The following is a 109,128-nucleotide window of genomic DNA, read 5'->3' on the forward strand; positions in this document are numbered from 1 at the left end:
GCTCAGCGGTCCTGCGCCGTCGTTGGTGAGGGTGACGTTCGTCGTCGCGGTCTGCCCGACGGGGACGTCGCCGAAGTCGTAGCTCGTGGGTGTGACGGAGGCGTTCGGTGCCGGGGCGACGCCCGTACCGGTGAGCGTCCCCGTCAGTGCCCCCGAGAACAGCGTGTCGACCTCGAGCGTTGCCGTCCGCGTCCCGGACGCGGTCGGCGCGAACCGCAGCCAGATCGTCGCGCTGTCGCCGGGGTTGACGTTCGTCTGCGAAACGCTCAGGATGGAGTAGTCGCCCGGGTGCGTCCCGGAGAGCTGCGCGCCGTCGAGGTAGAGGGTCTCGGTTCCCTCGTTTTTCACCTGCACGAGGCGGTCGAGGTGGTCGCCGGTGTCCACGTCCCCGAAGTCGAGAGTCGTCTGCGAGAGGACCGGGTCCGCGGAGGCTTCGGTCACGGTCACCTCGACCGGCGGCAGGCCCTCGATGGAGACGTCGTAGGTTCCGACCGCGTCCGGTGTCCACGTGAACTCGACGGTCTCGGTGTCGTAGAAGCCGGTGCCGACCTCAGCGGACGTCGTCTGCTTCACGACGCCGTCGACGGTGAACTCGGCCTCGTAGGAGCAGGCCGAGTCGGCGAGGTTCTCGACGGTGGCGTTGACCGTCACCTGCTGACCGACGGCCGCGTCGGTCGGGTACGCGCCCAGGTCGTAGTAGTCGAACAGCACGCGTTCGGTGGCGGTCTCGCCGCCGTCGAGCGCGTACAGGGTGTGGGTGTACGAACTGTCGTTCAGACTAGCGACGAGCAGCCGGCCGTCGGCGACGACGGGCCGGAACGGCACCTCGGTCCCGGCGTGGTAGCGCCACGCGAGGTCGCCGGTCGTCCCGTCGACGGCGAGCACGTCCCCACGGCGCGTGCCGGCGTAGACGACGCCGTCCGCGACGGCGGGTGCGAGCGCGACCATCCGGCCGTGGCTCAGGCCGTAGTCGAGGCTGCCGGAGAGCCGGTGGAGCCACCGCTGCTCGCCGGTCGTGGCGTCGAGCGCGCGGACAGTGTGGCCCGAGGAGACGTAGACGGAACCCCCGGACGCCGCGGCCGCAGTCGGCCGATCGTTCAGGTCGTGGATCCACTCGACGTGGCCGTCGGTGGCGTCGAGAGCGTACAGCTTCGGGTCGTGGGTCTCGGTGCCGCCGCCGACGTAGACCGTGCCGTTCACGAGCGTCGGCGTCATCGAGACGACGCCCTCGACCTCGAACCGCCAGCGCTCGGAGCCATCCGACGCGTTCAGCGCGTAGACGGAGTGCTCGCGGGCGAAGCCGTCGTCGACGCGCGCCGTCGCGTAGACGGTGTCGCCGTGTGCAGCGAGGCCGCCCGTGGACGCGCCGGCGTAGCTCCGCCACCAATCCTCGCTGCCGGTCCGGAGGTCGAACGCGTGGAGGCGCACCCCGCTGCCGTACGTGGCTTGCTCGGCGTAGAGCGTGCCGTCGGCGACGACTGACGACTGCACGTCGAAGTCGGTGTTGTTCCAGAGCTCGGTACCGTTCGCAGCGTGGAACACGTACAGCTCGTCCCAGTACGGGCTGGTGGCGACGACGAGGTCGTCCGAGACCGATACCCTGTCGGCTCTGACGCCGGTGACGTTCCAGAGCTCGGTGCCGGTTTCGTTGTCGAGCGCGCGGAGGCTGCTGTCGCCCGGCACGAACACGCGGCCGTCGGCGACGACTGCGGGGTTCTGGTCGTGGTCGTCGTACTCGTGAATCCAGCGGGCGTCGACCGCCGTCTTCGGGCCGACGACGTCGGTCGCCCCGGATCGGTTCGCGTCGTGGCCGGCGGTCGGCCAGTCGCCCGAGGAGGGTGGGTCGTCGATGGCCGCCGAGTCGCCGACTGTGGCGGGCTCGGAGAGCGACGCGGTACCAGCCGGCGACGTCGGCGAGTCGAGCGCGCCAGCTGTCCCCGCCGCAACCGACGAGACGACGAGAAGCGTCGCCACGAGCGTCGCAAGCACCTGCTCCGTTCGGATGTGTCTACACGAGAAGGGGCCTGTTGCCATATGATAACCGCATGACGCAGTCACGCTCCCTATATGCATCCACCGCACGTCGTTCGGCGAGCGGACGACGTCCGGAACGTGGAACGCGTTCCACGAGAGGAAACAGCTTTGATGTGTGCCTGCGCGGGAACTGTAATGGCCGCCGAGACGCCCGAAGGAGGGGACAACAGTCTCCCGATCGAGAGTATCAAGCGGGCTGATACGCTCGACGCGCTCCACGAGGGGGCGATGGACCGCGCCGACCTCATGGCGACGCTGGACGTGTCGCGGACGACCGTCCACCGCGTCGTCCGAGCGCTGGAGGGCCGGGGCCTGATCGTACAGGACGGCAGCGAGTTCCGACTGACACCGCTCGGGCGGGCGGTCGCCGCCGAGGTCGCGTCGTTCCGCCGGGGCGTCCGGACGGCCAGTCGACTCGAGCCACTGCTGGAAGCGGTCGGCGACGACGCGGCGGCCATCGACGTGTCGCTGTTCGAGGACGCCACTGTCACCACGATGGCACCGACGAACCCCTACGGGCCGGTCGGCCGGTTCATGGAACTCCTGGTCGCGTCGCCGAGCCTCCGCGGGTTCGACACGACGACCATCGCGCCCGTGTTCGTCGACAACATCCGCGACGAGATACTCGGCGGGATGGAGGTCGACGTCGTCTACCTGCCCGCCGTCGTCGACGCCGTGGTCGACAGCTACCCCGACGAGGTCCGCGCCGCGGTCGACTCCGGGCGGCTGACGCTTTCCACCCACCCCGACCTCCCGTACGGGCTCGCGATCTTCGAGGACCGGATCGGCGTCGGCGGGTACGACGCCGAGACCGGGATGCTCCGGGCGTTCGTCGACACGAGCGACCCCGCCGCACGGGAGTGGGCGCTCGCCGAGTACGAGCGCTACCGCGAGGAAGCGACGGTACTGGACCTGTCGGCGGAGGAGTGATCGCGCCGAACTCGCATCCGGCACGCGTCCACGGGACCCTCGCGCCAGCCCTCCGCTGGGTCGGTCGCGCCGAGTGACGACGCACTCTCTCTGTCGATTTCGACGCCCTCCTCCCACTTCGCGACGCACTGGAACGTCCCGGTGCAGGTGTCCCGGTCGTACTCGAATAGTGGTCTGCGGCAGCCCCGGGGTAGATCGTTGCCGGGGACGAGAACGACCACCCCTGCACGTCCGCCCCGACAGTTTAAACCGCGGGACGTGCCTATCCCGGTCCAATGAACGTCGCGGACATCTCGGGGCTGCCCGAGGGGGTCGCCGAGCACCTCGAGAGCGAGGGCATCGAGGAGCTCTACCCCCCACAGGCGGAGGCCGTCGAGGCGGGCGCCACCGAGGGCGAGAGCCTCGTCGCCAGCGTGCCGACTGCGAGCGGGAAGACCCTCATCGCGGAACTGGCGATGCTGTCGGCCATCGAGCGCGGCGGCACGGCGCTGTACATCGTGCCGCTGCGCGCGCTCGCCGGCGAGAAGGCCACCGAGTTCGAGGCCTTCGAGCAGTTCGGCATCTCGGTGGGCGTCTCGACGGGGAACTACCAGAGCGACGGCGAACGGCTCTCGGACAACGACATCGTCGTCGCCACCTCCGAGAAGGTCGACTCGCTCGTGCGCAACGGCGCGGGCTGGATCGACGACCTGGCCTGCGTGGTCGCCGACGAGGTCCACCTCGTGGACGACCAGCACCGCGGCCCGACCCTGGAGGTGACGCTCGCGAAACTCCGTCAGCGCGTGCCCGACCTCCAGGTCGTGGCGCTGTCGGCGACGGTCGGGAACGCCGACGAGATCGCCGACTGGCTGGACGCCGCGCTCGTCGACACCGACTGGCGGCCCATCGACCTGCGGACGGGCGTCCACTACGGGCAGGCGGTCCACTACGACGACGGCACCCAGGAGGAGCTCTCGGTGGGGTCAGGGAGCCAGACCGCGGCCGTCGTCGCTGATACCCTGAAGGACGACGGCTCGACGCTCGTGTTCGTGAACTCCCGGCGGAACGCCGAAGCGGCGGCCCGCCGGCTCTCGGACGTGACGAAGGGGTCGCTGAGCGCCGACCAGCGCGACCGCCTCCGCGAGGTGGCCGAGGAGATCCGGGGCGTCAGCGACACGGAGACGAGCGACGACCTGGCGGACGCCGTGGCGAAGGGCGCGGCGTTCCACCACGCGGGCCTCGCCCGCGAACACCGCGAACTCGTCGAGGACGCGTTCCGGGAACGCCTCATCCGCGTGGTCGCGGCGACGCCGACGCTGGCGGCGGGCGTGAACACGCCCTCGCGACGGGTCGTAGTGCGGGACTGGCAGCGCTACGACGGCACCGCGGGCGGGATGCAACCCCTCTCGGTGCTCGAAGTCCACCAGATGTTCGGGCGCGCGGGCCGCCCGGGCCTCGACCCGTACGGGGAGGCCGTCCTCCTGGCGAACGGTCACGACGAACTGGAGGAGCTGTTCGACCGCTACATCTACGCGGAGCCCGACCCCGTGCGCTCGAAACTCGCGGCCGAGCCGGCGCTCCGGACGCACGTGCTGGCGGCCGTCGCGACGGGGTTCACAACCACCGAGGAGGCGCTCCACGAGTTCCTCGGGGAGACGCTGTACGCCGCCCAGACAGACGATCCGAGGCGCCTGGAGAGCGTCACGCGGGACGTGCTCGCCTACCTGGAGGCCAACGAGTTCGTCGAGCGGGAGAACGGCGCGCTGCGCGCGACCACCACCGGGCACCTCGTGAGCCAGCTGTACGTCGACCCGATGAGCGCGGCGACGCTCGTGGACGGACTGCGGGATGCCGCACGCGCGGCCGAGCGAAGCGAGGCCGCGGACGGAGCGAGCGGCGAAGCCGCGAGCCGCGCGGACGAGGCTGGCGGGCCGTTCCAGACGGCCAGCGACCTCCAGACCGAGGCGGAGCCGATTCCCGAGGACGTCGACGTCGAACTGACGCCGCTCGGGCTCTACCACCTCGTGAGCCGGACGCCGGACATGTATGAGCTCTACCTCCGGTCTGGCGACCGGGAGACGTACACGGAACTGGCCTACGAGGTCGAGGACCAGTTGCTCGGCCCGGCGCCCCGAGAGGAGGAGGCCCACTGGGAGGACTGGCTGTCGGCGCTGAAGACCGCGAAGCTCCTCGACGACTGGGCCTCGGAACTCGACGAGGACCGCATCGCGGAGCGCTACGGCGTCGGGCCGGGGGACATCCGCGGGAAGGTCGAGACGGCGGAGTGGCTGCTGAACGCGACCGAACGGCTCGCCGCCGACATCGGCGTCGGCGCGACCGCGGTCCGGGCGGCCCGCAAGCGCGTGCAGTACGGCGTCCGCGAGGAGCTACTGGACCTCGCGGGCGTCAGGGACGTCGGCCGGAAGCGCGCGCGACGGCTGTACGAGGCGGGCATCGAGACGCGGGCGGACCTCCGGAACGCCGAGAAGAGCGTCGTCCTGGGCGCGGTCCGGGGGCGCCGGAAGACGGCCGAGCGCATCCTGGAGAACGTCGGCCACCCGAACCCGGACCTGACGGACGTCGACGCGGACGCAGACACGGTCGCGGCGGTCGAGGAGAGCGAACGCGACGGGCAGGCGAACCTGGGGGACTTCTCGTGAGAGTCGTCGAGGGCGTCGCGAGCGTCGACGACGTGGACGCGTTCGTCGCCACCCTCGGCGACGTCGGCGACGAGCACGGTTGTGCGGTGCAGGCGTTCGACGCGGACTACGTCGCGGACCGCGCGCACCTCGAGTCCGCCGTCGCGCACGCGAACCGGGCGTTCGAGCGCGGGGAGAACGTTGCCAGTGACCGTGCAGTCGAGATTCTGCTGTACGCGGCGGGCCGCCGCCAGATTCGACGCGCGCTCGCGATGGGCGTCGACGAGGGCGAACACGAGGTAGTCGTCGTCGTGGATGGTGAGAACGAAGCGGCCGCTGCGAGCGCGGTCGCGGACCTGCTCGACGAGCGGGCGACCCTCGGCGGGGACCCGGCGGCGCTGCGAGAGTTCTTCGACGTGAGCGACGACGAGTACGCGGTCGTCGACGACCTCTCCGGGGTCGTCCGGGAGCGCGTGGCGCTGCTCGACGTCGAGAAGTGAGGCGTGCTCGCACACCACGTTCCAGTCGAAACGAAGGGGTCGCGTCGCCGCGCTACCCCACGGTTTCGCGTGCCAGAAGGTAGTGAGGAGGTCGCTGGGACCGCGAGCCGTCGGTGAGTTCTCCAGTCGAAACGGCGCCCGCGGAGAGCAGACGAGCGTCAGACGTTACGCGAACAGCACGTCGGCGACGGTGTCGCGGTCGTAGCGCGCGTCGCAGTCGGGGTCGCTACAGGAGTAGTCGTCGCCGCGGAGGTTCCGCATCCCGCCGTGACCGCAGGGGAGCGTGCGGCGCTCGCGACGGATCTCGCGGGCGACCTCGTAGGCGCCGGGGTCGGTACGGTAGACGTTCGACCCGCCGTCGGAGCGGGACACCGCCTCGACGATGCCGTGCTCCCGGAACCGCCGGAAGACGCGGCGGACCTCCTCGGGGAGGTCCGAGAGTTCGTACGTCTCGGCGGGCGACGGGAGGCGAGCGGTCGCGTCGGGATTGCCGTTGAGGACGCTCCGCGTGCCGTTCGCCACGGAGTTCGCCCGGGGGTCTATCGACACGCTCGCTCACCCCCGGAGGTCGGTCGGCTCGTAGTGCGTGTCGCAGCTCCGGCAGTAGTACCGGCCGTCCCGGAGCCGCCGCAGACGCGTGTGCCCGCGAGGGCACTTGACGCGCCAGCCCGCGTCGGCGTGGTTCTCATCCATCAGTCACCTGTCTGTACGTGGGCTCGTTCGCCCCATATACCGCATCCTGCCGCGAGGTGAAAGTGAAAGTGGACGGTTACGCCAGCGAGAGCACGAACAGCACGACGCCCACGATGCCGGCTGCGGTGGCGGCGCCGCCGAGCGAGCTGTCGTGGCTCTCGTGGAGGCCGTGGGTCCAGATGTACGCCTGCCACGCGACGCCGACGAACGTGCCGAGGACGCCGAGCGCGCTGCTGGAGGTGTTCGCGAGGCGGCGGAGCTGGTCCGCCAGCAGTTCGGGGTCGCTCGCGAAGTCGACGCCGCCGAACGCCAGGGCGATGCCGACGACCCCGAACAGCGTCGACACGAGCTGTGCGGGGGTCGCCCAGCCGGTGACGACGAGCGTGTCCCCGAACGAGCCGCTCCCGCTCGTGAACGCGGTGACCGCGTGGAGACCGACGGCGACGAGCAGCCAGCCGACGTACGTCCCGAAGAACGCGAAGGGAATCCGGCCGAACACCGCGGACTGCAGTTTCGCCCCGACGGACACCTGCTTCGTCTGCGGTTCGTCGATGGTGCAGGGCTCGGGGAGCGGCCCCTCCATCTCGGCGTAGCTCTGGCAGATCGACTCGGACCACGGCTCAAGGGTCGTCACCGTCACCGTGGCGTCGATTCGCGACGCCAGGAACACGCCGATCAGGGCGAGCACGAGGCTGCTGAGCACCGCGACGGCGGAGACGGCGGCGAGTGCACCGAGGAACGAGTCCTCCGGCGGGTTCCGCTCGAAGAACGTCGCCGGGTCGAACAACACGGTACGGAGGGCGTGGAGGGCGGAACGGAGCATCGGACTGGCAGTGTTTCACGGACGGCGGGCATCAGTTTTCTGTCTTCGGGAGCGAGAGAGAAAGGGGAGGCGGCGCCGAACGGCCGCCGAGTCAGCTGGAATCCACGGCCGTCCGCCGGTAATCGGCGCTTAACTCGTTACGCGAGTTCCGGCTCGTAACGAGTTCTATTTACTTTTTCCAGCCGTTTCCTGTTCCACACGAACACTTTTGCCGCCGGGGACAGACGTTACCACGAGGGTTGTTCACACCCAGCAATAGGTGACTGTCCACGATGAAATTCGACGGTACGTTCGAGCTAGACGACACGACCACCGAGGAGGTGTGGCTCGCCCTCTCGGACCCCGTGCTCGTGGCGGCCGCGCTCCCGGGCTGTGAGTTCCTCGTCGAAGTCGAGGACGAGGACGTCGACTTCGACGCGCTCCGCGAGCAGTACGCCGACCGGGACCTGAAGCCGACCGCCGACCCGGACGTCATCGAGGAGCGCGCGTTCGAGGAGGGCGCCACGTACGCCGCGCTCGTCCAGATCAGCGTCGGTCCGGTGAACCCGACGTTCGAGACCGTCGTGACCGTCGACCACCGGGAGTTCCCGGAGATGTCGGCGTCCGGCGAGGGGTCCTCGGGCGACAGCTCCTTCGAGATGGCGTCCTCGATGGCGCTCTCGGAGACCGACGACGGCGTCGCCGTCGACTGGGAGACCGAGGCCGACGTGTTCGGCCGCGTCGCGAACATGGGCCAGCGCGTCGTCAACCCGGTCGCCAACCAGGTGGTGAAGCGGTTCTTCGCCACCGTCCAGCAGGAGCTCCGGGAGCTGGAGATGGCCGACGGCGACGGAGAGACAGACGACCGAAGCCTCACTGACCGGCTGCTCGGCCGGTCGAGGGGAGACAAGACATGACGACACACGACATCACACTGACGGTGAACGGCACGGACCACGACCTCACGGTCGAGTCCCGAACACTGCTCGTACACGCGCTCCGGGACGAACTCGGCTACACGGGCACGAACGTGGGGTGCGAGACGAGTACCTGCGGCGCCTGTACGGTGCGCCTCGACGGCGACGCGGTGAAGTCCTGTACGGCGCTCGCCGTGCAGGCCGACGGCGCGGAGATCCAGACCGTCGAGGGGCTGTCGACGGGCGGCGACCTCCACCCGATACAGCAGGGGTTCCAGGAGGAACACGGCCTCCAGTGCGGGTACTGCACGCCCGGGATGATGCTGTCCGCGGCGGACCTCCTGGAGGAGAACCCGGACCCCGACCGCGAGGAGGTCCGGGAGGCCCTCGAGGGGAACCTCTGTCGGTGCACGGGCTACCAGAACATCGTGAACGCCGTCCAGAACGCCGCCGAACAGCTGCAGACCGCACCCGGCGGCCAGCAGACGGCGGCAGCGGACGGCGGGGAGCGTCCCGGTGGAACGCGACCCTCGTCGGACCACCGGTCCGACGGCGGAGCGGAGTTGGACCTCACCGCGGACTACCCGACCGGCGACGGAGGTGGTTCGGAATGAGCATCGACTCCGTCGACCCGGACGACGTGGACGCCGCGGACATCCTCGGGTCGGCAATCGAGCGCCGCGAGGACCCCTCGCTCATCACGGGCGACGCCGAGTACACGGACGACATCGAGCTGCCGAACACGGCGCACATGGCGATCCTCCGGAGCCAGTACGCCCACGCGGACATCAAGGACGTGGACACGAGCGGTGCCGAGGAGATGGACGGCGTGATCGGCGTCTACACCCACGACGACCTGGCGCGCGAGGACACGCCGGGGGAGCTCCCGTTCATGCTGCCGGTGGCGTGGCTGCTGCCGAGCCTGAACGCCGTCGACCACCCGATTCTCGCGGACGGCCGGGTGCGCTACCAGGGCGACGCCATCGCGGTCGTCGTCGCCGAGGAGCGCTACCTCGCCCACGACGCACTCGACGAGATCGACGTGGACTACGAGCGCCGGGAGGCTGTGACGAGTCCGAGCGACGCACTCGCCGGCGACGCGCCGGAACTCCACGCGGAGGCCGACGGCAACGTCGCCCTCGACTGGGAGATCGGCGACGAGTCGAAGACCGACGAGGCGTTCGCGGACGCCGACCGCGTCGTGGAGTTCGAGGCGGACAACCAGCTGCTGATCCCGAACGCGATGGAGCCCCGCGCGGCGGTCGCGGACTACTCGCCCGGCACGGACGAGCTGGACGTGTTCATGACGACCCAGAACCCCCACGTCCACCGGCTGCTCATGTCGGGGGTCATCGACCACCCGGAGCACAAACTCCGCATCAAGGCGCCGGACGTCGGCGGCGGGTTCGGGAGCAAGATCCACCACTACGCCGACGAGGCGCTCGTGGCGTGGGCCGCGAAACACCTCGAACGGCCCGTGAAGTGGGTCGCCACGCGCTCGGAGACGTACATCACGGACGCGCAGGGTCGCGGCCACGAGACGACCGCCGAACTCGCGGTGAGCGACGACGGCGACATCGAGGGGTTCCGCGTCGACACGAAGGCGAACCTCGGCGCCTACCTCTCGACGTTCGCGCCCGCGGTGCCGACGTACCTCTACGGCACGCTGCTCTCCGGCCAGTACGACATCCCCGCCATCCACTGCTCGGTGGAGGGTGCGTTCACGAACGTCCCGCCCGTCGACGCCTACCGCGGCGCGGGCCGCCCGGAGGCGTCGTTCGTCGTCGAGCGCACGATGCACCTCGCCGCGCGCGAACTCGACATGGACCCCACGGAGTTCCGCCGCCGGAACTTCGTGGACAGCGAGGACTTCCCGTTCGAGACGCAGGTCGCCGTCGTCTACGACAGCGGTGACTACGAGAAACCGATGCAGGAGGCGAAGGACCTCGTGGACTACGAGAGCTTCCGCGAGCGCCAGGCGCAGGCCCGCGAGGAGGGCAAGTACCTCGGCATCGGGTTCTCCTGTTACATCGAGGCGTGCGGGCTCGCGCCCTCGGAGCTGGCGGGCCAGCTCGGCGCGCAGGCCGGGCTCTGGGAGTCCAGCGTCGTGCGCTTCCACCCCTCCGGGACGGTGACGGCGTTCTGTGGCACCTCCGACCACGGGCAGGGCCACGGCACGACGTACGCCCAGATCGTCGCGAACGAACTCGGCATCCCCTACGACGACGTGGAGGTCGTCGAGGGCGACACGGACGAGATCCCCCACGGGATGGGGACGTACGGCTCGCGGAGCGCCGCGGTCGGCGGGAGTTCGCTCGTGAAGAGCGCCGAGAAGGTCGTCGAGAAGGGCAAACGCATCGCCGCCCACCAGCTCGAGGCCGACCCCGACGACGTGGAGTTCTCGGACGGGCGGTACCGCGTCGCGGGCGCTCCCGACCGCTCGATGGGCATCAAGGACGTCGCCGCGCAGTCGTACCTCGCCCACGACATCCCCGAGGACGAGGAGCCCGGCCTGGAGGCGACGTCGTTCTACGACCCGGACAACTTCGTCTTCCCGTTCGGCACCCACGTCGCCATCGTGGAGGTCGACCCCGAGTCCGGCGAGATCGAGTTCGAGCGCTACGTCGCGGTCGACGACGTCGGCAACCAGATCAACCCGAAGATCGTGGAGGGCCAGATCCACGGCGGCGTCGCCCAGGGCGTCGGCCAGGCACTCTACGAGGGCGCGGAGTACGACGAGAACGGCAGCCTCCTGACGGGGTCGATGCAGGACTACGCGGTGCCGAAGGCCGAGCACATCCCCGAGATGGAGACCGAGTCGACGGTGACACCGAGTCCCCACAACCCCCTCGGCGTGAAGGGCGTCGGGGAGGCGGGCACCATCGCCGCGCCGCAGGCCGTCGTGAACGCCGTCTCGGACGCCCTCGAACCGTTCGGCGTCGACGGCGTCGAGATGCCGATGACCGAGGAGCGCGTCTGGCGCGCCGTCAACGGCCAGGCCACCGCGGACGGCAGCGGGGAGCGCGGAGATTCGGACGCGGACGAAGGGGGTGAGCGCTGATGTTCCCCGACGAGTTCGACTACCACGAGGCGGAGTCGGTCGACCACGCGGTCGAACTGCTCGGCGAGTACGGCGGCCAGCAGGTCGAACTGCTCGCGGGCGGGCACAGCCTCCTGCCCGCGATGAAGACCGGACTGTCGAGTCCGGACGTACTCGTCGACCTCGGCGACGTCGACGAACTCCACGGCGTCCGCGCCGACGGCGACACGCTCTCTATCGGGGCGATGACGCGGTACAGCGACCTCCTCGACGCCGACGCCGCTCGCGAACACGCACCGGCGATGACCGCGGCCGTCGCCGAGGTCGGCGACGCACAGGTCCGGAACCGGGGGACGGTCGGCGGCAACCTCGCGCACGCCGACCCCGCCTCGGATCTGCCTGGGGCGGCACTCGTCTCGGACGCCACGCTCGTCGCCCAGGGGCCGGACGGCGAACGCGAGATCCCCGCCGAGGAGTTCTTCTACGGGATGTACGCCACCGACCTCGCGGAGGACGAGTTGCTGACGCGCGTCGAGGTCCCCGTCGCGGACGGCGCCGTCGGCGCCTACGCGAAGAAGCCGAGTCCGTCCTCGGGGTACGCGATAATCGGCGTCTCCGTCCTGCTGGACGTCGACGGCAGCACCGTCACCGACGCCCGGGTCGGCGCGAACGGCGTGGTCGGCCAGGGCGTCCTGCTGCCGTCGGTGGCCGACGCCATCGAGGGCGGCTCGATAGACGACGACAGCGCCGCGAACGCCGCGAGTCGCGCGACCGACGACGTCGACGAGGCGATGCTGATGGACGACCTGCAGGCGTCCGGGGAGTTCCGCGCTCAGCTCCTGGAGGTGTACGCCGAACGCGCGCTCCTCGAAGCGGCCGAAGAAGCGTCGGCGCCCGCCGCGGCGGACTGACGCGGTCGCTCTGCGAGGAACCCATTTTTCGGGACCGTGATCCGTCAAGCGCGTCGATACGACCCGGAGTTGGCAGCAGTAGTTGCTAGCGCGGGTTCTCTGTTCAGAATAGGAGCTGGAGCGACTGAATCGGTGAGTAGGTGTGCAATTTCCCCGGTCAGGCTGGCGTCTAAACTCGATATTCCACCCTTCCATACCCTTTTACGTTGACGGTTCCAACGCGGAATATGAACCTCCGGGTCCTCATCTCCCCCGCCCTCTACGGCGGCGGCGCAGCCGCCGTCGTGGCCGCTCTCGGGTACGCGCTCGCCGCCTCGCAGTCGTTCCCCTCGCCCTGGCTGCGTTAGCCTTGACGTTCGGCAGTCTCACCGTCTTCAGCCTGCTCGCGGGCGCCACCAGCCTCAACGAGAACTCCGAGACCCCCGACCCCCTCGTCGAACAGGACGACCTCCTCAGCGCCCCCACCGAAGCCGGCGGGCCGCGCCGCCTGCTCCTGCTATGTTTCTTTCTCGGCCTCTCGCTCGCGGGCGTGCTTGGGATGGCGCTCTTCAGGTAACTGTTCGTGGGGCGGGATGCCCACCGCGTGCTGCAACAGCGACGGAGGGCAGTACCACCGGCACCCACGCGAGCCACGTTCACTGTGTCTCTAACGGCAGGCTCACCCCTGACGCCGAATAGAGAACCCGCATTGGCAACCACTGCGAGAAGTCCTCCGAGCCGTCTGTAGCGACGAGACTGCGTAACGCTAGGATTCGAACGTCAGAAGTCACGGTCCCGGGAAGATTCGAACCGGAGGGAGACGCGGTCTCCCAGGGGTCGAATCCGGACGATTCACTCCTCGCGAAGTTCGGAGAGAAGTAGTCCCGGGAAGATTCGAACTTCCGTCGTTGCCCCCAGAAGGCAACAGGATTGGCCACTACCCCACGGGACTGCTGTCTGCACGCGTTACAAGACGGCTGTGGCTTATGAGTGTTGCGAACCCTGCCAGGGAGTCGTGCTAGGGTGTGACGAGGCCGCCGGGTGCGGGCGTCCTCAGTAGCCGAGTCGGTCCCGGATCAGCACGAGGGTGGTGCGGCCCTCGGTGTTCTCGTGGTGGTAGACGAACTCCTTGCCGACGACGCTGCCGACGCCGTAGGCGTCCTGGGCGCGGGCGTCCTCCAGCGGGTAGACGACGTCGCGGACGCGGTCGCGGGCCGCCTCGAGGTCGTCGACGACCTTGTTGACGCCGCTGACGAGCAGCAGGTTGCCGGCGGCGAACGGGTAGGCGCCGACGCGGCTGCCGGAGGCGTCGGCGGCGACGAGTTCGCCGGTCTGTGCGATGGCGTTGACGCTGCCGAGGAAGTAGTCGGCGGCCTGGGCCTCGCGGCGGCGGCGGGCGCGCTCGGCGTCGTCGTCGGCCGCGCCGACGTGGTCGTGGAAGTCCTCCCAGTCGTGGTCGCCGGCGAGGTGCTCGACGAACCCGATCTCCTCGAGCGTCGTGGAGTGGCCGTTCATCACGGACGCGCCGTCGGGGATGCGGGAGACGACCTCGTCGAGGGCGTCCTCGCCGCTGTCGACGACTACGACGTCGAAGCCGCGGTCCTCGAGGTTCGAGACGGTGGTCTCGAGTTCCTCGTCGGTCGGGAGCTCGTCGAGTGATTCGTCGTACGCTACGTCGTCCTCGTAGTCTGCTTTGGTCTGCGACATTGGTGTGGAAGTCGGCGCGCGCGGCAACACGAGTGCCGCCGTGGCGCGCCGGGCGGGTGACCGCACTGTTCGTAGCGGCGCCAGCCCCTTAGTCGCTCGCGGACGGCGGTGTCAGCGGGTGACGGCGGTGATACCAGGTGGTTCCGGGGATGCCACTACCGGCGACAGGTAGCTCGAACGTGCACAACCGACGAGTATTTGCTGGCCGAGAGTGCACGTTCGAGCATGTACGTCGGACGCTTCGTCGTCGTCGGTCCGGAGGTCGCAGCGTACCGTGTCTCCTCGCGGTCGTTCCCGAATCGCCGCGTCGTCGAGCGCGCGGACTCGCTGACCGTCGCGCCGACGCCGGACGCTCCGGAGACGGACAACCCCTACGTCTCCTACAACTGCTACCGGGAGTCCGCGGACCACGCCGTGGTCGGGAACGGCAGCCACGTCGACCCCGTCGCGGAGAAACTCGGCCTCGGCTACCCCGCGCGGGACGCCCTCGCGGAGAGCCTGCTCGCACTCGACTACGAGAAGGACGACTACGACACGCCCCGCATCGCGGGCGTGCTGACGCCGGAGGGCGACGCCTACGTCGGCACCGTGCGCAAGGACGCGCTGCTCGTCGAACGCGTCGAGGAGCCGACGCTCGTCGCGACCTACGAGAAGGACAGTCCCGAGCCCATCGGCTTCGACGCCGACACCCCCGAGGAGGCGGCCGAGGAGGCCTACGGCGCGGCGTTCGAGCACGCGGTCTGTGCGGTCGGCGTGACCCGGGCTGGCGACGGCTACGCGACGGCCGTGGAGAACGGACCGGACAACTAAGGGCGAGGCCGCCCGACTCCCGGGCATGAAGGTCGGCGTCGTCTCGGACGTCCACTCGAACCTCGTCGCCCTGGAGGCCGTCCTCGAGGATATGCCGGACGTGGACCGCCTGGTCTGTGCGGGCGACGTGGTCGGCTACAACGCGTGGCCCGCAGAGTGCGTGGACGTCCTCCGCGAGCGGAACGTCCCGACGGTGATGGGCAACCACGACCGGATGGTGGCGACCGGGCGGAACTTCCGCGGGAACGGGATGGCCCAGGCCGGCGTCGAGCACGCGAACGCGGAACTCAACGACGTCCAGCGGACGTGGATCGAGAACCTCCCTCGCGAGCGCACGCTCGCGGACGGCCGCCTGAAGGTCGTCCACGACCACCCGGAGGACCAGGACCGCTACACGTACCCCGAGGACTTCTCGGCGTCGCTGCTCGGCGCGGAGGACGTGCTCGTGCTCGGCCACACGCACGTCCAGCACCACGAGCGGTTCGACGAGGGCGTCGTTCTCAACCCCGGGAGTGTCGGGCAACCCCGTGACCGCGACCCGCGGGCGGCGTTCGCGGTGCTCGACCTCGACACCCTGGAGGTGACCGAGCACCGCGTGGAGTACGACGTCGAGCGCGTCGCCGGCGCGGTGCGGGACGCAGGACTGCCAGCGAGAACTGCGGACCGGTTGGCGGAAGGGAGATAGGCGCCACCCTCGCGCTCCGCCAACCACGAACCTGGTGGTCGTCGGGAGGCGGTTGCGCTCAAGGTTGCTTCGTTCCGGCCGACCGTGACGGTCGAAAGGAGTGGTACGGACCGTTACGGTCTTGCTTCGAAGACCAGACTAGTCGGTGTCTCGGCCACGCGTCGGAAGTGCGTGAACCCCCCGTCGGTGACGACCTCGCGGGTGCGTTCCTCTCCAGCCTGCGCGCCGAGCCCGTAGCCGACCTTCTGGCTCAGCGAGTTCGGCGTGCAGGCCACCGTCGATATCGAGTACGCCAGGCGACCGAACGGCGTAAAGTTGTCTTCGGTCTGGTCCGCGGCGTAGGGTTCGACGATCATCCACGTTCCGTCGTCGGTGAGCGTCTCCCGGACGTGAGCCGCCACACCCACCGGGTCGCCCATGTCGTGGAAGCAGTTGAACATCGTGACGAGGTCGTAGTCGGCCCCGTCGTAGGTCGACGCCGTCGCCACCTCGAAGTCGACGCGGTCGGCGACACCCGCCGTCTCCGCCCGCTCGCGCGCCACTGCGACCGACGCCTCGTGGTAGTCGACGCCGACGACCGTCGAGTTAGGGTACGCCTCGGCTATCCGGATCGTCGGCGCGCCGTGGCCACAGCCAACGTCGGCAATCCGCCCGCCCGCGTCCAGCGTCTCGTCGACCCCGTCGAGCGCCGCGATCCAGTCGAGCAGGAAGGCGCCGTAGGACGGTCCGAAGAAGCGTTCGGTGCCGTGGAACACGTCCTCGTCGTGTTCGTGCCAACCGATGCCCCGGCCTGTGCGGAACGCCTCGCGGAGTTCGGGTTCGATCTTGGCCGCCGACGCGACCAGCTGGAACGCGCCGGGCATGAACACCGGGCTCTCCTGGTCGGCTAGCACGTACGCCTGTTCCGGCGACAGACTGTAGCGGTCGGTCTCGGAGTCGTAGCTCACGTACCCGCCAGCGGCCTGCGAACGCAGCCACTCGCGGACGTAGCGTTCTGCGGTGTCCGTCTCCTCGGCCAGCTCGGTGGACGTGAGCGGCCCGTCGGCCTCGAGTGCCGTGTAGAGCCCGAGCTCGTCACCGATGATGGTCAGCGCGGCGTGGACCGTCGCACCGAGGTCCACGAGTGACGTCTCCACGAGCTGGTTCAGCTCCTCTTCGTCGATCGGGTTCTCCCCCGACCTGGTTCCTGATGACATGATTCTGTGCTACACGGTTTGCAGGTGTTCGCTGCGGAGTTGTTCGTCCGTGAGGTTCTTCCCGTGGGCGTCGCGCATGTGGTTGTTCGCCAGTTCGATGGCTTCCGCCTCGTTCTCGGAGTGAACGACGAACCGGCAGTCCGCTGCCGCTGCGTCACGATCTAGGTTGTGTGCTTGTACCATCGCTGTGCACCCCACTCTAGAACTCCAACCACCACCGAGATAAACATAACTAAAGATGATTATCTTTGGAGTGCTCCCGTGCGGCAGTGCCGTGCGCCGGAGGCGCCGACAGGCGAACGCCGCCCGCGGACTGCCAGGAGACGCGCGACCGAGGCGCGCAACGAGTCCATCGAAGGCGTCCCGGACGGCGACTCGGCCGTCGACGCCCTGGGGACCACTCAGTCGAGCGGCCGGAGTTCCGCAGAGAAGTGCCGGAGTTCCGCCATCGACGGCTCCGCGACGATCTCCATGCCCGAGATCTCGTCCGCGCGCTCGCAGACGGCTTCCGCGGTATCGGCGACGTGCTCGATGTGGTCGGGGCCGTAGGTACGCCGCGGGAGCGCGAGTCGGACGAGGTCCCGCCGTTCGGTCTCGGGGAAGGCGAACCGGCCGAGTTCGACACCGCGGACACCGCCCTCGCGGTAGAGTTCGCAGACGAACGCCTGGCCGGGGAACTCCTCGCGGGGGACGTGGGGGAGCGCCTGGTTGGCGTCGACGTAGACGGCGTGGCCGCCGGCTGGCTGGTAGACGGGGACGCCGCGGTCGGCGAGCGCCCGGCAGAGCCGCTGGACCTGCTCGACGCGCTCGGCGACGTACGGCGGGTCGACGGCCTCCCGGAGGCCGACGGCGAAGGCGGCGAGGTCGCGGCCGGCCATGCCGCCGTACGTGGAGAACCCCTCGTAGAGGATGCCGCGCTGGCGACACTGTTCGTACAGTTCACTGTCCTCCCGGAGCCCGACGAAGCCGCCGATGTTGACGAGGCCGTCCTTCTTCCCGCTCATCACGCAGGCGTCGGCGTAGGAGAGCTGTTCGCGCGCGATGGCGGCGACGCTCTCGGTCTCGAACTCGGGTTCGCGCTGCTGGACGAAGTACGCGTTCTCGGCGAACCGGCAGGCGTCGACGACGAACGTGGCGTCGATGTCGTCGGCGAAGGCGGCGACCTCGCGGGTGTTCTCGACGCTCACGGGCTGGCCCGCCATCGAGTTGTTCGTGATCGTGAGGACGACGACGGGGACGTTCTCTTCGCCGACCGCCTCGACGACCTGGCGGCCGCGCTCGACGGAGAAGTCGCCCTTGAACGGCGCCTCGGAGTCCATGTCCGTTGCGGCCTCGACCGGGCAGTCCACGGGGTCGCCGCCGTTCGCGGCGACGTGGGCCCGGGTGGTGTCGAAGTGGGCGTTGTTGAGCACGGTGTCGCCCTCGGAGACGAGCGCGCCGTAGAGGATGTTCTCGGCGCCGCGGCCCTGGTGGGCGGGGACGACGCGCTCGAAGCCCATCACCGCCTGGGCGGCGGCTTCGAGTTCGGCGAACCCCTCGCTGCCGGCGTACGCCTCGTCGCCGCGGAACATCGCCGCCCACTGGTCGTTGCTCATGGTGCCGGTGCCCGAGTCGGTCAGGAGGTCGACGAAGACGTCCGCACTGTCGAGGTTGAAGACGTTGTAGCCCGCGTCCGCGAGAGCGGCCTCGCGGTCCTCGCGGGGGAGGAGACGGACGGGGTCGACCATCGTCGCCTTGTAGGAACGCACGAGTACGAGAGGGTGCTACACCGTGAAAGTTCCGGCGTAGAAGACGTGTACGCGGATGTACAGGGCTGTTCGACGCTCGCCAGCTGCGGCTGGAGAGGGGTTACGAGCGGACGCTGTCCTGGACGATGTCGAGGGCCTCCTCGCGGTCCGCCCAATCGACGAAGATGGCGACCGACGTGGCACTCGAGATGATGTCGATGACGTTGATGTTCGCCTCCGCGATCGGGTCGACGATGCGCCGGAGGACGCCGGGCTGGTTCGGGAGTTCGCCGCCGAGCACGCGGATGACGGCGATGTCGTCGGTGACCGTCACCGAGGAGAGTTCGCCGACCTCGATGACCTCCCGGTGGAGGACGTTCTCGGCGCGCTCGGCGACCGACTCGTCGACGTAGAACGTCATCGAGTCCATCCCTGAGGCGATGGCGTCGACGTTGATGTCGCTCTCGTACAGCGCGGTCGACAGCGTCGCCGCGATGCCGGGGCGGTTGCGGATCGCCCGGCCGGCGACGGTGAGACACGCGAGCTGGGACTCCCGCATGTCGACCATGTTCTCGAACTGGCCCTCGATGCGCGTGCCGCCGGAGAGCAGGTCGCCGTGCTGGTAGTGGATGACGCGGACGTCCAGTTCGTCGTCCTTGAACGACAGCGCCGACGGCGCGACAACCTCGGCGCCGCGGAAGGACAGGTTCCGGAGTTCGTCGACGGTGATCTCCCCGACGTTCCGCGCGCCCTCGACGACGTGGGGGTCGCCGGTCATGACGCCCTCGACATCGGTCACGATGACCACCTGGTCGGCGTCGACGTAGCGCCCGAGCATCACCGCGGTGGTGTCCGACCCGCCGCGGCCGAGCGTCGTGACGTTGCCGTCGTGGTCCTCGGCGAGGAACCCCGTGATGACGGGAACCGTCTCGCCCAGTCGCTCGGCGAGTTCGGCCGCGCGCTCCCTCGTGGCGTCGGCGTCCACCTCGCCGCGCTGGTTCGTGACGATGGGCCAGTCCGGGTGGCCGGGTTCGAGGAACGTCGCGTTCACGCCGCGGGCGGCCAGCGCCGCCTTCAGCATCCGGACGGACGTCCGCTCGCCCATCGAGACGATCTCCGCGCGGTCCGTGTCGTCGGCCTCGAAGGTGATGTCCTCGAGCAGTTCGTCCGTGGTGTTCCCCATCGCGGAGGCGACGACCGCTATCTCGTGGTCGGCGGCGACGGCGTCCGCGATGGAGTCGGCCGCTCGCTCCACGCGGTCGCCGCTGCCGAGACTGGTGCCGCCGAACTTCGCGACTACTCGCATCGGCGGTCACCGGCACTGCGTACCGTGGTCATTGCCGGAACGTACGGTCTGCCGGCGGGATAACTGCTTGCATGGACGAAACGGTTGCCGCGCGGGGATTAAGTCCGTCGCCCGCCTACGGAAGGGCATGAACGTCCGCGACGCGACGGACGACGACGCGGAGTCCCTCGTCGCGCTCGCCAGCGACGACATCGACGCCGAGCGACTGATCCGTGACCGGACCGTCCGCGTGGCAGAGACCGACGACGGGGTCGCCGGGTTCGTCGCGTTCGACACGTGGCGGGGCGCCGTCCACGTCACGCGGTTCGACGGCGAATCCGACGTCGTCGGCGAACTGCTCAGCGAACCCCGGTCGTTCGCGGCCGGCGAGTCCCTGCCCGTCGAGGTCGTGGTGCCGGACGGCGACGAGGCGTTCCACGAGGTGCTCGTGGACGCCGGGTTCGAGGACGAGGGAGAGGGACCGGCCTTCAACGGCGAGGAGACGCGGCGGTTCCGCTGTCGACCCTAGAGGTCGGCGCGCTCGAAGATGCGGTAGCCGACGAGCGGCACGACGACGAACCACACCACCATCATCGCGAGCGCCGCCCACTTCGAGAGGTGGATCGGCGGGCTCTGCGGGAAGTACTGCGCGATGTTGCCGGCGTTGCCGGGGAGGAACTGGAACACCGCACTGGAGAACGCCGAAGACGGCGGCAGGCGGTTGAGGAGGAGGTACCAGTCCGGTGGCGTGCCCATCGGGGAGAACCGCCCCGTCTGGAGGTAGAGGAGGCCGGTCGGGACGAGACCCCACGCGAGTTCGAAGAAGACGTAGAAGCCGGCGACGAGAATCGTCGCGCGGCCGCCGTCCTTCGTGGTGGCCGAGAGGCCGACGCCGATGGCCGTGTACATCACGGCGAGGAACAGCGTGAGCGCCGCGAACCCGAGGTACGCCGTCGCGTCGAAGCTGTCGTACAGCGCGACGGTGACGACGGCAGCGACGACGAGGCCGACGAGGACGGCGACGCCCATGACGGCGCCCCGGCCGACGACCTTGCCGACGATGGCGTCGCGGCGGGTGTGGGGAAGCGACAGGAGGAACTTCGCGCTGCCGGACTCGACTTCGCCCGCGATGGACTTGTGCGCCATGACGAGCGCGGTCAGCGGGATGAGCAGCGTGACCGGACTGATGAGGAAGAAGATGAGGCCGAGGCTCTCGAGGTCGTCCGTCCCGGCGGGACCGCCCGACTGGACGAGCGTGTACACGTACGCCATGCCCGCCATGAACAGCACGAACAGCACGCTGAGCGCCCACAGCGCCTTCGAGCGGCCGGCGTCCCGGAAGTCCTTCTTGGCGACGACGGACCAGCTCATGCGCGCATCGCCTCCTCCTCCTCGGTGTACGCGGCGAACACGTCGTCCAGCGACGCCTCCTCGGTGGAGAAGTCGACGACGTCCGCGCCGGTGCCCTCGACGGCGTCGAGGACGTCGGTCTTCGCGGCGCTCTCCGTGCGCACGGTGAGCGTGTCACCGTCGGCAGTCACGCTGGTGACGCCGGGCACGTTCCGGACTGCGGTCAGCACGTCGTCCGTGAGCGCGTCGACGGCGACCCGGAGCGTCGTCCCGGTGCCGGCGGCGTCGCGGAGGCCGCGGATGGTGTCCTCGGCGACGAGTTCGCCGTCCTGGAGGATGCCGACGCGGTCACAGACCGCCTCGACCTGTTCGAGGATGTGACTCGAGAAGAACACCGTCGCGCCGCGGTCGGCCTCCTCCTGGATGATGGCCCGCATCTCGCGAGCGCCGTTCGGGTCGAGGCCGGTCGAGGGCTCGTCGAGGATGATGAGGTCGGGGTCGCCGACGAGCGCGACGGCGAGTGCGAGGCGCTGGGCCATCCCCTTCGAAAAGCCGCCCGCCTTCCGGTCGGCGGCGTCCGGGATGCCGACGCGCTCGAGGAGTTCCTCGGGGTCGTCGTTGGCGTCCTTCGACTCGATGGCGAACTGGAGGTGCTGGCGCGCGGTGAGTCGGTCGTAGACGTGGAAGCCGTCCGGGAGCACGCCGGTTCGCTGGCGGATGGCCAGCGAGTCGTCCTGTGCGTCCATCCCGAGGACCGACGCCTGCCCGGAGGTCGGGCGCACGAAGTCCAGGAGGATGTCGATGGTCGTCGACTTCCCGGCGCCGTTCGGCCCGAGGAAGCCGTATATCTCGCCGTCCTGGACCTCGAGGTCCAGGTCGTGGAGAGCAGTGACGTCACCGAACCGCTTGGTGACGCCCGATAGCTCGATTGCTGGCATGGGGGGAACAACTCCAGGAGCTTATAAATGGGTTGTGGTGTTTCTCAGGCGAGGAAACGCCTGCGGCGGCCGCTCAGAGGTCGATGCCGCCGAACCGGTGTGCGGCGACCGCGTAGCCGAGACTCGCCCACGCGAGCAGGACGACGACACCGCCCCACTCGGGGAGGTGGCCGGTCGGTCCGGTGAGACCCCCTCCGACGGCCGAGACGGCGTTCTGGTAGGCGTAGATGGGGCTGAGCTGGACGACCGTGTCCACGGCCTGCTGCGGGACGGGGACCCCGAACTGTCCCGTGAGGACGACGGACCCGACGGCGACGACGCCCGGCCAGACGAACGACAGCAGGAAGAACCCGTAGGTCGTGGCCGCCGCCAGCGTCGTCGACCGCGAGCGTGCGGTGAACGCGAGCGTCGCACCGACGAACGCAGCGCCGAGGAGGGCGGTGACTGCCAGCGTCTGGACGGTGACGAAGACGTCGACCGGAGCGCCGCGGAAGACGTACACCGCGAGCGCGGCGAGGGCGCCGACACCGGTGGCGGCCAGGGTAGCGGCCAGCGCCGCGGCACCGGCACCCGCGACGAACGCCTCGCGGGTGTGTGGCAACGAGAGCGTGAGTCGGACGCGGCCACTCGTCACGCTCCGCGGGATGGCCTCGTGGACGATGGTCCCGCCGGTGAGGGGGACGCCGAACATGAGCAGGACGGCGAGGATACCGGCCAGGGGCGTGGGGCTCTGACCGCGAGCGGCGACGAGCGAGACGCCGCCGCCGACCAGCGCGAAGAACCCACAGAAGTACAACAGCGTCCGGTCTGCGAGCAGTTCACGGAGGTCGCGGCGGGCGAGAACCTGCCAGGTCACGCGTCGGTCACCGCGGGGAGGGCGTCGTGCATACGCCGACGTCTCGCGGCGACGTGAAGTGTTTTGCTCCCGGTCGCCACCGCTGCGAACCCTACACGCGGTCGTCGGGGTCGTGGCGGTCGCGCATCCGGGTCGCCTCCTCCGCGTAGCGCTGTCGTTCCTGGTCGTCCGCTGGGGGTTCGAGGTCGTCGACCTCGACGTCGACGGCGGCCGTCGGGTCGCCGGCGTTCATCGAGCGCTGCTTGCGGAGGACTCGCTCGCCGTCCGGCGTGGCGTAGACGACGTTCAGCAGGCCCTTGTCGGTGTACTCCCGGTAGACCAGCCAGGCGCGCTCGGTGTCGGTCATCGTCTGGCGGTTCTCGGAGGACGCCCTTGAAGCGTTCGGGGTCGGCCTACCGGGAGCCGGCGACGGCGCCCCCGAGGTAGCCGCCGAGCGCGCTCAACGCGACGAGGTAGACGACAGAGAACAGCAGCGCAGCGACCAGCACGGCCGCGATGGGGACCGAGACGGTCGCCACGCCGACCGTGGGGAACACGAGCAGGAGGACGACGGGCACGGACGCGACCAGTCCGGAGAGCGTGCCGGCCGCGACGGCTCCGCCCCCACGTTCGAGGTAGCCGGCGAGCCCGCCGCCGATCACCGGCGAGAGCGGGATGCTGCTCGCGACGGCGGTGACGGCCGCACCGAGCACGACGTTCCGCCGAGATTCCGCGAGCGCGCGCTCGCCACCCCGCGAGCGGACGCGGCGGTAGTGAACGAGGAACCAGACGCCAGCGACGACCAGCGCCACACCCGTGACGACCATCCCGAGGCCGGTCCACGACCCCAGTGCCTCGGTGACCTCGATCGTCTCAGCCTCCGTCAGGATCGTCGACTCGACGGTCTGTTCGGCGACCAGTTCGCGAGCCAGTTCCTCGTCGACGGCGGCGTAGAAGAGGGCGCCCGGGACGGCGAGCACGGCCCCTGCCACCACGAGCAGCGCGGCGACCAGCCAGTCGATGGCGCTGTCGAGCAGCCAGGACGCCGGGAGGTCGTGGTCGACCGAGGACTCCGGTTCAGAGACGGACATGTGTACGTTCAGGAACACTCCGGCGCACCCTAAACGTGGCGGGCGCCCCCGCTGTTCGCGGCTCCCGGGGCTGTTCGCTCGTTCGCCCTCGCTCTCGGCGACCGCGTAACTGAAGCGGCCGAAGCGCCTACGGCCGCCCGATGGACGGGGACGCGGTCCGGGAGTTCGCGAGCGACCTGCCCAGGGAGCCCGGCGTCTACCAGTTCCTGCGGGACGACGGGACCGTGCTGTACGTCGGGAAGGCCGTGGACGTCCGCTCCCGGGTGCGGTCGTACGCGGACCCGCGGAGCAGGCGCATCGCGAACATGGTCGAGCGTGCGGACGGCCTCGACTTCGCGGTCACCGACACGGAGACGCAGGCGCTGCTGCTGGAGGCGAACCTCGTCAAGCGCCACCAGCCACGGTACAACGTCCGCCTGAAGGACGACAAGTCCTACCCACTGGTGCAGTTCACGGACCACGACGCCCCCCGGATCGAGGTGACCCGCGACCCCGAGGAGGGCGCCGTCGCGTACGGCCCGTACACGGACATCGGACAGGTGAACACGGTCGTGAAGGCCGTCCGCGAGGTGTACGGCGTCCGGGGCTGCTCCGAGCACAAGTACCGGGGCCGCGAGCGCCCCTGCCTGGACTACGAGATGGGGCTCTGCACAGCGCCCTGCACGGGCGAGATCGCCGAGGAAGACTACCTCACGGACGTGGAAGCGGCGCGGCGGTTCTTCGAGGGCGAACCCGGCGTGCTCGCGGACCCGATGCGCCGGGAGATGGAGCGAGCGGCCCAGAACCAGGAGTTCGAGCGCGCGGCGAACCTCCGGGACCGACTGGAGGACGTCGAGTCGTTCCACGGCGGCGCGGGCGCGGCGGTCGCGAGCCACGACGACACGAAGACGACCGACGTGCTCGGTGTGGCCGTGGAGGGCGACCGGGCGACCGTCGCCCGCCTGCACGCCGAGCACGGACAACTCGTGGAGCGCGACCAGCACTATCTGGACGCGCCCGACCGCGCGGCCGACTCCGAGGAGGCCGCGGAACGAGCGAACGGGGAGGGACGACCCGTGAGCCACATCGCGGACCTGCTCGCGGCGTTCATCGTGCAGTTCTACGCCGAGCGGGAGCTCCCGGACCGCCTGCTGCTCCCCGAGGCCCACGGCGACGACGACGTGGCGGCGTGGCTCGACGCGGCGGGCGTCGAGGTCCAGGTGCCGGGCGCTGGCCGGGAGGCGACGCTCGTCGATCTGGCCCTGAAGAACGCCCACCGGCGCGCCGGCGACAAGGACGAACTCGGCGCGCTCGCGGACGCCCTCGGGACTGCCCGTCCGGAACGCATCGAGGGGTTCGACGTGAGCCACGCCCAGGGGAAGGCGGCCGTCGGCAGCGACGTCTGCTTCGTCGGCGGGAGCGCGGAGAAGGCCGGCTACCGCCGGAAGAAACTCGACGACGAGAACGACGACTACGCGAACATGAAGCGCCTCGTGCAGTGGCGCGCAGCGCGCGCGCTCGAAGGGCGGGACGACCGCCCGGACCCCGACCTGCTGCTCGTCGACGGCGGAGAGGGACAGCTGAACGCCGCACTCGATGCCCTCGAGGAGACGGGGTGGGACGTGCCGGCGGTGGCGCTGGCGAAAGACGAGGAGGTCGTCATCACCCCCGAGCGGACGTACGACTGGGACGGCGACGCACCCCAGTTGCACGTCCTCCAGCGCGTCCGCGACGAGGCCCATCGGTTCGCGGTGGCGTACCACCAGACGGTGCGCGACGAGGTGTCGACGGCGCTGGACGGCGTCGACGGCGTCGGCCCGGAGTTGCGCAAGCGCATCCTTCGGCGGTTCGGGAGCGTCGAAGCGGTCCGCGAGGCCTCTGCGGGCGACCTGCGGGACGTCGAGGGCGTCGGCGAGAAGACGGCGGAGACGCTGGCACGGCGGCTCTGACTACCCGAGTTCCGACCGGCGGAAGGAGAGGTAGCCGACGAGCATCGAACCGGCGCCCCAGACGAACATCACGAGGGCGTTGAACCAGAACTTCGCGTACACCTTGTCCGGTGCGTTACCGATCTGGGCGTTGAGCGAGTCGTACGGCGTCGGGAACAGCCCCTGGTAGACGATCTGGGTGCTGTAGAGGTACGACGTCGCCGGGGAGAGCGCCCGTACCAGTTGCTGGGTGTCCTCGGAGATGGTCGTCCCGAGGACGTCGGCGACGGTGTTCAGGAGGTCGGGGAGGCCGATGACGGGGAGGAACCCGAACCAGAACGGCACGAGCAGGAAGTAGGCGCCGAAGACGCCGAGCATCGCCCGGGACCGACTGTTCGTGACCGCGGAGATGCCGACGTAGATGCCGACGAACGCGAACGCGGCCAGCAGCGAGACGCCGGCGAACGCCGCGAACCGCGCGGGACCCGGGGCCTCGACGAACGCCAGGAGCGCGACGAGGAAGCCGGCGGCGACGGCGAGGACGACGGCGGCGACGGCCACCGCGAACCGCGAGGCGAACTTCCCGAGCACGTAGTCGGTGCGCGTGTTCGGCAGTCCCATCACGTACTTGATGGCGCCGCTGTCCCGGTCGCCGGCGATGGCGAGGTACGTGAGCGGCGCGAGGATGATGGGGAACACCAGGAACATGAAGAACGACACGTCGAACAGCGCCCGGTACGGGTGATCGTAGACGGTGATCTCGGAGACGAAGATGAGCGCGACGAGCGCCGTGAGGACGCCGACGACGCCGAGCACGACGTACGACCGGCGGGCGTTCGTGAAGTCGTCGCGAGCGACGGTGCGGAGACTCACGCCGCGTCACCTCCGGGAGCGGCGGCAGCCTTCGGTGCGGTTCCACTCGCGTCGCTCCGCTCGCCGTCGCCGTTCTCGGTGTACTGCTCGAACAGCGCCTCCAGGGAGGCGTCCGCGACGGTGATGTCGGTGACGGTGGCGACGGCGTCGAGCGCGCGGAGCGCCGGCATCTTCGCGTCCGGCCGGACGCAGGCGATCTCGATCGTCTCGCCGACGACGGTCACGTCGCGGACGCCGTCGACGGCCGCGACCGACTCGACGTCGGGCACGGACGCCACGTCGGCCTCGATGACGGACTCGGCGTCGATGCGCTCGCGGAGGTTGTCGATGGTGTCGACGGCGGTCATCGTCCCCTGGTTCATGATGCCGACGCGGTCGCAGACCTGCTCGACCTGCCCGAGGACGTGGCTGGAGAAGAACACGGTAGCGCCGCGTGCGGCCTCCTCGCGGACGATGTCCCGGAGGAGTTTCGCGCCCTTCGGGTCGAGGCCCGAGGACGGTTCGTCGAGGATGAGGAGGTCGGGGTCGCCGACGAGCGCCATGCCGAGTGCGAGGCGCTGGGTCATCCCCTTCGAGTAGCCGCCGGCGGCGCGGCGGGTGGCGTCCGGGTCGAGGCCGACGCGGTCGAGAATCTCGTCGGGGTCGTCGTCGGCGCCCTTCGTCTCGATGGCGGAGATGACGTGCTCGCGGCCGGTGAGATTCTCGTAGACCGAGAATCCCTCGGGGAGGAGGCCGGTGCGCTGGCGGACCGCCCGGGACTCGCGGGTGGCGTCGTGGCCGAGCACCGCCGCGGTGCCGTCGCTGGCGTTCAGGAAGCCCAGTAGCACGTTGATGGTCGTGGACTTCCCGGCGCCGTTGGGACCGAGGAAGCCGAACACCTCGCCCTCCTCGACGGTCAAATTCAGGGCGTCGACGGCCGTGAGGTCGCCGAAGCGCCTCGTCAGGCCGTCTGTCTCGATTGCGGGCATACGTGCACGTCTGTGGACACGACTTAATAAACTATCCTGGTTTTACAGGCTCTGAGACACCCGTCTGTGGGAAGTTAGCACGGGCCGGAGTGTGGCGGGTGGCGGCGGTCGTCGGTCAGTCACTCCCGGTGTACTCGAAGGCGACGTCGTGTACCTCCAGTTCCGGGTGGGCGAGGAACATCTCCCTGGGCGCGTCACCGGCGTGAGCGTCCCCGAAGTCCTGGCTCTCCGTCCACGCCTCGAAGTCCGCTCGGGACTCCCAGTACGTCGCGGAGACGAACGTGTCCGTCTCCTCGCTGGCGGGCGTGAGGAGTTCGAACGTCACGAAGCCGTCGTGGTCCTCGAGCCCGTCGACGCTGTCGCGGAAGCGCTCGACGAACTCCTCCTCGTACCCGTCGGCGATTTTGAAGCGGTTGGCGACGAGAATCATTGCGTCCGAACAGACGGCGACCGACTCGAAAAGCGTTGTCCGGGCCTACCACTCCTCGGCTTCGGGGGCGACGCCCTCGTCGGCGGCGTCGGGTGTGCCGATGTCGAACTCCCTGCGGAGTTCGCGCATGCGGTCGCGGATGTCCGCTGCGAGTTCGAACTCCAGGTTGTTCGCGGCGGCCTCCATGCGCTCTTCGAGTTCCTCGACGAGCAGCGCGGCCTCCTGTTCGTCCGCCGGCCCCTCGCCGGTGACCGAGGAGGTGTCCGTCTCCGCGCCGGGGAGGTTCATCTCGCTGACGTCCTTCTCGATGGTCGTCGGCGTGGTGTCGTTGTCCTCGTTGAACTGCTGCTGGATGTGGCGGCGGCGCTGGGTCTCCTCGATGGCATCGGCCATCGCGTCGGTCGTCTCGTCGGCGTAGAGGATCACCTCGCCGTTGACGTTCCGGGCCGCCCGCCCCATCGTCTGGACGAGGCTGGTCTCCGAGCGCAGGAACCCCTGCTGGTCGGCGTCGAGGATAGCGACGAGGCTCACCTCGGGGATGTCCAGGCCCTCCCGGAGGAGGTTGATGCCGACGAGCACGTCGAACTCGCCGAGGCGGAGGCCGCGGACGAGTTCGTGGCGCTCCAAGGTGTCCGTCTCGTCGTGCATGTACTCGACGGCGACGCCGGCCTCCTCGAGGTACTCCGTGAGGTCCTCGGCCATGCGCTTGGTGAGCGTGGTGACGAGCACGCGCTCCTCGCGCTCGACGCGGTCGTCGATGCGTGCCATGAGGTCCTCGACCTGTCCGGTCGCCTCCGCGACGTTCACCTCGGGGTCGACGAGGTGCGTCGGGCGGACGATCTGCTCGACGACGTTCGCGGAGTGCTCGCGCTCGTAGTCGCTGGGCGTCGCGGAGACGTACAGCGTCTGGTCGGTCTTCTCCTCAAACTCCTCGAAGGTGAGCGGGCGGTTGTCGTAGGCGGTCGGGAGGCGGAAGCCGTTCTCCACCAGGCTGTCCTTCCGGGACTTGTCGCCCGCGTACTGGCCCTTGATCTGCGGGACCGTGCGGTGGGACTCGTCGATGACCGTCATGAAGTCGTCGGGGAAGTAGTCCAGCAGGGTGTACGGCGCGTCCCCGGGTTCGCGGTCCGAGAGGTAGACCGAGTAGTTCTCGATGCCCGAACAGTAGCCCGCCTCGGCCATCATCTCCAGGTCGAAGGTGGTGCGCTCTTCGATGCGCTGGGCGGCGATCATGTCACCCTCGCGCTCGAAGTAGCGGACCCGGGCCTCCATGTCCTCGCGGATCTCCTCGATGGCCGACGCCATCTCGTCCTCGGGGACCGAGTAGTGCTCCGCCGGGTGGAACAGGACTGCGGGTTCCTCGCTCTCGACGGTCCCCTCGAGGGGGTCGAGTTTCGCCATGCGGTCGACCTCGTCGCCCCAGAACTCAACGCGAACGGGGTAGCGGCCGTACATCGGGAACACCTCCACGGTGTCGCCGCGAACGCGGAACGTCCCCTGCGTGAAGTCGACGTCGTTGCGCTCGTAGTTCAGGTCCACGAGTTTCGAGAGCAGTTCCTCGCGTTCGATGGTCTGACCGCGTTCGAGGCGCAGGCTCATCCCCTCGTAGTTGCGCGGGTCACCGAGGCCGTAGATGGCCGACACCGACGCGACCACGATGGTGTCGTCCCGCGTCAGCAGCGAGCGCGTCGCGGAGTGGCGGAGTCGGTCGATCTCGTCGTTGATGGAGGCGTCCTTCTCGATGTACTTGTCCGTCTGCTCGACGTACGCCTCGGGCTGGTAGTAGTCGTAGTAGGAGACGAAGTACTCGACGGCGTTGTCCGGGAAGAGGTTCCGGAACTCCTCGTACAGCTGGGCGGCGAGGGTCTTGTTGTGGGCGATGACGAGCGTCGGTTTCTGTACCTGTTCGACCACCCACGAGACGGTGTTCGTCTTCCCCGACCCCGTGACGCCGAGCAGCGTCTGCTTGTCGGCGCCCGACTGGAAGCCCGCGGCGAGCTCCTCGATTGCCTGGGGCTGGTCGCCCGCGGGGTCGAACGGGGCCTCCACTCGGAACGGGACCTCCGCTTTCGGGTCGTCCGGCTGGAGTGGGCCGCTGGCGTCACTCATTGGTTCCCCCTAGTCACGTGGCCACTTCAGGAGCGCGGTGGCCGCACGTCGTGCGGCGTCCGGGACCTCCACTGGCGCCGTTCGCCCCCTGCCGCGAGTGCGAGTCTGACGTACGTTTAAGTGGGGTGATCCTCCTTGTCGGCTTGGACATGGCAACAGCCAACCAGTATTCGCAGGGCGAAAAAGTAGCACTCGGTGGGGCAGGGCTCGCCGCAGTCGGCGCGTTCCTTCCGTGGATCAAACTCGGCCAGCTGGGTAGCATGAACGGCCTGGACGGGGACGGGACGTACACCCTCATCTTCGCCGTCGTCGCGGTCGGTATCATCGTGGTGCGCAACTGGGAGCGAATCGACAAGGGCGCCGTGGCGGTGCTCGGACTCCTCACGCTCGGAATCGGTGCGCTGTACATCACCGACCCGGCGGCCGGGACGAACCTCGGACAGGCCGGCGCCTTCGGCGAGGCCATCGCGGAGGCCCTCCAGCCCGGGATGGGACTGTACGTCACCGCGCTCGGCGGTCTCGGGATGCTCGTCGGCGGCGGCCTCGGACTGCAGGACTGAGTCGACACCGGACCGCAGTTATTTCTCTCTCGGGACCCGATACCGACACATGGCACGAGACGAATTGAGCGCCGCGAGCGACCACCTGCGCGAGGCGGCGATCGCCACGACCAACGAAGAGCGCGAACAGCGACTCTACGAGCAGTCCGACCAGCTAGCGCGGCTCGCGACGGCGGACTCCGGCCCGGACCACGGGCGCCTGGACCGCATCACGAACGCGCTGAACGAACTCTCCGCGGAACTCGACGCCGACGCGAAGGAGAGCGTCGAGGCGGCCAAGGAGCGCGTCGTAGCCTACCGGGAGACCGTCGAAGGCGTCTAGCGGGGCGCGAGTCGCTCCGAACAACGGTGAGTGAAACAACGCACGCATCCGCGACCCGAGTGGTCCGAAGGACCCGGAAGGGTCGCGGTTCACTCTGCGAGTGAGCGAAGCGAGCGAGCAGAGGCCGACGACTGAACGGAGTCGGTCGAAAGAGCGCGAAGCGCTCTTTCGTGATGACGAGAGACGCCACAGGCGTCTCTCGAACCACGAAGCGAAGTGAAGGCGGAGTGCTTTTAGTGCAGGTTTTGCCAGCGAGCGGCCGGAGGCCGCGAGCGCAGCAAAACGTGCGTCAGCAGACCGGCTTCGGGTTGACGCCCATCGACTCCAGCTGGTCGACGTACTCGTCGTAGGCGGCCTGGATGGCGCCGTCCGCGGCCGCTTTCGCCGCGTCCCAGTCGGCGTCGTCCGCACAGACTGCGTCGAGGAGCTCGAGGGCCCGCTCGCGCTGGTCGCCGAGGTCCCCCTTGAGTTCGCGGAACAACTGGGCGGTCTGGGGGTCGGCCTGCCCGACGAAGAAGCCGGTGAGCTGTTCTTTGGACTTGCCGGTGGCTAGCACGCGCCCGAGCAGGCCGCCGGCGCGCTCGACCGTCGAGTCGAGGCCGCGGAGGTGGGCCTGCATCGCGGAGGGCTCGCCGTCGGGGTCGTACTCGCCGAGTTCGGCGAGGACGGACTCGTAGTGGTCGTCCTCCTCGTCGGCGGTGGTCTCGAACGCCTCGCGTGCCTCGGCGTGGTCCTCCGTGTCGGCCCACGACTCGAACGTGCGCGCGGCGGCGAACTCGGCGTCGGCGGCGGCGCGCAACACGTGGTCGGCGTCCATCTCGCCACCGGTGGCGGCGTACAGCGACTTCGAGGAGCCGAGCCGGGAGAGCGCGGTTTCGTTGTCGTCCCGGACCGCATCGAGGAACTCGTCTGGGTTCATACGAGTGGATAGGCGAGCCTGCGGCTTGTATGCTGGCGTCGCGGCGAAGAAAATGCGGTCGGTTGTGGCGGTTGCGGCGTTAGCTGCCGTCGCCGGTCTCGATGGGTGCGTCCACGAGGTTGCCCCACTCGGTCCACGAGCCGTCGTAGTTGGTGACGTCGTCGTAGCCGAGCAGCTCGGAGAGCGCGAACCACGCGATCGATGAGCGCTCGCCGATGCGGCAGTAGGCGACGACCTCCTGGTCGTTCGTGATGCCGCCGTCCTCGTACAGCTTTGCGAGTTCGTCGTGGCTCTTGAACGTGCCGTCGTCGTTGACCGTCGCGGCCCACGAGATGTTCGACGCGCCGGGGATGTGGCCGCCGCGCTGGGCCGTCTCCTGGAGGCCCGGCGGGGCGAGGATCTCGCCGCTGAATTCCTCGGGGGAGCGCACGTCGACGAGCGGGATGCCGCGGTCGATGGCCTTCTCGACGTCGTCGCGGTAGGCGCGGATGCCGTCGAAGGGGCCGCGGGCGTCGTACTCCTGTGCGGAGAACTCCGGCACCTCGTCGGTGGTCGGGTAGTCGTTCTCGACCCAGTAGTCGCGGCCGCCGTCGAGGAGCTTCACGTCCTCGTGGCCGTAGTACTTGAACTGCCAGTAGGTGTAGGCGGCGAACCAGTTGGAGTTGTCGCCGTAGAGGACGACCGTAGAGTCCTCGGTGATGCCGTGGCTGCCCAGCAGGTCCGCGAAGTCCTCCTTCTCGAGGATGTCGCGCTGGGTCTGGTCCTGAAGCTGGGTCTCCCAGTTGAAGCCGATTGCGCCCGGCGCGTGGGCGTCGTCGTAGGCCTCGGTGTCGACGTCCACTTCGACGAGTCGGTAGTCGGGGTCGTCGCTCTGGAACTGATCGAGGTTGTCCTCGACCCAGTCGGCGGTGACGAGTACGTCGTTAGCGTAGTCTGCCATACCACACTCTAGGACCCGCGGCCCCATAACTGTCAGACACCCCGGCAGGTTCCCCCGGCCGTCGAGTGTAGCGGCGAGGTTCGCCGGAACTCTGGTTCGGAGCCGGTCGCTGCAGCGACTGCCGGGAGAAGTACCGGCAGCGTCTGTCGCTACTCCGGAGCCGCGGCGACGACCCGGACGCTAAGAGGGCGGCGTGCGTACCGCCACGCGATGAACGACTGGGTCGTGACGACGGGGTGGCTCGCGGGCCGCCTCGCCGACGAGGCGGGCGAGGACGGTGGCCGGGTGCGCCTCGTCGACGTCCGGGACGCTTGGGAGTACGATGGCATCGGCCACGTCCCCGGCGCCGTGAACGTCCCGTTCGACGAGTTCCGGTCGACGGACGGGGCGGCCGGGATGATGCCCGACCGCGGGGACTGGGAGGCGCTGCTGTCGGCGGCGGGCGTCGCGCCCGAGGACACGCTCGTGGCGTACGACGACACCCACGGCGTGTTCGCCGCGCGCTTCCTCCTCACCGCACTCTACTTCGGCCACGAGGACCTGCGGCTGCTGGACGGCGACTACAGCGCCTGGATCCGGGACCACGAGGCGACCACCGAGGTGCCCGACGTCGACGAGACGGACTACCGGGCCGGGGACGCGCCAGCCGGCGTGTTCGTGGACGACGAGACGGTACTGGCTGCCATCGACGACCCCGACGCTGTCCTCGTCGACACCCGCGAACCGTGGGAGTACGAGGAGGGCCACGTCCCCGGCGCGGTGAACCTCGACTGGAAGGAGGTCGTCGACGCCGAGTCGCGCGGGCTGAAACCGCGCGAGGAGGTGGCCGAACTCCTCGAATCCCGGGGCGTGACGGCCGAGAAGCGCGTCGTCCTCTACTGCAACACTGCGCGCCGCATCAGCCACACGTTCGTCGTGCTGGGGTGGCTGGGCTACCCGGACGTGGCGTTCTACGAGGGGAGTCTCACGGAGTGGACCGAGCGCGGCCACCCGCTGGAGTAGCGCTCAGACGCGGCCGTTGTTCCGCTCGGCGGCGAGGAGTTCGGCGGCCTCGACGGTGAGCGCGACGACCAGCGGGCCGGCGATGATGCCGACCGGGCCGACGGTGAGCAGACCGCCCGTGAAGCCGATGAAGTAGAGGCTCCCGGGGAGGTCCGCCGTCGACCGGGAGAGGCGGGGTCGCACAAGCACGTCGGGGAGCCACGCGACGATGACGCCCGCGACGACGAGGACGGTGAGCGCGCCGGTGACGTTCCCGACGGTGACCTGGTAGGCCGCGATGCCGAAGACGACCAGCGACGGTCCGACGATGGGGACGAACTGGAGGACTCCCGCCGCGACGGCGAGCGTGACCGGGTAGGGGACGCCGAGGACGAGGAACACCGGCAGCGCGAGGACGGTTGTGACGATGGCCGTCGCGGCCTGGAGGACGTAGATGGCGTACAGGGTGGCGGTCGCGCGCTTCCCGAGCGCGTGCGCGACGTCGTGGTAGGAGTCCGGCAGCGTCGCCAGGAACGCGCGCTCGGCCTTCTCGTGGGCCAGTAGCAGGCCGAACAGGAGCATCCCGAACAGCGTCAGTTTCAGCGCGACGACGGGGAGCGCGGCGGCGGCGTCTACGGCGAGAGCCGCGGCGTAGGTGATCGCGGCGTCAACGACGAGGCTGATGTCGACGGCGTACTCGTACTCCAGCACGGAGATCGGGTACTCCTCGGGGACGTCCCGGAGCGCGTCGAGCACCACGCCGATCCGGGTGCTGGCGAGGTAGAGGCCCAGCGCCACGGGGACGCCGACCAGGAGGGAGGCCAGGCCGGCCGTGGCGGCGCTGGCGAACCACCGGGAGAGGCCGAGGCGCTCGACGCGGTACAGCAGTGGGATGAGAAGGTAGGCGACCGTCCCGGCGAAGAAGACGGTGCCGATGACCGCGCCGAGCAACACTCCGGAGAGGACGAGCAGCCCCCCGAGGAGCCCGGCGAGGACGACGTTTCGCGACAGAGGCACGCCGGGGAGTACCGAGAGGACCGACAAAAGCGTTGGCTAGCGCTCCCGGAAGCGACGGTCTTTTCTACCACAGGCTGGAACAACCCAGTAATGAAACGACGAGCGTACCTGAGAACGGCCGGCGCGGGTGTCCTCGGACTCGCCACCGCGGGCTGCCTCGAAATCGGCGGAGGTGGGCCGTCCGGGCCGCTGACCGTCGCCACGTACGACTCCTTCTTCGGCGACGAGGGGACGGCGGGGCGGTGGCTCAAGGACGAGTGGGAGGCCGACCACGACGTCGACATCGAGTTCACGGCGCCGAGCAACGGCATCAACGAGTTCATCCAGCGGAAGAAGCAGGGCGCAGACATCGAGGCCGACCTGTTCGTCGGGCTGAACACGGGCGAACTCGTTCGCGTCGACGAACAGCTACCGGACCAGGACCTCTTCGACTCGCTCGGCGACGTCGCGGGTACCAACAACATCAAGGAGAGCCTCCGCATCGACCCCCAGAATCGCGCGCTGCCCTACGACACCGGCTACATCACACTCGTGTACGACGGCACCGAGGTGGAGAACCCGAGCACCTTCGAGGCGCTGCTCGAACCGGAGTACGAGGGCACGCTCCTCGCGCAGAACGCCCAGTCCAGCGACCCCGGACGGGCGTTCCTGCTCTGGACCGTCCACGAGTTCGGCCCGGAGGGCTACCTCGACTACTGGGAGGGCCTCGTCGAGAACGACGTCCGCGTCCTCGACGACTGGCAACCGTCCTACGACGCGTTCCTCAACGACGAGCGACCCATCGTCGTCTCCTACTCCACCGACCAGGTGTACTACAACGACGAGGACGAGATCCCCCACCACCAGGTCGGCTTCCTCGACGACCAGGGGTACGCGAACCCGGAGACGGTGGCGCGGTTCGCCGACGCCGACCGCTCGGAGACGGCCGCGGAGTTCGTCGAGTTCGTGCTCACCGACGAGGCCCAGCGGAACGTCGCCGTCAACAACGTCCAGTTCCCGGCCACGACGACGGCGGAGCTGCCCGAGGAGTACGCCCAGTACGCCTACGAGCCGCCGGAGCCGGTCACGTTTACGTACGACGAACTCGCAGGGAACGTCGAGGAGTGGACAGAATCGTGGGCACAGCAGGTCGCGAGCAACTGACGGCGGCCGCCGACCGACTGGGACTCACCGCGACCGTCGAGCGACTGGGGCTGCGGGCGGCCGGCGTCCTCACGCTCCTCGTCCTCGGTGTGGTCTTCTACTACCCCGTCTGGTCGGTGTTCGCCGAGGCGTTCGGGAGCGCCGCCGCGCCCGTCCGCGCAGTGCTCACTTCGGAGTTCTACCTGGGCGCCGCCCACGGCCTGTTCACGGACCCGCTGGGGGTGCCGGGCGACGTGCTCGCGTGGCTGGCGAGCGTGCGCGTCCACGCGGCGTGGACCGGCCTGCTTCCCGACGTCTGGGTGACCTACCCCCGCCTGCGGAAGGGGCTGTTCGGGTTCACGACCTACCAGGCCGCACTCTCGACACTGGCGAGCGTCGTACTCGGGCTGCCCGGGGCGTACGTACTCGCGCGCTTCGAGTTCCCCGGGCGGCGCACGCTGAAGGCGCTCACCATCCTCCCGTTCGTCCTCCCCTCCATCATGGTCGTCGTCGGCTTCGTCGCGACGTTCGGCCAGTTCGGCACCGTCAACGACCTGCTCGCGGCGCTCGGCATCGGCCGCGTCCAGATGCTGTACACGCTGGAACTGGTGGTTCTCGCCCACGCGTTCTACAACGCGCCGCTGGTCACCCGGATGGTCGGGACGGCCTGGGAGAACGTCGACGCCAGCGCCGTCGAGACGGCGCGGTCGCTCGGCGCGAACCCGCTGCGGGCGTTCCGCGACGTCGTCGCTCCGCAGCTGTTGCCGGCACTCGCCGCGAGCGCGGTGCTGACGTTCGTGTTCACGTTCATGACGTTCCCCATCGTGCTCGCGCTCGGCGGCCTCCAGCTCGCCACCGTCGAGGTGTGGCTGTACGCCCGCGTTCAGCAACTCGACTACGAGACGGCGGCCGCCCTCGCCACGCTGGAGACGCTGTTCTCGCTGACCCTGACGTACGTCTACCTGCGCTACGAGGCGCGGCGCGCGGCGAGCGGCACGAACAACCCACTCCCGCGGAGTCGGCTCTTCGACGCCGAGACCGCTCGTGAGTGGTTCGTCCGGGCCGGAATCGGCGTCTACGGGGTCGTCGTGGCGTTCGTCTTCCTCGCGCCGCTGGCGAGCATGGTGCTGGCGAGCTTCGGCGGCGCCGCCGACCCCACGCTGGAGTGGTGGCGCTTCCTCGTCGAACGCCAGTCCGGGAGCCGCACGCAGCCCTCGACGGCGGTGTGGAACTCGTTGGTGTTCGGCGTCGGGGCGCTCGCGCTCGCGCTCCCGATGGGCGTCGTCGTCGCGGCGTTCTCCGCGCGCGGCGGCCGCGGCCGGAAGGTCGTCGACGCGGTGCTGATGGCGCCCATCGCCGTCTCGGGCATCGTCGTCGGGTTTGGGATGTTGCAGTCGCTCGTGTTCGGCGTGGAGCTGTTCGGCACCAGAGTCAGCGTGGTCGGGCCCGCAGTCGTCGTCGCCGCCCACGCCGTCGCGGGCTATCCGTTCGTCGTGCGGAACGTCGCGCCGATGCTGTCGGCCGTCGACAGCCGGCTCGTGGAGTCCGCGCGGGCGCTCGGCGCGAGTCGGGGGCGGGCGCTCTGGGACGTGGAACTGCCCCTCGTCTGGCCGGGCGTGCTGGCGGGCGCGGCGTTCGCGTTCGCCATCAGCATCGGCGAGTTCGACGCCACCGTGTTGCTCGCGAGCGACGGCGCGTACACGATGCCAGTCGCCCTGAAGCGCTACCTCGTCGACCGTACGGCCGGCCCGAGCGTCGGCCCGGCGGCCGCGATGGGGACGGTCCTGCTGGTCGTCACGGCCGCCAGTTTCGTGGTCATCGACCGCGTCGGGGGGCGGTACAGACCGTGACCAGCCTCGAACTCGACGGCGTGACCAGACGGTTCGGCGGGACGACCGCCGTCGACGACGTGAGCCTCACTGTCGAGGACGGCGAGTTCTTCACGCTCGTCGGCCCCTCGGGGTGCGGGAAGACGACGACCCTCCGCCTGATCGCTGGCTTCGAGTCGCCCGACGAGGGCGACGTCCGCTTCGGCGGCGAGTCGATGACCGGCGTCCCCCCGGAGGACCGCGACGTCGGCATCGTCTTCCAGAGCTACGCGCTGTTCCCCCACATGAGCGTCGCGGAGAACGTCGCCTACGGCCTGCGCTTCCGGGACCCGCCCGGCGACCAGACGACCGACGAGCGCGTCGACGAACTGCTCGAACTCGTCGACATGCCGGGGATGGGCGACCGCTCGCCCGACCAGCTCTCCGGCGGGCAACAGCAGCGTGTCGCACTCGCCCGGGCGCTCGCCCCCGGCCCCTCGGTGCTGCTGCTCGACGAACCCATGAGCGCCCTCGACGCCCGCCTGCGCGAGCGACTGCGCGTGCAGGTCAAGCAGATCCAGTCGGAACTCGACATCACCACCGTCTACGTCACGCACGACCAGGAGGAGGCGCTCTCCATCTCCGACCGCCTCGCGGTACTGAACGCCGGCCGCGTCGAACAGGTCGGCACGCCCGAGGCGGTGTACCGCGAACCGGCCTCCCGATTCGTCGCGTCGTTCCTCGGGGACAACAACGTCTTCGACGGCGGCATTCCAGTCGAAACGAAGGGGTGTTCTATTCGTGTCGGCGGAACCGAATTCGAAGTCGGAGAGCAGACAGACGGTAGAACGACGGTCTGTGTGCGACCGGAGTCCCTTCGGTTCGACTGCGTGCACAACCGCTTCGCGGTGCGCGTCGAGAGCGTCGAGTTCCTCGGGGACGCCTACCGCGTCCACTGTGACTGGGACGGCCGCGACGTCCTCGTGAAGACCCGGGAGGCGCCGCCGACCGGGGAGGGGACGCTCGGGTTCGACCCCGCGGACGCGACGCTTCTCTGAGGACTACGGCGCGACCCCGACGGTCAGGAGAGTCCCGTAGGTACGGTAGCGTTCGACCATCTCCTCGCGCGTGTCGAAGCCCTCGTGAGGGAACGCACTCTCCGGCGGAATCTCGACGTCGCGGTCGGCGACGTTGTCCTGCTCCGTGACGTGGAGGCCGGCGTCCCGGAACGCCTCGCGGTAGGTCGGGCGGTCCCAGCGCGTCATCTGGACGGCGATGTTCTCCTGCCAGTTGTGGCTGTGGACGTTCTCCTCGTAGTAGTTCACCGCGCAGTAGAACGTCCCGCCGGGTCGCAGAATCCGTCGGATCTCCGCGAGGGTCTCGTGGGGGTCGGCGGCGTAGTAGAACGCCTCCATCGAGAAGACGTGGTCGACGCTGTCGTCGGCGAACGGCAGGGAGCCGAAGTCGCCGACCACGAACCCGATCCGGTCGTCGTCGGTGTACGACCGGGCGTTGCGCGCCATCTCCGGGGCGCCGTCGAGACCGTAGCCGCGGGCGACGCCGCGTTCCCGGAGCGCGCGGAGCGCGTACCCGCTGCCGGTGCCGAGGTCCAGGACGAAGTCGTCGTCCTCGACGGGCATCCGGGCGAGCACGTGCTTGGCGGTCTGCCAGTGGCGCTCCTCCATCCCCCGGTCGCGGCCCGAGGCCGCCCACTCGTCGAACTCCTCGCGAACGCTCATACCGGGGGGATGCTTGCGGACGGGAAAACGACACCGGAGTCGGTCCTGTCCCGGTGTCACCGACGACCTCGCCGGGAGCACCCCGCCAGTCGGTGGCGTTTTCCCCGCGCTTGACCTTGGGAGGGTATGGTCGGTCGGAACCAGCGGTACGCGCTCGCCGACTCCGCCCAGCAGGTCGTCGGCGGCTTCCTACTCGCGGGGCCGTTCGTCGTCACCGAGGAGGTGTGGCTGCTCGCCAACGAGATGGCGTGGTACAACGTGGTGGTGACGGTGGCTATCGTGTTCGCCATCGGCTACGGCGCGCTCTACCAGGCCGACTCCGGGCGCGACCCGGACCGCGAGGCGGAGGTCGGCGGGATTCCCGTGCGCTTCGTCTCCCTGATGGTCGTCTCCTTCGGCTCGGTGCTGGTCCTCGGACTCGCGATCACCGCGCCGACGACGTTCGCCGAACAGCTCGAACTCGGCACCGAGCCGGCAGTGATCGCGGCGCTCACGCTGAAAGCGACGTCAGTCGGCGCCATCTTCAGCGTCGTCGGCGCCGCGACGGCCGACAGCGTGTTCTGACCGCCGCCACCCGCAACATTAAGACGACGCGACCGTTCTCCTGCGGTATGGACTACGACCTCGCCATCGAGGGTGCACCCGACGCTGTCCCGGGTGGCACTGTCGTACTGTTGCTCCACCCGAGCACGGGCGAGACGGACCGGATGGACACCGACTTCCTGAAGACCGACACCGACCACTTCCTCGTGGTCTCCACGCGGACCACCGCCCGCGAGGTGACCCAGAAACTGGAGTACTACGACGTCGACGAGGACCGCGCGGAGATCCTCGACACGCTCTCCGTCGAACGCGGCTACTCTCGACGGGGCGCCAGCCACATCCACTACGTCTCCTCGCCCGACGACGTCGACGGCATCCTCTCGGCCGTCGAGTCGTTCCTCGCGGACAACACGGGGAAGCGCCGCGTGAGCTTCGACTCGCTCACGGAGCTCGCCTACTACGCCGACGAGGAGCGTGCGCTCGACGCGCTCGTGCGCCTCGGCGAACTCCTCGAGGCACACGACGCCGTGGCGCTCGTCCACGTCTCCCAGGAGGTCCACGACGACTTCGTCCTCGAGCAGTTCCGGGACGCCAGCGACCTCGTCGTCGAACTCGGCGAGGGCGGGGACGTCGTCACCGACTACTGACTGCGCTCGCGCGGGAAGAACACGTTACTCGTCGGTGAACAGTTTCTCCGCCCACTTCACCGCGTAGCTCGCGCCGTGTCGCCGGTACGCGAGCGTGTCGAGCGCCGCGAACGGCGCGGGCAGGTCGAGGCCGTGTTTGACGCCGCTGCAGGCGAGTTCCGCGGCGTCCGAGAACGACGTCTCGCCGCGGGCGACCTCCCCGGAGAGCCCGTCGATGCGCGGCTGGATGCGCTCGCCCGCGTCGACCCACGCGTCGTGGAGTGCCGGGAAGTCCTCGGTCCACGCCTCGAACTCTTCGCGCGTGTGGAGGCCGCGGTAGGCGTCGCAGCACGCCGCCGCTAGCTGGTAGACGGTGGCCGGTTCGCGGTCGACGGCGGCGTCGAATTTCTGGTATTGCTCGCCGAAGAAGCCGAGGAACTGCTCGGGGAGCCCGAGGCCGGCCTCGACGAGCGCCTCCGCGACGAGGAAGTCGGCGAACGCGCCGGGGGTGCCCTCGATGCGCGCCTTGACGAACACCACGGGCGGGTCGGTCTGTGTGGTCCAGGCGACGGCGCCGTCGCCCGGCGTCCCGACCACGAACTCCGTGGTCGTGAGCTGGTGGAGGAGCTGTGGCGCGTCCCCGGGGAGCCACGCCTCGTCGTACTCGCTGGGCTCGATGTTGTCCGTGAGGAGCGCGAGGTCGTCGCGGTGCTCCGGGGGGAGGGTCTGGAAGTCCCGCGCGCAGTCGAGGACGAGCGCGCCCGGCACGTACGCCTCCCGGACGGCCGCGAGTTCGTCCCCGAGGTCGCGCTCGGAGAACATCTACGCGACGTTGAAGATGATGAACAGTGACAGCACTGCGGCGATGGCGACCGATCCGACGACGAGTTTCGTAGCCGTGCTCATGGTCGTGGGTTCGCCCGCTACGACTTAAATTGCTGTCGTTCGCGGTGCTCGACGCGGTTCAGTCCGCGGTCGTCGGTGTGCCGTACGCGCGCCACGCCCCGGACCGGAACCGGACCAGGTTGACGGCGGCGCGAGCGTACATGTCCCCGAGGATGGCCGCGAAGATGGCGATCAGTCCCAGGCCCATCCCGGGCGCGACGGAGAGTGCGGGGACCGCGATGGGGCCGAGCGCGACGGGGCCCACGGAGATGGCGTAGCCGACCGGGAGCGCGACGAACGCCAGCGGCAGGCGAACCACGTAGGTGCCGAGGATGCCGCCGTAGAACGGCCAGCGCGTGTCGCCGGCGCCGCGCAGACCCCCGCGTAGCGTCCGGGAGACGGAGAACCCGGCGACACTGAGTCCGAAGACGCGGATGAACGTCGCCGTCAGCGCGACGTCGCCAGCGCCGAACGCGCGAGCGATGGGGCCGGCCGCGAGGAAGATCGCCGCGCCGATGAGCAACTGGGTGGCGAGCGCGATGCGGAGCGTCTGCCAGCCGTAGTCCGCCGCCTCGTCGGGGTCGTTCGCGCCGAGGCGCTGGCCGACGAGCGTACTCGCCGCCGTCGCGTACCCCCACGCCGGCATCAGCGCGAGCAACATGACGCGCCGGCCGATGGCGTACGCCGCGACGGTCGTCGGCCCGAACACGCCGAGGACGAACAGGAACGGGAACCGCCCGAACGTCCGGGAGAGCCGGGTGCCCGCGAGCGGGAGCGCGACCCGGACGATCTCCTTCGCGATGGCCGAGTCCCACTGCTTCCCGCCGAGGTGCAACGAGACGCTCCAGCGGCCCGAGACGAGCACCGCGAAGAAGACGACGCCGGCGAGCGCGTTCGCCAGTGCGGTCCCCCACGCCGCACCGACGACGCCGAGCTCCGGGAAGCCGAGGAGGCCGAAGATGAGCAGCGCGTTCAACACGATGTTCGTCGGAAGCGTCACCAGGCGGACGTACATCGGTGTCCGGGTGTCCCCCGCTCCCGCGAGCGCACGCGCGGCAATCATACTCCAGAACCGGAACACGACCGCGAGCATCACCACGCGGAGGTAGTCCGCGCCGAGGGCTGTCGTCTCGGCGTCGCTGGCGAGCAGTCCCACGAGCGGGTCGGCGTACAGCCACGCGCCGACCGTGATGGGGACCGAGACCAGCAGCGAGAGCCACAGCGACTGCTTGATGGCGAAGTCCGCGCCGACGTCGTCCTCGGCCCCCTTCAGTCGGGAGACGACGCTGATAGTGCCGCTCGTGAGCGCGAGCGCGAGCCCGAACGGGATGAAGTAGTACTGGAAGCCGAACTCGAGCGCGGCGACGGCGGCGTCGCCCGCGGCGATGCTCACCATGAAGAAGTCCGCGGTCCGCAACACCGTCCGGAGGCCGCCGGTGACCATCGCGGGGACCGCGAGGTCGAAGGCCTCCTCGCCCTTCTCCCGGTCGAGCAGGCCGAGTCTCGCGAGCGCCGCCGGGAACGCCGCGAGCAGCGCGGCGATTCGGTCGCGGAACGGCATCTACGCGATTGGCGGTGGCGGAGCGGAAAACAACTTCGGCACGCGGCAATCCGCTCGTCGCCGGACGGGTGTGGAATCTAGGTGTCTGGCACTCCCGTCAGTAGTCCTCGCTGGACTCGGGGGCGTCCCACGCGTCGGGCACCTCGATGACGTACTGGCCGTCCTCCTGGAGCGCGATGATGTACTCCTGGCGGTCGTACAGCTCCATCAGGTTGAGTTCGTACTGACCCGGCGCGACGATGCGGATCGACTCGAACTGGTCGTTCAGTTCCTCGCGGAGGTCCTCTAGATCCGGTCGCTCGTCGGGCGAATCGGGCTCCTTGACGACCCGGCCCTCGGGGGTGTCCGGCAGCGAGTTGCGGTCGACGACCTCGCTGCGGGCGGTCGCCTGCGCGCTGTCCTCGTGGTCCGCGAGGCCCGCGTCGACGGACTCGCTCGCGTCGACGTCGGCATCGGCGGCGGGGGAGGTGTCCACGCTGGCGTCCTCCTCGCCGGGCCAGGCCGTGCGGCCCTCGGACTCGTCGACATCGTCGCCGTCGGCGGTCGCGGCCTCCGACGCCGCGTCGGACTCCACCGACGAGGGATCGGGGTCGCTCGACACGGCGTCGCGGACCTTGTTCGCGGCACGGCCGACCGCGCCGGTGACGGAGCCGCCCTCGCGCTCGGGCGGTTCGGCGTCCGTCGGTGGCTCGTCGGGAACCTCCCCGGGGTGGTACTGGAACTTGTTGCCGCCGCAGTCCGGGCACCCCGAGAGCATCTCCTTGGAGCCGTCCGCGAAGACGTGCCCGCAGTTCGTACACTGGTGTGGCATTACTTGCGGGAGATGAGCGCGCTGATGAGCGTCTCGTCCTTGTGGAGCGACTGGATCTGGTTCGCCGGTCCGATGACCGTCAGCTTCGACGTCGACTCCTTGCCCATCAGGCGGCCGAGCAGAGTCGTGTCTTTGGTGTCGGACTGCGGGAAGCTCTCGATCTCGATGCCGGTGAAGTCGTCGGGGTTGATCTCGCTCATCGTCACCTCGATGAGTTTCGACTCCTCGTCGGGCGTGAGTCCCGTCTCCAGGACGACGATCTTGCCGTCGCGGACGCCGTCGAGAATCATGCGGATCTTCTCCATCGACGTCTTCCCGGACATTCGCTGGCCGCTGATGAGGTCGATCTGGACGCCGTCCGGGTTGGTTGTCTCAGGCATGGGTGATCACCCGAAGTAGGCCGCGATCTTCTCGTAGACCTCGTCCATGTTCGAACCCTCCTTCGCCGAGAGCGGAATCGTCTCGTGCTGGGGGAAGGCGTTCGAGATCTGCTGGATGTTCGAGTCCTCGAGGTCCGTCTTGTTCCCGAGGATGAGCACCGGCAGCTCCCGGCTCTCGATGATGCCGATGAGCATCGTGTTCACCTGCGTGAACGGGTCCTCCGTGGAGTCGAGGACGTAGATGACGCCGTCGACGTCCTCGCGGAGCCAGTGCATCGCCTCGGCGACGCCCTCGGTGGCCTCGCGGGAGCGACGGACGGCCTCGTCCTTCTCCATGTCGTGGTCGAGGAACTCCGAGTAGTCGACCTTCGTGGTGACCCCCGGCGTGTCGACGATGTCGATGTTGACGGTCTTGCCGTTGCGTTTGATCTCGACGTTCTCCTTCCGACGCGCGCGACGCGTCTCGTGCGGGATGTGGCTCTCCGGACCGACCGCGTCGCCCGTCCAGTCGCGAGCGATGCGGTTGGCTAGAGTGGTCTTACCCGCGTTAGGCGGGCCGTAGATCCCGATTCGTTTCGGCTCCGAGTCGTCGGCGAACATGCTCGCCGTGACCCGGGATATGCTGTCTCTGAGTTCTGCGAACAGTCCCATCCTTGGCCTCCATTCGCACCCCGCCCCTTGTATGCTTGACGCAGGATGCGGATAGTAACGAGAAGCTACCGGCGCGGAGACTTAAACTTACGGTCCGGGGAGTGTCGAACGTTCGAACGAAGATGCGGAGGAACCCACCGGGAGAACAGTTGGATTCCGAACCAGAGTTCGGTGTCGAGAAGGCTGGTCGAAGAGAGTGATCGAAGAGAGTAACCGAAGAATTTGGTCAGATAGTGTGGACGAAGAGTACGGCCTGGAGAGTGACACTTTCGAGTGATCGATTGGAGGGGTGTTGCGTTCAGGAACGTAGCTCGAGAGCTGTGAGTGCGATACCGGTAAGTGCGATATCGATGAGTACGAGAGCGGTGTTCGTGAGCGGTTCGTTCGCACTGGAAATTCCGGGCAGGAGATAGACGGGAATCCCCCACCCCTTCGTTTCGACTGGAACGGGGAGAGGGACCGTCCGGCGAGACGGGACGGACGGGAATTCGTCGGGAACTCCACTAGAACTAGACCCTTCCACCCCTACAACCAGCTATCTTCTCTGTTCTACGGTTCTTGTTACCAGGGTGGGTACTTAGTTGTTTCCCAGCCTAGATGCACTCTCTACCCCGCACCCACTCTTTCTCCGTTCCACCTGAAACGAAGGGGTGGGGGGTTCCACGCATTCTCGGCGTGCAACCCCCTGGTTTCCGATGGAACAACCAGTCGAGCACTCCCGCCGTTGTCGCGACATCTCGTCTGTGAACGTCCGTTGTTCCAGTATCGCTGAGCATCACGATCGGTCGTCCAGCTGTCGGCGTCGTCCCGCTCACTCGTAGTCACTCCGTTCGGAGCCGCCGCCTGCTTGCGGTTACATCCGGCGACCTCGCGTACTGCTCACGATCCACATTCGCCCGATCCGTCTCGTGTCGGTACGGTTATCGTACCGAACTCCCGCCTCGAGTAACGCCATCCTACCTTCGTGGACCTCCGCGGTAAGCGTCATCGAAACTTATTAGTCTCTCTCGTTTCCATTGGTTCATCTGCATCAACTGGAGTGTCTGGCGGGGGGCTCCCGTGGAACGCCGTGGTGACGGTCGTTTCCGGACCGCTCGCGTCTGAAGACGCTCTCCACACGAAACGAAGGGGTATTCAATCGACACATGTCTGACGAACCGATGCCGGACGGACGACGCACGGCCGACCGAGACTTCGAGGTCGATCTCGACGACGTCCTCGTCGACGACGACGAGGGGGACGAGGGCCTCTTCGACGACCTCCTGAGCGGCGAACCGATCTTCGAGAACAAGGAGGTACTGCGCCCGTCGTACACGCCACACGAACTCCCCCACCGGAAGGACCAGATCAACAACATGGCGACGATCCTCGTCGCCGCGCTCCGCGGGGAGACGCCGTCGAACATCCTCATCTACGGGAAGACGGGGACGGGGAAGACCGCGAGCGCGAAGTTCGTGAGCCAGGAACTCGAACGGACCTCCCAAAAGTACGACGTCCCCTGCGAGGTCGAGTACATCAACTGCGAGGTCACCGACACCCAGTACCGCGTGCTCGCGCAGCTCGCGAACACGTTCATCGAGCAGAACCGCACCTTCGTCGACGAGCGGGTCGCCGACCTCCAGGACCTCCGCAACGAGATGGAGGCCGAGACCGACGCACCCGAAACGGGGGGGTTGCCGGGCGAGTTCGAGATGGGCGACGGGAGCGAGCAGTCCGAGGACGACTCCACCGACCTCCGCGAGCAGTTCGACTCTGTCGAGGCCGTCGACGAACGCATCGAGGAACTCCTCCAGGAGAAGTCGGAGATGGAGGAGGTCCCGATGACGGGGTGGCCGACCGACCGCGTGTACGCGACGTTCTTCGACGCCGTCGACTACGTCGAGCGAGTGGCGGTCATCATGCTCGACGAGATCGACAAACTCGTCGAGAAGTCCGGCGACGACACGCTGTACAACCTCTCCCGGATGAACTCCGAACTCGACAACTCCCGGGTCTCCATCATCGGCATCTCGAACGACCTGAAGTTCACCGACTTCCTCGACCCGCGCGTGAAGTCCAGCCTCGGCGAGGAGGAGATCGTCTTCCCGCCGTACGACGCCAACCAGCTCCGGGACATCCTCCAGCACCGCTCGGAGGTGGCGTTCAAGGGCCAGGCCCTCTCCGAGGACGTCATCCCGCTGTGTGCGGCGTTCGCGGCACAGGAACACGGCGACGCGCGACGCGCGCTCGACCTCCTGCGGACCGCGGGCGAACTCGCCGAACGCGACCAGTCCGACGGTGTCACCGAAGAACACGTGCGTCGCGCGCAGGACAAGATCGAACTCGACCGCGTGGTCGAGGTCGTGCGCACGCTCCCGACCCAGAGCAAACTCGTCCTCTACGCCATCCTCCTCCTGGAGGACAACGGCGTCCACAACGTCAACACGGGCGAGGTGTACAACATCTACAAGACTCTCTGCGACGAGCTCGACGCGGACGTCCTCACGCAGCGTCGAGTCACCGACCTCATCAGCGAACTCGACATGCTCGGCATCGTGAACGCGGTCGTCGTCTCGAAGGGCCGTTACGGGCGCACGAAGGAGATCTCGCTGTCGGTCCCCGTCGAGGAGACCGAGACCGTCCTCGAGGCCGACTCCCGGCTGAGCGACATCGAGGACGTCACGCCGTTCGTGCAGGCGCGCTTCGACAACTGAGTTGGACCGCCACCGAGTGCGACCGCCGGCTGGTCCACACACTGACACCCCTTCGTTTCTAGTGGAGAACACCACACTGAGTGGTCGAAACTATCCAGTCGAAAACAGGAACTGCGCCGAGAACGGTGTTCGAACGGAGCCGACGGCGCCGCAGCGACGGCCGGTACTGGCTGCGTGGGGGACTCGCCCCCAGTGCTACCCGAGGAGGTAGCGCAGCCAGCCGTTCTGCTTGACGACCTCCAGTTCCTCGAGGATGGCGTCGAGGCCGAGGATGCGGCCCGCGCCGAACGCCGCGACGGCGAGGAACACGAGCATGTACGCGAAGTCACCGTTGACGTAGCCGTGTCCGACGCTCCAGTTCCCGAAGTAGAACAGGAGCATCATGAACGCGCCGAAGAACGCGGCCAGTCGCGTGACTGCCCCGAGCAGGAGCGCGGCGCCGATGAGCGCCTCACCCCACGGGACGGCGACGTTCACGAAGTCGAGGAACCACGGCGTGTTCGCCATCCACGCGAACATCCCCTCGAGGGGGTTGCCGTTGGTCGCCGCGACGTTCCCGAGGTAGCCGCCGGCGCTGAACCCTCCCGAGAGGATCTTGTCGACGCCGGAGCCGAGGAACGCGTACCCCATCATCAGCCGGAGTGCGAGCACGAACCACGCGCTCAGGCTGTGTGCTTTGCCGCGAACGGTCACGCCGCCGAGCCGGGATTCGAACGTGTTCGGACCGGCCGTAGTTTGGGTCATAGTTTTCCCTCCAGTTAGTCGTAGGCTCCACGGGTGGATATACGGAACAGGCGGTTCCCACTCTCTGAGGGTCGTTCTCGGACTTTGAGAATCGGGAGCGAATGCCCGCTGTCCGTCGCGCCGACGTCGAACGAATTATAGGACGACACACCAGACGTCCGACTGTCGATGCGCGCTCCGTTCGACTCGGACGAGGCACCCGACCTCCAGGACGTCCTCGACGCCCTGGACGACGAGGGCTGTCGACGCATCATCGAGGTGCTCGACGAGCCGATGACTGCCAAGCAGGTCGCCGACGCGTCCGACGTGCCGCTGTCCACGACCTACCGGAAGCTCGACCTGCTGACGGACGCCGCACTACTGGAGGAGCGCGCGGTGCTCCAGCCGGACGGCCACCACACGACGGAGTACGAACTCGCGTTCGAGGAGGTGGTCATCCAGTTGGCCGAGGACCGGAGCCTCGACGTCGGTATCGCTCGCCCACCGGCGTCGACGGACGAGCGCCTCGAGACGCTCTGGGCGGAGGTGAGCAAGGAAACATGAGACACTACACCATCGTCGTCGCGCTGAAGACAGTCACGCTGCTGCTCGGCGGTGCGGTCACGTACTTCGCGCTGAAGGCGTGGCGACGCACCGGTTCGCCGGCGCTGCGGTCGCTCGCCATCGGGTTCGGGTTCGTGACGCTCGGGTCGCTGCTCGCCGGCGTCGCCGACCAGCTACTGAACGTCGACCAGACGTTCGCGATCCTGACGGAGAGCGCGCTCACGGCTGTCGGGTTCGCAGTGATCGTCTACTCGCTGTACGTCGACTAGGCCGTCGTCGCTACGGGGCCACTCGCGTTCGCGGACGCGGGCTGGATCGACGCCGTCCCGGAGACGGTCAGTCGCACCCAGCCGAGGTACGGGATGCGGTACTCCGCGGTCCCCTCGATCCACGACGGTCGGACGGGTTCGGAGATGCCCTTCGCCTGGTCGTAGTAGTCGTTGGTGACGGCGTTGTCTCCCTTCGTGATGAACCCCGCGTGGGGGGCGGGACAGTTCCTGAGTTCCTGGCAGTTGTCGGCGCCGCCGACGTAGCGGTCGTCTGCCTCGTCGTACCAGTTCTCGCCGGCGTCGACCCAGAAGCGGACGCGGTGGATCACCGGTGTCTGCCTGTCGTTGCCGTTCGGCTTGTAGACGACGACGTCGCCGTAGCTACCGAACTTCCGGAAGTTCTCGTCGGCGGCCGTGCGCGCGGGGACGACTCCCGTCTCGCCGGTCGCGTAGTCGGGGCTGAACCGCTGTTCCTCCATCACGAACACGAGGTCGCCTTTCTCCATGTTCGGCTGCATGCTCCCGCTCTCGACGGCGACCAGCGGTGGCCAGACGCCGCTGACGGCGAACAGTAACAGCCCGACCATCCCGACTGCGAGCGCGCTGCTCGCGGCCTCCCGGACGAACAGGACGACGCCGTTGTCGGTGCGGAGGAACCAGCTGGCAGCGGCGCGAATGCCGCCGCGGGGGTCGGGCGTGTCGTCGCCGTTCGTCATTCACTCCCCGTTCGGCGCTGGCGGGTTTCAACCTTCCCCTCCTGCGACCGCCACGCTTTTGCTCGGCGTCCGCGTCGCTCAGTAACGTGCCCCTAGAACCCCCGGTTCGGGTCGTCCGCGAGCTCACGAGCCGGGGGTACAACGCCGACCGCGAGGCAGTGACGCTGTTGGCGGGCGCGGACGACCCGATGGCCGCCGTCGAGCGAGCCGTCGACGAGGCGCCGGCAGACGGCCTGACGCTCACGGTCGACCACGTCCGGTCGGTGCTGCAAGCCGATCCTACCGACGCCCGGACGGACGGTGCGAGCGAGGCCGCCGACGCGGCGACCGACGCCTTCCCGCCGACGACACCAGAGTCGAATAAATCCGATCCTACCGACTCTCCCACCGCTTCCAGTGGAGACGAAACCCAGAGTAACCGCACTGAGGAAACAGGTTCTCCACTAGAAACGAAGGGGGTCGACGACGGGACTCCGGCTGCCGACTCGGCGGGGAACTCATCCGGTCGCGACCCCGACGCGCGCAGCCTCGACATCGCGGGCGACATCACCGGAGAGTCCACCGGGACGGGCGAGTACAAGAACTTCGTCGCGACGTTCCGCGACCGCTACGACCGTCTCTCGAAGAAACTCCGCGGGCGCGTCAACCACCGTCCGACGACCGCACTCGACTCGATGCCCGGCGGCAGCGACGCCGCCGTCGTCGGCATGGTCAACGACGTCCGGTCGACGAAGAGCGGTCACTGGCTCGTCGAGGTGGAGGACACGAACGGCGTCTTCCCCGCGCTCGTGATGAAGGACAAGGACATCGCGGCGTCCGTCGACGAACTCCTCATGGACGAGGTCATCGCCATTGAGGGGACGCTCTCGGACGACGGCGGCATCCTGTTCGCGGACGACATCTTCTTCCCCGAGATTCCGCGCACACACGACCCGAACACCGCCGACCGCCACGTGCAGGCCGCGCTCGTCTCCGACGTCCACGTCGGCAGCCAGGAGTTCGCCGACGACGAGTGGTCGGCGTTCGCGGACTGGCTCCACACGCCAGAGGCCGACGCCGTCGAGTACCTCCTGATCGCGGGCGACATGGTCGAGGGCGTCGGCGTCTACCCGAACCAGGACGAGGAACTCGACATCGTCGACCTCTACGAACAGTACGAGACGTTCGCGGAGCGCCTCAAGGAGGTCCCCGGCGACACGGAGATCGTGATGATCCCGGGGAACCACGACGCCGTCCGCCTCGCCGAACCGCAACCGGCGTTCGACGAGGAACTACGCTCGATCATGAGCGCCCACGACGCCACGTTCACCGGCAACCCCTCGACGGTCACCCTCGAGGGCGTCAACGTCCTGATGTACCACGGCGTCTCCATCGACGAGGTCATCGCCGAACACCCCAGCGAGGACGTCTCCTACGACAACCCCCACCGCGCGATGGAACTGCTCCTCCGGAAGCGCCACGTCGCCCCGCAGTTCGGCGGCCGGACGCGGCTCGCGCCCGAGGAGGAGGACTACCTCGTGATGGACGAGGTGCCCGACGTCTTCCACACGGGCCACGTCCACAAACTCGGCGTCGGCACCTACCACAACGTCCGGATGGTCAACTCCGGCTGCTGGCAGCACCAGACCGAGTTCCAGAAGTCGGTGAACATCGACCCGGACGTCGCCACGGCGCCCATCCTCGACCTGGACACACTCGACGTGACGGTCCGGAAGTTCGTCTGAGAGTCAGCGCTCCGGCGCCGTGACTCCCCACGAGATGCGGTTCCACAGTCGCTCGTAGCCGTAGTACGTCCCGGTCTTGATGACGTTCGCGGCGACGCCGATGTTCACCGCGTCGGTCGCGCTCCCGGTCACCGCCCAGGCGACCACGATCGTGACGAGGACCATCAGCGCGCGGTAGAGGAGTGTCTTCACTATCGCGCGGCGTCGCGCCTCGTGGGGCCGCCAGGAGATGTAGTCTCGGAGCATGGTCGCCGTTGCCCGACTCCTCGGACGGGAACGCAATAACAGGTTCGTCGCCGGTATCGGTTACTCGATGTCGACGCCGCGCTCGTCGAGCAGGTCGAAGAACGCCCCGGCGTCGAGTTCGGGCACGCCCTCGTCGGCGGCGTCGTCGCGCTTCGTCTGCCCCGGACTCTCCCCCACCACGAGGTAGTCGGTGTTCCCGGAGACCGAGGAGACGGCGTTCGCGCCGTGGCGCTGCACGAGGTCCTGGAGGTCGCCGCGGGTCCACCCCTCGACGCTCCCCGTGAACACGAACGTCAGCCCGTCGAGTTCGGTGGCCGCCTCGCGCTCGACCGGTTCGGGCTCCCCGAGGCGCGACTCGTCGCGGAGGCGCTCGACGACGCGGCGGTTGCGCTCGTTCTCGAAGAACTCCCGGAGGTGGCCGGCGACCACGCTGCCGACGCCCGCCACCGACTGGAAGTCCTCCTCCGTGGCGTCGAGCACGGCGTCCAGCGTCCCGAACTCCGCGGCGACGTCGCGGGCGACGGTCGGCCCGACCTCCCGGATGCCGACGGACGCGAGGAACTGCCCGAGTGGGGGGTGACGGGCGGCCTTCAGTTCCTCGCGGAGGTTCTGCGCGCTCGTCTCGCCCCACCCCTCGAGGGCGGCGATCTCCTCGACGCTGCGGTCGAAGAGCTCCGCTACGTCGTCCGCGACGAGTCCCTCCTCGACGAACTGTTCGGCGGCGCGCTCGCCCAGCCCCTCGACGTCCAGGACGTCGGCGAAGTAGCTGAGCCGCTGGACGAGCTGAGCCGGACACGCGAGCCCACCAGTACAGAACGCGATGGGTCCCTCGTACTCGACGGGGCTCCCGCAGCGCGGGCACGTCTCCGGGAGGTCGATGGTCTCCTCGCTGCGGGACTCGACCACCTCGGCGACGTACGGGATGACGTCGCCGGCGCGCTGGACGCGCACTGCGTCGCCGATGCCGACGCCCATCGCCTCGATCTCGTCGCGGTTGTGGAGGCTCGCACGGGAGACAGTCACGCCGCCGACCTCGACGGGTTCGAGGAGCGCGACCGGCGTGAGCCGCCCCGTCCGGCCGACCTGCACGACGACGTCCGCGACGGTCGTCACCTCCTCGCGCGCCGGGAACTTGTAGGCGAACGCCCACCGGTAGTGCCGGGCCGTAGTGCCGAGTTCGGCGCACTGCGCGCGGTCGTCGACCTTCACGACGACGCCGTCGATCTCGTAGTTCAGCGACTCCCGCTGGTCGCCCAGGCGGTTCCGGAACTCGATGGCAGCCTCCACGTCCGGCACTTGCTCGGAGCGGTCGTCGACTTTCAACCCCCACTCGGGGAGCGTGACGTGCTCCGCCCAGTGGGACTCGAAGCCGCCGTCGAGGCCGCCGCGCGAGGCGTCGGCCGTGGCGTCCGCTTCCGACTCGCCCGCGGCGAGAACGTCGTAGAAGAAGCAGTCCAGCGGCCGCTCGGCGGTCACCGTCGGGTCGAGCTGGCGGAGCGTCCCGGCGGCGGCGTTGCGCGGGTTCGCGAACGCGTCGTCGCCGCGCTCGACGCGCTCGGCGTTGTACGCCTGGAACGCGTCGCGGGGCATGTACACCTCGCCGCGCACCGCGAGGAACGACGGCGGGTCCCCGCGCAGTCGGAGGGGGACGCTGTCGATGGTGCGGACATTCGCCGTGACGTCCTCGCCCGTCTCGCCGTCGCCGCGGGTGGCGGCGCGCACGAGTCGACCGTCCTCGTAGACGACTTCGACGGAGAGGCCGTCGAACTTCGGTTCGCAGACGAACTCGACGGCCCCGACCTCGCGTTCGACACGGGCGGCGAACTCCCGGACGTCGTCGGCCTCGCCGCTGGAGTCCAGGGAGAGCATCGGCACGACGTGGTCGACGGTGCCGAGTTCGTCGAGCGGTTCGCCGCCGACGCGCTGCGTGGGGCTGTCCGGGGTCGCGAGTTCGAAGGCGTCCTCGAGGTCCTGGAGGCGCGAGAACAGCGCGTCGTACGTCCGGTCGCCGACGACGGGGTCGTTGCCGACGTAGTAGCGGTAGTCGTGGTAGTGGATGGCCTCCCGGAGCAGCTCGGCCTGCTCCGTGGCCTCGCTCTCGGAGAGCTGCTCGACGGGCGCGAACGACGTGGCCGGGTCGCGGACGTACGGGTTGTTCGCCGGTGCGTCCGCTCCGGCCTCGGCCTCTGGCATACGTCCCGGTAGACGGTGCGGGGTGGTAAGCGGTGTGGAAGCTACAGGTCTGCGCGCTCGAAGCGCCAGTAGCCCAGGACGAGCGGGACGACGGTCCACGCCACGACGACCACCACCAGGAACCGAGCGTCGAGGTAGAATGGAATCTCGCCGGCGACGCGGCCGACGACCGACGGAGCGACGTACGCGCCGTCGAGGACGGACCGCGTGAGCATGTTGTACGCGCCCGTCGGACTGAACGCGGTGACGCCGTAGAACCACGCGGGGACGGTCGCGCCGGGGAGCTCGCCGGTGACGGCGACGTGGGTGCCGAGCGGGACCATGTCCCAGAGGACGGTGAGGACGACGTAGACGCCGACGGCCGCGGTCATCGCGCGACCACGGGTGTCGAAGGCGGCCGAGAGACCGACCGCGATGCCGACGAACACGACGGCGAGCAGGCCGGTGAGCGCGGCGACGCCCGCGAACGCGCCGACCGGGAGCGTTCCGTAGGCGGCGAGCGCGACGACGCCGGCGAGAGAGAACCCCGCGACGGCCGCGACCAGGACGACGAAACTCCGTCCGACGAACTTCCCGAGGACGACGTCGCGACGGGACGGCGGGAAGCCGAGCAGGATCTTCAGGCTGCCCGACTCGCGCTCGCCGGCGACAGAGAGGTACGCCGCGACTAGCGCGGTGATCGGGACCAGGCTGCCCGCGAACTGCGCGGCCAGTTGCACGCCGGCGACGGCTCCCTCCTCGGGCACCGGCAGCACGAGCGGGAGGACGACGGTGAGCGACGTGAGGCCGGCGAAGAGAGCGATGGTCGCCCACAGCAACCGCGAGCGTGCGGCGTCGGCCACGTCCTTGCGCGCAACGACGAGCCACGTCATTGGAGGCCCTCCGTGTACGCGGCGAACATCTCTTCGAGCGACGACCCGTCCGTGTGGACATCCGTCACTCTCGCACCGGCCTCGCGGACGGCGTCGATGACGGCCACCTTCGCTTCGGGGTGCTCGCAGGTCGCGCGGACGGCCCTCTCGGAGACGTCGAGTGCGGTGACGCCGAGGACTGGACCGACGTCGAACCCGGCCGGGACGTCGGCCACCGAGAGCGTGATGACGCTCCCACCGCCGACGTCGTCGCGGAGGTTCTCCAGGCTCCCCTCGGCCACGAGACGGCCGTTGCGGAGGATGCCGACGCGGTCACAGACGGCCTCGACCTGCTCGAGGATGTGACTCGAGAAGAACACCGTCGCACCGCGGTCGTTCTCGGCGAGGATGACCTCCCGCATCTCGCGAGCGCCGTTCGGGTCGAGACCGCTCGTGGGTTCGTCGAGAATCACGAGGTCGGGTTGCCCGACGAGCGCCATGCCGAGCGCGAGGCGCTGGGTCATCCCCTTCGAGTAGCCGCCGACGGGACGGTCCAGCGCCGCGGGGTCGAGGCCGACGCGGTCGGCGAGGGCATCCGGGTCGTCGTCCGTGCTCTTCAGGTCGGCCGCGAACTCGAGGTGGGTGCGGCCGTCGAGGCGGTCGTAGAGGCCGTAGCCGTCGGGGAGGACGCCGACGCGTTCGTGTATCTCGCGCGTGTCCTCGCCGGCATCGAGGCCGAGGACCGAGGCCTGTCCGGCGGTCGGGCGCACGAAGTCCAGGAGGACGTCGATGGTCGTGGACTTGCCGGCGCCGTTCGGCCCGAGGAAGCCGTACACTTCGCCCGTCTCGACCGTGAGGTCGAGGTCGTCCACCGCGCGGACGCCGGGGCCGTACTCCTTGGTCAGGCCGGTCGTTTCGATTGCTGGCATCGCCGTCCACGGACAGCGCCGGATGGATACGTCTTTCGAACTGTCGACGTACTTACTACAACTCAACTCAAACGGAGTTGAGCCAGTTACGCCGTGGCGTGTCGGTTCTCGAGCAGGATACTCGCGGACGGCATCGACGAGTCGCGCTCGCTCAAACGCGTTTTAGTCACGAATCTGCTTGTTCTCGTCGACCGCCTCCGAATCGTCGCTTCCACCCCGGGTCGAGACGGTGCGCGCGCGCTCCACGGCGAACGTCTCGTCGAGGGTGAGCTGGAGTTCGTCGTCGCCGAAGGAGACGACCAGGCTGGCAGCGAACGGCGATTCGCTGGTCACCGTCGACGACCACCGGTCGGAGAGCAGGTCGGCGACGATCTGCCACACCGGTCGCTCGGCGAGGTTCACGCCGTGCTCCCAGTAGAACGCGACGACCGCGGGGTGTTCGAGGACGGCGAACGCGATCGGTCCGAACACCGTCTGTCCGCACTGCCGGCACGTGCAGGCGATCACGTGCTGGCCCGTCCCCCCGGTACGCAACTCCGCGTCGGTGACCCCCGCGCACGTCGGACACGTCCCCTGGACGGCGAGCGAGAAGTCGTGGCGGGCGCGCAGCGACCCGCTCTCCAGGGCGTCACGGGGGCTCCGGTCGACGGCCGCACTCGGGGGGAGCGTCTGCGAGAACACCCGCGTCCCGCAGTCCGCACACGTCACCGCGAGCTGGTCGGTGTCGTAGGACGCCACGAGCGTGGACGCGTCGCAGGCCGGGCACCGGCCCTCGACAGTCAGCGGCTCGAAGGACGGGTCCTCGTTGTACGTCCCCGCGAGCACCGCCCGCACCACGCGCTCTCCCGCGGCCGTGAACCGGTAACCGTCCTCGGTCTCCCTGAGGAACGAGCCAACGAGGCGGTCGAGGTGGTAGGCGAACTGGGAGGTCGCCTCCAGGTCGACGCGGTCGAACAGCTCGGAGAACGACAGGCCGTACGGCTCGCTGGCGTCGGCGACGTCACGCTCGGCCGCCGCGACGGCCCGCAGGATGGCGATGCGGTGTTCGTTCCCGAGGATTGCGAACGCCTCCGCGGGGGTCAGTGTCGTCTCGTCGTCCCCTGGCATCGGTCTCGACCCGAGGAACGGGACGGGGGGATTTCGGCCTTCCGCCGCCACGTCGACTCGGCAGACGTTGCACGCATCCCGCTACCTTATCCGCGTTCGCGTCGACCCTTCTGTATGCGCGAGGACTTTCTCCTCTTGAACCCCGGCCCCGTCCCCGTGACGCGGGCGGTCCGAGACGCGATGGCCGAACCGATGGTGTCCCACCGCTCGAAGGCCTTCGAGGCGGTCTACGAGCGAGCACAGGACCACCTCGACTACGTATTCGAGCACTCGACGCCGAGCGGGGCCTCGACGTCCGCGGGCGGCACCTCCCTCATCCTCAACGGGACGGCGACGATGGGGATGGAGGCAGCCGTGGCGAACCTCGCGGACCGCGACAGCGAGGTCGTGTCCGTCGTCAACGGGAAGTTCGGCCGCCGGTTCGCCCGCATCGCGGACCGCCACGCCGACGTCACCCGCGTCGAGTTCGATTGGGGCGAACCCGTCCCCGTCGACGCCGTCGCCGAGGCCGTCGACGGGGACACGGACGTCGTCACGATGGTCCACAACGAGACGAGCACGGGCATCCTCAACCCCGTCGAGGCGGTCGGCGAACTCGCCGAGGAACACGACGCACGCTACGTCGTGGACGGCGTGACGAGCATCGGCGGCGACGAGTTCCGCATCGACGACTGGCACGTCGACGTCGCAGTGACGGACGGCCAGAAGGCGCTCGCCGCACCGCCGGGGATCAGCGCGCTGTACGTCACCGAGGAGGCGGAGGCCCACCTCGACGGCGAGCACGCGCCGTTCTACGAGGACCTCGACTGGCACCTCCGGAAGGCCGACTCCCACCAGACGCCGTTCACGAGCGCCGTGCCGTTGTTCCGCGGGCTCGCCGAAGCCGTCTCGGACATCCGCGAGGAGGGGATGCCCGACCGAATCGAGCGCCACCGCCGTCAGGCCGGGGCGTTCCGCGACGCGTTCCACGCCATGGGCCTGGAGTCGTTCCCCAGGCTGAACGACGACGCCGAGTACTCAAACACGGTCACCGCGATCCGCCTCCCCGAGGGCGCCCGCGGCGACGACGCGCCCGCGTTCTTCGACGCCGTGGAGGCCCGGGGCGTCTCCATCAGCGGCGGGCAGGGCCACCTCGGCGGCGACATCTTCCGCGTCTCGAACATGGGGAACCTGACGAGCGAACAGCTAATCCGCGGCGTGCGCACCGTCGGCGAGGCGTTTGGCGAGGTCGGCGTCGACGTGGACACGGAGGCGGCTCTCGACGCCGCACGCGAACGACTGCGGTAGGTCTCAGGCCGGCGCCTTCTTCGGAGTGAGTTTCACGAGCGCAGGGAGCGCGAGCGCAGCCAGCACCAGCTCCGCGCCACCCGCGAGCAGGAACGCGTCGGCGAACCCCCACTGCTCGGCGACCCAGCCACCGCCGACGATGCCCGCGAGGAAGCCCAGCGAGCCCGCGGCGTTGAAGCCGGCCATGCTGACGCCGCGTTCGTCGTCGTCCGCCACGTCGGTGACGAGTGCCATCGTCGCGGGCGCCATCAGCGCGCCGAGCACGCCGACGACGACCATCCCGCCCTGCGCGAGCAGGAGCGTGGGCGCGAGGCCGACGCCGACGACGGCGAGGCCGTACGTCGCGGACCCGGCGGCGATGGGGAGCGTGCGGCCGATCCGGTCCGAGAGCCGCCCGAACGGGTACTGGAGGAGCGCGAACGGCGCGAAGAACAGTGCGAGCGTGAGCCCCGTCTCGCCGGCACCAAGGCCGAACTCCTGGCGGAAGTACAGCGTCCCGACGAGCGCGAAGAAGCCGGCGGTGAACCGGTCGATGAAGCCGAACGCGAACGGTACGCCGAGCGCGGGGCGGTCGGCGAGCACGCGGAATCCCTCGCGGAGCGACTCGCCGTGACCCGAGGGCGCGCGGTCGGGGACGCGGAGCGCGAACAGCCCCACGCCCGTGAGGACGACGCTCCCGGCGACGAGCGGCGCGCGAACCGCGAACTCGGTGAGTTGGCCGCCGACGGGGGCGCCGAGCGCGGTGCCGAGGCCGATGGCGATGCCGGCGGCGCCCATGTCCTTGCCGTGCTCGTCGGAGAGGTCCATCAGCATCGTCATTGCCAGGGAGAACGCGCCGATGGTGGCCGCGCCCTGGACCGCCCGGAGTGCGAGCGCGCCCGCGAGGCCGACGTCGAGGGCGGCGAGGGCGGCGTAGCCGAGGCCCCCGCCGACGGCGCCCGCGGCGATGAACGGGACGCGCCTGCCGGTACGGTCGCTGAGGGCGCCCCAGACGCCCGCGAACGCGACGAACGCGGCGAACTCCGCGGCGAGGAACCACCGGCTGGCGGTCTCGGGGTCGTCCGCGCGGAACGCCGCGACGAGGTCCGCGGCGCCGGGGTAGAGGAGCACCTGGGCGAACAGCACCGCGAAGACGACGCCCGCGAGCGAGGCACGCTCCCGCCAGACCATGCCCGGCGGTTGGCAGCGGTCCGATATGAACGCGGCGGGATTCACCGGGTCGGTCAGTCCCGGCGCTCGACGGTCATCGCCACGCCGTCCACGGGCCGTAGCGTGATGGACGGCCGGAAGGAGAGGTCGTCTTCGGGCCGCAGCCGCCACTCGCGGGCGATGGTGGCGAGCGCCAACCGCGCCTCCATCAGCGCGAAGCGCTCGCCGACGCAGCACCGCGGCCCGCCGCCGAACGGGAAGTACGCGAACGCGGGGTTCGCGGCCCGCAGGCCGCCGTCCCATCGCTCTGGCCGGAACGCGAGCGGGTCGTCGTAGAAGCGGTCGTCGCGGTGGAGCGTCCACTGGTGGACGGCCACCGTCGTCCCCTCGGGCACCTGGTAGCCGGCGAGTTCGTCGGGTTCGGCGGCCTCGCGCACGAGCTCCCAGACCGGCGGGTACAGCCGCATCCCCTCGGTGACGGTGCGCTCGGTGACTTCGAGGTCGGGGAGGTCGGCGAGCGTCGGTGGGCCGTCGAGGGCGTCTACTTCGTCGTGGAGCGCGGCCTCGGCGGGGGGTGTCTCGCCGAGCGCGTGTAGCGTGTACGTGAGCGCGAGCGCGGTCGTCTCGTGGCCGGCGAGCAGGAGCGTGACGACCTCGTCGCGTACCTGCCGGCGGGAGAGCGGGCGGCCCTCGTGGTCGGTGGTGTCGAGGAGGCGGCCGACGACGGAACCGTCACCGGGGTCGGACGTTGCGACGATGGCGTCGGCGACGTCGTCGAGGGTGTCGACCGCGCGCGAGAACTCGCGGTTTCCCGGGGTCGGCAGCCACAGCGGCATGTCGAACGGCCGCCGCATCCCGGTTGCGACCCGGTCCATCACCGTCTCGAGGGCGTTGCCGACGTCGGCCCGCCACTCCCGGATGTCGACGTCGAACAGCACCTGGGCGACGATCTCGACGGTGAGCGCCATCATGTCGGCGTGGATGTCCCGTGTCTCCCCGTGCGTCCAGTCCGCTAGCGTGCGCTCGGTGTACGCGACCATCGTATCCGCGGCGTCCGCGAGCACCGCGGGGTGGAACGCGGGTTCGATGGTGTGGCGCTGGCTCCGCCAGAACTCCCCCTCGCTCGTGAGCAGCCCGTTGCCGAGCGTGGGGCGCAGCGACCGCTGGAACAGTTCGCCCTTGACGTACCGCTCGTTGTGGCTGGCGAGGACGTGCTCGACGAGCGCCGGGTCGTTCGCGACGTACAGCTCCGCTTGCCCGACGTCGACCGTGGCGAGGGGGCCGTACTCGTCGGCGACGTCGGTCAGGAACCCGAGGGGGTCCCGGCCGAACGCCAGCCCGTTGCCGAGCATGGGGACCCCGTCGGGCCCTGGCGGCCGCCGGATGGACGCGGTGTCTCCCATCGACCAGGAGTACGGGTCGCCCGTCCTTAGTCGTAGCCGCGGCCGCCGGGCAAACGTTGCCGTAACTGACGTGCATATTTTAGTGTAGTTCTATTACCTCTGTACATGAACGACGCGAGCCACGGGCCGCGCACCCGGAGCGTCCACGCAGGGTACGACCCGGACGCGACGGGCGCCCAGGCGCCGCCCATCCACCAGACGACCTCCTACGTCTTCCCCAGCGCCGACGAGGCGGCCGCTCGCTACGCGCTCGACTCCGAATCCGACGTCTACTCTCGCATCTCCAACCCCACCGTCTCCGTCCTCGAAGACCGCCTCGCGAGCCTCGAGGGCGGCGTCGACGCCGTTGCCACGAACGCCGGCATGGGCGCCATCGACGCCATCACCACCACGCTCGCGGAGAGCGGCCGAAATATCGTCGCCGGCGCGGAGATGTACGGCGGCACCGCGTCGTACTTCTCGCACATCGCCGGCAAGCGGGGCGTCGGCATCCGCACGGTGGACGCACTCGACCCCGACGCTGTCGCGGACGCCGTCGACGACGACACCGCGTTCGTCCACGTCGAGACGGTCGCCAACCCCTCGCTCGTCACGCCGGACTTCGAGGAACTCGCGGCCGTCGCCCACGAGCGCGCCGTCCCGCTGGTCGTGGACAACACGTTCGCGACCCCCCACCTCTGTCGCCCCATCGAACACGGCGCGGACGTCGTCTGGGAGTCCACGACGAAGTGGATCCACGGCGCCGGCACCACCCTGGGGGGTGTGGTCGTCGACGGCGGGACGTTCCCGTGGGACCACCCGGACGCCGACTTCCCCGAACTCTCCGGCGAGAACCCCGCCTACGGCTTCGACTTCACGGAGCGGTTCGGCGAGCGCGCGTTCGCGGCCGCCGTCCGCCAGCGCGCCGTCCGCTCGTGTGGCACCGGCCAGACCGCCTTCGACGCGTGGCAGACCCTCCAGGGGGTCGAGTCGCTCCCGCTCCGGGTGGAGAAGCACTGTCGGAACGCCCGCACGCTCGCCGAGGCGCTCCGCGACCAACCCGACGTCGCGTGGGTCTCCTACCCCGGTCTGGCGGACCACCCGACCCACGACGCCGCCAGCCAGTATCTGGACGGTGGGTTCGGCGGGATGCTCACGTTCGGGCCCGAGGGCGGCTACGAGGCCGCCAAGGCCGTCTGCGAGGGCGTCGAACTCGCCTCCTTCCTCGCGAACGTCGGGGACGCGAAGACGCTCGTCGTCCACCCCGCGAGCACCACGCACGCACAGCTAGACCCCGACGAACAGCGCGAGGCGGGCGTCGCTCCCGACATGGTGCGCGTCTCCGTCGGCATCGAAGACGTCGACGACGTCGTCGCGGACTTCGAGCAGGCCCTGCGGGGTGCGCACTGATGCCGTCGACGAGCATCGGGCGCTTCGAGTTCGACTGCGGGCAGGCCGTCGAGGACCTCACCGTCGCCTACGAGACGTACGGCGAGTTCACCGGCGAGAACGCGGTGCTCGTCTGTCACGCGCTCACCGGCAGCCAGCACGTCCGTGGCGGCGAGGGCGGGCAGGGCCGGGGCTGGTGGCACGACGTCGTCGGCCCCGGGAAGGCCATCGACACGAACCACTACTTCGTCGTCTGCGCGAACGTCCCTGGGTCGTGTTACGGGACCGACGGCCCGTCCAGCGAGGGGCCGGACGGGGAACCGTGGGGCACCGACTTCCCGCCGGTCACCGTCGGCGACTGGACGCGCAGCCAGCGCCGCCTGCTCGACGAACTCGGCGTCGGACGCCTCCACGCCGTCCTCGGCGGGAGCGTCGGCGGGATGAACGCCCTCGACTGGGCGCGACGCTACCCCGACGACGTCCGTCGCGTCGCCGCCATCGCCGCCGCGCCGCGCCTCGACGCCCAGTGTCTGGGCCTGAACGCCGTCGCGCGCCGCGCCATCCGCGGCGACCCGAACTGGAACGGCGGCGACTACTACGACAGCGACCCGCCGGACGGCGGCCTCGCGATGGCCCGCCAGCTCGGCCACCTGATGTACCTCTCGAAGGACTCGATGGCCCAGAAGTTCGGCCGCCGGACCGCGGGCCGGGAGGCCGGCAGCGACCCGTTCCCCACGGACGAGGCGGCCGAGTTCTTCCCCTACCGCGACGTCGAGTCCTACCTCGACTACCAGGCCGAGACGTTCACGGACCGCTTCGACGCCAACAGCTACCTCTACCTCACGCGGGCGATGGACGACTACGAACTCGCCGAGGGGTACGACTCCGACGCCAGCGCCGTCGGCGCGTTCACCGGCGAGGCGCTCCTCATGTCGTTCACGGGCGACTGGCACTTCACCGTCGAACAGAGCGAGGGGCTCGCCGAGGCGTTCCGCGAGCGCGACGTCCCCGTCGCCCACCACGTCGTCGACTCCGACCACGGCCACGACGCGTTCCTCGTCGAACCCGAGTCCGTCGGCCCGCCGCTGAAGGACTTCCTCGCCGAGGGCGTCGCCGGCGCCTCGGTCACGGACACCGTCGAACACGACGAGGACGACCGCACGCGGTACGCGCCCGTCCACAACAGCCTGTTCTCGGGTTGAAATCGCGACTGTTGTAGCAGAGACCGGCAGGTACTGCAGGTGACTACCGGGCTTAACCCGCTGCCGCCCCTCTCGCGAGTATGGCAGACGACTACGGCTTCGACACGAACAGCGTCCACGCGGGCCAGGACGTCGACCCCACGACAGGGTCGCGGGCACCGCCGATCTACCAGACCACCTCCTACGTCTTCGAGGACAGCGAGGACGCCGCCGCGCAGTTCGGCCTCGAGAAGCCCGGCTACATCTACTCCCGGCTGATGAACCCGACCGTCGAGACGCTCCAGGAGCGCCTCGCGGCCCTCGAAGGCGGCGTCGGCGCCGTCGCCACCGCCTCGGGGATGGCGAGCCTCGACCTCGTCACCTTCCTGCTGGCGAGCGCGGGCGACAACGTCGTCGCGTCCAGCGACCTCTACGGCGGGACGTACACCTACCTCACGCACAGCGTCGAGCGCCGCGGCGTCACGACGGAGTTCGTCGACGTCCTCGACTACGACGCCTACGAGGACGCCATCGACGAGGACACGGCCTACGTGCTCGTCGAGACCATCGGCAACCCGAGTCTGAAGACGCCCGACCTCGAGCGCATCGCGGACATCGCCCACGACAACGGCGTCCCGCTGCTGGTCGACAACACGTTCGCGACGCCGTACCTCTGCAACCCCATCGAACACGGCGCCGACATCGTCTGGCACTCGACCACGAAGTGGATCCACGGCGCCGGGACGACGGTCGGCGGCGCGCTCGTCGACGCGGGCACCTTCCCGTGGGCCGAGCACGCCGAGAAGTACCCCGAAATCGCCGCGGAGAACCCGGCGTACCACGGCGTCAACTTCGCCGAGGCGTTCGGCGAGGCGGCGTTCACGTACGCCGGCATCGCGCGCGGTCTGCGCGACCTCGGCAACCAGCAGTCGCCGTTCGACGCGTGGCAGACCCTCCAGAAACTCGAGTCGCTGCCCCTCCGGATGGAGAAGCACTGCGAGAACGCCCAGCAGATAGCGGAGTACCTCCAGGACCACGACGACGTGGCGTGGGTCACCTACCCCGGCCTCGAGGACCACCCGACCCACGACACCGCCACGGAGTACTTCGGCGGCGAGTACGGTGGCATGATCACGTTCGGCCTCGAGGGCGGCTACGAGGCCGCCCAGGCCACCACGGAGAACACGGAACTGGCGAGCCTGCTGGCGAACGTGGGGGACGCGAAGACGCTCATCATCCACCCCGCGAGCACCACGCACCAGCAGCTCACCGAGGAGGAACAGGAGAACGCGGGCGTCTCGGGCGACCTGGTGCGGCTCTCGGTCGGTATCGAGGACCCGGCGGACGTCGTCGCGGACCTCGAAGCCGCCATCGAGGCGGCCTCCCGGTAACTACTCCCGGAGGCGGTGGACGAGCGAACTCCGCTGTTCGTACGTCTGGTAGGCGGCGGACGCGACGACGACGCTGAAGACGACGACCGCCCACGTCCCCGCGCTCAGCGCGGCGACGACCGGCACCCCGATCTCCGCGGCGACGACGAGCAGCACGCCGAGCACGCCCAGCGCGCCGTAGAACTCGCTGTACGCCAGCCCGTACTTCGGCACCACCTCCATGTAGACGCCGAGCGTCGAGGCGTTCGTCGCGGGCGTCACCTCCTTCGTGTTCTCGTCGTAGTCGACGACGCCCAGCCCAGCGAGCTTCGGCAGGTGGGTCTGCTGGAGGGAGATGTAGACGCTCTGCCGGACGTCCCGGGGTGGCGGGTCGGCGTCGGCCTCCCTGGCGGCGATGGCCTCCGAGAGCTCCCGCGTCGTCACTGGCTCGCCGGCGTCTCCGAGCAGTTCGAGGACCATCCGCCGCCGGTCGTTCCTGAGGACGTCGTGGATCTCCCCTTCGGCGAGCTCGCCTCCTGCTCCCCCCGTACCGTCGAAACCGCTGCTCGCTGTCAATCTACCCCGTTCTGTGTGCCATCTAGTCGATAAGTGTTTGGTTTGCCACGATACCGAGCGACCCGCACTGCCGAACCGCCGAGAACGCCGGTTAATCACCAATTAAGAAAGGGGGGTAGCGTGCAACTGGAGAACGCCCGGGTGCGGAACCACCAGTGTGCCCTGGCCAATTCACCCGGGGCTCCCGCGATCCACCCGTCGCGGGATTCGGAACGCAGTCTTCTCTTTGGCCGTCACGTCAACGAACAGTGACGTCCCTATTTCCACGTGCTCGCTGGTGAACGTATGTACAACGTTTAACTCGCGCGCTCAGAATCGTAGCCTGATGTCGGGCCAACACGAAGACGCTGACGTATCAACTGAACCGGAAACCGAATCGCCGGCCGTGGGGGAGCGGCCGCCGGCAGAGCCGTCGATCACGGACCTCGCCACCGACCCGGTGACGAAGGCGTACGTGAAGTTCCTCACGGCCACCTTCGCGCTGGTCGGGGCCGCCGCGGGTCTCGGTGCGCTGTTCGTCGGCTTCGTCGGGGGTGCACCGCTGACGCCAGAGACCGTCATGAGCCCCACCACGTTCGTCCAGAACTTCGACACGATGATGGGGCAGCTGTACGTCAACCGGCTCGCGTTCCAGGCGATGAACGCGGCACCGCTCGTCGCGGGCGTCCTGGGCGTCGCGGGCGGCTTCTACGTCGCGGGTAACCTCGACGGCTCCGACCGTCACACGTACGTCGCGAGCGCGCTCGGGGGCGGCGTCGGCGCGTTCGCGCTCGTCGTGGTCGTCGGCGTACTCGGCTCGTTCGCCATCTCCGCCGTGCCGATGCCCCAGCCCACCGAGACGGCCTCGGCGTTCGGCGGCCTCTCCTCGATGGAGACCTCGCAGCTCCAGAGCGCCTCCGGCGCCATCTCCGCGGTGTACATCGGCGGGACGAAGCTCGCCTTCGACAAGCTGGCGTTCAACGCCGCCGCGATCGGCGTCGGCGTCGGTCTCGTCAGCGCGGCGGCCGCCTACGTCAGTCGGGAGTACGCGCCGACGTACTGACGGCACTCCCGCGGGAGTCGACTAGCTCGCCGAGAACACGGTCAGCCCAGTAGTCCCCGCTCGCGGAACAGTTCCTCCAGTTCTCCCATCGATGAGACGGTGACGTCGCAGTGGTCGGCGACCCCCGACTTCGGCTGGAAGCCGACCGCGAAGCCGGCCTCGTCGAGCATCGGGACGTCGTTGGCGCCGTCGCCCACGGCGATCGCCTCGTCGGTCGTCTCCTCGAACTCCGCGCACGCCTTCCAGAGCGCGTCGTCCTTCGTCCCCTCGACGAGCGGCCCCTCCACGTCGCCCGTGAGGCCGTCGTCGTCCGTCGGCAGGCGGTTCGCGACCACGCTGTCGGCGTCGGCGCCCGCCGCGTCGAGGGCCGCCTCGACGCCCGGTGCGAAGCCGCCAGTAAGGACGACGACGGTGACGCCGGCGTCCCGGAGCGACCGGACCAGGTCCCCGGCGCCGTCCCGGAGGCGGACGTCGCCGTAGACGGCCGCGGCGTCGTCGTTCGAGAGGCCGGCGACGAGACTCGCGCGCTCCCGGAGGCTCTCCGGGTAGGAGAGTTCCCCGCGCATCGCGCGGTCCGTAATCTCGGCCACCTCGTCGCCGACGCCGTGGCGCGCGGCGAGTCGGTCGAGCATCTCGGAGTCGGCGAGCGTGCCGTCGAAGTCGAACGCGACCAGAGCCATCACGCCGTCGTTCGCGGTGGGGAGGGAAAAACGTCGCTGCCGTGGCAGAGATTGGGGCTACGCGTCGGGCGCGTACCTGGCGAGCACGTGCTCGCGGCTCTCCACGAGCGCGCCGAGGTGGTCCGCGTCGGCGAGGGCGGAGAACTCACAGTCCGGCAAGGCGTCGGCCACGCGGCGCGCACCGTCGACGGGGACGTTCGCGTCGTCCTCGCCGTGCCACCACCGCACCTCGCAGTCCACACACTCCAGCGAGAACGCCCAGTCGCGGGTGAACTGCCGGGACTCCCGGACGACGCCGGCGCGACTCGCCGCGAGCGCCTCGAGGAAGTCCCGCTTGACGAGTTCGTGGACCGCCGCCGGCAGGTCCTCGCCACCGTCGGTCGTGTACTGGGCGACGACGAACGACGGGGGGAGACGGCTGGCCGCCCACGCCTGCCCGCGGAGGAGGCCGCCGAGCAGTAGGGGCGCGCGCTCCGCGAGTGCCCCGAGCACGCGCTGTGGGGTCGGCGTCTCCTCGCGGAACGACGCGGGAACCCCACCGGAAACGACGTCAACGCCCCGGACGCGGTCGGTGTTCACCCCGGCCGCCGCGAGGGCGTGTGGGGCGCCCCCGGAGAACGCCACGAGGCCCGCGCTGTCGACGCCGGCGTCGTCGAGGACGGCCGCGAGCAGCGCCGGGGAATCGGTCTGGTCGGAGGCCGCTCGCGGCGGCGTCCGCCCGTACCCGGGGCGGTCGAAGGAGAGCACGCGGACGCCCCGCGTCCGTGCCTGGTCGTCGTACAGTTCGGCGAGCAGTCGCGACCCGGGCGTGCCGTGGAGGAACACCACCGGTTCGCCGTCCGGGTCGCCGAACTCCGCGTAGGCGACCGGGCTACCATCGACCTCGGCGGTGTGTCGGTCGCGGCGGTCGTCGGTCGTCGCTGACGTCGCGCTCACGCGTCGGGATTGCGGCCCACGACACGAGGACGTTTCGTCGGATACATCCGGTCTTTTATGGGGAACGCGGAGCCAGTGCCGGTGTGAAACGAGTCGCCTTCGCCGTCGAGTATCCGCCCGAGCTCACCCACCCGCTCCACGAGGCGGTCGTGGAGCGCGACGGCGTCTCCCGGGCGGCGGTCCTGACGTGGGGCCCCGTCGGGAGCGCGACGACGCTGACGTGGGTCGACGCGGACCGCGAGACCACCGCCGCGGTGCTCGACGCCGGGCCGGTCGTCGAGACCAGTCTCGTCGCGGGCGCCGAGGGGACGTACGCGTTCACACGCCAGACGGAGTACGCGTTCGCCGACGACCTGCTGGACCTCGTCTCGGTCGCCGACGTGGCCTTCCGCCCACCGCTCGTGTTCCGCGCAGACCGCAGCGCGCGCTTCGAGGCGGTGGGCGAGTCCGACGCGCTCGGGGCGTTCTACGCCGACCTCTCGTCGTTGCTCGACGTCTCCGTGGACTCGGTCCACGACTTCCGTCGCGGCGACACCCCGGCGTCGCTGACGACGCGCCAGCGCGCCGCCCTCGACGCGGCGGTCGACCTCGGCTACTACGAGGTGCCACGCGAGGCGTCCGTCGCCGACGTCGCCGTGGCTCTGGACTGCGCGACGAGCACGGCGGGCGAACTCCTCAGGAAGGCCGAAGCGCACGTGGTGAGGGACGCCACGAGCGGAGCGTAGCGCGGCAAAGGCCGCCGGAGACGGACGCGAGCGTGGACAGACGCCCCACGTCGCCGCCGAAACGATGCAAGATACTGCCCATCGAAGCCGTCCGAAACCATCGTCAATTCATGCACGTGCGGAAACCCTTATCCCCGAGGGCGCCGACCCACACTGCATGAAGGTACTCGTCACGGACCCCATCGCGGACGCCGGCCTCGACCGGCTCCGGGACGCCGGCCACGACGTACAGACGGCCTACGACGCCGAGGGCGACGCGCTGCTCGACGCCGTCGCCGACGCCAACGCACTCGTCGTGCGGTCCGGGACGCAGGTCACGGACGAACTGTTCGACGCCGCCCCCGACCTCGTCATCGTCGGGCGCGCCGGCATCGGCGTCGACAACATCGACATCGACGCCGCCACCGACCACGGCGTCATCGTCGCGAACGCGCCGGAGGGCAACGTCCGGGCGGCCGCCGAGCACACCGTCGCGATGGCGTTCGCCACCGCGCGATCGATCCCGCAGGCCCACGGCCGGCTCTCGGACGGCGAGTGGGCGAAAGGCGAGTTCCTCGGGACGGAACTCAACGGGAAGACGCTCGGCGTCGTCGGCCTCGGTCGCGTCGGCCAGGAGGTCGCCAAGCGCCTCGGCAGCCTCGGCATGGACCTCGTCGCCTACGACCCGTACATCGGCGAGGACCGCGCCGAACAGCTCGGCGCCGAACTACTCGACTTCGAGGACGTCGTCGAGCGCGCCGACTTCCTCACCGTCCACGTCCCGCTCACGGACGAGACGGAGGGGCTGATCGGCGAGGCGGAACTCGCGGAGATGGAGGGCGGCTACGTCGTGAACGTCGCCCGCGGCGGGGTCGTCGACGAGGACGCGCTCGCCGAGGCGGCCGACGACGGGGTCGTCGCCGGCGCCGCCCTCGACGTGTTCGCCGAGGAACCGCTCTCCGCCGAGTCGCCGCTGCTCGACGCCGAGAACGTCATCGTGACCCCGCACCTCGGCGCGTCCACGGCGGCCGCACAGGAGCACGTCGCGACGACCACCGCCGACCAGGTCGTCGCCGCGCTGAACGACGAACCCGTGCTGAACGCGCTGAACGCGCCGAGCGTCGAGGAGAGCGCGTTCGGCCGCATCGAGCCGTACATCGGCCTCGCGGAGACCGCCGGGAAGGTCGCCGCCCAACTGTTCGACGGCCGCATCGAGCGCGTCGGCGTGCGCTACGAGGGCGACATCGCCGAGGAAGACCTCGACCTCGTGACGGCGAGCGCCCAGAAGGGCGTCTTCGAACCCCTCGAGTGGCAGGTGAACGCGGTCAACGCGCCGCGGGTCGCCGAAGAGCGTGGCATCGAGGTGACCGAGACGAAGACCCGCCAGAGCGAGGACTTCCAGAGTCTCGTCTCCGTCACCGTCGGCAACAGCGACGACGACCTCACCGTCTCGGGGACGCTGTTTGCGGGCGACGACCCGCGCCTCGTGAAGATCGACGGCTACCGCGTCGACGCCATCCCGCACGGCCACATGCTCGCCGCACGCAACCGCGACGAACCCGGCGTCATCGGCTTCATCGGCACCGCGCTCGGCGAGGCCGGCGTCAACATCGCGGGGATGTTCAACGCCCGCGAGACCATCGGCGGCGAGGCACTCACCGTCTACAACCTCGACGAACCCGTACCAGGAGACGCCCTCGACGCGCTGCTCGCCGACGACCGCATCACGGACGTGCGGAGCATCGAACTGAACGGCGAGTAGGGCGAGCAGTTTTGCCGGCCGCGGTCGTTCGTTCACCGTGCCCAGCGTCACCGACACGTTCATCGAGAACCGCGTGCGCGTCCAGCCCGACGACACCAACAACTACGCCTCGGCGCACGGCGGCAACGTCGTCAAGTGGATGGACGAGGTGGGCGCGATGTCCGCGATGCGTCTCGCCGGCGAGACCTGCGTGACCGCGCGCATCAACAGCCTCGACTTCGAGCGCCCGATCCCGCGCGGCGACATCTGCGTCATCCACTCCTACGCCTACGCGACGGGGCGTAGCAGCGTCCGGGTCCGCCTGCGCGCGTTCCGCGAGGACCCGCGGTCGGGCGACTCCGAGCAGACGACGAGTTCCTACTTCGTCTTCGTCGCCGTCGACGAGGAGATGAAGCCGACGCCGGTGCCCGAACTCACCGTCGAGTCGGAGCGCGACCGGCGACTGGAGCAGGCGGCGCTCGCCGGGGAGACCGAGTCCCGCGACTAGTCCCCGTCGAGCAGGCCGTAGACGTGTGCGTCCACGTGGTCGCCGTCGACGTAGTAGTGGTCCCGGAGCGTCCCCTCGCGCTCGAAGCCGACCGCCTCCAGCACGCGCCGCGACGCCTCATTCGTCGCGAAGACGCGGGCCATCACGCGGTGGAGGCCGCGGTCGTCGAAGGCGTACCGGACGCCGAGTTCGGCGGCCTCCGTCGCGTACCCCTGGCCCTGTTCGTCTGGCGCGACCCAGTAGCCGAGTTCCGCGCGCCCCATCACGTCCTCGACGTCGAACAGCCAGAGGAAGCCCACCGGGTCGCCGTCCCGACAGACGAGGAAGTGCACCGCGCCCTCGTCGTCGAGGAAGGACGCGACGTCGCTCGGTCGCTGGGGCCGGTAGCGCGCGAAGCCGCGCCGGACCGCGGGGTCGTTCCAGTGGTCCTGGACGAACTCGTGGTCCTCGTCGGTGACGGGGTGCAGTGCGAGTCGGTCGCCGTGGAGGAACGCCGCACCGGGCATCGCCCGAACGTCGGCCGACAGACCGCTTAAAACCCCGGTGCCGACCGAAACCCCGCCGCTGAAATACGCGCTCCCCGTCCCTCCGACAGTGACCGAGCGCACGACCGAGGAGCGCCTCGTGACCGGCTACGCCGGCCGGTTGCTCGTCGGGGCGTCCGTGGGCTGGCTGGCGATCCAGGCGGGCCGGCTCGTGCTGTCGCCGATGCTCCCGCAGGTGACCGCCGACCTCCAGATCTCCGACGCCCAGGCCGGTGTCGCGTTCAGCCTGCTGTGGGGACTGTACGCGCTCCTCCAGTACCCGAGCGGCCGCCTCTCGGATGCGCTCTCCCGGAAGACGCTGCTCACGACCGGCCTCGCGCTCGTCGCCGTCGGGTTCACCGCGCTCGCCGCCGCGCCCTCCTACGCCTTCTTCCTGCTGGGTGCGGCGGTCGTCGGTCTCGGTGCGGGGCTCTACCCGACCGCCGCCCGTGCGCTCGTCTCCGACCTCTACTCCGAGAAGCAGGGCCGCGCGTTCGGCCTCCACACGGCCTCCGGCGACCTCGGCGGCGTCGCGGCCGCGGGACTCGGTGCGACCGTACTCGCGGTGGCGACGTGGCGCGCCGCGTTCGTCCCCGTCGTCGCCGTCGCCCTCGTCGTCCTCGCCTCGCTGCACACCTGGAGCCGCGAGGAGTACGTCTTCGAGCGACGCGCGCTGGACGTCCGGCAGACGCTCGGGCGCCTGTTCGGCACGCCGCGGTTCCGCGGCCTCCTCGTCGCCTACGCGCTCTACGCGTTCACGTGGCAGGCCACCGCGGCGTTCCTCCCGACGTTCCTCAACACCGGCAAGGGGTTCGGGCAGGGCGTCGGTAGCGCGGCGTTCGCGGCGCTGTTCGCCGTCGGTGCAGTCGTCAAACCGACCGCCGGAACGCTCTCGGACTACGTCCCGCGGCGCACGCTCACCGTCTCCAGTCTCCTGCTCGGCGCGGCGTCGCTGGCGGCCGTCGTGCTCGCCCAGCAGCCGCTGTTCGCCGTCATCGCCGTCGTCGCGTTCGCCGCGGGGCTGATGTCGTTCCCGCCGGTGATGCAGTCGTACCTGATGGACTCGTTCCCCGCGGACTCCGCGGGCGGCGACCTGGGCGCGATGCGCACCGTCTACATCGGTCTCGGGGCGCTCGGCCCGACGTACGTCGGTACCGTCGCCACGCTCGCGGACTACCGACTCGCGTTCTGGGGACTGGTCGCCGCCCTCCTCGTCTGCGCGGGTCTGGTCGCCGCGACCACCTAGCGCGTGAGCTCAGAGCGCGTCGAGGACGCCGTCGGCGTCGGCTGGCACAGGCGTCGGGTCGCCGCCCGCGGCGGCCGCCGCGTCCGGGTCCTTCAGCAGGTGGCCCGTGGTGAGGCAGACGACCCGCTCGTCGGCGTCGACCTCGCCGCGCTCGCGGAGCGCCAGCAGGCCCGCGACGCTCGCCGCGGACGCCGGCTCGACGCCCACGCCGTCCTCGGCGAGCATCCGTTGGGCCTCCGTAATCTCCTCGTCGGAGACGGCGACCGCCGTGCCGCCCGTCTCGTAGATGCCGGGGAGCGCCTTCGGCGCGTTCACCGGGTTGCCGATGCGGATGGCGGTCGCCCGCGTCTCCACGTCGTCCCAGCGCTCGACGTGGTCGCTGCCGGCCTCGACGGCCTCGACCATCGGCGCGGCGCCCGCGGCCTGCACGCCCGTCAGTTTCGGCATCTCCGCCTCGCTCATCTCGCCCGCCGCGACGAGTTCGCGGAAACACTTGTACAGCGCCGCCGTGTTCCCCGCGTTCCCGACGGGGAGGACGACGCGGTCAGGCCACTCGCCGGTCGCGTCCCGCGACTGTTCGAGAATCTCGAGGCCGATGGTCTTCTGGCCTTCGAGGCGGAACGGGTTCAGCGAGTTCAGCAGGTACGCCTCCCCTCGGTCCGCGAGTTCGGCGACGACGTCGAGGCAGTCGTCGAAGTTGCCGTCCACCTCGCAGATGCGTGCGCCGTGGAGCGCCGCCTGCGCGACCTTCCCGGCCGCCACCTTCCCGGCGGGCAGGAGCACGAGCACCGGGGTGTCGGCTCGCGCGCCGTAGGCCGCCAGCGCCGCGCTCGTGTTCCCCGTGGAGGCGCAGGCGAGTCGCCCGACGCCGAGTTCGTCGGCGACGCGGACGCCGACGGTCATCCCGCGATCCTTGAAACTCCCCGTCGGGTTCATCCCCTCGTGTTTCACGCGGAGGTCCGCCACGTCCGCCCGCTCCGCGATCTTCGGCACCTCGTACAGCGGCGTGTTCCCCTCGGAGATGGAGACGCCCGTCTCGAAGGGGAGCGCCGCGCGGTAGCGCCAGACGCCCGCGCCCTCGAACTCGTCGAACGTCGGGTAGTGGGCGTACCGCGCCTCGAGGAGGCCGTCGCAGTCGGGACAGCGGTACACTACGTCGTCGAACGGCGCGAGCGTCGCGCCACACTCCACGCACGCGAGCCAGACGCCGTCGTCGGCGACGGCCGGCGCGTCGCCGCCCAGCGAGAGGTCGGTCATGGTCACGTCTCGGAGGTGGACACACAAATACGGGCCGGGTGGTGCGGGTTTTGCCAGCTACTGGCTGTCGGGTCGACGCGAAAAAATTGGGGGTCGTCGCTCAGTGAGAGACCGCGTCGCAGGTCCAGCCGGGGTCGTCGCCCGTGTGTTCGATCAGGTCCGAGCGGCAGGCCGGGCAGTAGTCGGGCGTGAACGAGACGTTCCGGGGGACGTACACCGCGCCGCCACACTCCACGCACGCGTCGGGTTCGACGGTCACACAGTCGCTACAGAGGTGGAAGTCGTCGACTGTGAGGTCGCGCAGGGGTTCGAGTTGTTTGTCCAGGGTGTACTCGTCGATGACCGCCTGACAGTTGTGGCACGGTTTCATGGCGATGCCCCTAGGGGGATGGGACCACGTCACATATGCTTACCCCCCGAGGCAACGACAGTCCGGCGATTCTCGGACGACGCAGTCGACACTACCGGGCGACGGTGTCGTCCGCTTCGAACGCCTCGATGCGCCCGTGGACGTAGTCCGCCCAGGCGCCGAGTTCCTCGTGCATCCGGGACCGCAACTCCGGCAGCGGGACCGCCTCGTAACAGAACATCTCGCCGCCGTGGTCGAGGATCACCCTGTGTCGCTCCGCGATGTCCTTCTCGTGGAGTCGGATGAGCGCTCGCGCGACCGTCGAGCGGTCGCGGTCCAGGCCGTCGGCGAGTTCGCCCGCGCTCGCCTCACCCGTCGCGCGCAACGCGAGGTAGGTCTCGACGTCCCGCTCGTGGAGGCCGAAGACGCACTGGAGGATGTCGCCGAACTCCGGTTCCTCGACGAGCATCAGCGCTCGCAGGGTCGGCTCGTCGGACATACTGAACTGTTCGACGAGGACCACTGTAAACCCTGCCTCGGGTGTGCATCCGGCGTACACGCCCGCAGTAGCGGTTTATCGGGGATAGTCGTGTGTTACCGTATGGCAACGAAGACAGCAGGCGCCACGGCGGTCGCAACGAACTGGCCGAACTGGGTACGCGGCGTCCTCGCGGGCGTCGTCGGGGGCATCGCCTTCGGGGTGATGATGACGGTGATGATGACGCCGGTGATAGAGAACGCGATTCCGGCCCTCTACGGTCTCTCCGGTGGCACCGCGGGCTGGGTGCTCCACGTCGGTCACAGCGCGGTGTTCGGCGTCGTGTTCGCGGCGCTCGCGACCGCGGGTGGGATCCACGACCTCGGTCGAACCACGCTCGTGGGCGCCGTCTACGGGGTCGTCCTGTGGGCAGTGTTCGCGGCCGTCGTGATGCCGGTGTGGCTCCAGGCGGTCGGCTTCGGCGCTGCGCCAGCCGTCCCGAACGTGAACCCACAGAGCCTCGTCGGTCACGTCGTCTACGGGGTCGTCCTGGGCGTCGTCTACGCCGGCGTCACGGAGTAGGCGCCGTTCAGTCGACGAGTTCGACGAGCAGCGCCTTCTGGGCGTGCAGGCGGTTCTCGGCCTGCTGCCAGACGACGGAGTTCGAGCCGTCGATGACGCCCGCGGTCACCTCCTCGCCGCGGTGGGCGGGGAGGCAGTGCATGAACGCCGCGTCGCCGAGCAGCGCCTCGTCCACCTGGAACCCCTCGAAGGCGTCGAGGCGGCTCGCGCGCTCGTCCTCGTCGCCCATGCTCACCCAGACGTCCGTGTAGACGACGTCGGCGTCCGCTGTCGCGGCCTCGGGGTCGTGGCCGACGGTGACGTCGCCGTACGAGTCGGCGCGCGAGAGCACCGACTCCTCGAACGGGTACCCCTCGGGGGTGGCGGCGCGCACGTCGTAGCCCATCATCGCCGCGCCGACGAGGAACGACGCGGCGACGTTGTTGGCGTCGCCGACCCACGCGACGGTTCCCGTCTCGCCGACGACCTCGCGGAGCGTCAGCAGGTCGGCGAGCGTCTGGGCGGGGTGGGCGTCGTCGGTCAGCCCGTTCACCACTGGCGCACGGGAGTTCGCGGCCAGCGTCTCCAGGTCGTCGTGGTCGAAGACGCGGGCCATCACGGCGTCCGCGTACCGGCCGAGCACCTGCGCGGTGTCCGCGACCGGTTCGCCGCGTCCGAGCTGGATGTCGTCCTCCCCGAGGAAGACGGCGTGGCCGCCGAGCTGGGTCATCCCCACCTCGAAGCTGACCCGGGTCCGCGTCGACGGTTTCTCGAACAGCATCGCGAGCGTTCGGCCGGCGAGCGCGGTGTGGGGGATGCCGTCGGCCTGCGCGCGCTTCAGCGCGGCCGCGTCGTCGAGGACGTTCGCTAGCTGTTCGGGGGTCAGGTCGTCGATTCTCAGGAAGTGCATAATCTCTGGGCTGCCGTCGTCAGTACTGCGACCCCGCGGTCGAAGGCCGCGAGGTCGATGCGTTCGTCGGGCGCGTGGTCGAGCGCGGAGTCGCCGGGGCCGTACGTGGCGACGGGGCAGTCCCACGCCGCCGCGTAGTGGTTCGCGTCGCTCGTCCCGGTCTTCCGGAGGTGCGTGGGCTCGCCGCCCGCTTGCCGGATGCCGGCGCGGAGCGCGCCCGCGACCGGCGTCCGGGGGCTCGAGACGACCGGCGGAATCGCCTCGTTCCAGGTCACCGTCCCGTGGTCGGTGCAGTCCGCGACGGTCGCCTGGACGTCGCCCGCGGTCGTCCCGGGCGGCAGGCGGAACTCCACCGCCACGGTCGCCTCGACGCGCTCCCCGTCCGCGGAGAGCCCGCCGTCGAAGGTGACGGGTTTGACCGTCACCGACTCGAAGACGGAGTCTCCGGACTCGAAAGCGGCCTGCACGCGCTCGGTCCACGCGGTGGCGCGCTGGACGGCGTTCGGCTCCGGGCGCGAGGAGTGGCCGCTCGGCGTCGCTACCTCGTAGGTGCCCCGCACGAGGCCGCGGTAGCCCAGCGCGATGGCGTCCCAGCCGGAGGGTTCGCCGTTCACCACGGCGTCGGGTTCGTCGCGGGTCTCGACGAGGTGGCGCGCGCCCGCCGACGTGGTCTCCTCCTCGACGACGCCCGCGAACGCCGCGCCGGTCTCGACGCTCGCCGCGGCCATCGCCGCGAGCGGGCCGGTGGCGTCGACGCTGCCCCGGCCCCACAGCTCGCCGTCCTCTTCGCGCACCGCTATCTCTCCCGGCACGGTGTCGACGTGGCTCGTCAGGAGGACCGCGTCGTCGCCGGGTGCGCGGACGTTGCCCGCGTCGTCGGTCCACGCCTCGCGCCCGGCGTCCTCGAAGTAGTCCACGAGAACGCCCGCAGCCGCGCCCTCTGCACCCGAAACAGAGGGGGTCGAGACGAGGTCCCGGAGGAGTTCGCGTGGCGTCACAGCGTCGCCTCCAGCGCGTCCACCACGCGGTCGGCGTCCACCTCGTCGACTGTCAGCGGCGGTAAGAGGCGCACTACCGTCCGGCCCGCGGGGAGCGCGAGAATCCCGTGTTCCAGTGCGAGCGACCGCAGTGCACGAGTCGCCCCCCGTTTCACCTCGACACCGACCAGCAGGCCGGCGCCGCGCACGTCGCGCACCGGGAGGTCCGCGAGTTCCGCCTGGAGGTGCTCGCCGACCGCCGCCGCGTTCGCCGCCAGTTCCTCGTCCTCGATGACGTCAAGGGTGGCGAGCGCCGCGGCGCACGGGACGGGGCCGCCGGAGAACGTCGAGCCGTGGTCGCCCGAATCATCCGCTATCCAGTCGGCACACAGCGTCGCGCCGATGGGGAGGCCGCTGCCGAGGCCCTTCGCCACGGTGAGCACGTCGGGTTCGACGCCGGCGCGCTCGCAGGCCCACAGCTCGCCCGTGCGACCGAGGCCGGTCTGAATCTCGTCGAAGACGAGCGCCGCGCCCGTCTCGTCGCAGGCCTCGCGGGCGGCCTGCAGGTAGTCGTCGGACGCCGCGTGGACGCCGCCCTCGCCCTGTATCGGTTCGAGCAGGACGGCCGCAGTGTCGTCGTCCACCGCGTCGCGGAGTGCGTCCGCGTCGCCGTAGTCGACGAACTCCACGTGGTCGGGCACGGCGAACCCGTCCCTGTACTGCTGCTTCCACGTCGCCGCGAGCGACCCGAGCGTGCGGCCGTGGAACGCGCGCTTGGCGGCGACGACGTTCTCGCGGCCGGTGGCGTGGCGGGCGAACTTCAGTGCCGCCTCGTTGGCCTCCGTGCCGGAGTTGCAGAGCCAGACGTTCGAGCAGTCCCCCGGCCCGAGTTCGGCGAGGCGGTCGTACAGCGCGGTGCGCGTCGGCGTCGGGTACGACCCCTGGACGAACAGCAGGTCAGCGGCCTGCTCCTGGACGGCCGACACCACGTCGGGGTGGCAGTGACCGGCGGGCGCGCAGGCGTAGGAGGCGCCGAAGTCGAGGTACTCGGTGCCACCATTGTCGTACAGGGTGACGCCGTCGCCGGACTCGATCTCGATGGGTTTCTCGCCGAAGACGAAGCCGCTCATACTGCCTCCGGGTCGAAGCGCGTTCCCGCGCCGTCGAGTGCGCGCACGACGGGGTCGCGGCTGTTCGCGTCCGCCACGACCACCGACTCCGCACCGCTCTCCAGTGCCTCCGTCGCCGCGAGCACCTTCTTCGACATGAACCCCTCGGCGGCCGCCTCGGCGGCCGCGAGGTCCGCTGGCGTCAACACCTCCTCGATGAGCGAGTCCGGGTCCTCGGGGTCCTCGTAGACGCCCGCGACGTCCGTCAGCACGACCAGCGTCGCGTCGAGCGCGCCGGCGACGGCGGCGGCCGCGCGGTCCGCGTCCGCGTTGACTGCGACCCCGTCGTCGGCGAGCATCGGCACCGAGACGACGGGCACGTAGCCTGCGTCCAGTTGCGTCTGCAGGAGGTCCGTGTTCACGGCCTCGATCTTCCCGGAGTGGTCGCCGCGACGGATCTTCTTCTTGCCGTCCTCGACGACCTTCACCGCGGACTTCCGCGGCCCCGTCAGGAGGCTGCCGTCGACGCCGTTGAGGCCCACCGCGGGCACGCCGGCGTTCTCGAAGGCCGCGACGAGGTCGGTGTTCACCTTCCCCATCGCCATCGTGAACACGTTCATCGTCTCCGCGTCCGTGAACCGGCCGGTCATCCCCGAGGGCGACTCGACGTACTCCGGCTCCGTCCCGAAGTCGTCGAGCGCGTCGTCGACCGCCGTCGACCCGCCGTGGACGACGACCACGTCCTCGTCGTTCACCGTGAGGTGCGCGACGTCCGTGACTGCGCCCGCGGGGTCGACGGCACGTGCGCCACCGATTTTCACGACAACAGTCACGGGCTCCCCACCGGGTGCATCCCGAGCTGGTTCAGCCCCGCCGTCTCCTCGAAACCGAGCGCGAGGTTCGCGGCGTGGACGGCCTGGCCGGCCGACCCCTTGACCACGTTGTCGATGGCGGAGAACGCGACGATGCGGCCGTTGTCCGCGTCCAGTTCGAAGCCGACCTCGGCGTCGTTCGTGCCGGCGACCACCTTCGGTTCGGGGTAGCGGTAGACGCCGCTCCCCCCGGCGACCGTGCGGACGAACGGCTCGTCGTCGTACGTCTCGCGGTACGCGCCCCACAGGTCGCCCTTCGAGGGAACGTCTTCTGGGAACACGTGACAGGTTGCGGCCGCGCCGCGCACCATGTCGACGGCGTGCGCCGTGAACGACACCGAGAGGCCGAGTTCCTGTTCGATCTCCGCCTCGTGGCGGTGGCCGGTCGGCGCGTACGGGCGAACGACGCCGGAGCGCTCGGCGTGCGAGGACGCCGCCCCGCCGCCGGCGCCGCCCTCCGAGGAACCGACCTTCACGTCGACGACGACGTGGGCGTCCTCGAGGATGCCCGCCTCGTGCAGCGGGAGCAGCCCCAGAATCGTCGCCGTGGCGTTGCAGCCCCCGCCAGCGATCAGGTCCGCGCCCGGGAGCTCCTCGCGGGAGATCTCGGGGAGCGCGTACACGGAGTCGTCGAGGTGTTCGGGCGCGCTGTGGCCGTCGTACCACTCGTCGTACTGCGCCTCGGTCTCGAGACGGAAGTCCGCGCTCAGGTCGACGACGTTGTCGGCGGCGTCCTGCCACGCGTCGACGTGTGCCATCGCGATGCCGTGGGGCGCCGCGGCGAACAGCACGTCGACGGAGTCGAGGTCCGTCGGCTGCGTGAACCGGAGGTCGAGGCCGCGCAGGTTCGGGTGGACGCTGCCCACCGTCTTGTTCGCGTACTCGCGGCTGGTCGCCTGCGTCACCTCGAACTCGGGGTGGCCCGCGAGCAGGCGCAGCAGTTCGCCGCCCGCGAACCCGCTCGCGCCGACGACCGTCGCGGTCGCCGTCGCCGTGTCGGTCGAATCGTCGGTCGTCGTCGCCATTAGGCGGTCACCTCCACCTGCGAGGCGGCCTTCGTCTCCAGCCAGTCCACGACAGTGGCGGGGACGTCGACGTCCGTCGCCTCGTTCAGCGCCTTGAACTCGACGGTGTGGTTGACCTCGTGGACGGTGTAGCCGTCGCCCGTCTCCATGAGATCCACTCCCAGCAGTCCGCCACCCACCGCGTCACTCGCCGTCTTCACGAGTTCGGCAACCTCGTCGTTCACGACGAAGTCGTCGGTCTGGGCGCCCTTCGCGGCGTTCGTCAGCCAGTGGTCGTCCGAGCGGGTCATCGCGGCGAGCGGTTCGCCGTCCGTAGCGACCACGCGGATGTCCCGGCCAGGCTTCTCGACGAACTCCTGGACGTAGAAGACGCTGTGCTCGTAGTGGCCCAGCGTCGCCTTGTGCTCGAGGATAGCCTCGGCGGCCGCCCGCGACTCGACTTTCGCCATGAGGCGGCCCCACGAGCCCACGACGGGCTTGAGGACGCAGGGGTAGCCGTAGCTCTCGATGGCTTCGAGCGCGCTGTCGGTGGTGAACGCGACGGTGGTGTCGGGCGTGGGGACGCCCGCGTCCGCGAGTGCGAGACTCGTCTTCGCCTTGTCGGCGCAGAGTGCGGCCGTCTCGGCGCTGTTCACGACGGGGACGCCGTAGGACTCGCAGAACTCCGTGAGGTACGTCGAGCGACTCGTCGCGAGACAGCGGTCGACCACGACGTCGCAGTCCGCCAGCGGGGCGTCGGTGCCGTCGAGGGCGAAGCCGTGCTTGCGCACGTCCACCTTCTCGACGTCGTGGCCGCGCTCGCGGAGCTCGTTCAGCAGGAGCTTCTCGTCCTGGCGGATCCGCGAGTACAGCAGACCGAACTGCAACTCACTCCCCCCAGTCTTCGGCGAGCTCGGGCGCTTTGTCCAGTGTCAGAGGGTCGTCGTCGACGACCTCCAGTTCGGTGCCACAGGTGCCACAGTCGACGATCTCTCCAACTTCCGCGTCGTCGTGGAGGGCCACGTCGGCCCCGCACTCGGTGCAGGCAGTCATTACGACTCACCGTTCCACCCGGTAGTACTTAAGCTAATCGAACTTGTCAAAGAGATTATAATAACTACAGCGCCGGCTAACGACGCGAGAACGCGCAAGAATTGCGGACAGCCGAAACCGAACCATGCTCAAAGAGTTGATAGTAATTGCCCCGGAGGGGCGGTCGCGGTCGTCGGACGGCGGTGGCGACTGCGTCCGCGGTACGCTGGGCAGCGACCTCACGCATACGTCGCCACCTCCGCGTCGAGTGCGTCCGTCGCCGCCTCCAGCGCCTCCCAGCGCTCCGCGACGGCCGTCTGGTCGGCCTCGATGCCGCCGAGTACGTTCGCGAGCGCGTCGCGGACCGCGTCGGGAGCGGGACCGCCCGTCGAGTCGCGCTGTGCGACACTCTCCACCGGGTCGAGCGCCGCCGCCACGAGTTCGGGGTCGACGAGTTCAGACAGCGACTCGCCGGTGACCTCGCGGGCGGCGGCGTCCACCGCGTCGAGGTCGGCGCCCGTCTCAGACGCCGCTGCAACAATCTCGTGCGCCGTCCGGAACGGCAGTCCAGCGGCGGCGAGCGCGTCGGCCACGCCCGTCGCCGTCGAGAAGTCCTCGCCCGCCGCGTCTGCCAGTGCCTCCGCGGGCCAGTCGGCGGTCGCGACCGCGCCCGCGGCGACCTCGGTGGCCTCCGAGACGAAGTCGGTCGCGTGCCACACGTGTACCGTCGCGCGCTGCAGGTCGCGGTTGTACGCGCGCGGGAGCCCCTTCAGCGTCGTCGCGAGCGCCTGGTAGGCGCCGACGGCGTCGCCCGCCGTCGCGCGCACGAGTTCCAGAGTGTCCGGGTTCTTCTTCTGGGGCATGATCGAGGACGTCGACGCGTAGTCGTCGTCCAGGTCGACGAACCCGCGGTTCGCGAAGAACACGAGGTCCTCCGCGAGGCCCGAGCAGGTCACCGCGACCGACGACAGCGCCGCGACGGATTCGAGCAGGAAGTCACGGCTCGCCGCCGCGTCCGTCGCGTTCGTCACCACGCCGTCGAAGCCCAGGAGGTCGGCGGTGCGCTCGCGGTCGACGTTGAACGTCGTGCCCGCGAACGCCGCACCGCCGAGCGGCGACTCGTTCGTGCGGTCGTAGGCGTCCAGCAGGCGCGCCGCGTCGCGGCCGAGCGTCCCCTCGTAGGAGAGCGCCCAGTGCGCGACGGTCGTCGGCTGGGCGGGCTGGAGGTGCGTGTAGCCGGGCATCACCGTCTCGGCCTCCGCCTCGGCCACCGCGGCCAGCGACTCGCGGAGCGCGAGAACCGAATCGAGCGCCGCCAGCAGGTCCTCGCGCAGGCGGTAGCGGATGCAGGCCGCGACCTCGTCGTTGCGGGAGCGTGCGGTGTGCATCTTCCCGCCGACGCGCCCGACGCGCTCGACGACGGCCGTCTCGATGGCCTCGTGGACGTCCTCGCCGTCCGGGAGCGCGTCGAAGCCCGCCGCCTCGACGTCGTCAAGCGCCCCGAGAATCTTGGCCGCCTCGTCGTCCGCGACGATTCCCTGTTCGGCGAGCATCACGACGTGCGCGCGGTCCACCGCGAGGTCCGCGGCGAAGATGCGCGCGTCGCCGTCGAGCGAGGAGAGGAACGACCGCGCGGGGCCGCCGCTGAAGCGGTCGCGGCGCACCACCGTGCCGTCGTCCTCCTCGCTCATTCGTCGCTCTCCTCGTTGTCGCCACCGTCCGGCTTCAGTTCGGGCTTGCTCGCGTTCGCGAGGCGGGACTGGAAGCCGTGGTACTTCGCGACGCCCGTCGCGTCCTCCTGGGCGATGCCGGCCACCGTCTCCGTGTCGAAGGAGGCGGCGTCCGCGGAGTAGACCGCGTGCTCGCTCTCGCGGGCGACCGGGCGGGCCTGCCCGCCCTCGAACTTCACCGTCACCGTGCCCGTCACCTTCTGCTGGGTCTCGTCGACGAACGCGTCGAGCGCCGCGACGAGCGGGTGGTCGGCGAGCCCCTCGTAGGCCTTCTGGGCCCACTGCTGGTCGACCTGCTGTTTGAAGTCGCGTTCGTCCTTCGTGAGCACGAGCCCCTCAAGGGCCTCGTGGGCGGCCAGCAGCGTGGTCGCTGCGGGGTGTTCGTAGTTCTCGCGCACCTTCAGGCCGAGCATGCGGTCCTCCATCAGGTCCGTGCGACCCACGCCGTAGCTCCCGGCGAGGTCGTTGAGGTACTCGATCAGGGGAACCGGATCCATCTCGTCGCCGTTCACGGAGACGGGGACGCCGTTCTGGAAGCCAATCTCCACGGTCTCGGTGTCGCCCGTCGGGGCGTCCGTCCAGTCGTAGATGTCCCCAGTCGGCTGGTAGCCCGGGTCCTCCAGGTCGCCGCCCTCGACGGAGCGACTCCAGAGGTTCGTGTCGATGCTCCACTCGCCGTCGTTGCCGGCCTCCACGGGGAGGCCCTTCTCCGCGGCGTACTCGATCTCCCACTCGCGCGTGAGGCCGAGTTCGCGGACCGGTGCGAGCACCTCCAGGTCGCTCGCGCGCCACACCGCCTCGAAGCGCAACTGGTCGTTGCCCTTCCCGGTGCAGCCGTGGGCGACCGCCGCACAGCCCTCTTCCTCGGCGACCGCCAGGATCGCCTCGGCGATGACCGGGCGCGCGAGCGCCGTCCCGAGCGGGTAGCCCTGGTAGGTCGCGTTCGCCTTCACCGCGTCGAAGCAGCGCTCGGCGAACTCGGCGTTCGCGTCGACGACGAAGTGCTCGACGCCGAGCGCGTCGGCCGTCTCGTGGGCCTCCGCGAACTCCGAGTCGGGCTGGCCGACGTCAACCGTGACGCCGATGACCTCGTCGTAACCGTACTCCTCTTTCAACAGCGGTACGCAGACCGTCGTGTCGAGCCCACCCGAGAAGGCGAGCGCGACTTTCTGTCCTGTCATGTGATGTGATTACCGCGACGCTCGAACGCTGGTGCAACCGACCGAGAACTGGGGGAGAACTGTAGTGGGGTCAGGGGGACCCCGGTCGTCGCGGCGTGCGTCGAGCGGCGGCCGCGCGGCTCCCGGCGGGAGTGCCCGTGCTGGGAGCCGGCGACGTCATTGTACGCTACCGAACTGGTCCCGCGGGCTTAAGCGTTGCTCTCCGCCCGACGCTTGCCGCGAACGGCCAGAATGCTCATGGGCGTCGTCTTGCAACGGTCGGCCATGACACGTTCCCGGGCTGCACTGGACACCGACAGCCTGCTCAAGATCGTCCTCCTGCTCGTCGTCGTGTGGCTCGTCCTCGAGATCGTCGAGGCGATTCTGGGCACGCTGGCGACCATCTTCGAAGTCTTCCAGCCGGTGATCGGTATCGTGCTCGTCGTGCTCATCGTGCTGTGGCTGCTCGACCGCATCTAACGTCAGCGCTTTCACGCTCCGGTCCCGACTGGACAGCGTGTACAGCGTGAACGCGCCGGTTCCCCCGGCGGTGAACGAGCTCGCCGACGACCTCCGTCCGGCGCTCTCGGCGTTCGCCCGCGTCCGCGAGTGGCACGAGCGCACCCTCCTCCTGAAGCGCGTCCCCGCCGACGACCGGAAGGAACTCCGGACCGCCTGGCAGACCGCGAAGGACGCGCTCCGGGGCGCGCCCGCCGTCGAAGCCCGCGTCTCCGAGGTCGACACGTTCGACGACCCGCCGAACGGGTCGAGTCCCGTCGTCTACCTCGCCGTCGAGAGCCCCGGCATCCACGAGCTCCACGCCCGCCTCTGCGAGGTGTTCGAACCCGTCCCGATACTGGAGGGCGGCGACGACTACGACCCTCACGTCACGCTCGCCCGCGACGCCGACGGCTTCCGGGGCCGCCGCGCCGTCGAGAACGTCCGCGGACGGGAGGTCGGCCCGGTCACGTGGACCATCGAGGAACTCGAACTGTACGACGCCCGCCACGGCGAGCGCGTGGATTCGATTTCGTTGCCTGCGTAGGTGGCTGTGTGCTGTTCTTGCGGTCGGAGACAATGGTCATATCTCGAAAGCCCCGGCCCGCTCGATGCTCCGGGGCTCGCTGTGCTCCTCGCTCCCGGTGGTCGCTGCGGTGCTTCCTTCGCCCGGGAGCAGTCGACCGGCCCGCCCCTTTCAGTCCTGCCCGGTACCGGCTACCTAACTGGCCAACGGGAGGACTGAATGGGGCGGCCAGGTACGGGAAGCACAGCGAGCCGCGCGACCGTACCTGGCCGGGGCTTTCGAGGTGGTGTTCTGACGACCAACTAACGAACCTGATACAGACGATTCACGGACTGGGCGGGTCGCCGTCGTAGGCGTCCAGGTCGCCGTAGAAGTTGAGCATCGAGAACCGCAGTTTCTCGGGGTCGATGTCGACGAGTTCCTGGCGGTCCTCGGGTGGGAACGTCGGGTTGACGCTGTACTTGCGCATCTCCGTCCGGCTGCCGGACGTGTACCGGCGGTCGACCAGCATCCGGACGCCGAAGTCCTCGGGCGACCGGATGACGCGCCCGATGGCCTGCCGGGTCTTGCGGACGGTCGGGATCTCGACGGCGTACCGCCAGCCGGGGTCCTCGGTGCGCCGCGCGCCCTCGCGGTCGCCGAACGCGCGGTCGTAGGCGTCCTGGACGGCCTCCGCGCGGGCGTCGAGGTGTGGGTAGGGGACGCCGACGACGGCGACCGTGCGGGCGTCATCGGCGTCGAAGCTCACGCCCTCCGCGAGCGTCCCCCACAGCGAGGTGAACAGCGCGCCGTTCCGGTCGGCGACGAACGACTGTCTGAGGTCCTCGGCGGCGACGCCGGGTTCGTCGAGGTATCTGGCAGCCTCCACGTCGGACAACAGGTCGTGGTAGCGCTCTGCTTCCGCGTAACTCGGGAAGAAGAACAGGCAGTTCCCGGGCGTGAACCGCACCGCGTCCCGGAGGACGTCGGCGACCTCTCGCTGGACGCCGCGGTCGTCGCGCTTCGAGGCGAACAGTGGCTCGGTGTCGACGGCGAACGTGCGGCGACGCTCCGCGGGGAACTGGAGGCCGAACGCCATCTCCACGGGGTCCTCGAGGCCGAGGACGTCACCGACGACATCGAACGGCCGGAGCGTCGCGCTCATCAGCACGCTCGCGTGGACCGCGTCGAAGAGGTCCGTCGTCACCTCCCGCGGGATGCAGGTGTACAGCTCCGCGCGGCCGTACACCTCCTCGGTGCCCTCGTCGCGGCGCACCGCCGCGGTCGGGTACTGGCCGAGTTCGTCGCCGTCCTCGACGTACGTCTCGACGAACTCCGCCGCCTGCAGGACGAAGCACTCCCGCCGCGTGGTGGTCTCGCCGTTCCGGTATGCCTCCTCGTACTCCTCTTTCAGGTACTCGCCGAGTGCGAGCGCGTCGTCGACGTCCTCGTGGATGCCCGGACCGGTGTACTGCTGGAGGAACGCCAGCGTCAGGTCGTCCCGCCGGTGCTCGTTGGCGACCGGGACGTCCTCCCAGTTCGGCCCGACCTCGGACTTCGCGCGGGGCGGTCCGGCGCCGCCCGGTCCGAACGACTCCTCGTACGTCTCGACGAGCGCGTCGCGGAACGCCGAGACGATGCGCTCGGCCGCGGCAGCGCGGTCCTGGTTCACCTCCTCCAGTTCCGAGAGCGCGCTGTCGAGGCTGTTCTCGGTGAGCGTCCTGGCCGCGTGGTCGCGGGCGGCGTCCTCGATGTTGTGGGCCTCGTCGAACACCACCACGACGTCCTCGGGGTCCCGGCCCAGCCAGCGGAAGAACTGTGCGCGGATGCCGGGGTCGAGCAGGTGGTGGTAGTTGCAGACCGCGAGGTCGACGCCCTCCATCCCGTCCTTCAACAGCTCGTAGCCGCAGAGGCCGGCCTCCTCGGCGTAGTCGTAGATGTCCTCGGGCGTCCGGACGTCGTCGTACAGCCAGCCGTAGAACTCGTCGTTGTCGCCCGCGAGGTTCTCGTAGTAGCGCTCGCAGACGTTCCCCTCGCGGAGGTCCTCGAGGTCCGCCTCCACGGACTCGAGTTCGTCGAGGACCGCCTGGCGGGCGTCGGCCGCGTCGGCGTCGCCGCCCTGGCTCTCCTCCAGGAGCGCCTGCTGGCGCTCCTCTAGCTGGCGCTTGTCGCGTTCGGTGTCGACGAGTTCGTGGGTGTTGTCCCGGAGCACCTGGCACTCCTCGTAGTCGACGTCGATGTGGCACATCGACCCCTTCCCCTTGAACACGACGGCCCGGATGGGTTCGGCGTCGTGGATCTCCCGGGCCTCCCGGACGAACTGGCGCATCTGCTGGTGGACGTTCGTCGTGATGACCACCGTCTTGTCGGTCTCGCGGGCGTGTGCGAGCGCCGGCGCGAGTGCCGCGAGCGTCTTTCCCGTCCCGCAGGCCCCCTCGAACAGCACGTCCCGGCCGGTGTCGAGGGCGTCCCGGATCTCGTCCATCGCCGCCCGCTGGTTGTCGTACGGCGAGGGCTTCGGGAAGAACTGCATGTACTCCTCGGGTGGGTCGCTCGCGGCCACGATAGGGCCGGGTTGGTCGGCACGGCGTATAAACGTCCGCCTCGACGCACCGGGCGTCACGACCGGCCGGACGCCCGGGCGCTCAGCGCCCGTCTTCCGGTTCGACGTACACCTTCGTGATGCTGGGGTTCGCCGCCTTGAGCGCGTCCTTGAGCGCCGTGATGGTGTCCTCCATCTCCCGGGTCTCGAGGCCGTGGACGAACTCGACGTCTGCGGTCACCACGATGTCGTTGGGTCCGAAGAAGACGGTCCGCAGGTCGACGAGGGACTGGACGCCGTCGAAGTCCCCTACGACCGTCCGGAGTCTGTCCTCCTCCCCCTCCGCGATGCTCTCGCCGAGCAACAGACGCTTGTTCTCCCACGCGAGCGCCACCGCGAAGAACATCAGCAGGACGCCGATGGCCAGCGCCGCCGCGGCGTCGTAGACGTGGTTCCCGGTCTGCTCGGTGAGGAAGATGCCCACGAGCGCCAGCAGCAGGCCGAGGAGGGCGACGGTGTCCTCCGTGAGCGCGGTCAACGTCGTGGTGTCGCTCGTGCGCCGGAACGCCTGCCGGAAACTCCCCCAGCCGTGCTCGTCCATCTGGCGTTTCATCTCCTCGTAGGCCTTCTTGAACGCGTACGTCTCGAAGGCGACACCGCCCATGAGGACCGAGTAGTTCACCCACACGCCGGGGAACTGGTAGCCGAGCAGTTCCGCCTGTCGCGAGAGCACCCGGCCGTGGCCCGTGAGCGCGTCGTAGCCGTGTTTCGCCGACTCCCAGCCCGCAATTCCGAACAGCATCACGCTGACGAGGAAGGAGTAGAAGAACTGCGCCTTCCCGAACCCGAACGGGTGCGAGCGGGTCGCGCTCCGCTCGCCGTACCGCAGTCCGATGAGCAGGAACACCTGGTTGCCGGTGTCCGAGATGGAGTGGTACGTCTCCGAGAGCATCGCGGGGCTCTGGGTCACGAGAAACCCGAGGAACTTCAGCACCGCGATAGCCCCGTTGGCGAACAGTGCGGCGATAACGACGGACTTGCTGCCGGCCATTGTCCGCGGTTCGGCCGGACGACACTAAGTAGTAGCCCCTGTCCGGTGGCGAGCGGACGCTCGTAACACTCTCGGGTCGCTGGGTCGTAGCCCGATTCATGATCGCCGTGTTGTCGGACACGCACAGCCGGGACGGGCACGCACTCGCCGGCCGAGCGCGCGAGGCGGTGCGCGAGGCGGACCTCGTGGTCCACGCGGGTGACTTCACCACCGAACGGGCCCTCGACGCGTTCCACGAGGCGAGCGAGCGCCTGCTCGCGGTCCACGGGAACGCCGACGACCCGACCGTCCAGGACCGTCTGCCGGCCACCCGGACGCTCGCCGCAGGTGGGCTGACGGTCGCGGTGACACACCGGCAGCGCGGTGGCGCAACCGCACTGGGGCTGTTCGGCCGGGAGCGCGGCGCCGACCTCGTCGTGTCCGGGCACACGCACCGACCGGCAGTGACCGAGACGCCCGACGCGACGCTGTTGAATCCTGGGAGTCACGCGGACCCGCGCGGCAATCCGGCGGCACACGCCGAGTTGTACCCCGTGAAGCGTGGCGTACGTGGCGAGATTCGGAGTCGCGATGGGTCCGTGTTACGAGAGTTCCGTGTGGAGGGCGGGTAGCGCCAGCGGGGGCTGGCAGGCCGGGTCGGCCTGTACCCCACAGTACGCAACAGGGTGTCAAGTAGGCGACGTACACTCAAAAAACTGTTTTAGCTACGGTAGAACCACGCGACGGCGACGAGGGAGAACACGAGCAGGCCGCCGAGGAAGAACGTGAGCCCGACCGGGAGCGCCGCCGCCCCCTGGCTCGCCGCGTCGGCCGCGGTGCGCGCGGGTTCCTGGTTCTCCGCGACGAACCCCGAGACGGTGCTGGTCGTCTGCGCCGCACCGCCCGCGTCGCCCGTCTCGGTCCCGGGAGCCGACAGCCCGCTCCCGAACAGGCGCTGGACGAGCAGGCTCGCGACGCCGAGCACGCCGACGCCGCCGAGCAGGCTTGTGAGCGCCGTCTGGACGTTCTCGCCCTCCTCCTCGCTGCCGGCGAACAGGACGACGGGGGCGTCGCAGGGAGCGTAGACGCTCATCTCGCGGCCCTTCGCGGAGTAGCGCGTGTCGCACTCCTCGATGAGGTCGGCCTCCTGGAGGTTCTGGAGGTGGTACTGGGCGTTCTGGAGCGACGTGTCGACGTCCTCGACGAGCTCCGACGGCGTGGCGGGGCGGTCGTGGAGGGCGGCGTAGAGACTCCGGGCCGTCCCGGAGGAGAGCGCCGACAACAATCGGTCTGCGTCGTCGGAGTCGACACCGACCACGCGGGGTTCGCCCTCGGGGTCGGCCGTCTCCGAACGGGAGGGCAGCAGGCCGGACATGACCACCCCTTTGAGGTGGAGTACAATGAGTTTTGTCTTGACAGGCGGGCGAACCTTCGGCGACGCGCCGGCGAAACCCCTATTGTCTCGGGGCGGGACCTCAACGTATGGTGGAGTTCGGCCCCGTGTTCTACGCCCTCGCGGCCGCAGTGCTGCTGTTCGTGTTCTTCATGTTCATGTTTATCCGGCGGACGTTCACCGGGTTCAAGGAGGGCATGGACCAGGGGAAACGCTAGCAGGCGCGCTCGACGGCCGCGACGGCGTCGGCAACGTCCGACTCGCTCACGTCGAGGTGGGTACAGAACCGCACCGTGTACTCGCCGAACTCCGAGCCCTGCACGCCCTCGTCCTCGCAGCGTTCGATGAACTCGGCCGCGGTGAGCCCCGTCTCCGTGGTGTCGACGAGCACGATGTTCGAGTCTGGGGTGGGGACGGACAGCCCCTCGACGGCGTCGAGGTCGGCGGCCAGTCGGCGCGCGTTCTCGTGGTCGACGTCGAGTCGGTCGCGGTTCTCCAGTGCGAGCAGCCCCGGCGCCGCGATGACTCCCGCCTGTCGCATCCCGCCGCCCATCAGTTTCCGCGTGCGGCGAGCGCGCTCAACGAACGCCTCGCTCCCGGCGAGCATCGAGCCGACGGGTGCGCCCAGCCCCTTCGAGAGGCAGAACATCACCGAGTCTGCCGGCGCGAGGAGTTCCGCGGGGTCGACGTCGAGTGCGGTGGCGGCGTTGAACACGCGCGCACCGTCGACGTGGACGGGGAGGTCGAGGTCGTGGGCGGCGTCGGCGGCGGCCGCGAGTTCCTCGCCCGGGACCGCGACGCCACCCTTCGCGTTGTGCGTGTTCTCCAGGCAGAGCAGCCCGGTGCCCGGCCGGTGGAGTTCCTCCTCGACGTAGCCCTCGCGGACCTGCTCGGGGGTCGGACAGCCGTTCGCGCCGCCGTCGTACGTCCGTACCTGTAGCTGGGAGTGCTGGGCGAACCCGCCGAGTTCGTACTTGTAGACGTGGCTCTCGTGCTCGACGAGTGCCTCCTGGCCGCGCTCGGTGTGGACGCGCGCGGCGATCTGGTTGCCCATCGTCCCCGTGGGGACGTACAGTGCGGCGTCCATCCCGACGGCGTCGGCGGCGCGCGCCTCGAGTTCGTTGACGGTCGGGTCCTCGCCGTAGACGTCGTCGCCCACGTCGGCGTCCGCCGCGGCCTGCCGCATCCGTTCGCTGGGCGTCGTCACCGTGTCGCTGCGGAGGTCTATCACGCCACTCTCTGCGCACTGGAGGGACAAAAGTGGGACCGTCGCGGCAGCTCTTTTCCTGTCTGTGACATGTACTGTTCCGAAAAACCCTTCAGAACCGTTCTGCCACTGTACTCCATGGATCCCCGGATTCGGAGGCACGCGGAGATCATCGTCGACCGAGCCATCGACCTGCAACCCGACGAGAACGTCGTCGTGAGCATGCCGCCGGTGGCCGAAGACCTCGCCGTCGCGCTGTACGAGCAGATCGGCGAGGTCGGCGCGAACCCGATGATGGTCGCCCGCGGTGACCGCGGCATCGGCACCGACCGCGCGGCCCGCGCGTACCTCCGGGCAGTAGACGAGGACGACCTCACCGCACCGGAACACCTGCTGAAGCTGTTCGAGCACGCGGACGCGGCCGTCGTCGCCCGCCCCCACGAGAACGTCACCGAGCAGAGCGACGTCAGCACGGAGAAGGGCGCGGCCTACGGTCGCGCGTACCGCGAGGTGTTGAACGCCCGCCTCGAGACGAAGTGGTGTCTCACGCAGCACCCCGCGCCCGCCGACGCCCAGCTCGCGGGCATGTCCACGGAGGCCTACGAGGACTTCGTCTGGAGCGCCGTCAACAAGGACTGGGACGCCGTCGAGGCCCACCAGGAGCAGATGGTCGAGATCCTCGACCCCGCCGACGAGGTCCACATCGTCTCGGGTGAGGAGACGGACGTCACGATGAGCGTGAAGGACATGATCACGCTCAACGACTGCGGGTCGAACAACATCCCCGCGGGCGAGGTGTTCACCGCGCCCGTCCCCGACAGCGTCGAGGGCGAGGTGCTCTTCGACAAGCCGGTCTACCACCAGGCCCGCGAGGTCCAGGGCGCGTGGCTGAAGTTCGAGGGCGGCGAGGTCGTCGACTTCTCCGCCGAGCAGAACGAGGCGGTCCTCGAGGGCATCCTCACCACCGACGAGGGCTCGAACCGTCTCGGCGAACTGGGCATCGGGATGAACCGCGACATCGACCGCTTCACGTACAACATGCTGTTCGACGAGAAGATGGGCGACACCGTCCACATGGCGCTGGGCCGTGCGTACCCCGCGACGGTCGGCGAGGGCGTCGAGCAGAACGACTCCGCGAAGCACGTCGACATGATCGTGGACATGAGCGAGGACTCGTTCATCGAGGTTGACGGCGAGGTCGTCCAGCGCGACGGCACGTTCGTGTTCGAGGACGGGTTCGAGGGGTAGCGCGGTTCGGAGCGAGCGGGGAGCGAAGTGAACCCCCTCGAAAACGTGAGCGCCGTCAGCAGCGAACAGTAGCGCGGCCCGACTTCGTCGCGCCGTAGTGCAGTTCTCGCCGTACGTCCGAAACCTGTAGAGCCGTGGTGATTGTCGTACACGGTTCTCACCCGCGGAAATCTGCCACAAAGGGTTTACTACGACTGTTCGGCGCGAATTCGGCCGAATCCGGTGTTCCATCGCTGTAGCGGCGCTCTCCGACCTTGTTATGGTATCACTTGACAAGCGGTAATTTAAGTCAGTGGCGTGTGTACGACTGTCACGTGCCCAAGCTCGATTGCCCGGACTGTGGTCGTGGCATCGCGATGCACGAACTCGAAACGCGAACCGTCGCCCAGACCACTGGCTTCGAGACGAGCTACCGCTGCCCGTTCTGCCGCACTGACTTCGAGGAAGTCAAGCAGTTGATGTAGGACGGGCCCGGTCCGGCTTCGCCCCTTTGCGTAGTCGCTGGCTCTTCACTCGCGTGCCGGTATTGGTCGTGTTGTGCGGAAGCGGACAGCGTTCGCGGCCGAAGCCGCGATTCACTGCGCGAGCGGAGCGAGCGCAGAGGTTTTTAGCGTAGCTTTTTACTTCAACGGGTTTCCTCGCTCGCTCCGCTCGCTGCGGGAACCCGTCTCGCAAAAAGCTACACGGGCACGAGGGGATTCGAACCCCCGGCCGTCTGGTTAGAAGCCAGACGCTCTGTCCGAACTGAGCTACGTGCCCTCGGCAACTGGTACAGCGGGCGTCCCTAAAAACCGACTGGATACGTCGCTCCGGGGTCAGTCGGCCGGCTGGCCGTCGCCGACGGCCGCGTCGCTCCCGGGGCGCTCCCAGGCGAAGACGAGACTCCCGGCGACGAGGAAGCAGCCGCCGAGGCCGGCGATGGCGACCAGCGGCGTGGTGGCGTCCGCGACGGCGCCGGCGAGCGGCTTCAGCGGGAGGCGGGCGAGCGCGTACACCATCGACGCGGCGCTCAGGACGGTCGCGCGGCCGGCCGCACCGGCGTGGTCGTTGACGTAGCCGCTGGCGATGGGCGCTACCGCCGTGCGCGCGGACTTCATCAGGAAGAAGACGGGGAGGGCGGCGACGGGGAGCAGCAGGGGGACGACGAAGAACGCGCCGACGAGGCCGGGGACGAGGACCAGCGCCCACTGCGTCGAGAGCAGTTCCTCGACGTCGCCCGCGAAGTAGCTCGTGACGGCGGCGAGGACGGTGAAGCCGGCGTACAGCGGACCGAGCGCGGTCTCCGAGAGACCAGCAGGACCGGTGGCGATGGGCTGGATGAACTCGTCGGCGGCGTTGACGATCCCGAAGAACAGCGCGAGGTAGAGCACGGTCGAGCGCAGCGGTGGGTTCGTCAGCTGCTCCCTGAGCACGGGGGGCGCGTCGAGGACCGTGAACGTCTCGCCGTCCTGCTGGTGGTTCGTCTCGGGCATCGAGAGGAGGACCGGGATAGAACTGGCCAGCAGCAGGCCGCCCGCGAGGAACGGCAGCCGGGGGTCGTAGCTGTACAGCGCGCCGGCGGCGAGCATCGTCGCGGCGCTCAGCCACTGGTTGACCGAGCCGCCGCGCCCGCGAACGCGCGTGAACTCGCCCTCGTCGAGTCGTTCCTCGAGCGTCTCGTACAGCCACGCGTCGCCGCTGCCCGAGCGGAACGCGAGGCCGAGCGCCCACAGCACCCAGAGGACGGCGAACGCGAGGAACGTCTCCGCGACGAGGAAGCCGAGCACGGAGAGCGCGAGCAGCACCGACCCGACGAGGAGGCTGTTCCGCCGGCCGATGCGGTCGCCGGCGTAGCCGGTCGGCACCTCACCGACGACGACGAACGCCGCCGAGATGCTGCCGAGCAGTCCGATCTGCGTGTAGTTCAGCCCGCGGTCGAGCAGGAAGATAGTGAACACGGGCCAGAAGAAGCCGAACGTCGCAGTCGCCTGGTAGAGGTAGTACTTCAGGATGATCCGCGGCGGCAACCGCTCCCGGCTCAGCATCGTCGCAGCTCACCGGAGCGGGCTCCTTGCTGCGGCACGTCCATGCTCGACGCTGTGTGCGACTCGCCCAAAAGGGTTCGCTGACGGAGAAATAAGTTGGGTGGTTGTTACGTTCGCTCGTCCCGGGATTCGCACGGCCGGCAGGTCGCGAGCGACTACATCGAAGCACACAGGTAGCGGGCGCTACTGCCCTCGGACAATGAGAGTCATCGGGACCGTGGGGATGCCGGGCAGCGGCAAGAGCGAGGCTGCCACCGTCGCCGAGGAACTCGGCGTGCCGGTCCTCGTCATGGGCGACGTCATCCGGCAGGAGTGCCGGGACCGGGGGCTGGACCCCGCCCAGCACCACGGCCGCATCGCGCAGGCGCTCCGCGAGGAGAACGGGCCGGCAGCCATCGCCGAGCGCTCGCTCCCCGTCCTCGAGGAGTACCTCGAAGACAGCGACGTCGTGCTCGTCGACGGCATCCGGTCGGCCGTGGAGGTCGAGCGCTTCCGGGAGGCGTTCGGCGAGGAGTTCACGCTCGTCCACGTCTCGGCCCCCTACGAGGTGCGCAGAGGTCGCATCGAGAACCGGGGCCGTCCGGGTGACACCGACGGCGAGAGCCTCGCCGCCCGCGAGGAGCGCGAGCGCGGGTTCGGGATGGACGAGGCCATCGAGCGAGCGGACGTCGAGATCGAGAACACGGACTCCCTGGCGGCGTTCCACGAGACGGTCGCCGACCTGCTCGTGGGTGAGACGGCGTGAGCGACGTCGTCTACAGCGTGGACGTCCGCGTGACCGCGCCGGTCAACCCGACGGAGGTCACCGACCGCGTCGCCGACGCAGTGACGAACCTCTTCCCGACGGCGGACGTCGAACAAGAGAGCAGTCGCGTGGTCGCCGAGGGCCACTCGGTCGAGGCGTTCCGCGACCGCCTCTTCGAACAGCAGATCCTCGACACAGCGCGCCAGCAGTTCTACGCGAACGTGACCAGCGAGGGGTTCAGCTTCGACCTGAAGAAGCAGGCGGCGTTCAACGGGACGGTGAACTTCGCCGTCGGAAATCCGGACGAACTCGGCGACATCCACGTCGAGGTGACCGTCCACGAACCCGACGTCGAGTCGTTCGTCGACTACTTCGCGCCCGAGACCGAGGAGGGCGAACCGGTCGACGGCACGTAGGCAGTTCTTCTCTCAGTTCCGCTCGCGGAGCAGCGACCGGTCGACGGCCGCGACGTCGTCGAGGCCACAGAGCCCGAGCGTCAGGTCGAGGTCCGCGAGCAGGTTCGCACAGACCTCCTCGACGCCGTCCGCGCCCTCCAGCGCGAGACCGTAGGCGTAGGGGCGCCCGAACAGGACGGCGTCCGCGCCGAGTGCCAGCGCGACGAGCACGTCCGCCCCGCGCCGGATCCCGGAGTCGAACAGCACGGGCACCTCGTCGCCGACTGCCGCGACGACCTCGGGGAGCATCTCGAGGGCTGGCACGGCGTTGTCGACCTGCCGGCCGCCGTGGTTGGAGACGACGACGGAGTCCGCGCCGGCGTCCACCGCCGCCCGGGCGTCGTCGGGGTGGAGGACGCCCTTCGGGACGACCGGGAGGTCAGTCTGCTCGCAGAGGCCGGCGAGGTCGTCCCACGTCAGGCTGGGGTTGCCGAACACGTCGACGAACTCCTTGATGGCGACGAGTTCGTTCTCCTCGGGCGGGGTCGAGAGCCGGTCGCGGAACGCGGGGTCATCGAGGTAGTTCGCGATGCCCTCGCCGTCGAGGAACGGGAGGTAGGCGCCGTCGACGTCGCGCTCGCGCCAGGAGAGCAGGGGCGTGTCGAGCGTGACGACGAGCGCGTCGTAGCCCGCCTCCTCGGCCCGGGAGACGAAGGAGTCCGCGACGTCCTGGTCGGCGCTCCAGTACAGCTGGAACCACTTCGGCGCGTCGCCCAGTTCCTCGGCGAGTTCCTCGAGGGTCGTGTCGGAGGCTGAACTCACGACCAGCGGGAGGCCCAGTTCCTTGGCTGCTCTCGCCGTCCCCCGCTCGCCGTCCTCGTGGAGGATGGACTGCACGCCGATGGGCGCGAGCAGGACGGGCGCGTCGTAGCTGTCCCCGAACAGTTCGACCGAGAGGTCGCGTTCGCCGACGTCTCGGAGCATTCGGGGGACGAGGCGATACGCCTCGAAGGCGGCGTCGTTGGCGCGCTTGGTGCGCTCGGCGCCCGCCGCGCCCGCGACGTAGCCGTAGGCGTCCTCGTCGAGCGTCTCCAGCGCGCGTGCCTCCAGTTCCTCGAAGCCGACGGGGAGGTCGGGCGTGATCCCCGCCATCCCCTGCATGTAGACGTCGACCTGCCGGCTCGGGCCGGGCTGGTCGGGTGTGCCATCGTCTGCCATACAGTGGGTGTCGCCACCTCCACACTTCAATCACACGAGCAGTTCGACGACCCCGAACAGGACGAGCACGCCGAGCACGTCGCAGACGTTCGTGACGACGGGGATCACCACGTCGTCGGGGTCGAGTTCGAAGCGGTAGGCGGCGTACGTCGCGGCGACGGTGACGACGACGGCGAGGACCGCGAGCGCGGCCCCCGAGAGGGAGGCGACGACGACCACTGTGCCGACCCCGAGGTCGGCGCCCTGCGTCAGGGTGGCGAGCGCCCACGCGCCGACGCCGACGACGGGGAACAGCGTGAGCGCGAGCGCGACGGTGGCGACGGCGTTGCCCGCCAACTGGTCGTCGGTCGGGTCGAACGAGAGCGTCCCGAGGTGGAACGCCGTCGAGAGCCGCGAGGCGAGGATGCTCCCGAGGTTGCCCGCGGTGCCGATGGTGACCGGGACGAGCACCAGCAGCGAGGGGTTGGCGAGCAGCGTCGCCTCGAAGGAGCCGAGCACGAGCCCGCTGCCGACCTCGACGACCGTCAGCGCGAGCAACACGGGCAGCGTGGCCCGCGTGATGGCCGCGACGCTCCACTCTCGGCGCACTCAGCCACCTCCCACGACGACCCTGACCGCGACCACGAGGAACGCGAGGCCGAACACGTCGCCGGTCGTCGTCACGAGCGGGCCGACGAGCGTGTCGGGGTTGTGGCCGCGCCGGAACCCGACGAAGACGACGGCAACGACGGCGACAGTGAGCGCGACGCCGGAGAGCAACCCGGCGACGAACGCCACACCGACGAGCGTCCAGACGCCGGCGACCGGCCGGCCGAGCAGGACGAGCGTGAGGAAGGCGACGAGCGCGGCGAAGACACTCGCGATCAGGCCGTTCGACATCGCCGCCGCGGCCGCCGCTCGCAGGCGTTCGTCGCCGGCGGCGACGTTCGGTTCGACGACACCCTGGTGGAGGCCGGTGGCGAGGCGCGCGCCGAACGCGCCGTAGACGTTCCCGCGGGTCGCCAGCAGCGCGGGAACGAGCACGAGTAGCCCCTCCACCACGCGGAGCTGGACGCGCATCCCGCCGAGGACGACCCCCGCGAACAGGCCGCCGACCACGCTCGCGGCCAGCGCCGGGGCGGCCTCCCGGTAGGCGTCGACGGCGACCGCGCGCACGCTCATGGCCGACCGGACGCACCGTGCGGGGAAAAAACCCGACGGCGCCCGCACTCACTCGGGTTCCGTGCGGAGGAGGTAGACGAGCGCGCCGGCACCGCCGACGACCACGGCGCCAGCGATCCACGCCGCCAGGTTCGGGCGAGAGTCGCCGTGCCGGCCCGTCCGGCCGTCGAGGAAGACGGCGAGGGGCGCCAGCACCCACGCGTGGACGAACACCGCTAGACCGAGTTCGAACGTGGGGTCGAAGGCGGCGAGCACGAGTCCCGCGGCGAACGCGGCGACGACGCCGACGAGGACGTCGCGCCAGACGTGGGTGGCGCTCTCGGGGTCGTCGACGACGGCCGCCTTCCGGACGAGGTAGGCGACGGCGACGGCGACGTTCACCACCGGCACGAGTCCACCCACCGCCCACGGGAGCGCTCGCGGCGACCAGGTCGCGTCGTGGGTCTGCCAGGCGTCGTAGCCCAGCGAGAGCGCGAGCACGACCGCGGTCGTCAGACCGAGCGCGAGCGCCGGGACGGTCGCGCCGGTGCGGAACGCGACGAACCCGGCCAGCCCCGCGAGGACGCCGGCCGCGACGACCACCTCGGTCAGCGAGTGGGTGTCCTCCCGGGCCGGTTCGGCGTCCTCGCGGAGCGCACGCGTCTCGTCCACGTCCACCGCGTAGTCACCACCCTCACCAGTGAGCACGACGCGCTCCCCGGTGAGCGACTGTGGACCGGCGGTGCCGTGACCGACGGCGTCGAGGAGTCGCGCGAGTCGACTCGAGGCGTGTCCCCCGGTCGGCCACGCCTCGTACACGCGGACCGTCTCGCCGTCGTCGAGTTCCACGGCGAGCGCGAGCGCGTGGTTCGCGTCGACGTCGACCGGGTAGTCGTGCGAGACGGTGCTGGCGTCGACGCGCGTCGCTCGCCGAACCACGCCAGTCACGCGGCGCCCCGCCCGCCCGGTCGGTCCCCTGTGGCGCATTCACACGAGATTTCGCGACCGGGGGCAAAACACTACTGGCCGGCGGGTCAGAACATGCCGCCGAAGCCGCCACCGCCGCCGCCGCCCTGCATCTTCTTCATCATCCGCTGCATGTCGCCGTCGCCCATCCCCTGGAACTGCTTCATTGTGCGGGCCATCATCTTGTGCTGGTCGAGCAGCTCCTTCACCGTCTCCTCGGACTGCCCGGACCCCTTCGCGATGCGTTTGACCTGCGAGGCGCCCACGGAGCGCGGGTTCGCCATCTCCGCCTCGGTCATCGAGTCCATGATGACCTCGAAGTTCCGCATCCGGTCCTGGGTGACGTCCATCGCGTTGTCCGGCAGTTCGTCCATCAGCCCGCCACCCATCCCCGGGATCATGTCCATCACCTGGTCGAGGGGGCCCATGTTGTCCATCGCCTGCATCTGCTTGCGCATGTCGTGGAGCGTGAACTCCCCCTTCATCATGTCCTCGGGGTCCCAGTCGTCCTCGCCCTCCTGGGTCTCCTGCATCGCGCGCTCGACGCGCTCGGTGAGCTGCTTGAGGTCCCCCATCCCGAGCAGCCGGGAGATGAAGCTGTCCGGCTCGAAGCGCTCGACGTCCTGGACCGTCTCGCCGGTCCCCAGGAACGCGATGGTCGACCCCGTCTCGTTGACCGCGGTGAGCGCCCCGCCACCCTTCGCCGTCCCGTCGAGTTTCGTGATGGCGACGCCGTCGATGCCGATGGACTCGTCGAACTGCTTGGCCTGGTCTTTCGCGCCCTGGCCGATGGCGGCGTCGAGGACGAGCAGACTGCGGTCGGGGTCGACGGTCCGTTCTATCTCCTCGATCTCGCTAATGAGGTCGTCCTCCAGCGCGTGACGACCCGCCGTGTCCACGATGTGGACGTCGGCGTCCGTCGTGGCCTCGAGGCCGTCCCGGGCGATCTGGACGGGGTCCTCGCCGTCGGGGTCGCCGTAGAACTCCACCTCCGCGCGCTCGGTCATCTCCTTGGCCTGGTCGTAGGCGCCCGGCCGGAACGTGTCCGTCTGGATGACCGCGGGGCGCAGCCCCTTCTTCGAGAACCACCACGCCATCTTCGCCGCGGTGGTCGTCTTCCCGGAGCCCTGCAGGCCCGCCAGGAGGATGGTCTGGTCCTCCAGGGGGATGTTCGTCGAGTCACCGACGAGGTCGACGAGTTCCTCGTAGACGATGCGGAGGACGTGGTCGCGGGCGGACGTGCCGCTGGGCGGCTCCTCGTCGAGGGCGCGCTCCTTGATGCTGTCCGAGAGGTCCATGACGAGGCTCACGTCGACGTCGGCCTGGAGCAGCGAGCGCTGGATCTCCTTGACCACGTTGTCGACGTCCTCCTCGGAGATCCGGGACTTCCCGCGGAGCGTGTCGAGGGTGCCCCGTAGGGAACTCCCGAGGTCGTCGAGTACCATTGTTGCCCGGAAGTAGACGGCGACCCCCTAAGAGCCTTGTTCCATGGGTCGCCCCGTCAGTCCTCGTCGCCGTGTATCGCCCGCCACACGGTCTCGTCGGTCACTGGCATGTCGAGGTGACTGACGCCAAACGGTTCGAGGGCGTCCACGACGGCGTTCACGACGGCCGGCGGGGCGGCGATGGTGCCGCCCTCGCCGATGCCCTTCACGCCGAGTTCGTTCCGGGGGCTCGGCGTCTCTGTCGTCCGTGTCTCGACGTCCGGCAGGTCGCCGGCCGTCGGGACGCCGTACTCCTGGAGGCCGGCCGTGTGGAGCGAGCCGTTCTCGCCGTAGACGGCGTGTTCGGAGCGCGCCTGCCCAATTCCCTGTGCGACGCCGCCGTGTATCTGGCCCTCGACGAGCGTCGGGTTCACCTGCACGCCGCAGTCGTCGTGAGCCACGTAGCGTTCGATCTCGACCTCGCCGGTCTCCGCGTCGACGGCGACCACGGCGGCGTGCGCGCCGAACGGGTACGTCGAGTCCGCGAGTTCGTAGAACGTCGTCGCCTCCAGGCCCGGGTCGGGGTCGCCGGACCCGTAGGCGGCGCTGGCGACGTCCGCGAGCGACACCGACCGCTCCGGCGCGCCGCGCACGTGCCACTCGCCGTCGTCCACGACCACGTCCTCGACTGGGGCTTCGAGTTCGCTCGCCGCGGCGTTCCGTACCTTCTCTGCGACCTCGCGGGCGCTCTCGGCGACGGCGTTCCCGCCGACGACGGTGCTGCGACTCCCGAACGTCCCCGTGCCCTGTGGCACCTGGTCGGTGTCGCCCTCGTGAACGGCGACGTCCTCGTAGGCGACCCCGAGTTCGTCCGCGACGATCTGAGCGTACGTCGTCGCGTGGCCCTGGCCGTGAGAGTGCGTTCCCGCGGCCACCTGCACGCTCCCGTCCGGGTGGACACGGACCACTCCGCTCTCGAAGCCACTGCCCGCGTCTTCCACGTGGCAGGCGACCCCGACGCCGACGTAGCGGCCGTCTTCCCGCTCCCGGGCGTCGAGTATGTCGTCGATGGGGCCGAGCGCCTCGTCGAGCGCCCGCTCGTAGTCTCCGGAGTCGAGTGTGACGCCGGTCGCCGTCTCGTGCGGGAAGTCGTCTGGCGAGATCAGGTTCCGCCGCCGGAGCTCCACGGGGTCGACGCCGAGTTCGCGCGCCGCCGCGTCGACCAGGCGCTCGGTGACGTAGATGGCCTCGGGGCGGCCCGCGCCGCGGTAGGCGTGCACGGGCGCGGTGTTCGTGAACACGACCGTCGTCTCGCAGTGGACCGCGGGCACGTCGTAGACGTTCGGGAGCAGTTGCCCGTAGTGGGCCGCGATGGCCGGCCCGACGTCGACGGCGTACGCGCCGGCGTTCGCCGTGGTGTCCGCCCGGATGCCGCGGATGGTGCCGTCGTCGTCCACGGCGATTTCGGCGTGCGTTCGGTGGTCGCGGCCGTGGGTCCCGGCGCGGCAGTTGCCGCTGCGCGTCGCCGTCCACTTCACGGGCCGGTCGAGCTGCATCGTCGCCCACGCCGCCACTGACTCTCCCGGATACGTCCGGCCCTTGTGGCCGAACCCGCCGCCGACGTCCGGCGAGACGACGCGCAGGTCGCGCTCCGCGAGGCCGAGGATGTGCGCGAGGTTGCCGCGCTGCCCGTGGGGGTTCTGGCAGGCCAGGGTCACCGTGAGCCGTCCGTCGGCGTCGTCCCGACGGGCGAGCGCCGCCCGGGGTTCCATCGCCGTCGGCAGCACGCGGTTGTTCTCCAGGTCCAGTTCGACCACGCGGTCGGCGGCCGCGAACGCCGCCTCGGTCGCCGCCTCGTCACCGACCGCTCCCCGGACCGCGACGTTGTCCGTCGCGTCCTCGAACAGGGCTGGCGCGTCCGGGTCGGTGGCTGCCCCGGGGTCCACCACGACGTCGAGTGCGTCGTAGCTCACGGCGACGTCGCGGGCGGCGGTGCTGGCGGCGGCCCGGCTCTCGGCCACCACGGCGGCGACCGGCTGGCCGTCGTAGCGCACGCGGCCGTCTGCCAGCACCGGCTGTCCGGACGGGTCGCAGTCGAGGGCAGACCCGGCCACCGGGAGGCGACCCGGCGCGTCCGACGCCGCGATATCCGCCCACGTGTACACCGCGAGCACGTCGTCGTGTTCGAGGGCTCCGCTCGCGTCGACGTCCTCGACGTCTGCGTGGCCGCGCTGGCTCCGCACGAGCGCGAGGTGGGCTTGCCCGGGCGCGTCCAGGTCGTCGGTGTACGCCGCGTTCCCGGTGACGAGCGCGGCGTCCTCGCGGCGCGGCACTCGCTCGCCGACCAGTCGGGAGGACTCCCGGGGCGCGTCGGGGTCGCGATTCGGCATGTCCCGGGGTTGCACGCCGCGCCTAAAGGCTGTTTCCTGAACTCGATTCGAGTCGCCCGGTTCGTGGCACGGACGGTCGGCGCACACTGGCCCGTAGCGGCACGTTCAACCCGCTCGCGCCCATAGGCCCGCTCGTGTCACCCGTCCACGCCACGCGAGCGCTCGTCGACGTGCTCTGTGAACTCGCGGCGGACGCCGACCCGAACTCGCTGTCGGTGCGACTGGCAGCGACGCCGGCGGCCGACCTCCGCCCCACGGACGGCGCGCTCACCGGTGTCGACCCGGAGACCCCGGTGCTCTCGGACTTCTACTTCCCGGACGCCGGCGACGCGCTCACCAACGTCTTCGGCGTGGACCTCGCGACCCCGACCGGCCAGACCGCCGGCCGGTTCGCGTCCCACCCCGACGGCAACCCCGAGGTCTCCATCACGGACGACCTCCACGCACAGCTACTCGTCGCAGTCCCACCGTGGGAGACGGAGAACGTCCGCGCGTACGACCGCAACGGCACCGCTCGCGACCTGGTGCTGGTAGACGCGGAAGCGCCGGAACCGGACGCCCTGGGCTGACCGTCAGTCGGCCAGCAGGTCCTCGACCATCGCCTCGGGGTCGAACTTCTGGAGGTCGTCGTACCCCTGTCCGGTGCCCAGGAAGAGAATGGGTTTGCCAGTGACTTGCGCGACGGAGATGGCCGCGCCACCCTGGCTGTCGGCGTCCGCCATCGTCAGAATCGTGCCGTCGACCTCGGCCGCGGAGTTGAACTCGCGGGCGCGGTTCACCGCGTCCTGGCCCGCCACCGCCTCGTCGACGAACAGCGTGAGGTCGGGGTCGACGACGCGCCCGAGTTTCTCCAGCTGACTCATCAGGTCGTTGGAGGTGTGCAGGCGGCCCGCCGTGTCCCCGAGCACGACGTCGACGTCGTTAGCCTCGGCGTACTCCACGGCGTCGTAGATGACCGCCGTCGGGTCGCCGCCCTGCTCGTGGCTGATGAGTTTCAGCCCGAGGTTGTCCGCGTGCTCCTGGATCTGCTCGTTCGCGCCGGCACGGTACGTGTCGCCGTTGGCCAGCACGGTCGAGTAGCCGCGGTCCTCGAGGTACTTCCCGAGTTTCGCGATGGAGGTCGTCTTCCCGACGCCGTTGACGCCCGTGAAGACGACGGTGACGGGCTTCTCGGCGGCCGCGATGGCCTCGTCGAAGTCGAAGTGCCCCACGTCGATGACCGACAGCAGGGCGTCCCGGAGCGCCTCCTCGACGAGTTCGTCCGTGCTCTCCGTGAACTTCCGCTCCTCGCCGACGAGGTCCTCGTGGATGGTCTCGACGATCTCGTCGGCGACGCTCATCTCCACGTCGCTCTCCAGCAGCGCGAACTCCAGGTTCCGGAGCGGTTCCTCGAGGTCGTCCTCGTGGATCCTGACGCGCCCCTTCGCGAACGAGGTGGCCGAACTCAGGAAGCCGCCGTTGCCGGAATCGTCGGCGGCTTCGTCTGCGTCGTCACTCTCACCGGCGTCGCCATCGTCACCGGCCTCGGCGTCCGCCGCCGCTTCATCGTCGGACGCCGCGTCCGTGGACGCCTCGGGTTCGGCTGGCTCCTCGGTCTCAGCCGTCTCCTCGGCGACTCCGTCCTCCGCTTCCTCCGTCTCGGTTTCTTCCGGCGCCGCGGCTTCGTCGTCGAGTTCCTCGGCGCTCTCCTCGGCGACCTCCTCGGCGTCCTCCCGGAAGTCCGAGAGCTTGTCCTTCAGACCGTCGAACATGCCCTTATTCGCCGTTCTGCTGCTGCTCCTGGGCCTGCATCTGCTGCTGCATCATCTGCTGCTGGGCCTGCTGAGCCTGCTGTTCGAGCGAGGACTGCTCCTCCTCGACCGTCGAGATCTCCTCGCGGACGTCCTCGATGCGCTCGTCGACGGCGCCCTTCTTCTCCTCGAGGACATCGACGGCGTCGTCGCTGGTCTGCTCCGCGGCGTAGCCGCCGCCGAGGCTGACGACGACCTCGTCGATGTCCTCGATCTCGGCGCGCACGTACGCGTCGCCGCCGAGGGGGACCTGCACCGTCGACCCCGTCTCGAGGACGTCGAGGGCCTCCTTGGCCTCCTCGATCTCGGCCTTCTCGGCCTGGAGCGCCTCGATGTCGCCTTTCAGCTCCTCTTTCTCCTCTTCGAGGGCCTGAATTTCCTGGGACAATTGCTGCAGTTGCTGTTGACCGCCGCCTCCAAGACTCATGGGGGAAAATCCGGGAGCGAGCGGGAAGTATCTTCTCATCCAAACACTGCAGGGGGCGTCGTGTCGCCTCCGATCTGGCGAATCGCCGATTTCCGCCGGCTCCCGTGGTCACCACCGCACTCCCCGTCAGCGGGGCGTGATGCCGACGCCGCTGGCGAGCAGTTCGTGGGAGCGCAGCGCGTCCTCGTGGTCGGCGACGACGTGCTGGATCATCACTTCCTCGACGCCGACGCGGTCGGCGAGCTGCGCCAGTAGACCGTCGAGCGTGTCCGGACTCCCGGAGATCGCTCGCGGCCACTCGTCGGCGTCCAGCGTCGCCGGCGTCGGCTCGGGGACGCCGCCGAGTTCGTCGACAGCCTCCTCGACCGAGGGCGTGGTGCCGACCTCGCCCCGCTTCATCCGCCTGTAGGACGCCTCGGCCACGGCTCGCTGTCGCGCCGCTTCCTCGTCGGTCTCCGCACAGACGGCGTTCACCGCGACCATCGCCTCGGGGTCGTCGACGCCGCCGGCCAGCCGCGACGGCTGGAACTGCTCGCGGTACGTCTCGACGGAGTGCTCGGCGAACTGCGGCCGGATGAACGCCGCGAAACAGAACGGCAGGCCGAGTTCGGCCGCGATAGCCGCGCTGGCGGGACTCGACCCGAGCACCCACGGGGCGGGCGTCGCTTCGCCGGAGCGCGGGATTGTGAGGTCGCTGTAGGCGTGTTCGTCAGGGTAGTCGTCGTAGAGGTGGTTGACGACGGCCTCGACCTTCTCCGCGTGGTCCTCGTCCGGGTTCTGGACGTGGCGCTCGGTCCCGAGCGCGCTGTCGGCCGCCGGCGACCCGTTCGCTCGCCCTAGACCGGCGTCGACGCGGCCGGGTGCGAGCGCGTCCAGGGCGCCGAACTGTTCGGCGACCTTGAACGGGCTGTAGTGGTTGAGCAGCACCGCCCCCGACCCCAGGCGTATCGCGTCGGTCTCGGCGGCGAGGTGACCGAGCAGCACCTCGGGCGTCGTCCCCGCGATGCGGTCGGCCATCCCGTGGTGTTCGGCCACCCAGAACCGCTCGTACCCGAGTCGTTCGGCCTGTTGTGCGGCCTCGACGGTGTTCTCGTAGGCGTCGGCCGCGGTGCCGTCGTCGGGGACTGGCGAGAGGTCGACGACAGAGAGGTCCATGTCCCGCCTCGGGGACTGCGCTGGAAAACGGTTCGGCTACCAGCAGTTCCCCGGTGACACCGCCGAAGCGGTACGTCCGGCGCCGTCGCTGTGTACGTCCCAGAGTGTCCGCGAGAAACCGCCTTCAGTCGATGTAGCCGAGCGCGTCGTCGATGCGACCGAGCTCCGGGCCGGTGGTGTCCTGGCCGACGACGTAGCCGTTCTCGTTGGCGACCAGACCGGAGCCGACGAGCGGCGCGCCGTAGTTGATGGTGCCGATGTCCGCGTGGACGCCGAGCGCGTCCTCGATGGCGTCGAGCTCCTCGTCCGTGGACTTCGGGTGGCAGAGCACGCCGTCGTTCGTCGCGACGGCGGCGGTGCCGACGGTGTTGACGCCCGCGAGGCGCCCGCGGGTCACGGGCACGTCGAGGGCGTCCTCGACGGCCTCCACGGCGTCCCGGGAGAGCTCGGAGTGGACGTAGGCGCCGTTGTCGTTGGCGACGACGACGTTCCCGGCGGCGTTCACGCGGCCGGGGAGTTCGCCGACCGGGACGCCAACCTGGTCGTCCACGCGGTCGAGTTCGCGCTGCCGGACGCGGCTACTGACGAGCAGTCCGTTGCCGTTGCCGGCGACGAGCGAGCCGACGGTCGTCGACCCGCCGATGGTCGTCTCGACGGCGGGGACGCCGAGCTCCTCGGCGACGTCGGCGGTCAGTTCGTCGTCGAGGTCCGGGCGGACGAGGACGCAGTCGTCGGTGGCACGGGCGAAGACACCGACGTACGGGGACCCGATGAAAGCAGCGCGAAGCAAACTTTACTCTTCGTGCTCGGCTTCGACGACCGTCTCGCCGTCTTCGACGAAGCGGGCCGCGTGGACGCGGAGCTTCCGCGGCGGGTGTTTCTGGCCGCGCTCCCACACCACTTCGTTGATGGAGGGGTCGAGGCGGACGTCCTCGGTGTCGACGGCGAAGTGCTTCGCGAGGTGTTCGCGCACGATGGTCATCGCCTGCCCTGCCTGCTCGTGCTTGGGCACCTTCGTCACGTCGCGGAGCGGTACGGTGACGATGCGCTCCTCGAAGTCGTTCGCGCTCATTATTCGTCGGTGTCGTTACGCCGCCAGTTGCGGCGCTTGGGGTTTCGCTGGACCTCGCGGTTCGTCTTCATCATGACCCACGCCGGCACGCGGCTGTTCTGCCGCTCGAGCTTCGCCAGGCGCTTCTTCGTGGCCTTCGACTTCTTACCCATAGTACCCGCTTCTACCTCCGCCGACGTTAAAACCTTGTTCTTCTGAGGCCGGCTCAGAGCCGGACTACGCGCACCGTCTCGTAGTTCGGCCCGTCGGGGGTGAGCGTGCTCTCCGTGAGCCGGACCTCGGAGACGCGTGCTGTTCCGACCTCGGGGTGGCGCTCCCGCACGACGTCCTGGACGAGGTCCTTCCCGCCGGCGTGCTCCATCCGTGCGAGCGTGACGTGGGGCGTGAACTCGTGGTCCTCACGCTCGAAGCCGAGTTCCTCGACGTACACTCGCTCGACGGCCTCGTGGAGTGCGGTCAGTTCCGCGCTGCCGTCGCCGACGCCGAGCCACACCACCGAGATGTAGTCCAGACTCGGGAACACGCCCAGTCCCTCGAACGTGGCGTCGAACGGCTCGACGTCCGCAGCCTCGACGGCGGTACCGAGTGCGTCGCCGACCGCCTCCTCGCGCGCTTCCGGGACGTCGCCGAGGAACTTCAGGGTGACGTGGGTCTGCTCGGGGTCGACGAAGTTCAGCCCGCTCGCGTCAGCGAGTTCGTCCTGCACGTCCCCCAGTGCGTCGGCGAGCGCGTCGGGCAGGTCGACGCTGACGAACAGCCGCATACCCGACGTTCGGCGTGCGTTGCCCTTAACCCCCCGCCTCTCTTATCCGCTCGCATGACCGACCGAGAGGACCACGACCACGAATTCTCCGAGGGGCAGGGGTTCGACGACCCCTACGAGGGGTTCGACCTCGACCCGCCCGAGCTGGAAGTCGACCCGTCGCAGGTCGACCCGGTCGACACGCGCGTCGTCACGGACACCCTCGACGAGCGTGTCACGCAGAACGACGACGTCGACGCCGACGAACTCGTCGACGTCGGCCTGAGCTACCTCGGCATCAACCGCCACGAGCAGGCCGTCGACGCCTTCGAGCGCGCCGCCCGGTTCACCGACGACGAGGACCTCGAACAGGAGGCGTGGGTGAACAAGGGCATCGCCCACGGCCAGCTGGAGGAGTGGGACGACGCCGTCGGAGCCCACCGCGAGGCGCTGTTCGTCGCCGAGGACGGCGACTTCGAGGCCGAGGCCCACACGAACCTCGCGTACGCGCTCTGGGAACTCGGCGAGGACGAGCAGGCCTACGACCACGCCGAGAAGGCCGTCCGCGCGAACGAACGGCTCCCGCAGGCGTGGTACAACCTCGGGTTCATCGAGAACGAGAGCGCCCGCCACGAACAGGCCCTCGACGCCCTGGACAACGCCATCCGCCTGGGCTTCCAGCAGGCCGACGTCTACGAGGAGAAGACCCGCGCGCTCGAGGCGCTCGGCCGCGACGAGGAGGCCCAGCAGGTCGCCGAACACGCCGAGGAACTCCGCGAGGCCAAGGAGCGCGACCTCGTCCAGGAATGATCCTCACCGAACGACGGACCGACCGCGGCCTGCTCGTC

115 protein-coding genes and 2 tRNA genes (2 of these 117 cut by a window edge) are annotated in these 109,128 nt (G+C 69.6%); 44 read left to right on the forward strand and 73 right to left on the reverse strand.

Annotated features, from left to right (window positions below; genetic code table 11):
* Positions 1-2,034 carry the 5' end (the start) of a cadherin-like domain-containing protein gene (locus tag LT965_RS06865; protein ID WP_232703277.1) on the reverse strand. The gene continues 5,370 nt to the left of window position 1, outside the view, so the window shows 2,034 of its 7,404 coding nt (coding positions 1-2,034); its start codon is at positions 2,032-2,034; its stop codon lies beyond the left edge, outside the window.
* 135 nt (positions 2,035-2,169) lie between these two features.
* On the opposite strand from LT965_RS06865, the gene LT965_RS06870 reads away from it, so the two are divergent.
* Positions 2,170-2,964, forward strand: a complete 795-nt coding sequence (locus LT965_RS06870; protein WP_232703278.1) for a helix-turn-helix transcriptional regulator — start codon at positions 2,170-2,172, stop codon at positions 2,962-2,964.
* On the opposite strand, the gene LT965_RS16690 is transcribed toward LT965_RS06870, so the two are convergent.
* Positions 2,919-3,287, reverse strand: coding sequence for a ferredoxin (locus tag LT965_RS16690; RefSeq protein WP_432419311.1), 369 nt, complete (start codon positions 3,285-3,287; stop codon positions 2,919-2,921). The genes LT965_RS06870 and LT965_RS16690 overlap by 46 nt on opposite strands.
* Here LT965_RS16690 and LT965_RS06875 point away from each other — a divergent pair.
* On the forward strand, positions 3,240-5,603 hold the full coding sequence (locus LT965_RS06875) for an ATP-dependent DNA helicase (protein ID WP_232703279.1): 2,364 nt from the start codon (positions 3,240-3,242) through the stop codon (positions 5,601-5,603). The genes LT965_RS16690 and LT965_RS06875 overlap by 48 nt on opposite strands.
* Positions 5,600-6,082, forward strand: coding sequence for a KEOPS complex subunit Cgi121 (gene cgi121, locus LT965_RS06880; protein ID WP_232703280.1), 483 nt, complete (start codon positions 5,600-5,602; stop codon positions 6,080-6,082). Before LT965_RS06875 ends, cgi121 begins: the two co-directional genes overlap by 4 nt.
* Before the next feature lie 165 nt (positions 6,083-6,247).
* On the opposite strand, the gene LT965_RS06885 is transcribed toward cgi121, so the two are convergent.
* The 3 genes from LT965_RS06885 to LT965_RS06895 form a co-directional block, all read right to left on the reverse strand.
* A complete protein-coding gene (locus tag LT965_RS06885; protein ID WP_232703281.1) occupies positions 6,248-6,631 on the reverse strand; it encodes a hypothetical protein in 384 nt (127 codons plus the stop codon).
* 6 nt (positions 6,632-6,637) lie between these two features.
* Positions 6,638-6,775, reverse strand: coding sequence for a hypothetical protein (locus LT965_RS06890; RefSeq protein ID WP_232703282.1), 138 nt, complete (start codon positions 6,773-6,775; stop codon positions 6,638-6,640).
* Between the two features lie 76 nt (positions 6,776-6,851).
* Complete coding sequence (locus tag LT965_RS06895; RefSeq protein ID WP_232703283.1) at positions 6,852-7,598, reverse strand: Yip1 family protein; 747 nt, start codon at positions 7,596-7,598, stop codon at positions 6,852-6,854.
* A 272-nt stretch (positions 7,599-7,870) separates the two neighbouring features.
* On the opposite strand from LT965_RS06895, the gene LT965_RS06900 reads away from it, so the two are divergent.
* The 5 genes from LT965_RS06900 (at position 7,871) to LT965_RS06920 (ending at position 13,001) form a co-directional block, all read left to right on the forward strand.
* Positions 7,871-8,494: an SRPBCC family protein gene (locus LT965_RS06900; RefSeq protein WP_232703284.1), complete on the forward strand. Its 624-nt coding sequence runs from the start codon at positions 7,871-7,873 to the stop codon at positions 8,492-8,494.
* A complete protein-coding gene (locus LT965_RS06905; RefSeq protein ID WP_232703285.1) occupies positions 8,491-9,108 on the forward strand; it encodes a (2Fe-2S)-binding protein in 618 nt (205 codons plus the stop codon). Before LT965_RS06900 ends, LT965_RS06905 begins: the two co-directional genes overlap by 4 nt.
* Positions 9,105-11,555: a xanthine dehydrogenase family protein molybdopterin-binding subunit gene (locus tag LT965_RS06910; RefSeq protein ID WP_232703286.1), complete on the forward strand. Its 2,451-nt coding sequence runs from the start codon at positions 9,105-9,107 to the stop codon at positions 11,553-11,555. Before LT965_RS06905 ends, LT965_RS06910 begins: the two co-directional genes overlap by 4 nt.
* Positions 11,555-12,445, forward strand: coding sequence for an FAD binding domain-containing protein (locus LT965_RS06915; protein ID WP_232703287.1), 891 nt, complete (start codon positions 11,555-11,557; stop codon positions 12,443-12,445). The genes LT965_RS06910 and LT965_RS06915 overlap by 1 nt, the downstream gene beginning before the upstream one ends.
* Before the next feature lie 349 nt (positions 12,446-12,794).
* The gene (locus LT965_RS06920) at positions 12,795-13,001 is read left to right on the forward strand and encodes a hypothetical protein (RefSeq protein WP_232703288.1); all 207 of its coding nucleotides are present in this window, start codon (positions 12,795-12,797) and stop codon (positions 12,999-13,001) included.
* Positions 13,002-13,303: 302 nt separating this feature from the next.
* Here LT965_RS06920 and LT965_RS06925 read toward each other — a convergent pair.
* Positions 13,304-13,376, reverse strand: a tRNA-Gln gene (locus LT965_RS06925).
* A 101-nt stretch (positions 13,377-13,477) separates the two neighbouring features.
* On the reverse strand, positions 13,478-14,131 hold the full coding sequence (locus LT965_RS06930) for an LUD domain-containing protein (protein WP_232703289.1): 654 nt from the start codon (positions 14,129-14,131) through the stop codon (positions 13,478-13,480).
* A 225-nt stretch (positions 14,132-14,356) separates the two neighbouring features.
* On the opposite strand from LT965_RS06930, the gene LT965_RS06935 reads away from it, so the two are divergent.
* Both LT965_RS06935 and LT965_RS06940 read left to right on the forward strand, forming a co-directional pair.
* Positions 14,357-14,941, forward strand: coding sequence for an IMP cyclohydrolase (locus tag LT965_RS06935; protein WP_232703290.1), 585 nt, complete (start codon positions 14,357-14,359; stop codon positions 14,939-14,941).
* Positions 14,942-14,966: 25 nt separating this feature from the next.
* Positions 14,967-15,626 carry a metallophosphoesterase family protein gene (locus LT965_RS06940; protein WP_232703291.1) on the forward strand — a complete coding sequence of 220 codons (660 nt, stop codon included), beginning with the start codon at positions 14,967-14,969 and terminating at the stop codon, positions 15,624-15,626.
* 113 nt (positions 15,627-15,739) lie between these two features.
* On the opposite strand, the gene LT965_RS06945 is transcribed toward LT965_RS06940, so the two are convergent.
* The 4 genes from LT965_RS06945 to LT965_RS06960 all read right to left on the reverse strand — a co-directional run bounded on the left by LT965_RS06945 (position 15,740) and on the right by LT965_RS06960 (position 19,855).
* The gene (locus tag LT965_RS06945; RefSeq protein ID WP_232703292.1) at positions 15,740-16,822 is read right to left on the reverse strand and encodes a class I SAM-dependent methyltransferase; all 1,083 of its coding nucleotides are present in this window, start codon (positions 16,820-16,822) and stop codon (positions 15,740-15,742) included.
* A 9-nt stretch (positions 16,823-16,831) separates the two neighbouring features.
* Positions 16,832-17,005, reverse strand: a complete 174-nt coding sequence (locus LT965_RS06950; protein ID WP_232703293.1) for a DUF1059 domain-containing protein — start codon at positions 17,003-17,005, stop codon at positions 16,832-16,834.
* A 218-nt stretch (positions 17,006-17,223) separates the two neighbouring features.
* Positions 17,224-18,570, reverse strand: coding sequence for a tryptophanase (locus tag LT965_RS06955; RefSeq protein ID WP_232703294.1), 1,347 nt, complete (start codon positions 18,568-18,570; stop codon positions 17,224-17,226).
* 100 nt (positions 18,571-18,670) lie between these two features.
* Positions 18,671-19,855, reverse strand: a complete 1,185-nt coding sequence (locus LT965_RS06960) for an aspartate kinase (protein WP_232703295.1) — start codon at positions 19,853-19,855, stop codon at positions 18,671-18,673.
* 127 nt (positions 19,856-19,982) lie between these two features.
* Here LT965_RS06960 and LT965_RS06965 point away from each other — a divergent pair, with 127 nt between their 5' ends.
* Entirely contained in the window at positions 19,983-20,363 is a 381-nt protein-coding gene (locus tag LT965_RS06965) for a GNAT family N-acetyltransferase (RefSeq protein WP_232703296.1), read from the forward strand.
* Here LT965_RS06965 and LT965_RS06970 read toward each other — a convergent pair.
* From LT965_RS06970 to LT965_RS06990, 5 genes are all read right to left on the reverse strand, one after another.
* A complete protein-coding gene (locus LT965_RS06970) occupies positions 20,360-21,205 on the reverse strand; it encodes an ABC transporter permease subunit (protein ID WP_232703297.1) in 846 nt (281 codons plus the stop codon). The genes LT965_RS06965 and LT965_RS06970 overlap by 4 nt on opposite strands.
* The gene (locus tag LT965_RS06975) at positions 21,202-22,122 is read right to left on the reverse strand and encodes an ABC transporter ATP-binding protein (RefSeq protein WP_232703298.1); all 921 of its coding nucleotides are present in this window, start codon (positions 22,120-22,122) and stop codon (positions 21,202-21,204) included. The genes LT965_RS06970 and LT965_RS06975 overlap by 4 nt, the downstream gene beginning before the upstream one ends.
* Positions 22,123-22,195: 73 nt before the next feature.
* The gene (locus tag LT965_RS06980; protein WP_232703299.1) at positions 22,196-22,978 is read right to left on the reverse strand and encodes an ABC transporter permease subunit; all 783 of its coding nucleotides are present in this window, start codon (positions 22,976-22,978) and stop codon (positions 22,196-22,198) included.
* Between the two features lie 91 nt (positions 22,979-23,069).
* Positions 23,070-23,324: a DUF7967 family protein gene (locus LT965_RS06985; RefSeq protein ID WP_232703300.1), complete on the reverse strand. Its 255-nt coding sequence runs from the start codon at positions 23,322-23,324 to the stop codon at positions 23,070-23,072.
* A 46-nt stretch (positions 23,325-23,370) separates the two neighbouring features.
* The gene (locus tag LT965_RS06990; protein ID WP_232703301.1) at positions 23,371-24,048 is read right to left on the reverse strand and encodes a DUF5518 domain-containing protein; all 678 of its coding nucleotides are present in this window, start codon (positions 24,046-24,048) and stop codon (positions 23,371-23,373) included.
* A gap of 140 nt (positions 24,049-24,188) precedes the next feature.
* Between LT965_RS06990 and LT965_RS06995 the strand changes: the two genes are divergently transcribed.
* A complete protein-coding gene (locus tag LT965_RS06995; protein ID WP_232703302.1) occupies positions 24,189-25,976 on the forward strand; it encodes an excinuclease ABC subunit C in 1,788 nt (595 codons plus the stop codon).
* Here the strand turns inward: LT965_RS06995 and LT965_RS07000 are convergent, their stop codons facing one another.
* The 4 genes from LT965_RS07000 to uvrB all read right to left on the reverse strand — a co-directional run bounded on the left by LT965_RS07000 (position 25,977) and on the right by uvrB (position 30,335).
* On the reverse strand, positions 25,977-26,828 hold the full coding sequence (locus tag LT965_RS07000) for an ABC transporter permease (protein WP_232703303.1): 852 nt from the start codon (positions 26,826-26,828) through the stop codon (positions 25,977-25,979).
* Positions 26,825-27,796, reverse strand: coding sequence for an ABC transporter ATP-binding protein (locus LT965_RS07005; protein ID WP_232703304.1), 972 nt, complete (start codon positions 27,794-27,796; stop codon positions 26,825-26,827). The genes LT965_RS07000 and LT965_RS07005 overlap by 4 nt, the downstream gene beginning before the upstream one ends.
* 115 nt (positions 27,797-27,911) lie before the next feature.
* On the reverse strand, positions 27,912-28,226 hold the full coding sequence (locus tag LT965_RS07010; protein ID WP_232703305.1) for an antibiotic biosynthesis monooxygenase family protein: 315 nt from the start codon (positions 28,224-28,226) through the stop codon (positions 27,912-27,914).
* Positions 28,227-28,271: 45 nt separating this feature from the next.
* Positions 28,272-30,335: an excinuclease ABC subunit UvrB gene (gene uvrB, locus LT965_RS07015; protein ID WP_232703306.1), complete on the reverse strand. Its 2,064-nt coding sequence runs from the start codon at positions 30,333-30,335 to the stop codon at positions 28,272-28,274.
* Between the two features lie 149 nt (positions 30,336-30,484).
* On the opposite strand from uvrB, the gene LT965_RS07020 reads away from it, so the two are divergent.
* Together LT965_RS07020 and LT965_RS07025 are read left to right on the forward strand one after the other, a co-directional pair.
* The gene (locus LT965_RS07020; RefSeq protein ID WP_232703307.1) at positions 30,485-30,895 is read left to right on the forward strand and encodes a hypothetical protein; all 411 of its coding nucleotides are present in this window, start codon (positions 30,485-30,487) and stop codon (positions 30,893-30,895) included.
* A gap of 49 nt (positions 30,896-30,944) precedes the next feature.
* Entirely contained in the window at positions 30,945-31,217 is a 273-nt protein-coding gene (locus tag LT965_RS07025; protein WP_232703308.1) for a DUF7553 family protein, read from the forward strand.
* Between the two features lie 289 nt (positions 31,218-31,506).
* Here LT965_RS07025 and LT965_RS07030 read toward each other — a convergent pair whose 3' ends face one another.
* Together LT965_RS07030 and LT965_RS07035 are read right to left on the reverse strand one after the other, a co-directional pair.
* Positions 31,507-32,136: a rubrerythrin family protein gene (locus LT965_RS07030; protein ID WP_232703309.1), complete on the reverse strand. Its 630-nt coding sequence runs from the start codon at positions 32,134-32,136 to the stop codon at positions 31,507-31,509.
* Between the two features lie 79 nt (positions 32,137-32,215).
* On the reverse strand, positions 32,216-33,076 hold the full coding sequence (locus LT965_RS07035; protein WP_232703310.1) for a sulfurtransferase: 861 nt from the start codon (positions 33,074-33,076) through the stop codon (positions 32,216-32,218).
* A gap of 210 nt (positions 33,077-33,286) precedes the next feature.
* Here LT965_RS07035 and LT965_RS07040 point away from each other — a divergent pair, with 210 nt between their 5' ends.
* Complete coding sequence (locus tag LT965_RS07040; RefSeq protein WP_232703311.1) at positions 33,287-34,078, forward strand: sulfurtransferase; 792 nt, start codon at positions 33,287-33,289, stop codon at positions 34,076-34,078.
* A 3-nt stretch (positions 34,079-34,081) separates the two neighbouring features.
* On the opposite strand, the gene LT965_RS07045 is transcribed toward LT965_RS07040, so the two are convergent.
* Positions 34,082-35,074 (reverse strand): AI-2E family transporter, encoded by a 993-nt coding sequence (locus LT965_RS07045; RefSeq protein WP_232703312.1) that lies wholly within the window; start codon positions 35,072-35,074, stop codon positions 34,082-34,084.
* A gap of 90 nt (positions 35,075-35,164) precedes the next feature.
* Here LT965_RS07045 and LT965_RS07050 point away from each other — a divergent pair, with 90 nt between their 5' ends.
* Genes LT965_RS07050 through LT965_RS07060 form a run of 3 tightly spaced genes read left to right on the forward strand, consistent with a single transcriptional unit; the run spans position 35,165 to position 39,062 of the window.
* Positions 35,165-36,217: a thiamine ABC transporter substrate-binding protein gene (locus tag LT965_RS07050; RefSeq protein WP_232703313.1), complete on the forward strand. Its 1,053-nt coding sequence runs from the start codon at positions 35,165-35,167 to the stop codon at positions 36,215-36,217.
* The gene (locus LT965_RS07055; RefSeq protein WP_432419312.1) at positions 36,190-38,046 is read left to right on the forward strand and encodes an ABC transporter permease; all 1,857 of its coding nucleotides are present in this window, start codon (positions 36,190-36,192) and stop codon (positions 38,044-38,046) included. Before LT965_RS07050 ends, LT965_RS07055 begins: the two co-directional genes overlap by 28 nt.
* A complete protein-coding gene (locus LT965_RS07060) occupies positions 38,043-39,062 on the forward strand; it encodes an ABC transporter ATP-binding protein (protein ID WP_232703314.1) in 1,020 nt (339 codons plus the stop codon). Before LT965_RS07055 ends, LT965_RS07060 begins: the two co-directional genes overlap by 4 nt.
* Positions 39,063-39,065: 3 nt before the next feature.
* Here the strand turns inward: LT965_RS07060 and LT965_RS07065 are convergent, their stop codons facing one another.
* A complete protein-coding gene (locus LT965_RS07065) occupies positions 39,066-39,743 on the reverse strand; it encodes a class I SAM-dependent methyltransferase (protein ID WP_232703315.1) in 678 nt (225 codons plus the stop codon).
* A gap of 126 nt (positions 39,744-39,869) precedes the next feature.
* Between LT965_RS07065 and LT965_RS07070 the strand changes: the two genes are divergently transcribed.
* Positions 39,870-40,307, forward strand: coding sequence for a DUF2391 family protein (locus LT965_RS07070; protein ID WP_232703316.1), 438 nt, complete (start codon positions 39,870-39,872; stop codon positions 40,305-40,307).
* Between the two features lie 47 nt (positions 40,308-40,354).
* On the forward strand, positions 40,355-40,933 hold the full coding sequence (locus LT965_RS07075; RefSeq protein WP_232703317.1) for a DUF7090 family protein: 579 nt from the start codon (positions 40,355-40,357) through the stop codon (positions 40,931-40,933).
* A 24-nt stretch (positions 40,934-40,957) separates the two neighbouring features.
* Here LT965_RS07075 and LT965_RS07080 read toward each other — a convergent pair whose 3' ends face one another.
* The 5 genes from LT965_RS07080 to LT965_RS07100 form a co-directional block, all read right to left on the reverse strand.
* Positions 40,958-41,734, reverse strand: coding sequence for a DUF7089 family protein (locus LT965_RS07080; RefSeq protein ID WP_232703318.1), 777 nt, complete (start codon positions 41,732-41,734; stop codon positions 40,958-40,960).
* 142 nt (positions 41,735-41,876) lie between these two features.
* Positions 41,877-43,358: an MATE family efflux transporter gene (locus LT965_RS07085; protein ID WP_232703319.1), complete on the reverse strand. Its 1,482-nt coding sequence runs from the start codon at positions 43,356-43,358 to the stop codon at positions 41,877-41,879.
* Between the two features lie 97 nt (positions 43,359-43,455).
* Entirely contained in the window at positions 43,456-44,169 is a 714-nt protein-coding gene (locus LT965_RS07090) for a Zn-ribbon domain-containing protein (RefSeq protein ID WP_232703320.1), read from the reverse strand.
* Positions 44,169-44,549, reverse strand: coding sequence for a DUF2073 domain-containing protein (locus tag LT965_RS07095; protein ID WP_232703321.1), 381 nt, complete (start codon positions 44,547-44,549; stop codon positions 44,169-44,171). Before LT965_RS07095 ends, LT965_RS07090 begins: the two co-directional genes overlap by 1 nt.
* Positions 44,550-44,555: 6 nt before the next feature.
* The gene (locus LT965_RS07100) at positions 44,556-45,200 is read right to left on the reverse strand and encodes an Era-like GTP-binding protein (protein ID WP_232703322.1); all 645 of its coding nucleotides are present in this window, start codon (positions 45,198-45,200) and stop codon (positions 44,556-44,558) included.
* 1,145 nt (positions 45,201-46,345) lie between these two features.
* On the opposite strand from LT965_RS07100, the gene LT965_RS07105 reads away from it, so the two are divergent.
* A complete protein-coding gene (locus LT965_RS07105) occupies positions 46,346-47,893 on the forward strand; it encodes a Cdc6/Cdc18 family protein (protein ID WP_232703323.1) in 1,548 nt (515 codons plus the stop codon).
* Positions 47,894-48,088: 195 nt separating this feature from the next.
* Here the strand turns inward: LT965_RS07105 and LT965_RS07110 are convergent, their stop codons facing one another.
* On the reverse strand, positions 48,089-48,637 hold the full coding sequence (locus LT965_RS07110) for a DoxX family protein (protein WP_232703324.1): 549 nt from the start codon (positions 48,635-48,637) through the stop codon (positions 48,089-48,091).
* A 168-nt stretch (positions 48,638-48,805) separates the two neighbouring features.
* Here LT965_RS07110 and LT965_RS07115 point away from each other — a divergent pair, with 168 nt between their 5' ends.
* Together LT965_RS07115 and LT965_RS07120 are read left to right on the forward strand one after the other, a co-directional pair.
* Positions 48,806-49,180 (forward strand): winged helix-turn-helix domain-containing protein, encoded by a 375-nt coding sequence (locus tag LT965_RS07115; RefSeq protein ID WP_232703325.1) that lies wholly within the window; start codon positions 48,806-48,808, stop codon positions 49,178-49,180.
* Positions 49,177-49,449: a DUF7521 family protein gene (locus LT965_RS07120; protein WP_232703326.1), complete on the forward strand. Its 273-nt coding sequence runs from the start codon at positions 49,177-49,179 to the stop codon at positions 49,447-49,449. The genes LT965_RS07115 and LT965_RS07120 overlap by 4 nt, the downstream gene beginning before the upstream one ends.
* Here LT965_RS07120 and LT965_RS07125 read toward each other — a convergent pair.
* Complete coding sequence (locus LT965_RS07125; RefSeq protein ID WP_232703327.1) at positions 49,446-50,165, reverse strand: S26 family signal peptidase; 720 nt, start codon at positions 50,163-50,165, stop codon at positions 49,446-49,448. The genes LT965_RS07120 and LT965_RS07125 overlap by 4 nt on opposite strands.
* Positions 50,166-50,251: 86 nt before the next feature.
* Between LT965_RS07125 and LT965_RS07130 the strand changes: the two genes are divergently transcribed.
* Positions 50,252-51,889 (forward strand): DNA-directed DNA polymerase II small subunit, encoded by a 1,638-nt coding sequence (locus LT965_RS07130; RefSeq protein WP_232703328.1) that lies wholly within the window; start codon positions 50,252-50,254, stop codon positions 51,887-51,889.
* A gap of 3 nt (positions 51,890-51,892) precedes the next feature.
* On the opposite strand, the gene LT965_RS07135 is transcribed toward LT965_RS07130, so the two are convergent.
* From LT965_RS07135 to LT965_RS07155, 5 genes are all read right to left on the reverse strand, one after another.
* Entirely contained in the window at positions 51,893-52,135 is a 243-nt protein-coding gene (locus tag LT965_RS07135) for a DUF2061 domain-containing protein (RefSeq protein ID WP_232703329.1), read from the reverse strand.
* A 60-nt stretch (positions 52,136-52,195) separates the two neighbouring features.
* Positions 52,196-54,328: an NAD-dependent DNA ligase LigA gene (gene ligA / locus LT965_RS07140; RefSeq protein ID WP_232703330.1), complete on the reverse strand. Its 2,133-nt coding sequence runs from the start codon at positions 54,326-54,328 to the stop codon at positions 52,196-52,198.
* 41 nt (positions 54,329-54,369) lie between these two features.
* Positions 54,370-55,200 carry an ABC transporter permease subunit gene (locus LT965_RS07145; RefSeq protein WP_232703331.1) on the reverse strand — a complete coding sequence of 277 codons (831 nt, stop codon included), beginning with the start codon at positions 55,198-55,200 and terminating at the stop codon, positions 54,370-54,372.
* Entirely contained in the window at positions 55,197-56,108 is a 912-nt protein-coding gene (locus LT965_RS07150) for an ABC transporter ATP-binding protein (RefSeq protein WP_232703332.1), read from the reverse strand. The genes LT965_RS07145 and LT965_RS07150 overlap by 4 nt, the downstream gene beginning before the upstream one ends.
* A 162-nt stretch (positions 56,109-56,270) precedes the next feature.
* Positions 56,271-57,215 (reverse strand): DUF7351 domain-containing protein, encoded by a 945-nt coding sequence (locus LT965_RS07155; RefSeq protein ID WP_232703333.1) that lies wholly within the window; start codon positions 57,213-57,215, stop codon positions 56,271-56,273.
* A gap of 114 nt (positions 57,216-57,329) precedes the next feature.
* Here LT965_RS07155 and LT965_RS07160 point away from each other — a divergent pair, with 114 nt between their 5' ends.
* Positions 57,330-58,502 carry a pyridoxal-phosphate-dependent aminotransferase family protein gene (locus LT965_RS07160; protein WP_232703334.1) on the forward strand — a complete coding sequence of 391 codons (1,173 nt, stop codon included), beginning with the start codon at positions 57,330-57,332 and terminating at the stop codon, positions 58,500-58,502.
* Between the two features lie 3 nt (positions 58,503-58,505).
* Here LT965_RS07160 and LT965_RS07165 read toward each other — a convergent pair whose 3' ends face one another.
* Positions 58,506-59,672 carry an MFS transporter gene (locus tag LT965_RS07165; protein ID WP_232703335.1) on the reverse strand — a complete coding sequence of 389 codons (1,167 nt, stop codon included), beginning with the start codon at positions 59,670-59,672 and terminating at the stop codon, positions 58,506-58,508.
* 53 nt (positions 59,673-59,725) lie between these two features.
* The gene (locus LT965_RS07170; RefSeq protein ID WP_432419323.1) at positions 59,726-61,003 is read right to left on the reverse strand and encodes a cytochrome P450; all 1,278 of its coding nucleotides are present in this window, start codon (positions 61,001-61,003) and stop codon (positions 59,726-59,728) included.
* Positions 61,004-61,159: 156 nt separating this feature from the next.
* On the opposite strand from LT965_RS07170, the gene LT965_RS07175 reads away from it, so the two are divergent.
* The 3 genes from LT965_RS07175 (at position 61,160) to LT965_RS07185 (ending at position 64,994) form a co-directional block, all read left to right on the forward strand.
* Positions 61,160-62,443: an O-acetylhomoserine aminocarboxypropyltransferase/cysteine synthase family protein gene (locus tag LT965_RS07175; protein ID WP_232703337.1), complete on the forward strand. Its 1,284-nt coding sequence runs from the start codon at positions 61,160-61,162 to the stop codon at positions 62,441-62,443.
* Positions 62,443-63,624 carry a homoserine O-acetyltransferase MetX gene (metX, locus tag LT965_RS07180; protein ID WP_232703338.1) on the forward strand — a complete coding sequence of 394 codons (1,182 nt, stop codon included), beginning with the start codon at positions 62,443-62,445 and terminating at the stop codon, positions 63,622-63,624. Before LT965_RS07175 ends, metX begins: the two co-directional genes overlap by 1 nt.
* 80 nt (positions 63,625-63,704) lie before the next feature.
* Positions 63,705-64,994: an O-acetylhomoserine aminocarboxypropyltransferase/cysteine synthase family protein gene (locus LT965_RS07185; protein WP_232703339.1), complete on the forward strand. Its 1,290-nt coding sequence runs from the start codon at positions 63,705-63,707 to the stop codon at positions 64,992-64,994.
* On the opposite strand, the gene LT965_RS07190 is transcribed toward LT965_RS07185, so the two are convergent.
* Positions 64,995-65,549: a DUF7344 domain-containing protein gene (locus tag LT965_RS07190; RefSeq protein WP_232703340.1), complete on the reverse strand. Its 555-nt coding sequence runs from the start codon at positions 65,547-65,549 to the stop codon at positions 64,995-64,997.
* A 325-nt stretch (positions 65,550-65,874) separates the two neighbouring features.
* Here LT965_RS07190 and LT965_RS07195 point away from each other — a divergent pair, with 325 nt between their 5' ends.
* Positions 65,875-66,591 (forward strand): hypothetical protein, encoded by a 717-nt coding sequence (locus LT965_RS07195; RefSeq protein WP_232703341.1) that lies wholly within the window; start codon positions 65,875-65,877, stop codon positions 66,589-66,591.
* A gap of 41 nt (positions 66,592-66,632) precedes the next feature.
* Here the strand turns inward: LT965_RS07195 and serB are convergent, their stop codons facing one another.
* Entirely contained in the window at positions 66,633-67,271 is a 639-nt protein-coding gene (serB, locus tag LT965_RS07200; RefSeq protein WP_232703342.1) for a phosphoserine phosphatase SerB, read from the reverse strand.
* A gap of 57 nt (positions 67,272-67,328) precedes the next feature.
* The gene (locus LT965_RS07205; RefSeq protein WP_232703343.1) at positions 67,329-68,207 is read right to left on the reverse strand and encodes an alpha/beta fold hydrolase; all 879 of its coding nucleotides are present in this window, start codon (positions 68,205-68,207) and stop codon (positions 67,329-67,331) included.
* 83 nt (positions 68,208-68,290) lie between these two features.
* Here LT965_RS07205 and LT965_RS07210 point away from each other — a divergent pair, with 83 nt between their 5' ends.
* From LT965_RS07210 to LT965_RS07220, 3 genes are all read left to right on the forward strand, one after another.
* On the forward strand, positions 68,291-68,932 hold the full coding sequence (locus LT965_RS07210; RefSeq protein WP_232703344.1) for a helix-turn-helix domain-containing protein: 642 nt from the start codon (positions 68,291-68,293) through the stop codon (positions 68,930-68,932).
* A gap of 157 nt (positions 68,933-69,089) precedes the next feature.
* A complete protein-coding gene (serA, locus tag LT965_RS07215) occupies positions 69,090-70,673 on the forward strand; it encodes a phosphoglycerate dehydrogenase (RefSeq protein WP_232703345.1) in 1,584 nt (527 codons plus the stop codon).
* Positions 70,674-70,710: 37 nt separating this feature from the next.
* Positions 70,711-71,160: an acyl-CoA thioesterase gene (locus LT965_RS07220; protein WP_232703346.1), complete on the forward strand. Its 450-nt coding sequence runs from the start codon at positions 70,711-70,713 to the stop codon at positions 71,158-71,160.
* Here the strand turns inward: LT965_RS07220 and LT965_RS07225 are convergent.
* The gene (locus LT965_RS07225; RefSeq protein WP_232703347.1) at positions 71,157-71,666 is read right to left on the reverse strand and encodes a GNAT family N-acetyltransferase; all 510 of its coding nucleotides are present in this window, start codon (positions 71,664-71,666) and stop codon (positions 71,157-71,159) included. The two genes, LT965_RS07220 and LT965_RS07225, sit on opposite strands and share 4 nt — an antisense overlap.
* An 88-nt stretch (positions 71,667-71,754) precedes the next feature.
* On the opposite strand from LT965_RS07225, the gene LT965_RS07230 reads away from it, so the two are divergent.
* Positions 71,755-72,930 (forward strand): MFS transporter, encoded by a 1,176-nt coding sequence (locus LT965_RS07230; protein WP_232703348.1) that lies wholly within the window; start codon positions 71,755-71,757, stop codon positions 72,928-72,930.
* 9 nt (positions 72,931-72,939) lie between these two features.
* On the opposite strand, the gene thrC is transcribed toward LT965_RS07230, so the two are convergent.
* The 3 genes from thrC to LT965_RS07245 all read right to left on the reverse strand — a co-directional run bounded on the left by thrC (position 72,940) and on the right by LT965_RS07245 (position 75,035).
* Entirely contained in the window at positions 72,940-74,187 is a 1,248-nt protein-coding gene (thrC, locus tag LT965_RS07235) for a threonine synthase (protein ID WP_232703349.1), read from the reverse strand.
* 100 nt (positions 74,188-74,287) lie between these two features.
* On the reverse strand, positions 74,288-74,557 hold the full coding sequence (locus tag LT965_RS07240) for a DUF7571 family protein (RefSeq protein ID WP_232703350.1): 270 nt from the start codon (positions 74,555-74,557) through the stop codon (positions 74,288-74,290).
* Positions 74,558-74,648: 91 nt separating this feature from the next.
* The gene (locus tag LT965_RS07245) at positions 74,649-75,035 is read right to left on the reverse strand and encodes a helix-turn-helix domain-containing protein (protein WP_232703351.1); all 387 of its coding nucleotides are present in this window, start codon (positions 75,033-75,035) and stop codon (positions 74,649-74,651) included.
* Positions 75,036-75,137: 102 nt separating this feature from the next.
* Here LT965_RS07245 and LT965_RS07250 point away from each other — a divergent pair, with 102 nt between their 5' ends.
* Positions 75,138-75,596 (forward strand): histidine kinase, encoded by a 459-nt coding sequence (locus LT965_RS07250; protein ID WP_232703352.1) that lies wholly within the window; start codon positions 75,138-75,140, stop codon positions 75,594-75,596.
* A gap of 7 nt (positions 75,597-75,603) precedes the next feature.
* On the opposite strand, the gene argF is transcribed toward LT965_RS07250, so the two are convergent.
* The 9 genes from argF to LT965_RS07295 form a co-directional block, all read right to left on the reverse strand.
* On the reverse strand, positions 75,604-76,485 hold the full coding sequence (gene argF / locus LT965_RS07255) for an ornithine carbamoyltransferase (RefSeq protein WP_232703353.1): 882 nt from the start codon (positions 76,483-76,485) through the stop codon (positions 75,604-75,606).
* Complete coding sequence (locus LT965_RS07260) at positions 76,473-77,483, reverse strand: [LysW]-lysine hydrolase (protein ID WP_232703354.1); 1,011 nt, start codon at positions 77,481-77,483, stop codon at positions 76,473-76,475. The genes argF and LT965_RS07260 overlap by 13 nt, the downstream gene beginning before the upstream one ends.
* Positions 77,480-78,592 (reverse strand): aspartate aminotransferase family protein, encoded by a 1,113-nt coding sequence (locus LT965_RS07265; protein WP_232703355.1) that lies wholly within the window; start codon positions 78,590-78,592, stop codon positions 77,480-77,482. Before LT965_RS07265 ends, LT965_RS07260 begins: the two co-directional genes overlap by 4 nt.
* A complete protein-coding gene (locus tag LT965_RS07270) occupies positions 78,589-79,404 on the reverse strand; it encodes an acetylglutamate/acetylaminoadipate kinase (protein WP_232703356.1) in 816 nt (271 codons plus the stop codon). The genes LT965_RS07265 and LT965_RS07270 overlap by 4 nt, the downstream gene beginning before the upstream one ends.
* Positions 79,401-80,468 (reverse strand): N-acetyl-gamma-glutamyl-phosphate reductase, encoded by a 1,068-nt coding sequence (gene argC, locus LT965_RS07275; protein WP_232703357.1) that lies wholly within the window; start codon positions 80,466-80,468, stop codon positions 79,401-79,403. Before argC ends, LT965_RS07270 begins: the two co-directional genes overlap by 4 nt.
* Positions 80,468-81,334, reverse strand: coding sequence for a lysine biosynthesis protein LysX (lysX, locus tag LT965_RS07280; protein ID WP_232703358.1), 867 nt, complete (start codon positions 81,332-81,334; stop codon positions 80,468-80,470). Before lysX ends, argC begins: the two co-directional genes overlap by 1 nt.
* Position 81,335: 1 nt before the next feature.
* Positions 81,336-81,500, reverse strand: coding sequence for a lysine biosynthesis protein LysW (gene lysW, locus LT965_RS07285; protein WP_232703359.1), 165 nt, complete (start codon positions 81,498-81,500; stop codon positions 81,336-81,338).
* Between the two features lie 218 nt (positions 81,501-81,718).
* A complete protein-coding gene (argH, locus tag LT965_RS07290) occupies positions 81,719-83,170 on the reverse strand; it encodes an argininosuccinate lyase (RefSeq protein ID WP_232703360.1) in 1,452 nt (483 codons plus the stop codon).
* On the reverse strand, positions 83,167-84,390 hold the full coding sequence (locus LT965_RS07295; RefSeq protein WP_232703361.1) for an argininosuccinate synthase: 1,224 nt from the start codon (positions 84,388-84,390) through the stop codon (positions 83,167-83,169). Before LT965_RS07295 ends, argH begins: the two co-directional genes overlap by 4 nt.
* A gap of 264 nt (positions 84,391-84,654) precedes the next feature.
* On the opposite strand from LT965_RS07295, the gene LT965_RS07300 reads away from it, so the two are divergent.
* The gene (locus LT965_RS07300) at positions 84,655-84,849 is read left to right on the forward strand and encodes a DUF7554 family protein (protein WP_232703362.1); all 195 of its coding nucleotides are present in this window, start codon (positions 84,655-84,657) and stop codon (positions 84,847-84,849) included.
* Between the two features lie 37 nt (positions 84,850-84,886).
* Positions 84,887-85,414: a 2'-5' RNA ligase family protein gene (locus tag LT965_RS07305; RefSeq protein ID WP_232703363.1), complete on the forward strand. Its 528-nt coding sequence runs from the start codon at positions 84,887-84,889 to the stop codon at positions 85,412-85,414.
* Positions 85,415-85,718: 304 nt separating this feature from the next.
* Here the strand turns inward: LT965_RS07305 and LT965_RS07310 are convergent, their stop codons facing one another.
* Positions 85,719-87,905, reverse strand: a complete 2,187-nt coding sequence (locus tag LT965_RS07310) for an ATP-dependent DNA helicase (protein WP_232703619.1) — start codon at positions 87,903-87,905, stop codon at positions 85,719-85,721.
* Positions 87,906-88,017: 112 nt separating this feature from the next.
* Positions 88,018-88,965, reverse strand: a complete 948-nt coding sequence (locus LT965_RS07315) for a cation diffusion facilitator family transporter (RefSeq protein ID WP_232703364.1) — start codon at positions 88,963-88,965, stop codon at positions 88,018-88,020.
* Between the two features lie 98 nt (positions 88,966-89,063).
* Here LT965_RS07315 and LT965_RS07320 point away from each other — a divergent pair, with 98 nt between their 5' ends.
* On the forward strand, positions 89,064-89,576 hold the full coding sequence (locus tag LT965_RS07320) for a metallophosphoesterase (protein WP_232703365.1): 513 nt from the start codon (positions 89,064-89,066) through the stop codon (positions 89,574-89,576).
* A gap of 89 nt (positions 89,577-89,665) precedes the next feature.
* On the opposite strand, the gene LT965_RS07325 is transcribed toward LT965_RS07320, so the two are convergent.
* Entirely contained in the window at positions 89,666-90,319 is a 654-nt protein-coding gene (locus LT965_RS07325) for an ArsR/SmtB family transcription factor (RefSeq protein WP_232703366.1), read from the reverse strand.
* A 107-nt stretch (positions 90,320-90,426) separates the two neighbouring features.
* Here LT965_RS07325 and LT965_RS16575 point away from each other — a divergent pair, with 107 nt between their 5' ends.
* Positions 90,427-90,555, forward strand: a complete 129-nt coding sequence (locus LT965_RS16575) for a DUF7859 family protein (RefSeq protein WP_269782717.1) — start codon at positions 90,427-90,429, stop codon at positions 90,553-90,555.
* Here LT965_RS16575 and LT965_RS07330 read toward each other — a convergent pair.
* On the reverse strand, positions 90,552-91,568 hold the full coding sequence (locus tag LT965_RS07330) for a threonine aldolase family protein (protein ID WP_232703367.1): 1,017 nt from the start codon (positions 91,566-91,568) through the stop codon (positions 90,552-90,554). The two genes, LT965_RS16575 and LT965_RS07330, sit on opposite strands and share 4 nt — an antisense overlap.
* Before the next feature lie 114 nt (positions 91,569-91,682).
* On the opposite strand from LT965_RS07330, the gene LT965_RS07335 reads away from it, so the two are divergent.
* Positions 91,683-92,792: an aminopeptidase gene (locus tag LT965_RS07335; RefSeq protein ID WP_232703368.1), complete on the forward strand. Its 1,110-nt coding sequence runs from the start codon at positions 91,683-91,685 to the stop codon at positions 92,790-92,792.
* A gap of 684 nt (positions 92,793-93,476) precedes the next feature.
* On the opposite strand, the gene LT965_RS07340 is transcribed toward LT965_RS07335, so the two are convergent.
* Positions 93,477-93,551 (reverse strand) — tRNA-Arg (locus LT965_RS07340).
* Between the two features lie 56 nt (positions 93,552-93,607).
* Entirely contained in the window at positions 93,608-94,816 is a 1,209-nt protein-coding gene (locus tag LT965_RS07345; protein WP_232703369.1) for an MFS transporter, read from the reverse strand.
* Positions 94,817-95,015: 199 nt separating this feature from the next.
* Here LT965_RS07345 and LT965_RS07350 point away from each other — a divergent pair, with 199 nt between their 5' ends.
* Together LT965_RS07350 and LT965_RS07355 are read left to right on the forward strand one after the other, a co-directional pair.
* Positions 95,016-95,561 (forward strand): AAA family ATPase, encoded by a 546-nt coding sequence (locus LT965_RS07350; RefSeq protein WP_232703370.1) that lies wholly within the window; start codon positions 95,016-95,018, stop codon positions 95,559-95,561.
* The gene (locus tag LT965_RS07355) at positions 95,558-95,977 is read left to right on the forward strand and encodes an RNA-binding domain-containing protein (protein WP_232703371.1); all 420 of its coding nucleotides are present in this window, start codon (positions 95,558-95,560) and stop codon (positions 95,975-95,977) included. Before LT965_RS07350 ends, LT965_RS07355 begins: the two co-directional genes overlap by 4 nt.
* 12 nt (positions 95,978-95,989) lie before the next feature.
* On the opposite strand, the gene LT965_RS07360 is transcribed toward LT965_RS07355, so the two are convergent.
* Genes LT965_RS07360 through LT965_RS07385 form a run of 6 tightly spaced genes read right to left on the reverse strand, consistent with a single transcriptional unit; the run spans position 95,990 to position 103,094 of the window.
* Positions 95,990-97,174, reverse strand: a complete 1,185-nt coding sequence (locus LT965_RS07360; RefSeq protein ID WP_232703372.1) for a lactate 2-monooxygenase — start codon at positions 97,172-97,174, stop codon at positions 95,990-95,992.
* 30 nt (positions 97,175-97,204) lie between these two features.
* Positions 97,205-97,762, reverse strand: a complete 558-nt coding sequence (locus LT965_RS07365) for a magnesium transporter (RefSeq protein ID WP_232703373.1) — start codon at positions 97,760-97,762, stop codon at positions 97,205-97,207.
* On the reverse strand, positions 97,763-98,335 hold the full coding sequence (locus LT965_RS07370; RefSeq protein WP_232703374.1) for a magnesium transporter: 573 nt from the start codon (positions 98,333-98,335) through the stop codon (positions 97,763-97,765).
* A 48-nt stretch (positions 98,336-98,383) separates the two neighbouring features.
* Complete coding sequence (locus tag LT965_RS07375; RefSeq protein ID WP_232703375.1) at positions 98,384-99,301, reverse strand: hypothetical protein; 918 nt, start codon at positions 99,299-99,301, stop codon at positions 98,384-98,386.
* Positions 99,302-99,348: 47 nt separating this feature from the next.
* Complete coding sequence (locus LT965_RS07380) at positions 99,349-100,725, reverse strand: signal recognition particle protein Srp54 (protein ID WP_232703376.1); 1,377 nt, start codon at positions 100,723-100,725, stop codon at positions 99,349-99,351.
* Between the two features lie 56 nt (positions 100,726-100,781).
* The gene (locus LT965_RS07385; RefSeq protein ID WP_232703377.1) at positions 100,782-103,094 is read right to left on the reverse strand and encodes a xanthine dehydrogenase family protein molybdopterin-binding subunit; all 2,313 of its coding nucleotides are present in this window, start codon (positions 103,092-103,094) and stop codon (positions 100,782-100,784) included.
* Positions 103,095-103,228: 134 nt separating this feature from the next.
* Between LT965_RS07385 and LT965_RS07390 the strand changes: the two genes are divergently transcribed.
* Positions 103,229-103,663 (forward strand): JAB/MPN domain protein-containing protein, encoded by a 435-nt coding sequence (locus tag LT965_RS07390; protein ID WP_232703378.1) that lies wholly within the window; start codon positions 103,229-103,231, stop codon positions 103,661-103,663.
* Positions 103,664-103,666: 3 nt separating this feature from the next.
* Here the strand turns inward: LT965_RS07390 and ftsY are convergent, their stop codons facing one another.
* The 7 genes from ftsY to thpR all read right to left on the reverse strand — a co-directional run bounded on the left by ftsY (position 103,667) and on the right by thpR (position 108,301).
* On the reverse strand, positions 103,667-104,845 hold the full coding sequence (gene ftsY, locus LT965_RS07395) for a signal recognition particle-docking protein FtsY (RefSeq protein WP_232703379.1): 1,179 nt from the start codon (positions 104,843-104,845) through the stop codon (positions 103,667-103,669).
* A gap of 4 nt (positions 104,846-104,849) precedes the next feature.
* Positions 104,850-105,311 carry a prefoldin subunit alpha gene (gene pfdA / locus LT965_RS07400; RefSeq protein ID WP_232703380.1) on the reverse strand — a complete coding sequence of 154 codons (462 nt, stop codon included), beginning with the start codon at positions 105,309-105,311 and terminating at the stop codon, positions 104,850-104,852.
* A gap of 126 nt (positions 105,312-105,437) precedes the next feature.
* Positions 105,438-106,466, reverse strand: a complete 1,029-nt coding sequence (locus tag LT965_RS07405; protein WP_232703381.1) for an LLM class flavin-dependent oxidoreductase — start codon at positions 106,464-106,466, stop codon at positions 105,438-105,440.
* Positions 106,467-106,590: 124 nt separating this feature from the next.
* A complete protein-coding gene (locus tag LT965_RS07410; protein WP_232703382.1) occupies positions 106,591-107,256 on the reverse strand; it encodes a translation initiation factor IF-6 in 666 nt (221 codons plus the stop codon).
* 3 nt (positions 107,257-107,259) lie between these two features.
* On the reverse strand, positions 107,260-107,538 hold the full coding sequence (locus LT965_RS07415) for a 50S ribosomal protein L31e (protein ID WP_232703383.1): 279 nt from the start codon (positions 107,536-107,538) through the stop codon (positions 107,260-107,262).
* On the reverse strand, positions 107,538-107,690 hold the full coding sequence (locus LT965_RS07420; protein ID WP_232703384.1) for a 50S ribosomal protein L39e: 153 nt from the start codon (positions 107,688-107,690) through the stop codon (positions 107,538-107,540). The genes LT965_RS07415 and LT965_RS07420 overlap by 1 nt, the downstream gene beginning before the upstream one ends.
* Positions 107,691-107,743: 53 nt before the next feature.
* Positions 107,744-108,301 (reverse strand): RNA 2',3'-cyclic phosphodiesterase, encoded by a 558-nt coding sequence (gene thpR, locus LT965_RS07425; protein WP_232703385.1) that lies wholly within the window; start codon positions 108,299-108,301, stop codon positions 107,744-107,746.
* Between the two features lie 54 nt (positions 108,302-108,355).
* On the opposite strand from thpR, the gene LT965_RS07430 reads away from it, so the two are divergent.
* A complete protein-coding gene (locus LT965_RS07430) occupies positions 108,356-109,090 on the forward strand; it encodes a tetratricopeptide repeat protein (protein ID WP_232703386.1) in 735 nt (244 codons plus the stop codon).
* Positions 109,087-109,128: the start of a DUF424 domain-containing protein gene (locus tag LT965_RS07435; protein WP_232703387.1), read on the forward strand. Its footprint extends 249 nt past the window's final position; only the first 42 of its 291 coding nucleotides appear in the window; the start codon lies at positions 109,087-109,089; its stop codon lies beyond the right edge, outside the window. The genes LT965_RS07430 and LT965_RS07435 overlap by 4 nt, the downstream gene beginning before the upstream one ends.

The sequence above is a fragment of the Halobacterium wangiae genome (assembly GCF_021249345.1).
GTDB lineage: Archaea > Halobacteriota > Halobacteria > Halobacteriales > Halobacteriaceae > Halobacterium > Halobacterium wangiae.

Excerpts from the sequence above, each read along its gene's own strand:
- LT965_RS06870 (WP_232703278.1), top strand. The coding sequence starts at position 2,170 with ATGGCCGCCGAGACGCCCGAAGGAGGGGACAACAGTCTCCCGATCGAG.
- LT965_RS06875 (WP_232703279.1), top strand. The coding sequence starts at position 3,240 with ATGAACGTCGCGGACATCTCGGGGCTGCCCGAGGGGGTCGCCGAGCAC.
- LT965_RS06890 (WP_232703282.1), bottom strand. The coding sequence starts at position 6,775 with ATGGATGAGAACCACGCCGACGCGGGCTGGCGCGTCAAGTGCCCTCGC.
- LT965_RS06895 (WP_232703283.1), bottom strand. The coding sequence starts at position 7,598 with ATGCTCCGTTCCGCCCTCCACGCCCTCCGTACCGTGTTGTTCGACCCG.
- LT965_RS06900 (WP_232703284.1), top strand. The coding sequence starts at position 7,871 with ATGAAATTCGACGGTACGTTCGAGCTAGACGACACGACCACCGAGGAG.
- LT965_RS06905 (WP_232703285.1), top strand. The coding sequence starts at position 8,491 with ATGACGACACACGACATCACACTGACGGTGAACGGCACGGACCACGAC.
- LT965_RS06910 (WP_232703286.1), top strand. The coding sequence starts at position 9,105 with ATGAGCATCGACTCCGTCGACCCGGACGACGTGGACGCCGCGGACATC.
- LT965_RS06915 (WP_232703287.1), top strand. The coding sequence starts at position 11,555 with ATGTTCCCCGACGAGTTCGACTACCACGAGGCGGAGTCGGTCGACCAC.
- LT965_RS06930 (WP_232703289.1), bottom strand. The coding sequence starts at position 14,131 with ATGTCGCAGACCAAAGCAGACTACGAGGACGACGTAGCGTACGACGAA.
- LT965_RS06935 (WP_232703290.1), top strand. The coding sequence starts at position 14,357 with ATGTACGTCGGACGCTTCGTCGTCGTCGGTCCGGAGGTCGCAGCGTAC.
- LT965_RS06940 (WP_232703291.1), top strand. The coding sequence starts at position 14,967 with ATGAAGGTCGGCGTCGTCTCGGACGTCCACTCGAACCTCGTCGCCCTG.
- LT965_RS06945 (WP_232703292.1), bottom strand. The coding sequence starts at position 16,822 with ATGTCATCAGGAACCAGGTCGGGGGAGAACCCGATCGACGAAGAGGAG.
- LT965_RS06950 (WP_232703293.1), bottom strand. The coding sequence starts at position 17,005 with ATGGTACAAGCACACAACCTAGATCGTGACGCAGCGGCAGCGGACTGC.
- LT965_RS06960 (WP_232703295.1), bottom strand. The coding sequence starts at position 19,855 with ATGCGAGTAGTCGCGAAGTTCGGCGGCACCAGTCTCGGCAGCGGCGAC.
- LT965_RS06965 (WP_232703296.1), top strand. The coding sequence starts at position 19,983 with ATGAACGTCCGCGACGCGACGGACGACGACGCGGAGTCCCTCGTCGCG.
- LT965_RS06970 (WP_232703297.1), bottom strand. The coding sequence starts at position 21,205 with ATGAGCTGGTCCGTCGTCGCCAAGAAGGACTTCCGGGACGCCGGCCGC.
- LT965_RS06975 (WP_232703298.1), bottom strand. The coding sequence starts at position 22,122 with ATGCCAGCAATCGAGCTATCGGGCGTCACCAAGCGGTTCGGTGACGTC.
- LT965_RS06985 (WP_232703300.1), bottom strand. The coding sequence starts at position 23,324 with ATGACCGACACCGAGCGCGCCTGGCTGGTCTACCGGGAGTACACCGAC.
- LT965_RS06990 (WP_232703301.1), bottom strand. The coding sequence starts at position 24,048 with ATGTCCGTCTCTGAACCGGAGTCCTCGGTCGACCACGACCTCCCGGCG.
- LT965_RS06995 (WP_232703302.1), top strand. The coding sequence starts at position 24,189 with ATGGACGGGGACGCGGTCCGGGAGTTCGCGAGCGACCTGCCCAGGGAG.
- LT965_RS07005 (WP_232703304.1), bottom strand. The coding sequence starts at position 27,796 with ATGCCCGCAATCGAGACAGACGGCCTGACGAGGCGCTTCGGCGACCTC.
- LT965_RS07010 (WP_232703305.1), bottom strand. The coding sequence starts at position 28,226 with ATGATTCTCGTCGCCAACCGCTTCAAAATCGCCGACGGGTACGAGGAG.
- uvrB (WP_232703306.1), bottom strand. The coding sequence starts at position 30,335 with ATGAGTGACGCCAGCGGCCCACTCCAGCCGGACGACCCGAAAGCGGAG.
- LT965_RS07020 (WP_232703307.1), top strand. The coding sequence starts at position 30,485 with ATGGCAACAGCCAACCAGTATTCGCAGGGCGAAAAAGTAGCACTCGGT.
- LT965_RS07025 (WP_232703308.1), top strand. The coding sequence starts at position 30,945 with ATGGCACGAGACGAATTGAGCGCCGCGAGCGACCACCTGCGCGAGGCG.
- LT965_RS07030 (WP_232703309.1), bottom strand. The coding sequence starts at position 32,136 with ATGAACCCAGACGAGTTCCTCGATGCGGTCCGGGACGACAACGAAACC.
- LT965_RS07035 (WP_232703310.1), bottom strand. The coding sequence starts at position 33,076 with ATGGCAGACTACGCTAACGACGTACTCGTCACCGCCGACTGGGTCGAG.
- LT965_RS07040 (WP_232703311.1), top strand. The coding sequence starts at position 33,287 with ATGAACGACTGGGTCGTGACGACGGGGTGGCTCGCGGGCCGCCTCGCC.
- LT965_RS07050 (WP_232703313.1), top strand. The coding sequence starts at position 35,165 with ATGAAACGACGAGCGTACCTGAGAACGGCCGGCGCGGGTGTCCTCGGA.
- LT965_RS07065 (WP_232703315.1), bottom strand. The coding sequence starts at position 39,743 with ATGAGCGTTCGCGAGGAGTTCGACGAGTGGGCGGCCTCGGGCCGCGAC.
- LT965_RS07070 (WP_232703316.1), top strand. The coding sequence starts at position 39,870 with ATGGTCGGTCGGAACCAGCGGTACGCGCTCGCCGACTCCGCCCAGCAG.
- LT965_RS07075 (WP_232703317.1), top strand. The coding sequence starts at position 40,355 with ATGGACTACGACCTCGCCATCGAGGGTGCACCCGACGCTGTCCCGGGT.
- LT965_RS07080 (WP_232703318.1), bottom strand. The coding sequence starts at position 41,734 with ATGTTCTCCGAGCGCGACCTCGGGGACGAACTCGCGGCCGTCCGGGAG.
- LT965_RS07085 (WP_232703319.1), bottom strand. The coding sequence starts at position 43,358 with ATGCCGTTCCGCGACCGAATCGCCGCGCTGCTCGCGGCGTTCCCGGCG.
- LT965_RS07090 (WP_232703320.1), bottom strand. The coding sequence starts at position 44,169 with ATGCCACACCAGTGTACGAACTGCGGGCACGTCTTCGCGGACGGCTCC.
- LT965_RS07095 (WP_232703321.1), bottom strand. The coding sequence starts at position 44,549 with ATGCCTGAGACAACCAACCCGGACGGCGTCCAGATCGACCTCATCAGC.
- LT965_RS07100 (WP_232703322.1), bottom strand. The coding sequence starts at position 45,200 with ATGGGACTGTTCGCAGAACTCAGAGACAGCATATCCCGGGTCACGGCG.
- LT965_RS07105 (WP_232703323.1), top strand. The coding sequence starts at position 46,346 with ATGTCTGACGAACCGATGCCGGACGGACGACGCACGGCCGACCGAGAC.
- LT965_RS07110 (WP_232703324.1), bottom strand. The coding sequence starts at position 48,637 with ATGACCCAAACTACGGCCGGTCCGAACACGTTCGAATCCCGGCTCGGC.
- LT965_RS07115 (WP_232703325.1), top strand. The coding sequence starts at position 48,806 with ATGCGCGCTCCGTTCGACTCGGACGAGGCACCCGACCTCCAGGACGTC.
- LT965_RS07120 (WP_232703326.1), top strand. The coding sequence starts at position 49,177 with ATGAGACACTACACCATCGTCGTCGCGCTGAAGACAGTCACGCTGCTG.
- LT965_RS07125 (WP_232703327.1), bottom strand. The coding sequence starts at position 50,165 with ATGACGAACGGCGACGACACGCCCGACCCCCGCGGCGGCATTCGCGCC.
- LT965_RS07135 (WP_232703329.1), bottom strand. The coding sequence starts at position 52,135 with ATGCTCCGAGACTACATCTCCTGGCGGCCCCACGAGGCGCGACGCCGC.
- ligA (WP_232703330.1), bottom strand. The coding sequence starts at position 54,328 with ATGCCAGAGGCCGAGGCCGGAGCGGACGCACCGGCGAACAACCCGTAC.
- LT965_RS07145 (WP_232703331.1), bottom strand. The coding sequence starts at position 55,200 with ATGACGTGGCTCGTCGTTGCGCGCAAGGACGTGGCCGACGCCGCACGC.
- LT965_RS07150 (WP_232703332.1), bottom strand. The coding sequence starts at position 56,108 with ATGCCAGCAATCGAAACGACCGGCCTGACCAAGGAGTACGGCCCCGGC.
- LT965_RS07155 (WP_232703333.1), bottom strand. The coding sequence starts at position 57,215 with ATGCCAGGGGACGACGAGACGACACTGACCCCCGCGGAGGCGTTCGCA.
- LT965_RS07160 (WP_232703334.1), top strand. The coding sequence starts at position 57,330 with ATGCGCGAGGACTTTCTCCTCTTGAACCCCGGCCCCGTCCCCGTGACG.
- LT965_RS07165 (WP_232703335.1), bottom strand. The coding sequence starts at position 59,672 with ATGGTCTGGCGGGAGCGTGCCTCGCTCGCGGGCGTCGTCTTCGCGGTG.
- LT965_RS07170 (WP_432419323.1), bottom strand. The coding sequence starts at position 61,003 with ATGCTCGGCAACGGGCTGGCGTTCGGCCGGGACCCCCTCGGGTTCCTG.
- LT965_RS07175 (WP_232703337.1), top strand. The coding sequence starts at position 61,160 with ATGAACGACGCGAGCCACGGGCCGCGCACCCGGAGCGTCCACGCAGGG.
- metX (WP_232703338.1), top strand. The coding sequence starts at position 62,443 with ATGCCGTCGACGAGCATCGGGCGCTTCGAGTTCGACTGCGGGCAGGCC.
- LT965_RS07185 (WP_232703339.1), top strand. The coding sequence starts at position 63,705 with ATGGCAGACGACTACGGCTTCGACACGAACAGCGTCCACGCGGGCCAG.
- LT965_RS07195 (WP_232703341.1), top strand. The coding sequence starts at position 65,875 with ATGTCGGGCCAACACGAAGACGCTGACGTATCAACTGAACCGGAAACC.
- serB (WP_232703342.1), bottom strand. The coding sequence starts at position 67,271 with ATGGCTCTGGTCGCGTTCGACTTCGACGGCACGCTCGCCGACTCCGAG.
- serA (WP_232703345.1), top strand. The coding sequence starts at position 69,090 with ATGAAGGTACTCGTCACGGACCCCATCGCGGACGCCGGCCTCGACCGG.
- LT965_RS07225 (WP_232703347.1), bottom strand. The coding sequence starts at position 71,666 with ATGCCCGGTGCGGCGTTCCTCCACGGCGACCGACTCGCACTGCACCCC.
- thrC (WP_232703349.1), bottom strand. The coding sequence starts at position 74,187 with ATGACCGACCTCTCGCTGGGCGGCGACGCGCCGGCCGTCGCCGACGAC.
- LT965_RS07240 (WP_232703350.1), bottom strand. The coding sequence starts at position 74,557 with ATGAAACCGTGCCACAACTGTCAGGCGGTCATCGACGAGTACACCCTG.
- LT965_RS07245 (WP_232703351.1), bottom strand. The coding sequence starts at position 75,035 with ATGTCCGACGAGCCGACCCTGCGAGCGCTGATGCTCGTCGAGGAACCG.
- LT965_RS07250 (WP_232703352.1), top strand. The coding sequence starts at position 75,138 with ATGGCAACGAAGACAGCAGGCGCCACGGCGGTCGCAACGAACTGGCCG.
- argF (WP_232703353.1), bottom strand. The coding sequence starts at position 76,485 with ATGCACTTCCTGAGAATCGACGACCTGACCCCCGAACAGCTAGCGAAC.
- LT965_RS07265 (WP_232703355.1), bottom strand. The coding sequence starts at position 78,592 with ATGAGCGGCTTCGTCTTCGGCGAGAAACCCATCGAGATCGAGTCCGGC.
- argC (WP_232703357.1), bottom strand. The coding sequence starts at position 80,468 with ATGGCGACGACGACCGACGATTCGACCGACACGGCGACGGCGACCGCG.
- lysW (WP_232703359.1), bottom strand. The coding sequence starts at position 81,500 with ATGACTGCCTGCACCGAGTGCGGGGCCGACGTGGCCCTCCACGACGAC.
- argH (WP_232703360.1), bottom strand. The coding sequence starts at position 83,170 with ATGAGCGAGGAGGACGACGGCACGGTGGTGCGCCGCGACCGCTTCAGC.
- LT965_RS07295 (WP_232703361.1), bottom strand. The coding sequence starts at position 84,390 with ATGACAGGACAGAAAGTCGCGCTCGCCTTCTCGGGTGGGCTCGACACG.
- LT965_RS07300 (WP_232703362.1), top strand. The coding sequence starts at position 84,655 with ATGACACGTTCCCGGGCTGCACTGGACACCGACAGCCTGCTCAAGATC.
- LT965_RS07310 (WP_232703619.1), bottom strand. The coding sequence starts at position 87,905 with ATGCAGTTCTTCCCGAAGCCCTCGCCGTACGACAACCAGCGGGCGGCG.
- LT965_RS07315 (WP_232703364.1), bottom strand. The coding sequence starts at position 88,965 with ATGGCCGGCAGCAAGTCCGTCGTTATCGCCGCACTGTTCGCCAACGGG.
- LT965_RS07320 (WP_232703365.1), top strand. The coding sequence starts at position 89,064 with ATGATCGCCGTGTTGTCGGACACGCACAGCCGGGACGGGCACGCACTC.
- LT965_RS07325 (WP_232703366.1), bottom strand. The coding sequence starts at position 90,319 with ATGTCCGGCCTGCTGCCCTCCCGTTCGGAGACGGCCGACCCCGAGGGC.
- LT965_RS16575 (WP_269782717.1), top strand. The coding sequence starts at position 90,427 with ATGGTGGAGTTCGGCCCCGTGTTCTACGCCCTCGCGGCCGCAGTGCTG.
- LT965_RS07335 (WP_232703368.1), top strand. The coding sequence starts at position 91,683 with ATGGATCCCCGGATTCGGAGGCACGCGGAGATCATCGTCGACCGAGCC.
- LT965_RS07345 (WP_232703369.1), bottom strand. The coding sequence starts at position 94,816 with ATGCTGAGCCGGGAGCGGTTGCCGCCGCGGATCATCCTGAAGTACTAC.
- LT965_RS07350 (WP_232703370.1), top strand. The coding sequence starts at position 95,016 with ATGAGAGTCATCGGGACCGTGGGGATGCCGGGCAGCGGCAAGAGCGAG.
- LT965_RS07360 (WP_232703372.1), bottom strand. The coding sequence starts at position 97,174 with ATGGCAGACGATGGCACACCCGACCAGCCCGGCCCGAGCCGGCAGGTC.
- LT965_RS07370 (WP_232703374.1), bottom strand. The coding sequence starts at position 98,335 with ATGAGCGTGCGCGCGGTCGCCGTCGACGCCTACCGGGAGGCCGCCCCG.
- LT965_RS07375 (WP_232703375.1), bottom strand. The coding sequence starts at position 99,301 with ATGCGCCACAGGGGACCGACCGGGCGGGCGGGGCGCCGCGTGACTGGC.
- LT965_RS07380 (WP_232703376.1), bottom strand. The coding sequence starts at position 100,725 with ATGGTACTCGACGACCTCGGGAGTTCCCTACGGGGCACCCTCGACACG.
- LT965_RS07385 (WP_232703377.1), bottom strand. The coding sequence starts at position 103,094 with ATGCCGAATCGCGACCCCGACGCGCCCCGGGAGTCCTCCCGACTGGTC.
- ftsY (WP_232703379.1), bottom strand. The coding sequence starts at position 104,845 with ATGTTCGACGGTCTGAAGGACAAGCTCTCGGACTTCCGGGAGGACGCC.
- pfdA (WP_232703380.1), bottom strand. The coding sequence starts at position 105,311 with ATGAGTCTTGGAGGCGGCGGTCAACAGCAACTGCAGCAATTGTCCCAG.
- LT965_RS07405 (WP_232703381.1), bottom strand. The coding sequence starts at position 106,466 with ATGGACCTCTCTGTCGTCGACCTCTCGCCAGTCCCCGACGACGGCACC.
- LT965_RS07415 (WP_232703383.1), bottom strand. The coding sequence starts at position 107,538 with ATGAGCGCGAACGACTTCGAGGAGCGCATCGTCACCGTACCGCTCCGC.
- LT965_RS07420 (WP_232703384.1), bottom strand. The coding sequence starts at position 107,690 with ATGGGTAAGAAGTCGAAGGCCACGAAGAAGCGCCTGGCGAAGCTCGAG.
- thpR (WP_232703385.1), bottom strand. The coding sequence starts at position 108,301 with ATGCGGCTGTTCGTCAGCGTCGACCTGCCCGACGCGCTCGCCGACGCA.
- LT965_RS07430 (WP_232703386.1), top strand. The coding sequence starts at position 108,356 with ATGACCGACCGAGAGGACCACGACCACGAATTCTCCGAGGGGCAGGGG.